The sequence below is a fragment of the Enterobacter sp. PTB genome, from assembly GCF_051130085.1.
In the GTDB taxonomy this organism is placed as follows: Bacteria; Pseudomonadota; Gammaproteobacteria; order Enterobacterales; family Enterobacteriaceae; genus Enterobacter; species Enterobacter ludwigii.
Map to the genome: position 1 here is coordinate 1 of NZ_JBDKEE010000012.1, position 113651 is coordinate 113651.

The 113651-nt window shown below is 55.3% G+C and carries 111 protein-coding genes and 3 tRNA genes (1 of these 114 running past the window's edge); 70 read left to right on the forward strand and 44 right to left on the reverse strand.

What is annotated here, in order from left to right:
* Positions 1-176 precede the first annotated feature (176 nt).
* From AAIR21_RS15505 to aspA, 5 genes are all read right to left on the reverse strand, one after another.
* Positions 177-752, reverse strand: coding sequence for a transcriptional regulator (locus tag AAIR21_RS15505; RefSeq protein WP_020882970.1), 576 nt, complete (start codon positions 750-752; stop codon positions 177-179).
* 49 nt (positions 753-801) lie between these two features.
* The gene (locus tag AAIR21_RS15510) at positions 802-2505 is read right to left on the reverse strand and encodes a protein-disulfide reductase DsbD (RefSeq protein WP_047743124.1); all 1704 of its coding nucleotides are present in this window, start codon (positions 2503-2505) and stop codon (positions 802-804) included.
* The gene (gene cutA, locus AAIR21_RS15515) at positions 2481-2804 is read right to left on the reverse strand and encodes a divalent cation tolerance protein CutA (RefSeq protein ID WP_014168278.1); all 324 of its coding nucleotides are present in this window, start codon (positions 2802-2804) and stop codon (positions 2481-2483) included. Before cutA ends, AAIR21_RS15510 begins: the two co-directional genes overlap by 25 nt.
* 113 nt (positions 2805-2917) lie before the next feature.
* Complete coding sequence (locus tag AAIR21_RS15520; RefSeq protein WP_006178930.1) at positions 2918-4219, reverse strand: anaerobic C4-dicarboxylate transporter; 1302 nt, start codon at positions 4217-4219, stop codon at positions 2918-2920.
* 116 nt (positions 4220-4335) lie between these two features.
* The gene (gene aspA, locus AAIR21_RS15525) at positions 4336-5772 is read right to left on the reverse strand and encodes an aspartate ammonia-lyase (protein ID WP_020882968.1); all 1437 of its coding nucleotides are present in this window, start codon (positions 5770-5772) and stop codon (positions 4336-4338) included.
* Positions 5773-6107: 335 nt separating this feature from the next.
* On the opposite strand from aspA, the gene AAIR21_RS15530 reads away from it, so the two are divergent.
* Entirely contained in the window at positions 6108-6572 is a 465-nt protein-coding gene (locus AAIR21_RS15530; RefSeq protein WP_020882967.1) for an FxsA family protein, read from the forward strand.
* Positions 6573-6614: 42 nt separating this feature from the next.
* Here the strand turns inward: AAIR21_RS15530 and yjeH are convergent, their stop codons facing one another.
* Complete coding sequence (gene yjeH / locus AAIR21_RS15535; RefSeq protein ID WP_020882966.1) at positions 6615-7853, reverse strand: L-methionine/branched-chain amino acid transporter; 1239 nt, start codon at positions 7851-7853, stop codon at positions 6615-6617.
* A 178-nt stretch (positions 7854-8031) separates the two neighbouring features.
* Between yjeH and AAIR21_RS15540 the strand changes: the two genes are divergently transcribed.
* The 3 genes from AAIR21_RS15540 (at position 8032) to AAIR21_RS15550 (ending at position 10492) form a co-directional block, all read left to right on the forward strand.
* Positions 8032-8325: a co-chaperone GroES gene (locus AAIR21_RS15540; RefSeq protein ID WP_003855929.1), complete on the forward strand. Its 294-nt coding sequence runs from the start codon at positions 8032-8034 to the stop codon at positions 8323-8325.
* Positions 8326-8357: 32 nt separating this feature from the next.
* Positions 8358-10001, forward strand: a complete 1644-nt coding sequence (groL, locus tag AAIR21_RS15545; protein WP_014168284.1) for a chaperonin GroEL — start codon at positions 8358-8360, stop codon at positions 9999-10001.
* Positions 10002-10138: 137 nt separating this feature from the next.
* Complete coding sequence (locus tag AAIR21_RS15550) at positions 10139-10492, forward strand: DUF4156 domain-containing protein (RefSeq protein WP_020882965.1); 354 nt, start codon at positions 10139-10141, stop codon at positions 10490-10492.
* Between the two features lie 63 nt (positions 10493-10555).
* Here AAIR21_RS15550 and epmB read toward each other — a convergent pair whose 3' ends face one another.
* Complete coding sequence (gene epmB, locus AAIR21_RS15555; protein WP_183516825.1) at positions 10556-11584, reverse strand: EF-P beta-lysylation protein EpmB; 1029 nt, start codon at positions 11582-11584, stop codon at positions 10556-10558.
* Positions 11585-11624: 40 nt separating this feature from the next.
* Between epmB and efp the strand changes: the two genes are divergently transcribed.
* From efp to ecnB, 3 genes are all read left to right on the forward strand, one after another.
* Positions 11625-12191: an elongation factor P gene (efp, locus tag AAIR21_RS15560; protein ID WP_014882207.1), complete on the forward strand. Its 567-nt coding sequence runs from the start codon at positions 11625-11627 to the stop codon at positions 12189-12191.
* A 58-nt stretch (positions 12192-12249) separates the two neighbouring features.
* Positions 12250-12381, forward strand: a complete 132-nt coding sequence (locus AAIR21_RS15565; RefSeq protein WP_025206267.1) for an entericidin A/B family lipoprotein — start codon at positions 12250-12252, stop codon at positions 12379-12381.
* Between the two features lie 108 nt (positions 12382-12489).
* Positions 12490-12636, forward strand: a complete 147-nt coding sequence (gene ecnB, locus AAIR21_RS15570; protein ID WP_014168289.1) for a lipoprotein toxin entericidin B — start codon at positions 12490-12492, stop codon at positions 12634-12636.
* Positions 12637-12674: 38 nt separating this feature from the next.
* Here the strand turns inward: ecnB and AAIR21_RS15575 are convergent, their stop codons facing one another.
* Complete coding sequence (locus tag AAIR21_RS15575; RefSeq protein ID WP_014168290.1) at positions 12675-13274, reverse strand: LuxR C-terminal-related transcriptional regulator; 600 nt, start codon at positions 13272-13274, stop codon at positions 12675-12677.
* Between the two features lie 262 nt (positions 13275-13536).
* On the opposite strand from AAIR21_RS15575, the gene sugE reads away from it, so the two are divergent.
* A complete protein-coding gene (gene sugE, locus AAIR21_RS15580) occupies positions 13537-13854 on the forward strand; it encodes a quaternary ammonium compound efflux SMR transporter SugE (protein ID WP_032681885.1) in 318 nt (105 codons plus the stop codon).
* Here the strand turns inward: sugE and AAIR21_RS15585 are convergent.
* Both AAIR21_RS15585 and AAIR21_RS15590 read right to left on the reverse strand, forming a co-directional pair.
* Positions 13851-14381, reverse strand: a complete 531-nt coding sequence (locus AAIR21_RS15585) for a lipocalin family protein (RefSeq protein WP_014168292.1) — start codon at positions 14379-14381, stop codon at positions 13851-13853. The genes sugE and AAIR21_RS15585 overlap by 4 nt on opposite strands.
* 98 nt (positions 14382-14479) lie before the next feature.
* On the reverse strand, positions 14480-15625 hold the full coding sequence (locus AAIR21_RS15590) for a cephalosporin-hydrolyzing class C beta-lactamase ACT-12 (protein ID WP_025206265.1): 1146 nt from the start codon (positions 15623-15625) through the stop codon (positions 14480-14482).
* A 132-nt stretch (positions 15626-15757) separates the two neighbouring features.
* Between AAIR21_RS15590 and ampR the strand changes: the two genes are divergently transcribed.
* Positions 15758-16633, forward strand: a complete 876-nt coding sequence (ampR, locus tag AAIR21_RS15595; RefSeq protein ID WP_025206264.1) for a LysR family transcriptional regulator AmpR — start codon at positions 15758-15760, stop codon at positions 16631-16633.
* Positions 16634-16662: 29 nt separating this feature from the next.
* On the opposite strand, the gene frdD is transcribed toward ampR, so the two are convergent.
* From frdD to frdA, 4 genes are read right to left on the reverse strand one after another with little or no spacing between them, the layout of a single operon-like run.
* Positions 16663-17022 (reverse strand): fumarate reductase subunit FrdD, encoded by a 360-nt coding sequence (frdD, locus tag AAIR21_RS15600; protein ID WP_020882959.1) that lies wholly within the window; start codon positions 17020-17022, stop codon positions 16663-16665.
* 10 nt (positions 17023-17032) lie between these two features.
* On the reverse strand, positions 17033-17428 hold the full coding sequence (frdC, locus tag AAIR21_RS15605; RefSeq protein WP_014168296.1) for a fumarate reductase subunit FrdC: 396 nt from the start codon (positions 17426-17428) through the stop codon (positions 17033-17035).
* 10 nt (positions 17429-17438) lie between these two features.
* Positions 17439-18173, reverse strand: coding sequence for a fumarate reductase iron-sulfur protein (frdB, locus tag AAIR21_RS15610; protein WP_020882957.1), 735 nt, complete (start codon positions 18171-18173; stop codon positions 17439-17441).
* Positions 18166-19956, reverse strand: coding sequence for a fumarate reductase (quinol) flavoprotein subunit (frdA, locus tag AAIR21_RS15615; RefSeq protein WP_047366502.1), 1791 nt, complete (start codon positions 19954-19956; stop codon positions 18166-18168). Before frdA ends, frdB begins: the two co-directional genes overlap by 8 nt.
* A 310-nt stretch (positions 19957-20266) precedes the next feature.
* Between frdA and epmA the strand changes: the two genes are divergently transcribed.
* Together epmA and yjeM are read left to right on the forward strand one after the other, a co-directional pair.
* Positions 20267-21244 (forward strand): elongation factor P--(R)-beta-lysine ligase, encoded by a 978-nt coding sequence (gene epmA / locus AAIR21_RS15620; RefSeq protein ID WP_020882955.1) that lies wholly within the window; start codon positions 20267-20269, stop codon positions 21242-21244.
* A gap of 200 nt (positions 21245-21444) precedes the next feature.
* Entirely contained in the window at positions 21445-22944 is a 1500-nt protein-coding gene (gene yjeM / locus AAIR21_RS15625; protein ID WP_059306488.1) for a glutamate/gamma-aminobutyrate family transporter YjeM, read from the forward strand.
* A 39-nt stretch (positions 22945-22983) separates the two neighbouring features.
* Here the strand turns inward: yjeM and mscM are convergent, their stop codons facing one another.
* The 3 genes from mscM to rsgA form a co-directional block, all read right to left on the reverse strand.
* Complete coding sequence (mscM, locus tag AAIR21_RS15630; RefSeq protein WP_183516824.1) at positions 22984-26307, reverse strand: miniconductance mechanosensitive channel MscM; 3324 nt, start codon at positions 26305-26307, stop codon at positions 22984-22986.
* A 19-nt stretch (positions 26308-26326) separates the two neighbouring features.
* Complete coding sequence (gene asd, locus AAIR21_RS15635; protein WP_020882952.1) at positions 26327-27295, reverse strand: archaetidylserine decarboxylase; 969 nt, start codon at positions 27293-27295, stop codon at positions 26327-26329.
* Between the two features lie 97 nt (positions 27296-27392).
* Positions 27393-28445: a small ribosomal subunit biogenesis GTPase RsgA gene (gene rsgA / locus AAIR21_RS15640; protein WP_020882951.1), complete on the reverse strand. Its 1053-nt coding sequence runs from the start codon at positions 28443-28445 to the stop codon at positions 27393-27395.
* Between the two features lie 107 nt (positions 28446-28552).
* On the opposite strand from rsgA, the gene orn reads away from it, so the two are divergent.
* From orn to AAIR21_RS15660, 4 genes are all read left to right on the forward strand, one after another.
* Entirely contained in the window at positions 28553-29098 is a 546-nt protein-coding gene (orn, locus tag AAIR21_RS15645) for an oligoribonuclease (protein ID WP_013095280.1), read from the forward strand.
* Positions 29099-29313: 215 nt separating this feature from the next.
* Positions 29314-29389 (forward strand) — tRNA-Gly (locus AAIR21_RS15650).
* Between the two features lie 36 nt (positions 29390-29425).
* Positions 29426-29501 (forward strand) — tRNA-Gly (locus AAIR21_RS15655).
* A 36-nt stretch (positions 29502-29537) separates the two neighbouring features.
* Positions 29538-29613: transfer RNA gene (locus tag AAIR21_RS15660), tRNA-Gly, on the forward strand.
* A 269-nt stretch (positions 29614-29882) separates the two neighbouring features.
* Here AAIR21_RS15660 and queG read toward each other — a convergent pair.
* On the reverse strand, positions 29883-31022 hold the full coding sequence (queG, locus tag AAIR21_RS15665) for a tRNA epoxyqueuosine(34) reductase QueG (RefSeq protein WP_183516822.1): 1140 nt from the start codon (positions 31020-31022) through the stop codon (positions 29883-29885).
* On the opposite strand from queG, the gene nnr reads away from it, so the two are divergent.
* The 14 genes from nnr to rlmB all read left to right on the forward strand — a co-directional run bounded on the left by nnr (position 31021) and on the right by rlmB (position 46801).
* On the forward strand, positions 31021-32544 hold the full coding sequence (gene nnr, locus AAIR21_RS15670; protein WP_183516821.1) for a bifunctional ADP-dependent NAD(P)H-hydrate dehydratase/NAD(P)H-hydrate epimerase: 1524 nt from the start codon (positions 31021-31023) through the stop codon (positions 32542-32544). The genes queG and nnr overlap by 2 nt on opposite strands.
* Positions 32537-32998, forward strand: a complete 462-nt coding sequence (gene tsaE, locus AAIR21_RS15675; protein ID WP_020882947.1) for a tRNA (adenosine(37)-N6)-threonylcarbamoyltransferase complex ATPase subunit type 1 TsaE — start codon at positions 32537-32539, stop codon at positions 32996-32998. The genes nnr and tsaE overlap by 8 nt, the downstream gene beginning before the upstream one ends.
* A 16-nt stretch (positions 32999-33014) precedes the next feature.
* Positions 33015-34352, forward strand: a complete 1338-nt coding sequence (gene amiB / locus AAIR21_RS15680; RefSeq protein WP_014168308.1) for an N-acetylmuramoyl-L-alanine amidase AmiB — start codon at positions 33015-33017, stop codon at positions 34350-34352.
* A gap of 9 nt (positions 34353-34361) precedes the next feature.
* The gene (gene mutL / locus AAIR21_RS15685; protein ID WP_025206257.1) at positions 34362-36206 is read left to right on the forward strand and encodes a DNA mismatch repair endonuclease MutL; all 1845 of its coding nucleotides are present in this window, start codon (positions 34362-34364) and stop codon (positions 36204-36206) included.
* A complete protein-coding gene (gene miaA / locus AAIR21_RS15690) occupies positions 36199-37149 on the forward strand; it encodes a tRNA (adenosine(37)-N6)-dimethylallyltransferase MiaA (protein WP_014168310.1) in 951 nt (316 codons plus the stop codon). Before mutL ends, miaA begins: the two co-directional genes overlap by 8 nt.
* Before the next feature lie 85 nt (positions 37150-37234).
* A complete protein-coding gene (hfq, locus tag AAIR21_RS15695) occupies positions 37235-37546 on the forward strand; it encodes an RNA chaperone Hfq (RefSeq protein WP_014168311.1) in 312 nt (103 codons plus the stop codon).
* Between the two features lie 74 nt (positions 37547-37620).
* The gene (gene hflX, locus AAIR21_RS15700) at positions 37621-38901 is read left to right on the forward strand and encodes a ribosome rescue GTPase HflX (RefSeq protein ID WP_020882944.1); all 1281 of its coding nucleotides are present in this window, start codon (positions 37621-37623) and stop codon (positions 38899-38901) included.
* A gap of 56 nt (positions 38902-38957) precedes the next feature.
* Positions 38958-40220, forward strand: coding sequence for an FtsH protease activity modulator HflK (gene hflK, locus AAIR21_RS15705; RefSeq protein WP_014168313.1), 1263 nt, complete (start codon positions 38958-38960; stop codon positions 40218-40220).
* 2 nt (positions 40221-40222) lie between these two features.
* Positions 40223-41227, forward strand: a complete 1005-nt coding sequence (gene hflC, locus AAIR21_RS15710) for a protease modulator HflC (RefSeq protein ID WP_014168314.1) — start codon at positions 40223-40225, stop codon at positions 41225-41227.
* Between the two features lie 71 nt (positions 41228-41298).
* A complete protein-coding gene (locus AAIR21_RS15715) occupies positions 41299-41496 on the forward strand; it encodes a DUF2065 domain-containing protein (protein ID WP_014168315.1) in 198 nt (65 codons plus the stop codon).
* A gap of 104 nt (positions 41497-41600) precedes the next feature.
* Positions 41601-42899 (forward strand): adenylosuccinate synthase, encoded by a 1299-nt coding sequence (locus AAIR21_RS15720; protein ID WP_025206256.1) that lies wholly within the window; start codon positions 41601-41603, stop codon positions 42897-42899.
* 192 nt (positions 42900-43091) lie between these two features.
* On the forward strand, positions 43092-43517 hold the full coding sequence (nsrR, locus tag AAIR21_RS15725; protein ID WP_014168317.1) for a nitric oxide-sensing transcriptional repressor NsrR: 426 nt from the start codon (positions 43092-43094) through the stop codon (positions 43515-43517).
* Positions 43518-43555: 38 nt separating this feature from the next.
* Complete coding sequence (gene rnr / locus AAIR21_RS15730; RefSeq protein ID WP_025206255.1) at positions 43556-45997, forward strand: ribonuclease R; 2442 nt, start codon at positions 43556-43558, stop codon at positions 45995-45997.
* 69 nt (positions 45998-46066) lie between these two features.
* The gene (gene rlmB, locus AAIR21_RS15735) at positions 46067-46801 is read left to right on the forward strand and encodes a 23S rRNA (guanosine(2251)-2'-O)-methyltransferase RlmB (RefSeq protein ID WP_014168319.1); all 735 of its coding nucleotides are present in this window, start codon (positions 46067-46069) and stop codon (positions 46799-46801) included.
* Positions 46802-46868: 67 nt separating this feature from the next.
* On the opposite strand, the gene AAIR21_RS15740 is transcribed toward rlmB, so the two are convergent.
* On the reverse strand, positions 46869-48143 hold the full coding sequence (locus AAIR21_RS15740) for an MFS transporter (RefSeq protein ID WP_032681875.1): 1275 nt from the start codon (positions 48141-48143) through the stop codon (positions 46869-46871).
* Between the two features lie 194 nt (positions 48144-48337).
* Between AAIR21_RS15740 and AAIR21_RS15745 the strand changes: the two genes are divergently transcribed.
* The gene (locus tag AAIR21_RS15745) at positions 48338-49960 is read left to right on the forward strand and encodes an isovaleryl-CoA dehydrogenase (RefSeq protein ID WP_047355590.1); all 1623 of its coding nucleotides are present in this window, start codon (positions 48338-48340) and stop codon (positions 49958-49960) included.
* On the opposite strand, the gene AAIR21_RS15750 is transcribed toward AAIR21_RS15745, so the two are convergent.
* The 3 genes from AAIR21_RS15750 to bsmA form a co-directional block, all read right to left on the reverse strand.
* Positions 49957-51888: a methyl-accepting chemotaxis protein gene (locus tag AAIR21_RS15750; RefSeq protein WP_183516820.1), complete on the reverse strand. Its 1932-nt coding sequence runs from the start codon at positions 51886-51888 to the stop codon at positions 49957-49959. The genes AAIR21_RS15745 and AAIR21_RS15750 overlap by 4 nt on opposite strands.
* Before the next feature lie 171 nt (positions 51889-52059).
* Positions 52060-52335 (reverse strand): DUF1471 family protease activator YjfN, encoded by a 276-nt coding sequence (gene yjfN, locus AAIR21_RS15755; protein WP_025206250.1) that lies wholly within the window; start codon positions 52333-52335, stop codon positions 52060-52062.
* Between the two features lie 148 nt (positions 52336-52483).
* Positions 52484-52813 carry a biofilm peroxide resistance protein BsmA gene (bsmA, locus tag AAIR21_RS15760; RefSeq protein ID WP_025206249.1) on the reverse strand — a complete coding sequence of 110 codons (330 nt, stop codon included), beginning with the start codon at positions 52811-52813 and terminating at the stop codon, positions 52484-52486.
* 137 nt (positions 52814-52950) lie between these two features.
* On the opposite strand from bsmA, the gene yjfP reads away from it, so the two are divergent.
* Entirely contained in the window at positions 52951-53673 is a 723-nt protein-coding gene (gene yjfP / locus AAIR21_RS15765; RefSeq protein ID WP_025206248.1) for an esterase, read from the forward strand.
* Here the strand turns inward: yjfP and ulaR are convergent.
* The gene (gene ulaR, locus AAIR21_RS15770) at positions 53670-54425 is read right to left on the reverse strand and encodes an HTH-type transcriptional regulator UlaR (RefSeq protein WP_014168326.1); all 756 of its coding nucleotides are present in this window, start codon (positions 54423-54425) and stop codon (positions 53670-53672) included. The genes yjfP and ulaR overlap by 4 nt on opposite strands.
* 111 nt (positions 54426-54536) lie before the next feature.
* Entirely contained in the window at positions 54537-55601 is a 1065-nt protein-coding gene (ulaG, locus tag AAIR21_RS15775) for an L-ascorbate 6-phosphate lactonase (protein ID WP_020882936.1), read from the reverse strand.
* A 358-nt stretch (positions 55602-55959) separates the two neighbouring features.
* Here ulaG and ulaA point away from each other — a divergent pair, with 358 nt between their 5' ends.
* The 6 genes from ulaA to AAIR21_RS15805 are packed head-to-tail and all read left to right on the forward strand — an operon-like array spanning position 55960 to position 60368.
* A complete protein-coding gene (gene ulaA, locus AAIR21_RS15780; protein WP_020882935.1) occupies positions 55960-57360 on the forward strand; it encodes a PTS ascorbate transporter subunit IIC in 1401 nt (466 codons plus the stop codon).
* Between the two features lie 12 nt (positions 57361-57372).
* A complete protein-coding gene (gene ulaB, locus AAIR21_RS15785) occupies positions 57373-57678 on the forward strand; it encodes a PTS ascorbate transporter subunit IIB (protein WP_014168329.1) in 306 nt (101 codons plus the stop codon).
* A 9-nt stretch (positions 57679-57687) separates the two neighbouring features.
* Positions 57688-58155: a PTS ascorbate transporter subunit IIA gene (gene ulaC, locus AAIR21_RS15790; RefSeq protein ID WP_014168330.1), complete on the forward strand. Its 468-nt coding sequence runs from the start codon at positions 57688-57690 to the stop codon at positions 58153-58155.
* A gap of 13 nt (positions 58156-58168) precedes the next feature.
* The gene (ulaD, locus tag AAIR21_RS15795) at positions 58169-58819 is read left to right on the forward strand and encodes a 3-keto-L-gulonate-6-phosphate decarboxylase UlaD (protein ID WP_008502901.1); all 651 of its coding nucleotides are present in this window, start codon (positions 58169-58171) and stop codon (positions 58817-58819) included.
* A gap of 9 nt (positions 58820-58828) precedes the next feature.
* Complete coding sequence (locus AAIR21_RS15800; protein ID WP_025206246.1) at positions 58829-59689, forward strand: L-ribulose-5-phosphate 3-epimerase; 861 nt, start codon at positions 58829-58831, stop codon at positions 59687-59689.
* On the forward strand, positions 59682-60368 hold the full coding sequence (locus AAIR21_RS15805; RefSeq protein ID WP_183516819.1) for an L-ribulose-5-phosphate 4-epimerase: 687 nt from the start codon (positions 59682-59684) through the stop codon (positions 60366-60368). Before AAIR21_RS15800 ends, AAIR21_RS15805 begins: the two co-directional genes overlap by 8 nt.
* A gap of 142 nt (positions 60369-60510) precedes the next feature.
* Here AAIR21_RS15805 and yjfY read toward each other — a convergent pair whose 3' ends face one another.
* Entirely contained in the window at positions 60511-60786 is a 276-nt protein-coding gene (yjfY, locus tag AAIR21_RS15810; RefSeq protein ID WP_020882932.1) for a DUF1471 family protein YjfY, read from the reverse strand.
* A 341-nt stretch (positions 60787-61127) separates the two neighbouring features.
* Here yjfY and rpsF point away from each other — a divergent pair, with 341 nt between their 5' ends.
* From rpsF to AAIR21_RS15835, 5 genes are all read left to right on the forward strand, one after another.
* A complete protein-coding gene (gene rpsF, locus AAIR21_RS15815) occupies positions 61128-61523 on the forward strand; it encodes a 30S ribosomal protein S6 (RefSeq protein ID WP_014068637.1) in 396 nt (131 codons plus the stop codon).
* Positions 61524-61529: 6 nt separating this feature from the next.
* Positions 61530-61844 carry a primosomal replication protein N gene (gene priB / locus AAIR21_RS15820; protein WP_003856035.1) on the forward strand — a complete coding sequence of 105 codons (315 nt, stop codon included), beginning with the start codon at positions 61530-61532 and terminating at the stop codon, positions 61842-61844.
* Positions 61845-61848: 4 nt separating this feature from the next.
* On the forward strand, positions 61849-62076 hold the full coding sequence (gene rpsR, locus AAIR21_RS15825; protein WP_000135199.1) for a 30S ribosomal protein S18: 228 nt from the start codon (positions 61849-61851) through the stop codon (positions 62074-62076).
* 41 nt (positions 62077-62117) lie between these two features.
* Positions 62118-62567 carry a 50S ribosomal protein L9 gene (gene rplI / locus AAIR21_RS15830; protein WP_014168334.1) on the forward strand — a complete coding sequence of 150 codons (450 nt, stop codon included), beginning with the start codon at positions 62118-62120 and terminating at the stop codon, positions 62565-62567.
* A 150-nt stretch (positions 62568-62717) separates the two neighbouring features.
* A complete protein-coding gene (locus tag AAIR21_RS15835; protein ID WP_183516818.1) occupies positions 62718-63647 on the forward strand; it encodes a DMT family transporter in 930 nt (309 codons plus the stop codon).
* Positions 63648-63692: 45 nt separating this feature from the next.
* On the opposite strand, the gene AAIR21_RS15840 is transcribed toward AAIR21_RS15835, so the two are convergent.
* A complete protein-coding gene (locus tag AAIR21_RS15840) occupies positions 63693-64337 on the reverse strand; it encodes an OapA family protein (protein ID WP_032679427.1) in 645 nt (214 codons plus the stop codon).
* Between the two features lie 233 nt (positions 64338-64570).
* On the opposite strand from AAIR21_RS15840, the gene fklB reads away from it, so the two are divergent.
* Both fklB and cycA read left to right on the forward strand, forming a co-directional pair.
* Positions 64571-65191 carry an FKBP-type peptidyl-prolyl cis-trans isomerase gene (gene fklB, locus AAIR21_RS15845; protein ID WP_025205816.1) on the forward strand — a complete coding sequence of 207 codons (621 nt, stop codon included), beginning with the start codon at positions 64571-64573 and terminating at the stop codon, positions 65189-65191.
* Between the two features lie 313 nt (positions 65192-65504).
* Positions 65505-66914, forward strand: coding sequence for a D-serine/D-alanine/glycine transporter (gene cycA / locus AAIR21_RS15850; protein ID WP_014168338.1), 1410 nt, complete (start codon positions 65505-65507; stop codon positions 66912-66914).
* A gap of 65 nt (positions 66915-66979) precedes the next feature.
* On the opposite strand, the gene ytfE is transcribed toward cycA, so the two are convergent.
* The gene (gene ytfE, locus AAIR21_RS15855; protein WP_121340002.1) at positions 66980-67642 is read right to left on the reverse strand and encodes an iron-sulfur cluster repair protein YtfE; all 663 of its coding nucleotides are present in this window, start codon (positions 67640-67642) and stop codon (positions 66980-66982) included.
* Positions 67643-67886: 244 nt separating this feature from the next.
* Between ytfE and AAIR21_RS15860 the strand changes: the two genes are divergently transcribed.
* Positions 67887-69536: a methyl-accepting chemotaxis protein gene (locus tag AAIR21_RS15860; RefSeq protein ID WP_025205815.1), complete on the forward strand. Its 1650-nt coding sequence runs from the start codon at positions 67887-67889 to the stop codon at positions 69534-69536.
* On the opposite strand, the gene AAIR21_RS15865 is transcribed toward AAIR21_RS15860, so the two are convergent.
* The 3 genes from AAIR21_RS15865 to AAIR21_RS15875 form a co-directional block, all read right to left on the reverse strand.
* Positions 69533-70498: a DMT family transporter gene (locus tag AAIR21_RS15865; protein WP_025205814.1), complete on the reverse strand. Its 966-nt coding sequence runs from the start codon at positions 70496-70498 to the stop codon at positions 69533-69535. The genes AAIR21_RS15860 and AAIR21_RS15865 overlap by 4 nt on opposite strands.
* A 75-nt stretch (positions 70499-70573) precedes the next feature.
* A complete protein-coding gene (locus AAIR21_RS15870; RefSeq protein WP_183516817.1) occupies positions 70574-71398 on the reverse strand; it encodes an AraC family transcriptional regulator in 825 nt (274 codons plus the stop codon).
* 81 nt (positions 71399-71479) lie between these two features.
* Positions 71480-72328 carry an SDR family oxidoreductase gene (locus AAIR21_RS15875; protein WP_183516816.1) on the reverse strand — a complete coding sequence of 283 codons (849 nt, stop codon included), beginning with the start codon at positions 72326-72328 and terminating at the stop codon, positions 71480-71482.
* Positions 72329-72412: 84 nt separating this feature from the next.
* On the opposite strand from AAIR21_RS15875, the gene AAIR21_RS15880 reads away from it, so the two are divergent.
* On the forward strand, positions 72413-72799 hold the full coding sequence (locus tag AAIR21_RS15880) for a winged helix-turn-helix transcriptional regulator (RefSeq protein ID WP_014168344.1): 387 nt from the start codon (positions 72413-72415) through the stop codon (positions 72797-72799).
* 44 nt (positions 72800-72843) lie between these two features.
* On the opposite strand, the gene AAIR21_RS15885 is transcribed toward AAIR21_RS15880, so the two are convergent.
* On the reverse strand, positions 72844-74787 hold the full coding sequence (locus AAIR21_RS15885) for a bifunctional 2',3'-cyclic-nucleotide 2'-phosphodiesterase/3'-nucleotidase (protein ID WP_183516815.1): 1944 nt from the start codon (positions 74785-74787) through the stop codon (positions 72844-72846).
* 190 nt (positions 74788-74977) lie between these two features.
* Here AAIR21_RS15885 and cysQ point away from each other — a divergent pair, with 190 nt between their 5' ends.
* A complete protein-coding gene (gene cysQ, locus AAIR21_RS15890; RefSeq protein ID WP_014168346.1) occupies positions 74978-75718 on the forward strand; it encodes a 3'(2'),5'-bisphosphate nucleotidase CysQ in 741 nt (246 codons plus the stop codon).
* On the opposite strand, the gene AAIR21_RS15895 is transcribed toward cysQ, so the two are convergent.
* Positions 75712-76269, reverse strand: coding sequence for a YtfJ family protein (locus AAIR21_RS15895; RefSeq protein WP_014168347.1), 558 nt, complete (start codon positions 76267-76269; stop codon positions 75712-75714). The genes cysQ and AAIR21_RS15895 overlap by 7 nt on opposite strands.
* Positions 76270-76593: 324 nt before the next feature.
* Here AAIR21_RS15895 and AAIR21_RS15900 point away from each other — a divergent pair, with 324 nt between their 5' ends.
* On the forward strand, positions 76594-76800 hold the full coding sequence (locus tag AAIR21_RS15900; protein ID WP_003856054.1) for a DUF1107 domain-containing protein: 207 nt from the start codon (positions 76594-76596) through the stop codon (positions 76798-76800).
* 78 nt (positions 76801-76878) lie between these two features.
* Here the strand turns inward: AAIR21_RS15900 and AAIR21_RS15905 are convergent, their stop codons facing one another.
* The 6 genes from AAIR21_RS15905 to AAIR21_RS15930 form a co-directional block, all read right to left on the reverse strand.
* Positions 76879-78216: a hemolysin family protein gene (locus AAIR21_RS15905; protein ID WP_014168349.1), complete on the reverse strand. Its 1338-nt coding sequence runs from the start codon at positions 78214-78216 to the stop codon at positions 76879-76881.
* 193 nt (positions 78217-78409) lie between these two features.
* Positions 78410-79957 carry an MFS transporter gene (locus AAIR21_RS15910; RefSeq protein WP_183516814.1) on the reverse strand — a complete coding sequence of 516 codons (1548 nt, stop codon included), beginning with the start codon at positions 79955-79957 and terminating at the stop codon, positions 78410-78412.
* A gap of 67 nt (positions 79958-80024) precedes the next feature.
* Positions 80025-81059, reverse strand: coding sequence for a Gfo/Idh/MocA family protein (locus AAIR21_RS15915; protein ID WP_020882923.1), 1035 nt, complete (start codon positions 81057-81059; stop codon positions 80025-80027).
* A gap of 12 nt (positions 81060-81071) precedes the next feature.
* Positions 81072-82139, reverse strand: a complete 1068-nt coding sequence (locus AAIR21_RS15920) for a Gfo/Idh/MocA family protein (protein ID WP_020882922.1) — start codon at positions 82137-82139, stop codon at positions 81072-81074.
* Positions 82140-82141: 2 nt separating this feature from the next.
* Positions 82142-83320 carry a Gfo/Idh/MocA family protein gene (locus AAIR21_RS15925; RefSeq protein WP_020882921.1) on the reverse strand — a complete coding sequence of 393 codons (1179 nt, stop codon included), beginning with the start codon at positions 83318-83320 and terminating at the stop codon, positions 82142-82144.
* A gap of 16 nt (positions 83321-83336) precedes the next feature.
* On the reverse strand, positions 83337-84488 hold the full coding sequence (locus AAIR21_RS15930) for a Gfo/Idh/MocA family protein (RefSeq protein WP_020882920.1): 1152 nt from the start codon (positions 84486-84488) through the stop codon (positions 83337-83339).
* A gap of 193 nt (positions 84489-84681) precedes the next feature.
* Here AAIR21_RS15930 and AAIR21_RS15935 point away from each other — a divergent pair, with 193 nt between their 5' ends.
* Positions 84682-85740, forward strand: coding sequence for a LacI family DNA-binding transcriptional regulator (locus AAIR21_RS15935; RefSeq protein WP_014168356.1), 1059 nt, complete (start codon positions 84682-84684; stop codon positions 85738-85740).
* On the opposite strand, the gene msrA is transcribed toward AAIR21_RS15935, so the two are convergent.
* Entirely contained in the window at positions 85741-86382 is a 642-nt protein-coding gene (gene msrA, locus AAIR21_RS15940) for a peptide-methionine (S)-S-oxide reductase MsrA (RefSeq protein ID WP_020882919.1), read from the reverse strand.
* 225 nt (positions 86383-86607) lie between these two features.
* Between msrA and tamA the strand changes: the two genes are divergently transcribed.
* The 3 genes from tamA to AAIR21_RS15955 are packed head-to-tail and all read left to right on the forward strand — an operon-like array spanning position 86608 to position 92461.
* Positions 86608-88341, forward strand: coding sequence for an autotransporter assembly complex protein TamA (gene tamA, locus AAIR21_RS15945; RefSeq protein ID WP_020882918.1), 1734 nt, complete (start codon positions 86608-86610; stop codon positions 88339-88341).
* On the forward strand, positions 88338-92114 hold the full coding sequence (gene tamB, locus AAIR21_RS15950) for an autotransporter assembly complex protein TamB (protein ID WP_183516813.1): 3777 nt from the start codon (positions 88338-88340) through the stop codon (positions 92112-92114). The genes tamA and tamB overlap by 4 nt, the downstream gene beginning before the upstream one ends.
* A 2-nt stretch (positions 92115-92116) precedes the next feature.
* The gene (locus AAIR21_RS15955; protein ID WP_014168360.1) at positions 92117-92461 is read left to right on the forward strand and encodes a gamma-glutamylcyclotransferase family protein; all 345 of its coding nucleotides are present in this window, start codon (positions 92117-92119) and stop codon (positions 92459-92461) included.
* Between the two features lie 42 nt (positions 92462-92503).
* On the opposite strand, the gene AAIR21_RS15960 is transcribed toward AAIR21_RS15955, so the two are convergent.
* Together AAIR21_RS15960 and ppa are read right to left on the reverse strand one after the other, a co-directional pair.
* Positions 92504-92797: a hypothetical protein gene (locus AAIR21_RS15960; RefSeq protein ID WP_434681499.1), complete on the reverse strand. Its 294-nt coding sequence runs from the start codon at positions 92795-92797 to the stop codon at positions 92504-92506.
* A 510-nt stretch (positions 92798-93307) separates the two neighbouring features.
* Complete coding sequence (gene ppa, locus AAIR21_RS15965) at positions 93308-93838, reverse strand: inorganic diphosphatase (protein WP_020882913.1); 531 nt, start codon at positions 93836-93838, stop codon at positions 93308-93310.
* 309 nt (positions 93839-94147) lie between these two features.
* Between ppa and ytfQ the strand changes: the two genes are divergently transcribed.
* The 5 genes from ytfQ (at position 94148) to AAIR21_RS15990 (ending at position 100420) form a co-directional block, all read left to right on the forward strand.
* Entirely contained in the window at positions 94148-95104 is a 957-nt protein-coding gene (ytfQ, locus tag AAIR21_RS15970; RefSeq protein WP_020882912.1) for a galactofuranose ABC transporter substrate-binding protein YtfQ, read from the forward strand.
* Between the two features lie 124 nt (positions 95105-95228).
* On the forward strand, positions 95229-96731 hold the full coding sequence (gene ytfR, locus AAIR21_RS15975; protein ID WP_032681853.1) for a galactofuranose ABC transporter, ATP-binding protein YtfR: 1503 nt from the start codon (positions 95229-95231) through the stop codon (positions 96729-96731).
* Positions 96732-96741: 10 nt separating this feature from the next.
* Entirely contained in the window at positions 96742-97767 is a 1026-nt protein-coding gene (gene ytfT, locus AAIR21_RS15980) for a galactofuranose ABC transporter, ATP-binding protein YtfT (protein ID WP_104440426.1), read from the forward strand.
* Positions 97754-98755 (forward strand): galactofuranose ABC transporter, permease protein YjfF, encoded by a 1002-nt coding sequence (gene yjfF, locus AAIR21_RS15985; protein WP_020882909.1) that lies wholly within the window; start codon positions 97754-97756, stop codon positions 98753-98755. The genes ytfT and yjfF overlap by 14 nt, the downstream gene beginning before the upstream one ends.
* Positions 98756-98848: 93 nt before the next feature.
* Positions 98849-100420, forward strand: a complete 1572-nt coding sequence (locus AAIR21_RS15990) for a methyl-accepting chemotaxis protein (RefSeq protein ID WP_025205790.1) — start codon at positions 98849-98851, stop codon at positions 100418-100420.
* Here the strand turns inward: AAIR21_RS15990 and AAIR21_RS15995 are convergent.
* Together AAIR21_RS15995 and fbp are read right to left on the reverse strand one after the other, a co-directional pair.
* Entirely contained in the window at positions 100392-100748 is a 357-nt protein-coding gene (locus AAIR21_RS15995; protein ID WP_025205788.1) for a helix-turn-helix domain-containing protein, read from the reverse strand. The genes AAIR21_RS15990 and AAIR21_RS15995 overlap by 29 nt on opposite strands.
* A gap of 148 nt (positions 100749-100896) precedes the next feature.
* Positions 100897-101895, reverse strand: a complete 999-nt coding sequence (fbp, locus tag AAIR21_RS16000; protein ID WP_020882906.1) for a class 1 fructose-bisphosphatase — start codon at positions 101893-101895, stop codon at positions 100897-100899.
* Between the two features lie 197 nt (positions 101896-102092).
* Here fbp and mpl point away from each other — a divergent pair, with 197 nt between their 5' ends.
* On the forward strand, positions 102093-103469 hold the full coding sequence (mpl, locus tag AAIR21_RS16005; RefSeq protein WP_020882905.1) for a UDP-N-acetylmuramate:L-alanyl-gamma-D-glutamyl-meso-diaminopimelate ligase: 1377 nt from the start codon (positions 102093-102095) through the stop codon (positions 103467-103469).
* 91 nt (positions 103470-103560) lie between these two features.
* Here mpl and yjgA read toward each other — a convergent pair whose 3' ends face one another.
* On the reverse strand, positions 103561-104112 hold the full coding sequence (yjgA, locus tag AAIR21_RS16010; protein ID WP_014168373.1) for a ribosome biogenesis factor YjgA: 552 nt from the start codon (positions 104110-104112) through the stop codon (positions 103561-103563).
* A gap of 95 nt (positions 104113-104207) precedes the next feature.
* Between yjgA and pmbA the strand changes: the two genes are divergently transcribed.
* From pmbA to AAIR21_RS16070, 12 genes are all read left to right on the forward strand, one after another.
* Positions 104208-105560 carry a metalloprotease PmbA gene (pmbA, locus tag AAIR21_RS16015; RefSeq protein WP_020882904.1) on the forward strand — a complete coding sequence of 451 codons (1353 nt, stop codon included), beginning with the start codon at positions 104208-104210 and terminating at the stop codon, positions 105558-105560.
* A 41-nt stretch (positions 105561-105601) separates the two neighbouring features.
* Complete coding sequence (cybC, locus tag AAIR21_RS16020) at positions 105602-105988, forward strand: cytochrome b562 (protein WP_014168375.1); 387 nt, start codon at positions 105602-105604, stop codon at positions 105986-105988.
* A 318-nt stretch (positions 105989-106306) separates the two neighbouring features.
* Positions 106307-106645 (forward strand): glycine dehydrogenase, encoded by a 339-nt coding sequence (locus AAIR21_RS16025; RefSeq protein WP_014168376.1) that lies wholly within the window; start codon positions 106307-106309, stop codon positions 106643-106645.
* 10 nt (positions 106646-106655) lie between these two features.
* Positions 106656-107018: an SFCGS family glycine-rich protein gene (locus AAIR21_RS16030; protein WP_003830384.1), complete on the forward strand. Its 363-nt coding sequence runs from the start codon at positions 106656-106658 to the stop codon at positions 107016-107018.
* Between the two features lie 2 nt (positions 107019-107020).
* Positions 107021-107320, forward strand: coding sequence for a DUF4312 family protein (locus AAIR21_RS16035; protein ID WP_020882902.1), 300 nt, complete (start codon positions 107021-107023; stop codon positions 107318-107320).
* 22 nt (positions 107321-107342) lie between these two features.
* Positions 107343-108119 (forward strand): DUF4311 domain-containing protein, encoded by a 777-nt coding sequence (locus AAIR21_RS16040; protein WP_014168378.1) that lies wholly within the window; start codon positions 107343-107345, stop codon positions 108117-108119.
* A 13-nt stretch (positions 108120-108132) separates the two neighbouring features.
* Entirely contained in the window at positions 108133-108774 is a 642-nt protein-coding gene (locus AAIR21_RS16045) for a DUF4310 family protein (RefSeq protein WP_014882285.1), read from the forward strand.
* A gap of 42 nt (positions 108775-108816) precedes the next feature.
* Complete coding sequence (locus AAIR21_RS16050) at positions 108817-109950, forward strand: amidohydrolase/deacetylase family metallohydrolase (RefSeq protein WP_020882901.1); 1134 nt, start codon at positions 108817-108819, stop codon at positions 109948-109950.
* Positions 109934-111052 (forward strand): DgaE family pyridoxal phosphate-dependent ammonia lyase, encoded by a 1119-nt coding sequence (locus tag AAIR21_RS16055; RefSeq protein WP_014168381.1) that lies wholly within the window; start codon positions 109934-109936, stop codon positions 111050-111052. Before AAIR21_RS16050 ends, AAIR21_RS16055 begins: the two co-directional genes overlap by 17 nt.
* The gene (gene dagF, locus AAIR21_RS16060; RefSeq protein ID WP_020882900.1) at positions 111049-111789 is read left to right on the forward strand and encodes a 2-dehydro-3-deoxy-phosphogluconate aldolase; all 741 of its coding nucleotides are present in this window, start codon (positions 111049-111051) and stop codon (positions 111787-111789) included. Before AAIR21_RS16055 ends, dagF begins: the two co-directional genes overlap by 4 nt.
* 118 nt (positions 111790-111907) lie before the next feature.
* Positions 111908-113044: a lactonase family protein gene (locus AAIR21_RS16065; RefSeq protein WP_020885406.1), complete on the forward strand. Its 1137-nt coding sequence runs from the start codon at positions 111908-111910 to the stop codon at positions 113042-113044.
* A gap of 19 nt (positions 113045-113063) precedes the next feature.
* Positions 113064-113651 carry the beginning of a BglG family transcription antiterminator gene (locus AAIR21_RS16070; protein ID WP_020885405.1) on the forward strand. Its footprint extends 1323 nt past the window's final position, so 588 of the gene's 1911 nt are visible here — the first part of the coding sequence; the start codon lies at positions 113064-113066; its stop codon lies beyond the right edge, outside the window.

The following is a 113651-nucleotide window of genomic DNA, read 5'->3' on the forward strand; positions in this document are numbered from 1 at the left end:
AGGACACGGGGATTTTCAATCCCCTGCTCTACCGACTGAGCTATCCGGGCAACGGAGCGCATTAAACCGCAATCGCGCCTGATCGTCAACACTATTTCGGGAAAAGCCGTTCAACTGCTTAACTTTGCGGCAATCTGACGGTTTACGCGCCGAACAGGTCAAATTCTTCAGACAGATTACGTCAGCGCGCCACCCATACGACACTGCGCAAAACGCAGGATATCTTCGGCCAGACGGTGTGCTGTATCCACATCGGCCTGGCTACGGTTTACCAGCATGCGGCTCAGGCAACCTTCCAGTACCAGCTCCATCTGCTTAGCGACCATCGCCGGGTCATCCACTTCGAGCGTGGTCAGCAGTTCGTGCGTGAAATCATGCGCCGCCCGCTTTTGCTGATCCGCCAGTTGATGGATAGGATGACCGGGGTCAGGGTAGAAGGTGCAGGCGGCAATAAACAGGCAACCCGGATAACGGTTGTTGCTTACGCATTCGCTCAGGGCGGTATAACGCGCCAGCAACTTTTGCTCCGCAGTCAGTTCTTCATTTAACATCAGCTGCCTGCGCCAGACATCAACCTGCTGGCTGAGATAACGCAGGGCATCGTAAAGCAGCGCCTCTTTATCCGGCCAGAAGCGCATGAGTTCATCCAGAGGATAATCAATACGGTCGGCTACCATCTCAAGCGTGGTGCTGGCGATCCCTTGAATCTCAAGTAATTGCAGGGCTTGTCCCAGTACGTCTTCGCGTTGCACGGTTATCTCCTCCGTTATTCCCAACGGTTTGTCCCGTTTCAAGTGTTGTTTACGGTTGGCGATTGCGCAAATGCGCGCTGAATGCCGTCGCGTCCATAAACCCGGTTACACGCTGTGCGGGCTGCTCCTGGGCCTGTTCATTGAAGAACAGAATGGTTGGCAGACCCAGCACGTTAAGTTGCTTCAGCAGTGCCTTATCCGCTGTACTGTTGGCGGTGACGTTCGCCTGGAGCAGAACCGTCTCTTTCAGTGCACTTTGCACCTGCGGATCGCTAAACGTGTACTTTTCGAATTCTTTACAGGCGACACACCAGTCAGCATACAGATCCAGCATGACCGGTTTGCCTTTCGCCTGCGCCAGTGCGCTGTTGAGTTCATCCACGTTCTTTATCTGGATGAAGTTCAAATGCGCCTGCGTTTGTCCCGCGGGTGTGCCAAATGCCCAGTCCTGCAGTGGCCGTACGCTCACCAGCGCGGCGGCGAGCAGGAGGATTTGCACCAGACGCATCCACGGCTTTTTCGCTGCCAGGCTTGTGATAAACGCCCAACAGAAGAAGGCAACACCGAGCATTGCCCACAGGCGCATCCCCCAGGCGTCGCCGATAATACGCTCGAGCAAGAACACCGGCAGCGCCAGAATGACAAAACCAAACGCGGTTTTCACCGTCTCCATCCACGGGCCGCTCTTGGGCAGCAGACGGTTGCCAAATACCGTTACCAGAATCAATGGCAGACCCATTCCCAGCGCGTAGAGATACAACGTACCACCGCCGAGCCACATGTTACCGCTCTGGGCAATATACAGCAGGATCGCGCTCAGTGGCGCGGTAGTGCACGGTGAGCAAATCAACCCGGCGATGGCACCCATCACGAACACGCCGCCCGGGGAACCACCCTGCTGACGGTTACTCATCAGCGTTAAGCGAGTCTGCAACGCGGACGGCAGCTGTAAGCTGAACAAACCAAACATCGACAGCGCCAGCACAATAAATACGATCGACAGGCCAGCCAGCACATAAGGGTGCTGAAGTGCAGCCTGGAACTGCAGTCCGGCAGCAGCAACCACGAGGCCCAGTGCGGTGTAGGTCAACGCCATACCCTGCACGTAGATAAAGGCCAGCAGCAGGGCGCGTGCGGTTGAAAGGCGTTGCTTACCGCCAAGGACAATTCCGGAGATAAGCGGATACATGGGCAGCACGCACGGCGTGAAGGCGATGCCGATACCAATCAGTAAAGCCCACAAGGCGGAGAAGGGCAGCGCTGTGCGACCGTCGTCCTTCACCCCGGTGCTCTCCCCTGCGGGAAGAGCAGGCATACTGGCGGCCGCTTTAACTTCGCTCAGCGGAATGACTTTGGTTTCCGGCGGATAGCAGAAGCCCGCGTCGGCACAGCCCTGATACGTGACGGTCACGGTGGCGCCTTTATCGGCCTGATTGACCGTCACGGGCACGCTTAACCGCTGGCGATAGATTTCACTTTTGCCGAAAAACTCGTCTTCATGCCACTCGCCCGCAGGCATCTGAAGTGGGCCTACCTTTGCCTGAACAGGCGTGATGCTGACCTGCTTGCGATAGAGGTAATATCCCTCTTTTATCTGCCAGGTAAGATTCAGGTCATGCTGGTCTTGTTGAAAATCGAAAATAAATGCCTGGTCGGCAGAAATAACGTTCGAACGGCCGGGAGCGTCAAATAACCCGGCAAAAACTGATGTGCTGCACAGCAGCAGGATCAGCGTAAGGAAGCGTTGAGCCATGAGAGATAATCGTTGTCGCCGTGGACCACTGGCAATACCAGCAGTTCGGGGGTTTGATAAGGATGATGAGATTTGAGGCAGTCCAGGAGTGCCTGCTGGTTCGCCAGATTGGTTTTGAGCAACATCTGGACTTCGTACTCCTGCTCCAGTTTACCTTCCCAGTAGTAAAGGGAGGTGGCGCCAGGAAGGAGCGTCACGCAGGCTGCCAGTTTTTCGGCCAGCACTTTGGCGGCGAGATCCTGGGCAGAGGCTTCATCAGGGGCGGTACAAAGGACAACAACAGCATCAGGCGTGTTCACGAGTCGACCTCCTCATCACGAAAGTCTTCACTATATCACGCAAGGCTATTGGTCATTAATGAAACGGGCCGCAGAGCGGCCCGTTTTTAACTATTTTTACAACCCATCATTGTTTACAGCACGATGCCGCCAATGATAAAGCCGAGGATCACGCACAGCGAGATAGCCACCACGCCCGGGATCAGGAACGCATGGTTAAACACGTACTTACCGATGCGAGTCGAGCCAGTGTCATCCATCTCAACCGCCGCCAGCAGGGTTGGGTAGGTGGGTAAAACGAACAGCGCAGAAACGGCAGCAAACGAGGCAATAGCCGTCAGCGGGGTAACTCCCAGCATCAGCGCCGCAGGCATCAGGGCTTTGGTGGTGGCCGCCTGAGAGTAAAGCAGGGTTGCGGCAAAGAACAGCACCACAGCCAGGAGCCACGGATAGTTGTGCAGCAGGTCGCCCGCAACGGTCTGGATATCGCTGATGTGAGCTTTCACGAAGGTATCACCAAGCCAGGCCACACCCAGTACACACACGCAGGCGCTCATACCGGATTTAAAGGTGCTGGCGTTGAGCACTTCGCTGGTGTCGATTTTACAGGTGATGCTGATCAGCGTAGCGATAGTCAGCATGAATACCACAATCGCTTCGTTACGCGGCAGGACCGGGTTCTGGATCAGACCCACGGTGTCACTGATGGCGGTTGCGTAGAACATGACCGCAACGATACCGATCAGGAACAGCAAGACGGAGCGTTTTGCATGCGGCTTCAGTTCGAAGACCTGGCTACCACGCAGTTTCACTTCACCTTTTGCCAGACGCTCCTGATAAACCGGATCGTCTTTCAGTTCGGCGCCGAGGAAGTTACACAGCACGGCGGTGATCATCACTGCAATCAGCGTCACCGGAATACAGATGGCCAGCAGCGTCAGGTAACTCACGCCCATAGGCTCAAGGATACCGGCGAAGAAGACTACTGCAGCGGAGATAGGTGATGCGGTAATCGCAATCTGGGACGCGACCACGGCAATCGAGAGGGGACGAGACGGACGGATGCCCTGCTCTTTCGCCACTTCGGTAATGACCGGCAGCGTGGAGAAGGCGGTGTGGCCAGTACCGGCGAGAATGGTCATAAACCACGTCACCAGCGGGGCAAGGAAGGTAATGTATTTTGGATGGCGGCGTAACATACGCTCCGCCAGGCTCACCAGGTAGTCCATACCGCCTGCCACCTGCATGGCTGCGATAGCGGCAATAACCGCCATGATGATTTCGATAACGTCAAAAGGGATTGCGCCGGGTTTAATCTGAAAGATAAGGGTAAGTACGAGCACCCCGAGACCGCCGGCAAAACCAATGCCGATACCCCCGAGTCTTGCTCCCAAATAAATCGCCAACAGGACGATGACGAGTTCTGCTCCAAACATAAGGACCTGCCTTGCTTATTAACAAGTTGATATTGAATTGTTGTATTTTGGTAACGCCTATAAAGAAAAAAGGCACGTCACAAGTGACGTGCCTTAAGGAAGCCTAGCCTGAACTGCTACTGTTCGCTTTCATCGGTATATCGTTTCGCTTTGTATGCCGGGTGCATCAGGTTCTGGGCCGAGAAGATATCGTCCAGCTCGGCTTCGGTCAACAGTCCACGCTCCAGAACGACTTCACGCACGCTCTTACCTGTTTCGGCGCAAATCTTACCGACGATGTCGCCGTTATGGTGGCCGATGAACGGGTTGAGGTAGGTGACGATGCCGATGGAGTTGTAGACATACCCTTCACAAACTTCTTTGTTTGCGGTGATGCCGTTAACGCATTTCTCCAGCAGGTTGTAGCAGGCGTTGGTCAGAATGTGGATGGATTCAAACATTGCCTGGCCGATGACCGGCTCCATGACGTTCAGCTGCAGCTGGCCGGCTTCAGAGGCCATGGTCACGGTTGTATCGTTACCGATGACTTTAAAGCAGACCTGGTTCACCACTTCTGGCACTACCGGGTTCACTTTCGCCGGCATGATGGACGAACCGGCCTGCAGCTCTGGCAGGTTGATTTCATTCAGACCAGCGCGCGGACCGGAAGAGAGCAGGCGCAGGTCATTACAGATTTTGGAAAGTTTCACCGCCAGACGTTTCAGGGCGCTGTGAACCATAACGTACGCGCCGCAGTCGGAGGTGGCTTCAATCAGATCTTCTGCAGGCACAACCGGCAGGTTAGAGACTTCAGCCAGCTTCTGTACCGCCAGCTGCTGGTAACCGTCCGGCGTATTCAGACGCGTGCCGATGGCGGTTGCGCCCAGGTTCACTTCCAGCAGCAGCTCGGAGGTGCGCAGCAGGTTTTTAGTTTCTTCGTTAAGCAGCACGTTAAACGCGTGGAATTCCTGACCGAGGGTCATCGGAACCGCGTCCTGCAGCTGGGTACGACCCATTTTCAGGATGTCCTGGAACTCAACGGCTTTGCGCTGGAAGCCATCACCCAGCTGATTAATGGCGTCCACCAGTTTCACCACGGAGGCATACACCGCGATACGGAAGCCGGTTGGGTAGGCGTCGTTAGTGGACTGACATTTATTAACATGGTCGTTCGGATTCAGATACTGGTATTCACCTTTCTGATGACCCATCAGCTCCAGGCCGATGTTTGCCAGTACTTCATTGGTGTTCATGTTGACGGAGGTACCCGCGCCGCCCTGATAGACATCGACCGGGAACTGATCCATGCATTTGCCGTTGTTCAGCACTTCATCGCAGGCAGCGATAATCGCATTTGCCGCGCTTTTCGGAATGGTTTGCAGCTCTTTATTGGCCAGTGCTGCGGCTTTTTTCACCATCACCATGCCACGTACAAATTCAGGGATGTCGCTGATTTTGTTGTTGCTGATGTAGAAGTTTTCAATCGCTCTCAGAGTGTGAACACCATAGTAGGCATCCGCTGGAACTTCCCTGGTACCCAACAAGTCTTCTTCGATACGAATGTTGTTTAACATGTGAACCTTCTTTTCAAGCTGCCGATGGATTGTACTAAACACACAGTATTTATGTGGTTTTGAATATTTTCTGACCGACGATTATTCCCTCAATCAGCCAGATGTTCGAGATCATATGCTGATGATAGCGAATTGCCGTAATCTGGATCACTTATTATCGACCCGATTCCATGATAATTATTAATCTGTGAAATGAGTCACCGCTTTAAAATTTCCAGAAAAAATATCCGTGCAAACCGATTGAATTTTGGCTAACCGTCACCATTTCTTACAGACGCGTTTCGCGAACACATTCAGACAGGGGCCTGAGGGCACCTGCCACACAGGAGATGCCAGTGCGCTGGGTACCATTTATTGCTTTCTTTCTCTATGTTTACATCGAGATTTCAATTTTTATCCAGGTCGCCCATGTACTGGGTGTCCTGTTAACGCTGATTCTGGTGATTTTCACTTCGGTGATCGGCATGTCGCTGGTGCGTAATCAGGGTTTCAAAAATTTCCTGATAATGCAGCAGAAGATGGCCGCAGGCGAAAGCCCGGCCGCAGAGATGATCAAAAGCGTCTCGCTGATTATTGCTGGCCTGCTGCTGATCCTGCCGGGGTTCTTCACTGACTTCCTCGGCCTGCTGCTGCTTCTGCCGCCGGTGCAAAAACACCTGACCATGAAGCTACTGCCGCATCTGCGTTTTAGCCGTATGCCGGGCGGTGGATTCAGTACAGGGCCGGGGGATACTTTCGAAGGGGAGTATCAGCGTAAAGATGAACAGCGCGACCGTTTAGACCATAAAGACGATCGGTAAAAGAGGCCAGGCCCGGTAAGCGAATCGCTACCGGGCTTTGTTTTACAGGGTGCCGCGTTTCGGTAAAAACAGCCACAGCCCCGCCAGCATGCTAATCGCATACAGGCTTTTCCACCCCACCATCGCCAGCAACAGCAGGCAAAGCACGCCACCAACCACTGCCAGCGCTTTATAGCGACCTTTCAGCAGACGACAACCCGCCAGCATGCACAGCAGGTAGATCATGATGAAAATCCCGTTGGCGTACACGATCAGGGCATCAAGATTGATATTCAGCCCGTAAATACATAGCGAACTCAAGACGCAGCAGCCCAGCACGGTATTAAGCGCATTCAACGGCAGCTGACGTTTAGACAGGCGCGCAAGGCGGCTCTCTGGTTTATCAAGCGCCTGCGACCACACCAGACGCGCAAAGCTCTGGATGTAGATATTGAGGCTGGCAAAACAGGCCAGATAGCCAATAACACAGGCGACCCACAGCGCTTTCAGACCAAACAGTTGCACCACCATGCCCGGCAGCGAGGCAGCGGCCGCTTTATCCGCGGCGAACGCGTTGAAATGCAGTACCAGCACGGTACAGGCCCAGTAAACGGTACCTGCTAACAGCAGGCCAATCATCAGGGCGCGCGGGAAATCCCGTTCCGGTTGTTTAAACTCAGAGGCCAGATGGGCGAACGCCTCCAGCCCGACAAAACACCAGAACATCACCGATAGCGCAGCGAACAGCTGCGAATGGTTGACGTCACTTACCGCGGGGAAGGGGATCTCCTTCAGCGTAATATCCCCTTTCCACCAGATGGCGACAATGAGGGCCACAATCAGTATTGCAACGACGGTTTGCAGGTTGGCACTTGAACTGGCACCCCGTGAGCCGACCCACCAGACGATGGCCAGCGTACCCAGCTCGGCCAGCAGCAGTTGCTCGTTATGCCAGCCAAACAGCGCCTGGCCAAAACCGGTCGCGATATGCAACGCTGCCGGTAGACCGACGGGAATAACAGAAAGAAACAGCCAGCCGGTGACCCGCTCCAGTCGCGGACCAAACGCCATACCGACAAAGTGCGCTACGCCGCCCGCGCTGGGGAAATGCCGTCCGAGGATGGCAAACACGACCGCGACCGGAAACACCAGCACAATCAGCACTGGCCACGCCCACAAGCTATTATTGCCGGCCACCAGTGCTGCCAGCGCGGGTACCGCAAACACACCCGTACCTAACAAGGAGGTCGACAGCAGACCCACGCCCTGCGCCAGTCCCAACTCCTGTTTTAGTCCACTCATTGACATCGCCCTGCCACGATCAAAAGAGAGGCGATGGTAACACTTTCGCAAATTTTTTTTCGTCTGCCCCTTGAAGGGGGAAAAAGCTATCCCCATCTCTCAGGGCACTAGTCGGAAAACCGCGTGCGGACCGGCGTCATCCATAACTGATAATGACTTTCTCAAAGGAGAGCTATCAATGAGTATTCGTCCGTTACATGATCGTGTGATCGTCAAACGTAAAGAAGTTGAAACCAAGTCTGCTGGCGGCATCGTTCTGACTGGTTCTGCAGCAGCAAAATCAACGCGTGGCGAAATCATCGCTGTCGGTAAGGGCCGCATTCTGGAAAACGGAACTGTGCAGCCACTGGACGTTAAAGTTGGTGACATCGTAATTTTCAACGATGGCTACGGCGTGAAATCCGAGAAGATCGACAATGAAGAAGTGTTGATCATGTCCGAAAGCGACATTCTGGCAATTGTTGAAGCGTAATTTTACGCACGAGAATTTGAGGAAATAAGAACATGGCAGCTAAAGACGTAAAATTCGGTAACGACGCTCGTGTAAAAATGCTCCGCGGCGTAAACGTACTGGCAGATGCAGTTAAAGTGACCCTGGGCCCGAAAGGCCGTAACGTAGTGCTGGATAAATCCTTCGGCGCGCCAACCATTACTAAAGACGGTGTTTCTGTAGCACGTGAAATCGAGCTGGAAGACAAGTTCGAAAACATGGGCGCGCAGATGGTGAAAGAAGTTGCCTCTAAAGCGAACGACGCTGCAGGCGACGGTACCACCACCGCAACCGTACTGGCACAGGCTATCATCACCGAAGGTCTGAAAGCCGTTGCTGCGGGTATGAACCCAATGGATCTGAAGCGCGGTATCGACAAAGCGGTTACTGCGGCGGTTGAAGAACTGAAAGCGCTGTCCGTTCCATGCTCCGACTCTAAAGCGATTGCTCAGGTTGGTACTATCTCCGCTAACTCCGACGAAACCGTAGGTAAACTGATCGCGGAAGCGATGGACAAAGTCGGTAAAGAAGGCGTGATCACCGTTGAAGACGGTACCGGTCTGGAAGACGAACTGGACGTGGTTGAAGGTATGCAGTTCGACCGCGGTTACCTGTCCCCATACTTCATCAACAAGCCAGAAACGGGCGCTGTTGAGCTGGAAAGCCCATTCATCCTGCTGGCTGACAAGAAAATCTCCAACATCCGTGAAATGCTGCCAGTGCTGGAAGCCGTTGCGAAAGCAGGCAAGCCGCTGGTTATCATTGCTGAAGACGTTGAAGGTGAAGCACTGGCGACCCTGGTGGTTAACACCATGCGTGGCATCGTGAAAGTGGCTGCGGTTAAAGCACCTGGCTTCGGCGACCGCCGTAAAGCGATGCTGCAGGATATCGCTACCCTGACTGGCGGTACCGTAATCTCTGAAGAGATCGGTATGGAGCTGGAAAAAGCGACCCTGGAAGACCTGGGCCAGGCTAAACGCGTTGTGATCAACAAAGACACCACCACCATCATCGATGGCGTGGGTGAAGAAGCGGCTATTCAGGGCCGTGTTGCTCAGATCCGTAAGCAGATTGAAGAAGCAACCTCTGATTACGACCGTGAAAAACTGCAGGAGCGCGTAGCGAAACTGGCAGGCGGCGTGGCAGTAATCAAAGTGGGCGCGGCAACTGAAGTTGAAATGAAAGAGAAGAAAGCACGCGTTGACGATGCTCTGCACGCGACCCGTGCAGCAGTAGAAGAAGGCGTGGTAGCTGGTGGTGGTGTCGCGCTGGTGCGTGTTGCCGCTAAACTGGCTGGCCTGACTGCTCAGAACGAAGATCAGAACGTGGGTATCAAAGTTGCGCTGCGCGCAATGGAAGCACCACTGCGTCAGATCGTTTCCAACGCCGGTGAAGAGCCATCCGTGGTTGCGAACATGGTGAAAGCGGGCGAAGGTAACTACGGTTACAACGCTGCAACTGAAGAATACGGCAACATGATCGACTTCGGTATCCTGGATCCAACCAAAGTGACCCGTTCTGCACTGCAGTACGCGGCCTCTGTAGCGGGTCTGATGATCACTACCGAGTGCATGGTGACCGACATGCCTAAAGGCGACGCACCTGATTTAGGTGCTGCGGGTATGGGCGGCATGGGTGGTATGGGCGGCATGATGTAATCGTGCGCTTTACCGCTTAGAATGAGAAAAACCCCCGGGCAGAAATGCTCGGGGGTTTTTCTTTTGGTCATCTTTTTAGTATAAGGTTTACACACGGACAACATCTGCTGTCCAGCTTATTGAAAACGAGGAATAACATGCGCGTAAAAGTCTGTGCAGGGATCGTAGGAGCAGCATTGCTGCTGGCGGGTTGTAGCTCCAGCAATGAGCTGTCTGCTGCAGGTCAGGGCGTTCGCTTTGTTGAAGATAAGCCGGGTAACGAGTGCCAGTTTTTAGGCACGGCAACCGGTGAGCAAAGCAACTGGATGTCGGGTCAGCACGGTGAAGAAGGTGGATCTATGCGCGGTGCCGCTAACGCGCTGCGTAACCAGGCTGCAGAGATGGGTGGCAACGTGATTTACGGTGTGAGCAGCCCGTCGCAAGGGATGTTGTCCAGCTTCGTGCCAACGGCCAGCCAGATGAATGGCCAGGTCTATAAGTGCCCTAACTGATCTACATTGCTGATGGCGCTGCGCCCAACCCCACCGGGCGGATAAGCGTAGCGCCACCTGCCGTTATTGTTGCCGCAGTTGCAAATCCAGCGGCGTCTTACTCGGCTCACCGCCAATCTCTCGCGCCAGCTTCGGCACCATATAGCCTGAAACCAGCGTTAACAGTTCGCGCATAATCTGCCGGGCCTCATCATCCGTGACCATGAAATGCGCCGCGCCTTGCACACGATCCAGTACGTGCAGGTAGTAGGGCATCACGCCCGCATCGAATAACGCATTACTGAGCTCCGCCAGAATCCGGGCATTATCATTCACACCGCGCAGCAACACGCTCTGGTTCAACAGCGTCACACCCGCTTTACGCAGACGCGCCATCGCCGCACGGAATGCCTCATCGATTTCATTCGCATGGTTGATATGGTTCACCAGCAGAACCTGTAAACGAGACTGCTCAAGGCGAGATACCAGACCGTCCGTGATGCGTGCCGGAATAACAATCGGTAAACGGCTGTGGATGCGCAAACGCTTGATGTGTGGAATGGCTTCAAGCTGGGTCAACAGCCAGTCCAGTTCATGATCTTTTGCCATCAGCGGATCGCCACCTGAAAAAATGATCTCATCCAGTTCCGGATGGGCGGCAATATAGTCCAGGGCGACCTGCCAGTTGCGTTTATTACCCTGATTTTCGGCATACGGGAAGTGGCGACGGAAACAATAACGGCAGTTTACCGCGCAGCCGCCTTTCACCAGCAGAAGAGCACGGTTGAGATATTTGTGCAGTAAACCCGGTACCACACTGTTCTGCTCTTCCAGAGGATCGGTGCTGTATCCTGGCGCCGATATAAACTCTTCCTGCGCAGTAAGCGTTTGTTTTAATAATGGATCGTCAGGGTTTCCTTTCTCCATACGGGCAACAAACGCGCGGGGAACACGCAGGGCAAAAAGTCGCTTAGCCTCGCGGCCTGCAAGCAACTCTGGGTGCTGATCGAGGTCTAACAGACGCAGCAATTCATCAGGACTGGTGATTACATCGGCAAGTTGCGATAACCAATCTTCTCTGGACGGGGTGTTTAGGGTTACAATATGCGCCATTTTGTGGCTTAGCTACCAGTTAACAAATTTAGAGGGCCTTATGGCAACGTACTATAGCAACGATTTTCGTGCTGGTCTTAAAATCATGATGGACGGCGAACCGTACGCGGTTGAAGCCAGCGAATTCGTTAAACCAGGTAAAGGCCAGGCATTCGCGCGCGTTAAGCTGCGTCGCCTGCTGACCGGTACCCGTGTTGAGAAAACCTTCAAGTCTACTGACTCCGCTGAAGGCGCTGATGTTGTCGATATGAACCTGACTTACCTGTACAACGACGGTGAGTTCTGGCACTTCATGAACAACGAAACGTTCGAGCAGCTGTCTGCGGATGCTAAAGCTATTGGCGATAGCGAAAAATGGCTGCTGGACCAGGCTGAGTGCATCGTGACCCTGTGGAACGGCCAGCCTATCGCTGTTACTCCACCAAACTTCGTAGAGCTGGAAATCGTTGAAACCGACCCAGGTCTGAAAGGTGATACCGCAGGTACTGGCGGCAAGCCAGCTACCCTGTCCACCGGTGCAGTGGTTAAAGTTCCACTGTTCGTACAGACTGGTGAAGTGATCAAAGTAGATACCCGCTCCGGCGAATACGTATCTCGCGTGAAGTAATTTACGTCAAGACTGAAGGCGCAGCGCCCGCTGCGCCTGTTTTTTGCAGGCAGGGATGATGAACCGTACCGTTAAAATTCTGCTTCTGTTAGCGCTGTCCAGCGCGTTGCTTTCCGGCTGTAACACCACGCGTGGAATGGGGGAAGATATCCAGGATCTCGGCCATATCATTTCTCACGCGGCCAGCTAACCCCGTCTAATTTTCCTAAAAATGCGTCCTTTTCCGTCAAACGACGGGATATTGTCTATTCTTAAATTGCTATACACAAAACAACTTTGGCTATAAAAGGACGATATTATGGTTAAGAAGACAATTGCAGCGATCTTTTCAGTCCTGGTACTTTCTTCAGTATTAACAGCCTGTAATACCACGCGTGGCGTTGGTCAGGATATTTCTGAAGGTGGTAGTGCAATCTCTGGTGCGGCAAGTAAAGCACAGCAGTAATTGAATAAACGGTACGGAACCAGACGGGTTTCGTACCGTCAGCTTTCTGATTCCTGCAGGGATAAAAACGGTGAATAACGCGTATCCATATGCAATTTCATGCGGATATTCCGTTTATAGGTATAGACCGTTTTACCGTTAATACTCAGGTGAGCCGCAATTTTTTGATTGCTGGCACCCTCCATCCACAACGTCAGCACTTTCTCTTCCTGGCGCGTCAGCAAAGGCGCGGTTACCTTTGGCTTTTCACTGTTCGCGTGCGAAATGAGTGCGTCGTGGATAACTGTCCCCAGTTGTTCAAGACGGGCATTTTTCAACAGCGATGACCAGACCGGGAATTGCTTCAGCCAGGCGGTCATTTCACTATCCTCACCCGATTGCAGCAAAATAAAGGGCACTCTTTCGCTGGCGTTCAGCAAAGATGAGAGGGACTGAAAGGGATGTACATCCTGTCTGAACCCATGCAGGTCAGCAATGACCAGCGTCGGTTTCCATTGCAGAATGTGCTCTCTGGCGAGGAAAAGATTATTCAGGCCGGTCACAACGACGTTTTCCGGAAATAAACCGGAATGATTGAGCCATGCTTCAAACCCGGTGCGGGTGAAGTGACAACGGTCAATCAAAAGAATTTTGAACATATTATATTCGCAGTCGGCTAGTGGTTTGGCTTCCTGCCATCAGAAAGCACATCATCATAGAGAAGTCGGATGAGTGATAAATGCCTGAACTGCGCGGCATACTGCGGCTATTTCTTGCCTTAACATGTTCAGCACAAAAGGATTGAAAAAAAATCGCACGCTAACCAAAATATGAGGCGTAATCTTTGCCTTGCGGGACGACCCGTATGCGCTTCCTTCATCGGGGACGGCCCCAACTTGCATTTAAGTTAAGGAGCCTGAAATGTCCTGGATCATTCTTGTTATTGCTGGCCTGCTCGAAGTGGTATGGGCGATAGGTCTGAAGTACACCCACGGTTTTACCCGCCTGACACCCAGCGTCATTACCCTTACCGCGATGATTGTGAGTATCGTTTTGCTCTCGTGGGCGATGCGTTCTTTACCGGTGGGGACAGCGTATGCCGTCTGGACGGGAATTGGCGCCGTGGGGGCGGCCATCACGGGGATCCTGCTGTTGGGTGAGTCAGCGAGTCTGGCGCGTATCGCCAGCCTCGCCCTGATTGTGGCCGGTATTATTGGGTTGAAGCTCAGCACCCATTAATGGGGTTGTTCTACCCAGATGAGTTTCGACACATCAAACCCTTGCCGGGTCGCGACGTCCAGCATCTGCTGTTTCATCTCAGGTGAAAGGGTTGGGGTGCGAGAGAGGATCCACAGATAGTTGCGATCCGGCCCGCAGACCAGTGCGTGACGGTACTCTCTGTCGAGCGCGATCACGTTATATCCGCCATAGAACGGGCCGAAGAAGGAGACTTTGAGCGCGGCCCGTCGCGGGTCGCCGGTAAAGTACGCTTGTCCAATCGACTGCTGCCACATTTCCCGGTCCGGATTATAGCCCCGGTTGATAACCTGAATACCGCCGTCATCCATCGGGCTGTAATTTGCCGTGACCTTCTCTAAACCCCGTTCAAAACGGTGGTCAAGGCGCGCGATTTCATACCATGTTCCAAGAAAACGTTGTGCGTCGAAATTGCTGACAACGGTGACGCCGGGAGGGGGAGTAGGGGAGCTGCAGGCAACCACTAAAAACGCGGCTGTCACTGCGGCGATAACAGGCAAAATGCGCATAGGAGTTTCCTTACTGTTTTTTGTTAAGTGTAGATGACAGCAAGGAAAATGCGGGAATTTTGCAGGCCGGGTGAGCATCAGCATCACCCGGCAAGATTTTACTGCAGAGCGCTCAGAATACGGTATGCCGCTTCCACGCGTGCCGGGTTCGGGTAGCTCTTGTTCGCCAGCATAACGATGCCGAGTTCCTTCTCAGGGATAAATGCCACGTAGCTGCCAAATCCGCCCGTCGAGCCTGTTTTATGTACCCATGACGCTTTTACCGGTGGAGCCGGAGGGTTCACTTCTGCCACGGGCAACGGTGCAAGCGCTACCTTGTTGTCGCTGCCCTCCACCACGGTTTTGGCTTCTACCGGCCAGTTGAGCATCTCCCAGCCCAGGCCCTGGTACATCGAGCCTGTGCGCCAGTAGCGAGACTGTGCAAGCACCATGCCCTGCTTCAGTGAGGCATCCTGTACCCCATCGGGGGCCATGTTAGCCACCACCCAGCTCGCCATATCCTTCACGTTGGTTTTCACGCCATATGCTTCGGCATCGAGCATGCCCGGCGAAACGTGAACCGCTTTACCGTCACGATAACCCCAGGCGTAATGCTGTTCTTCTGCCTTCGGAACGTTAATCCACGTATGGTTCAGGTTAAGCGGCTTCAGGACCCGCTCCGTCATCGCCTGCTCAAAGCGCATGCCAGAAGGTTTCACTGCCAGAGCCCCAAACAGACCGATGCTGGCATTCGCATAAAGACGCGTGGTGCCTGGCGCCCACTGTGGTTGCCAGGACTGGTAAAAACGCAGCAGCGAGGCATTATCGGTAACCTCATCGGGCACCTGTAACGGCAGGCCACCGGCAGTATAGGTTGCCAGGTCCAGCATGCGAACGCCCTGCCACTGTTTGCCGGTCAGTTCAGGCCAGTATTTGGTCACCGGATCGCCCAGCGAAATTTCACCGCGAGCAATAGCATCGCCACCCAGAACGCCGGTGAAGGTTTTGCTGATTGAGCCCAGCTCAAACAGCGTTTGTGCAGTGACGGGTGTGTTCGCGGCGACATCGGCCTTGCCGAAGGTGAAGTAGTGCGGCTGGCCCTGATAGATCACGGCGACCGCCATACCCGGAATAGACTGCGCTTTCATCAGGGGCGTAACGGTACGTTCCACGACCTTCGCCAGCTGTGTTTCTGACAGAGGTGCGGCTAATGCAGCGCAGGAGGTGCTGAGCAGCAGGGCGCAGCACAGGGATTTTTTCATCATCAGTTATCTTCCGTAATAGCGAGTCAAGGGAGTGTCCGGGCCCGTCAGACATACCCAGTCTGTTGGATTTGACTGTGGCTGACAAACGGTTAAATTTAGCATTAGCTGTTAATTTTTCTAACGGATGGGTCGATGACACGCAGCTATTTACCCCTTAATTCGCTTCGTGCCTTCGAAGCCGCTGCAAGGCACCTCAGTTTTACTAATGCTGCCATTGAGCTGAATGTCACCCATTCAGCCATCAGTCAGCACGTTAAGACGCTGGAACAACATCTGAACTGTCAGCTGTTTGTCCGGGTTTCGCGCGGATTGATGCTGACGACAGAGGGCGAGAATCTGCTGCCGGTGCTGAACGATTCGTTTGATCGTATCGCCGGCATGCTGGATCGCTTTGCCAGTCATCGCGCTCTGGAGAAGCTTAAAATTGGTGTGGTGGGGACTTTTGCGACCGGGGTGTTATTCGCGCAGCTGGATGATTTCCGTCGCCGCTATCCGCATATCGATCTGCATCTTTCGACCCATAATAACCGCGTCGATCCGGCCGCCGAAGGGCTGGATTACACGATCCGCTACGGTGGAGGGGCGTGGCATGGCACTGAAGCGACGTTTCTGTGTTCTGCGCCGCTGGCTCCGCTGTGCACGCCTGAAATTGCCGTCGGGCTACAAGCACCGGCGGACATGCTGAAGTTTACGCTGCTGCGCTCTTACCGACGCGACGAATGGTCGGCGTGGATGCAGGCCGCGGGCGAACTCCCGCCGTCACCAACGCATCGGGTGATGGTGTTTGATTCATCCGTTACCATGCTGGAAGCCGCGCAGGCCGGCGTGGGAATTGCTATCGCGCCTGTGAGTATGTTCACTCATCTGCTGAACAGCGAACGTATCATTCAGCCGTTTGCGACACAGATTGAGCTGGGCAGTTACTGGTTAACCCGATTGCAGTCACGGACAGAAACCCCTGCAATGCGTGAGTTTGCACAGTGGCTGGTGGGGAAAATGCAGAAATGACAGGCCCGCCGGGGGGCGGGCCTGATGTATCAGATAGTAACCACGGCAATCAGCGTAACCACCGTCAGGATGGTTGCCAGGCCGTAGAACACCCATTTCCCGCTCGGGACATGGATTTTCAGGTCATGCATCGCATGGTGAATACGGTGCAGGCCACACCACAGCGGCAGGACGATCATAAGGAAGATGAACACACGGCCAATAAAGCTGCTGGCAAAGGCCAGTACTCGCTCGTAACCCAGCGCATCGCCCGGAAACAGCCCCAGTGGCAGCATAATACCGACCAGCAGGATGATGACCGGCGCGATGATGGCGCTCCACATCCCCCCTGCGCCAAACAGTCCCCAGAAGACCGGCTCGTCAGAACGTTTTGGATTTGGATTAATCACAGTAGTCTCCTTACCAGAACAGTGCGACAAACAGAATGACCACAGTGACGAGGATCGTCACTCCCCATAGCCCTTTAATGACAGGCTCTGGCCCCATTTTCTCGTCTTTAATGATGATGTTCGCCGCTTTTGGCGCCAGTTCAAACCAGGTTTTGGTATGAAGCAGCGCTGCCGCGAGCACAATCAGGTTCAGGATCACGATGATGGGGTTTTGCAGGAAGCCGACAAAGCTGGCCCAGGTTTCAGGGCCATGTTTGAGGGCATAAACGCCGTACATCAGCTCCAGGCTGAACCAGACCGCCGGCACCGCGGTGCCTTCACGCAGCATATAGAAGCGATAAAACGGCAGTTTCTTCCACCAGGTGGACGGCATTGGCCGCACGTAGGCTTTGCGTTTAGTCGTCATTATGCACTCCTTAGCGTGGTTTCAGGGTGGCGATAAGAAAGTCTTTCGAGCTTTCCACTTTACCCTGCTGAATAGCGGCGGCCGGGTCGACGTGCTTCGGACAGACTTCGGAGCAGTAGCCCACAAAAGTACAGCTCCAGACGCCGTTCTGGCTGTTAAGCTGCGCCATACGTTCTTTTTTACCGTGGTCGCGGCTGTCCTCGTTATAGCGGTGCGCCAGGGTAATGGCCGCCGGGCCAATAAACTCTGGATTCAGGCCAAACTGTGGACACGCGGCGTAGCACAGACCACAGTTGATGCAGCCGGAGAACTGATGGTATTTCGCCATCTGAGCTGGCGTCTGGGTGTTCGTCCCCTGATCCGGCGTACGTGGATTGCCGATGATGTACGGCTTAATCGCTTCCAGACTTTCGATAAAGTGAGTCATATCGACCACCAGATCGCGTTCAATCGGGAAGTTACCCAACGCTTCTACTTTGATGCCTTTGGTGTATTCACGCAGGAAAGTTTTACAGGCCAGTTTCGGCACCTTGTTGACCATCATGCCGCAGGAGCCGCAGATTGCCATACGGCACGACCAGCGGTAGCTCAGGTCCGGCGCAAGGTTATCTTTGATATAGCCGAGCGCATCCAGCAGAGAGGTTTGCTCGTCATAAGGGACTTCATAGAATGCGCTGTGCGGTGCAGTGTCCACTTCCGGATTGTAGCGCACCACTTCGATTTTCAGTTTCTGCATCTCAGCCATTCGCCTTCTCCTTCTTCTCGGCGGCTTCTGCTTCTGCGCCATACACGCGTTTAGCCGGTGGCAACGTCGTGATTTTCACGTCGCTGTAGTCCAGACGGGTGGTGCCATCCGCATCGCGCCAGGCGAGAGTGTGTTTCAGGAAATTGACGTCATCACGTTCGGTGCAGCCTTCATCAAGACGCTGATGCGCGCCGCGTGACTCTTTACGTGCCAGCGCAGAGTGCGCCATACATTCCGCCACGTTCAGGCCGTGACCCAGCTCGATGGTATAGAGCAGGTCTGTGTTGAACACGCTGGAGGTATCGGTAATGCGCACGCGCTTGAAGCGCTCCTGCAGCTCAGCCAGCTTATCCACGGTTTTTTGCATCAGCTCAGGGGTACGGTAGATACCGCAGCCTTCTTCCATCGACAGGCCCATCTCGTCGCGGATTTTCGACCAGTTTTCATTTCCTTCCTGGTTCACCAGGTTTTTCAGTCGTTTTTCGACGTCAACGACCTGGGCATCCAGCGCCGCGCTGTTCGCCTCGCCCGCGGTGGCAGCACGCTCCATCGCGCGTTCGCCCGCCATGCGGCCAAAGACCACCAGCTCCGCCAGTGAGTTTGACCCCAGACGGTTGGCACCGTGCAGGCCGACAGAAGAGCACTCGCCCACGGCAAATAGCCCTTTAATGCGGGTTTCGCACTGCTGATCGGTTTCGATACCGCCCATGGTGTAGTGGGCCGTTGGACGTACCGGAATCGGCTCTTTCACCGGATCGACGCCAACGTAGGCTTTTGCCAGTTCGCAAATGAACGGCAGACGTTCCAGCAGTTTCTTCTCGCCAAGATGACGCAGGTCGAGGTAGACCACATCGCCGCGTGGCGTGGAGATGGTGTTGCCTTTGCGCCACTCGTGCCAGAAGGCCTGAGATACTTTGTCGCGCGGGCCCAGTTCCATGTATTTGTTTTTCGGCTCGCCGAGCGGGGTTTCCGGGCCCATGCCATAATCCTGCAGATAGCGATAGCCATTTTTATTGACCAGGATCCCGCCTTCACCACGGCAGCCTTCCGTCATCAGAATGCCGGAGCCCGGCAGGCCAGTAGGGTGATACTGCACGAACTCCATATCCCGCAGCGGCACGCCGTGGCTGAGCGCCATGCCCATGCCGTCACCGGTGACGATACCGCCGTTGGTGTTGTAGCGGTAAACACGCCCAGCACCGCCGGTAGCCATGACCACCGCGTTGGCGCGGATCTGGACGAGGCTGCCTTCCATCATGTTCATCGCCACCAGACCGCGCGCCTGACCGTCATCAACCAGAATGTCGAGGACGAAATGTTCGTCAAAGCGCTGAATCTGTGGGAACTGAAGGGAGGTCTGGAACAGGGTGTGCAACATGTGGAAGCCGGTTTTATCGGCGGCGAACCAGGTACGTTCGATCTTCATCCCGCCGAAGCGGCGAACGTTGACGCTGCCGTCCGGACGACGGCTCCACGGACATCCCCACTGTTCAAGCTGGGTCATCTCCGTAGGACAATGGTGTACAAAGTAGTCAACGACATCCTGCTCGCAAAGCCAGTCGCCCCCTGCAACCGTGTCGTGGAAATGGTATTCGAAGCTGTCATGATCCTGCGCAACGGCGGCGGATCCTCCTTCTGCGGCAACCGTATGGCTGCGCATCGGATAGACTTTTGAAATCAATGCGATTTTAGCGTTGGGATTAGCTTGTGCTGCAGCAATCGCAGCACGTAATCCAGCCCCGCCAGCGCCTATAACGGCAAGATCGGCTTGAAAAGTTTGCACGACATTCCTCCAGATTTTTGTTATTTCGCAACGCGATAAACTAAAGGTAGTTCACCCGTCCAAAAGGACGATTGCGAAAGCGTTTCCACTGCTCCTTTATGGGTAAAGCAGTATAACCGCGTGGATGTCAGGGAAATTTGACGTGTTCGATTTTTTTGCTGTTCTGTGCGGCGATTTATCGCGGTGAGTAATGAATTTCGTCGCGCAATTGTTCACCTAAATGAAATGCGCTTTTTTACTGCGCAAAATTTGTCTCCGTCCCTGGTAACGAGTAGACTTCGTGCCCTTGTCTGAAATCGGAGAAAAACTCATGAGCGAAACGGCCACCTGGCAGCCGAGCGCATCCATCCCCAACCTGCTAAAACGCGCTGCAATTATGGCGGAGATCCGCCGCTTCTTTGCCGACCGCGGCGTCCTTGAGGTGGAAACCCCGTGCATGAGTCAGGCAACGGTAACGGATATTCATCTGGTCCCGTTTGAAACCCGTTTTGTTGGTCCTGGCCACTCACAGGGCATGAATTTGTATCTGATGACCAGTCCGGAATACCACATGAAACGCCTGCTGGCGGCAGGGTGTGGCCCGGTCTATCAGCTGTGCCGCAGTTTCCGTAATGAAGAGATGGGGCGTCACCACAATCCGGAATTCACCATGCTGGAGTGGTACCGTCCGCATTATGATATGTACCGCCTGATGAACGAGGTGGACGATCTGCTGCAGCAGGTGCTGGAGTGCTCAGAAGCGGAAACGCTCTCTTATCAGCAGGTTTTCCAGCGTTACCTGGAAATTGATCCGCTCTCAGCGGATAAAGCGCAGCTGCGCGAAGTGGCGGCAAAACTGGATCTGAGCAACGTGGCAGATACCGAAGAAGACCGCGACACGCTGCTGCAACTGCTCTTCACCTTTGGCGTTGAACCGCAAATTGGCAAAGACCGGCCGACGTTTGTATATCACTTCCCGGCAAGCCAGGCTTCGCTGGCGCAGATCAGCACCGAAGATCACCGCGTGGCGGAGCGTTTTGAGGTCTATTACAAAGGTATCGAGTTGGCGAACGGCTTCCACGAACTGACCGACGCACGCGAACAGCAGCAGCGTTTTGAGCAGGATAACCGCAAGCGTGCGGCACGTGGTCTGCCGCAGCAGCCCATTGATACCCATCTGCTGGAAGCATTGAAAGCGGGCCTGCCGGACTGCTCCGGCGTGGCGCTGGGCGTTGATCGTCTGGTGATGCTGGCGCTGGGTGCAGAACAGCTGGGCGAAGTGATCGCGTTTACGGTCGATCGCGCATAACGCACCGTATTGCCGGGTAGCGCTGTCGCTTACCCGGCTCACCTCTGATGTCAATTAACCTTTCCATTTCCGCACGACAACATTAAAAACTGCCACATTCTCTGTACGCAGGTCTTTTTCTTAATTTGCCCCTAATAACCACAATATTAGTCTGGTCTTCTGCTACCATCCGCGCAGTTTAACTTCCTTTGGATGGCGCTATGTCTCAGTCACTTAAAAAGATGACCCTCACCGGGCTCATCCTGATGATTTTTACCTCCGTCTTTGGCTTTGCCAACAGCCCGTCGGCTTTCTATCTGATGGGCTACAGCGCAACGCCGTTCTACATCGTCTCGGCCCTGTTTTTCTTCATACCGTTTGCGCTGATGATGGCGGAAATGGGGGCGGCTTACCGCAAAGAAGAGGGCGGAATCTATTCCTGGATGAACAACAGCATCGGCCCGCGCTACGCGTTTATCGGCACGTTTATGTGGTTCTCCTCGTATGTGGTCTGGATGGTCAGTACGGCGGCCAAGGTCTGGGTACCGTTTTCGACGTTTGTTTTCGGCAGCGATCACACTCAGGTCTGGTCTTTGGCCGGTCTGAGCTCCACGCAGGTGGTCGGGATTCTGGCCGTCTGCTGGATGGTGGTTGTAACGCTGGTGGCGTCTAAGGGCATCAACAAAATTGCCCGCATTACCGCCGTGGGCGGGATCTCGGTGATGTGCCTGAACCTGGTGCTGCTGGTGGTCAGCATTGCCATTCTGTGCCTGAACGGCGGACACTTTGCTCAGGAGGTGAACTTCGTTTCCTCGCCCAACCCGAGCTATCAGTCCGGGCTCGCTATGCTCTCCTTTGTGGTGTTTGCCATTTTTGCGTACGGCGGTATTGAGGCGGTGGGCGGTCTGGTCGACAAGACCGAGAACCCGGAAAAGAACTTTGCGAAAGGCATTATTTTTGCCGCGATAGTTATCTCCATTGGTTATTCACTGGCAATTTTCCTCTGGGGCGTCAGCACCAACTGGCAGCAGGTACTCAGCAACAACACCACTAACCTGGGCAACATTACCTATGTGCTGATGAAAAGCCTGGGGATGACGCTGGGACAAGCGATGAATCTGACACCGGAAGCGGCGGCAACGATGGGCGTCTGGTTTGCACGCATCACCGGCTTGTCCATGTTCCTTGCCTATACCGGCGCGTTTTTCACGCTGATTTACTCTCCGTTGAAAGCGATAATTCAGGGCACGCCAAAAGCGCTGTGGCCTGCACGCATGACGCAACTGAATACCGCAGGTATGCCCGCCAACGCCATGTGGATGCAGTGCCTGCTGGTCAGCGTGTTCATTTTGCTGGTGTCGTTTGGTGGGGATACCGCGTCAGCGTTTTATAACAAGCTGACCCTGATGGCGAACGTGTCGATGACGCTGCCTTATCTCTTTCTGAGCCTGGCCTTCCCGTTCTTTAAGGCGAAGCAGGATCTTGAGCGTCCGTTTGTGATTTTCAAAACGCGCGCCGCCACGCTGCTGGCAACCACGGTGGTGGTGCTGGTAGTGGCATTCGCCAACATCTTTACCGTTATTCAGCCAGTGATTGAGGCGAGTGACTGGAGTAGCGCACTGTGGATGGTGGGCGGCCCAGTCTTCTTCTCACTTCTGGCGATGGGGATTTATGAGAATTACCGCCGACGTTCTGTGGCGTTGCTGACGGAAGTGGCGTAGCGGTTAAACATTCCCCTCCCGGAAGGGAGGGGAGAAGGGTTACAGACTTCCTGCCGGGCGTGTGCGCGCCGCTGACGTTAACGTTCTTCCCGTTTTACGCCCGTCCAGGCTTTCCAGACGCATCTGGAACGGTGGGAACGGCATATCAATGCCGTGCTCACGGAACCCTGCCAGAATCAGCTGGTGGATCTCATGACGCAGTGGCATACGGTGTCCCATTTCGGCGGCGTAAATACGCAGTTCGAAAATCTGGATCCCCTGTTGTAAATCCACCAGGAACACTTCCGGCGCCGGGTTGTCGATCACAAATGAACAGCGCTCCGCGGCGGTGTAGAGGATCTGAGTGACCTCTTCGCTATTGGCATCCGACGGCGCAGGTACCGTCAGCACCACACGCGTGACGGAGTCTGACAGCGACCAGTTGATAAACTGCTCGGTAATAAACGCCTTGTTCGGCACGATGATCTCTTTACGGTCCCAGTCGCTGATCGTGGTGGCGCGCGTGTTGATCCTGGTGATGCTGCCGGTCAAGTCGCGGATCGTTACCGTATCGCCAATACGAATCGGTTTTTCGAACAGAATAATCAGGCCAGAGATAAAGTTGGCGAAGATCTCCTGTAAGCCAAACCCTAACCCCACACCAAGTGCCGCCACCAGCCACTGCAGTTTCGACCATTCAATGCCAATCATTGAGAAGCCGACCAGCCCGCCAAATAGCATGATCAGATATTTGGTGATGGTGGTAATTGCGTATCCCGTCCCCGGGGTTAAATCGAGATGCTGCAGCAGGGCCAGCTCCAGCAGCGCCGGGAAGTTACGCACCAGCTGGGTGGTGATGATCAACACCAGAATGGCAATCAACACCGCGCCTAAGGTAATCGGCTCCAGGCTCTCCACACCTTGTACCGTGGACGTTACGTCCCACAGGGAGATGTTTTCCAGGAAGCCAAACGCGGAGTGAATTTCCGACCACAGGAAGATCACCGACAGCAGGGCAATCAGCATCAGGATGGAGCGTACCAGTCGCAGGGATTGGGTACTGATGGCATCCAGATCCAGCTCGACTTCGTCAGCTTCCGTCGTGCCTTCTGTGCTGTTGACATGGTTTGGCTCTTCCTCGCCACGCGCACGCTGGGCGAGGATCTCTGCCCGCCGGTGCTTGGCACGGTCGAATGCCAGACGGCGGCGCTGGATCAGCATCCAGCGGCGTATCACGTGATACACCACCAGAAGCAGGAACCAAATCGCCACCGAGGTTTCAAGCCTCGCCAGCAGCGCCTTGGCGGTCGCCAGGTAACCCACCGTCGCTGCCAGCATGGCAATCAGCGGTGCGCTCAGCAGCAGGTTCCAGAGCAGCCGGTTGAACATGTTGTCGCCGTTACCGGATTTATCCAGATAGAGCGGAATACCGGCGCGTTTCAGGCTGAGCGTGACAATTGCCAGCGCCCCGCATATCAGCATAAAGCAGAGGCGGCCCAGCGACCCTGAGAATTCCCGGTCGTTGAGTTTATCGAACATGATCAGCGCCATAATCAGCGGCACAATCAGTCCGATGCTCATCAGGTAGTAACGCATGGCGCGTGCAACGCGATTACGCGGCCAGCCGAAGTGAGCGATGAACAAACCGTTGGGCCGCGCGAACGTGGCGCAAATCATTACCACCCACAGCAGTGGCACCGTGGCAGTGACGCCATCGCCAATGGCCACCGCGAGCGGGTAGGGCCAGGCTTCCCGCAGGCCATATCCAAGCGTCATCCACAGGACCGGTAGCGGTGAGGCGACGAGAATCGACCAGAAGACGGTGCGTAACGTCAGCCAGAAGTGATCCTGCGTAACTTTCCCCACCCGGGCGCTGGAGCGTTCCAGGAATCGGGTGAAATACCGGCGCGAGTAAATGCTGAAGCCCACCAGAATCAGCGCGGCCAGCAGCGGGAAAATGGTCTCTTTACTGGTGAGCATCATCACGCTGGCCTGGCCCAGCTGGCTGAAGGTATCCAGCGAAATAAGGCGGCGCAGATCCTGGACAATCTCAATCGGCCACGAGAAGGTCATCGGCCGCACGTCGGAGGTCCAGAAGAGATAACGGTGCGTTGCCTCATTCACCTCTTTCAGCGCATCTTCCAGTTGGCTATTAGAGACCTTGAGCTTGGTCAGTTCCAGAATCAGCGTATCCCCGCCCTGGAGCAGGGAGTTCAGCAGTTCACGCTGGGTACGCAACTGGGCTTCCAGAATGCGGTTCTGCTCGCTGGTCAGCGGCTGTCCGTCAGCCTGACGGATCTGGCGGATTTGCGGCTGTTTGTTGAGCAGATCCTCAAAGTGCAGTCGCTGCACGCGCAGCTGAGCCATTTCGGTATCCAGCTGCTGCGGTTTGGGCATTTCCGGCAGGCGTGAGACCTGCGCGCGTAACGCTTCACCCAGCAGGTTTGATGACCCTAGCCACTGGGACTGCTCACGCAACGTGTTAAGCGCCTGGCGGACCTGCAGGGTTTGATTGGTAGCCTGACGCTGTTGCGAGGCCACCAGATCCATACGCTGCGCCTGTTGGTTCAGCGCCGCAGAGAGCTCGCGGTTGACCTTAAACTGCTCAACGATGCCGCTGGGCAGGTTCGCGCTGTTTTCCGCCAGCAGTTCGGTGCTTTCAAGCGCACGCTCGGCTTCGCGCTGCCGCTGGCTGTTAAGCTGATTACGCAGGGCCTGCAGATATGCATCCAGCTGTTCGCTCTGCTTCTGCGCCAGCTCAGAGCGCATCCGCGACAGCTCCTGGCGGTTATTGGCGGAGAGCTGCGCCAGCTCCAGTTCATCGACAAGGGCTTTGAGGCGAGCAGATTCGGCCTGCAGTCCCAGATTCTGCGCCTGCGCTTGCGGCGTGTTGCCGCTTTGCGTGCCAACGCGACGCTCAACTTCATTAAGCTGGCGGCGGGCATCGGTTTGCTGCTGGGGAAGCTGGCTGAGCGAGTCGGCAATTTCACGCGCCCGTTCCTGCTCCTGCTGAGACAGACGGCTCTTTTCCAGAAGCTGGCTGCTGACCTGGAGGATCTCCTGATTCAGCGCATCAGAAGACATGTCCGCCGGTATATCGCGCGGTTCATCACGCAGATTACTGAGCTGCGAGCGCAGCGTTTGCGAGAGTTTCGGGAAGTTGTCGATAACCTGCTGATATTGCTGCGCGCGCTCAAGGGAGCCTTTTCGCTCCGCAAGCGCGTTCAGGGCGGACTGGAGCGACTCAACGGTCTCTGGCTGAGCGGGTTTTGCCGCTTTTGCCTGCTCCAGTTCCTGGGTTATCTGTTTTGCGTCGGGGGCTGTCGCTGCGTACGCCCCCATGCTGAGGCACCAGGCCATCAGTAGAACGATAATCGGGCGCACGTCAGCGATCCTTCTGTTATTAGCCTTCGTCTTTTTTGTCGTCAACCAGCGGGCTGGCGTCGTGCTCGGCGTCGATCTCTTCTTGGGACAACGGTGCAGGTTCTGCCACCGGCGTTACGAAGGTTTCGGTAGAGACGGCCAGCGGCTGACCCAGTTTGGTGACCGACAGGCTTTCAAGCTGTTCGGCCAGCTTAACTTTACCCGGTGCAAACAGGTTGATAACGGTTGAGCCCAGCTTGAAGCGACCCATCTCCTGACCTTTCAGCAGGGCGACAGAGCCTTCTTCTTCACCGGCAGGCCAGGTCCAGCGCTTGATCACGCCTTCACGTGGTGGGGTGATGGTGCCAGCCCAGACGGTTTCAATGCTGCCGACAATGGTCGCGCCCACCAGAATCTGCGCCATAGGGCCGAATTCAGTATCAAACAGGCAGATGACGCGTTCGTTACGGGCGAACAGGTTAGGTACGTTCTGCGCCGTGAGGTGGTTCACGGAGAACAGATCGCCCGGAACGTAGATCATTTCACGCAGGATGCCGTTGCACGGCATGTGCACGCGGTGATAGTCGCGCGGTGAGAGATAGGTGGTCGCGAAGGTCCCGTTACGGAACAGATCCGCCATCAGGTAGTTACCTGCCAGCAACGCTTCCAGGCTGTAGTTATGGCCTTTCGCCTGCAGAATTTTGTCGTCTTCGATGTGACCCAGTTGGCTAATCACGCCATCTGCAGGCATCACCAGCACATTAGGGTCCGTATTCAGCGGGCGCACGTCGTCGCGCAGTGGGCGGACGAAAAACTCGTTGAAGGTGCGGTAGCTGGCGGTATCCGGCTTCTGCGCCTCTTTCATGTCGACCTTGTAGTATTTTACGAAAAGGTCGATGACCAGTTTGGTCAGCCAGCCCGCTCGTTTGCTCGCGCCCCAGCCCGCCAGGCGAGTGAGCCACAGTTTCGGCAGAATGTATTGAAGCGAAAGTTTAAATGAGTTTAACAAGGTAGCCTCCAGGCCATTGTTTTGTCGTTCCTGATCCGGCCGCAAAGCGCCGGAACCTGAAAAAAGGGGACGATTTTAGCGATGCTTAGCTTAGTTGTCAGTTATCAGAATCAGAAAAGTTTTTACGCGTTTTTACCTGATCCATGCTCTCGAGAATGCGGTGGTAGTTTTCAAAGCGGGTCTCCGCTATTTCGCCTTTCTCGACTGCTTCACGGATAGCGCAGCCCGGGTCATTGTCATGTTTACAGTCGCGGTATTTGCAAGCGCCTAAATAATCATGGAATTCGACAAATCCGTTGAAGATTTGTTCCGGCTCAAGGTGCCACAAACCGAATTCACGCACGCCCGGGGAGTCAATGACATCGCCGCCGTGCGGGAAGTGATACAGGCGTGACGCGGTTGTGGTGTGCTGGCCCAGGCCAGAAACATCAGACACATCGTTGGTCACGATCTCTTGCTGGAGGCCGAGAAGGTTGTTCAGCAGGCTTGATTTGCCCACACCGGACTGTCCCGCAAAGATGCTGATGCGATCGGTAAGCGCCTCTTCAAGCGGTTTCAGACCATCTTTGGTATAGCTGGAAACCATCAGAACGCGATACCCGATGTTACGGTAGATATCCATCTGCTCGTTGACGAAGTTCATACCGTCTTCATCGAGCAGATCGATTTTGTTGAGTACGATGATCGGTTCAACCTGCAGCGTTTCACAGGCGACAAGGTATCGGTCGATAATATTGAGCGAAAGTTCGGGCAAAATCGCCGAGACGATAACGATCTGGTTAATGTTAGCTGCGATAGGTTTAACCCCGTCGTAGAAATCGGGACGGGTCAGTACCGACGTACGCGCGTGGACCGCCTCAACGATGCCTTTTACCGTGACGCCTTCCGCCGCTTCTTTACCCGGGCGCCAGACCACGCGATCGCCGGTCACCAGAGAACGAATCGTCCGGCGGATGTTGCAGCGGTGAATCTCACCGTTGGCGGATTCCACGTCGGCGTGCATACCGAAACGGCTGATGACGATGCCTTCCATCGGTTCGCCAAACAGGTTGTCGTCGTAATCGACCTTCTCCGAAGTGGTTTTAAGACGGCGCTGGTGATTGGCATTCACACGGCGCTGCTGCCCTTTGGAGAGTTTATTTTTACTCAATCGCGCTGGCTCCTGGTCGCCCGTAAGGGGCAAAACCTCTATGATACACTCTAATTAATACTAGTTAACCTGCTACAGCCGGTTATGCGAGAAGGGTGGAAAATAACATGAGCGCGGATGAAAACAACCTGATTTGGATCGATCTTGAAATGACCGGGCTGGATCCCGAGCGCGATCGCATTATTGAGATTGCAACCCTGGTGACCGATGCCAACCTGAATATTCTGGCGGAAGGGCCGACTATCGCGGTTCATCAGTCCGACGACCAGCTTGCGTTAATGGATGAGTGGAACGTGCGCACCCACACGGGGAGCGGGCTGGTGGAGCGCGTTAAGGCTAGCACCATGGGCGATCGCGAGGCGGAGCTGGCAACGCTTGAGTTTCTGAAACAGTGGGTTCCGGCGGGCAAATCACCTATCTGCGGTAACAGCATCGGTCAGGATCGCCGTTTTCTGTTTAAGTACATGCCGGAGCTGGAATCTTACTTCCATTACCGCTATCTGGATGTGAGCACCCTGAAAGAGCTGGCGCGTCGCTGGAAACCGGAAATCCTGGATGGCTTTAAAAAGCAGGGAACGCATCAGGCCATGGACGATATCCGTGAGTCCGTGGCCGAACTGGCGTATTATCGCGAGAACTTTATTAAGCTGTAATTCAGGCGGTTGCCGGGGGCGTTGCGCGTTACCCGGCCTACAGAACGCATGAATGGTGTAAAAACGTGCAAAGCGATGAATATTCCATCACTTGAACTGAATTTCACAAAAAACGCTTTTAGGGGGGTTGCAGCTAAACGGATTTCTCGTATAATGCGCCTCCCGTAACGACAGAGAAATACACGTTACGACAGCAACAAAAGCAGTGCAAATTTGCGGGAATAGCTCAGTTGGTAGAGCACGACCTTGCCAAGGTCGGGGTCGCGAGTTCGAGTCTCGTTTCCCGCTCCAAAATTTGAAGGTGCTTCTAAAGCACAGACCACCCAAGCGGGAATAGCTCAGTTGGTAGAGCACGACCTTGCCAAGGTCGGGGTCGCGAGTTCGAGTCTCGTTTCCCGCTCCAAAATTTGAAAGTGCTTCCACAGCACGGACCACCCAAGCGGGAATAGCTCAGTTGGTAGAGCACGACCTTGCCAAGGTCGGGGTCGCGAGTTCGAGTCTCGTTTCCCGCTCCAAATTCTTATCATCTCCAGATTATCCACAGCGGAATGCTTCGTTGGGGACATTTTCTATTGCATCTGAAATACTCTTGTGAACAGAGTTATCCACAGAAGCCCTACTCAGTTACAGACCAGAAGAAAATTAGCAGGGTGAATAATATCTTCTTAAAATACTGAATTTAATGAAGTAAATTTCATTTCAAAATGTTATTTAGATCACTTGACCTCATTGCCAGCCCCGATGGCGCTTGAGTTTTTATTTTTATTCACAGGCTGTGAATATATCAAGCATCCCGTACAAGCCCTTTTTCAATCACTCTCACCAGCCGTTGTTTCTTCGGCAGCTGCACCTCGACAACGCAGGCATTACGCTTCTCGATTTGCTGCGCAATCGCCCATTCTATGTGTTCATCAAGAAGTGGGTGCTCACCTCTGCGACTTTCGAGCGCCTGAATATTGGCTTCATCCCAGGGCGCATTGCCCAGCGCAACGGCGACATTTCGTAACCAGCGCAGATGCCCAATACGCCGAATGGCGGATCCTTCGGTGACTTTCAGGAACCAGTCCTCACTCCAGGCGAAGAGCTCGATAAGCTGAGGCGCATGAAGCGCTTTACGAGGACTGAAATCGTCTTCATCCGTAAGCTGCGAGTAACGATTCCAGGGGCAGATCAGCTGGCAGTCATCGCAGCCGTAGATACGGTTCCCGATAAGCGGACGGAATTCTTCCGGTATCGCCCCTTCGAGTTCAATGGTGAGATAGGAGATGCAGCGGCGCGCATCCACCGTATAAGGCTCAACGATGGCACCCGTCGGGCAAATGGTCATGCAGGCCACGCAGCGCCCGCAACCTTCCTCTACCGGACCATCTACCGGCAGCGGCAAATCTATGAGCAGTTCACCGAGGAAAAAGAACGATCCGGCGTCGCGGCTAAGGATAAGTGAGTGCTTACCTGTCCAGCCAAGCCCGGCTTTTTCTGCTATCGGGCGCTCAAGAACAGGCGCAGAGTCTACAAACGGTCTAAAATTCACCGACACACAGTGCTGCTGAATAGTTTCCCCGAGTTTTTTTAAACGGTTACGCAGAAGCTTATGGTAATCACGGCCCAGGGCATACCGGCTTACGTAACCGAGAGCGGGATTTTTTAACGTGCGAGCAAACGCCGCGTTGGCGGGCAGGTAGTTCATGCGTACGCTGATGACGCGTAATGTACCGGGTAACAGCTCGTGTGGGCGGGCACGCATCATGCCATGACGCGCCATCCACTCCATTTCGCCATGGTATTGTTTATCCAGCCATGCCTGCAGTTTCGGCTCGCTGGCGGAAAGGTCGGTATCGGTGATACCGACCTTCTGGAAGCCAAGCTCAGCACCCCACTGTTTAATTTTTTGCGCTAATTCATTGAGATCGAGGGGCTGTGACATGACGGACCATACTGTGAAGAAAAACCCCGAAAGTATACCACATTCCATCTGGCATGCGGATGACCTCCGGCACGCCGAAAAAGAGGCCGCAGATAGCCTCGGCATTACCCTGTATGAACTGATGCAACGCGCGGGTGAAGCGGCGTTTAACGTTGCCTGCACGGCTCACCCTGAATCGTCGCATTGGCTGATTTTATGCGGACACGGCAATAACGGCGGTGACGGTTATGTCGTCGCCCGCCTGGCGGTTGCCGCCGGGATCCACGTGACGTTGCTGGCGCTGGAGAGCGATAAACCGCTACCAGAAGAGGCCAGTGCGGCGCGGGAAGCCTGGCTGAACGCGGGCGGTGTTATTCATGCCACCGATATCGTCTGGCCGGAAGAGATTGATGTGATTATTGATGGCCTGCTGGGCACCGGACTACGCAGTGCGCCGCGCGACCCGGTTGCCACCCTGATTGCACGTGCCAATGCCCACAGCGCGCCGGTGGTGGCCCTGGATATACCTTCTGGACTGATGGCGCAAACCGGCACGACGCCGGGCGCGGTGATTCAGGCCGCGCACACCGTTGCCTTTATCGCCCTGAAACCGGGGCTGCTTACCGGTAAAGCACGGGATGTCACGGGAACGTTGCACCATAACGCACTGGGGCTGGAGAGCTGGCTTGCCGGACAGGAAACCCACGTTTCGCGCGTTGATGCTTCGCTGCTGGCACAGTGGCTACCGCCGCGCCGCCCGACGTCCCATAAAGGCGATCACGGCAGGCTGGTGATCATTGGAGGTGACCACGGTACGGCGGGGGCTATCCGCATGACGGGGGAAGCGGCATTGCGTTGCGGTGCCGGTTTAGTGCGGGTGCTGACGCGCATCGAAAATAGTGCGCCAATTATTACGGCCCGTCCGGAGCTGATGGTGCATGAATTGACGCCGCAGTCGCTTGAAGAGAGTCTCGAATGGGCGGATGTCGTGGTCATTGGCCCGGGGCTTGGGCAGCAGGCCTGGGGGAAACAGGCCCTGCAGAAGGTCGAGAATTTTCGTAAACCGATGCTGTGGGATGCCGACGCGCTGAACCTTCTGGCAATCAATCCTGATAAGCGTCACAATCGCATTCTGACGCCGCACCCCGGCGAAGCCGCGCGCCTGCTTAACTGCAGCGTGGCAGAAATTGAAAGCGATCGCTTACTTTCTGCCCGGCGTCTGGTAAAACGTTACGGAGGTGTTGCCGTTCTGAAAGGGGCAGGAACCGTTGTCGCCAGCGACGAGGCGCTGGGCATTGTCGATGCCGGAAATGCGGGCATGGCGAGCGGCGGAATGGGCGATGTGCTTTCCGGCATCATTGGCGCATTGCTTGGACAGAAACTTCCCCTTTATGATGCAGCCTGCGCTGGCTGCGTGGCCCATGGTGTCGCGGCGGATAAGCTGGCGGCACGTTACGGTACACGCGGAATGCTGGCCACCGATCTTTTTTGCACGCTACGGCGTGTTGTTAACCCGGATGTGATTGACGTAGAAAATGACTAATCGAGCGATTTCTTTACCTGATGAACAAGCCACTTTAGATCTTGGCAAACGCGTGGCACAGGCCTGTCAGGGGGCAACCGTCATTTATCTGTATGGTGATTTAGGTGCGGGTAAAACCACCTTCAGCCGGGGTTTTCTGCAGGCGTTAGGCCATAAAGGCAATGTGAAAAGCCCAACCTACACGCTGGTAGAGCCGTACACCCTTGAAAATCTCATGGTGTACCACTTTGATTTATACCGCCTTGCGGATCCCGAGGAGCTGGAATTTATGGGGATCCGTGATTATTTTGCCAATGATGCCATCTGCCTGGTGGAGTGGCCGCAACAAGGTGCGGGTGTGTTGCCTGACCCGGATGTCGAAATTCACTTAGATTACCAGGCACAAGGGCGTGAGGCACGCATCAGTGCTGTTTCCTCATCAGGTAGTTCCTTACTGGCGCGTCTGGCCGGTTAAGCGTAGGGATGACGGGATGATTAGTCGCGTTAAAGGTTGGTTATTGGCTGCCACGGTGCTGCTGTGCGCGCAGGCCGGGGCGGCAAGCCTGTCGGATATTCAGGTGTCGAACGGCGAAAGCCAGGCCAGGATCACGTTCAGCTTTATGGGCGATCCGGAATATGCTTTTTCACAGCCAGACAGCCACAGCGTGGCGCTGGATATCAAACAAACCGGGGTTATCCAGGGGTTACCGCTCCAGTTCAGCGGCAATAATCTGGTTAAAAGCATTCGTTCCGGCTCGCCAAAAGATAGCCAGTCATTGCGTCTGGTGGTCGACCTAACCGAAAAGGGTAAAACCAGAGCGGTTAAGCAGCAAAACGGTGCGAATTATACGGTGGTCTTTACCATCAACGCTGACGCCCCTCCGCCGCCTCCGCCTCCACCGGTGGTGGCGAAACGCGTGGAAGAGCCGGTTTATACCCCGCGCCCATCTGAACCGGCACGTAATCCGTTTAAAACGGACAGCGACCGCATTACCAGCGTTACCAGCAGCAATACCGTGACGCGGCCGGCGGCCAGCGCACGTCGCGCGGTCAGCGGTGATAAAGTGATTATCGCCATTGATGCGGGGCACGGCGGTCAGGATCCCGGCGCAATTGGCCCGGGCGGTACGCGGGAGAAAAATGTCACCATCGCGGTTGCCCGTAAGCTGCGGACGCTGTTAAACGACGATCCTATGTTTAAAGGCGTGCTGACGCGCGACGGCGATTACTTTATCTCGGTGATGGGCCGCTCGGATGTGGCACGTAAGCAAAATGCCAATTTCCTGGTGTCCATTCATGCGGATGCCGCGCCAAACCGTAACGCCACGGGAGCCTCAGTGTGGGTGCTGTCAAACCGTCGGGCGAACAGTGAAATGGCAAACTGGCTTGAAGAGCACGAGAAACAGTCCGAACTGTTAGGTGGGGCGGGTGATGTGCTGGCAAACAGCCAGGCCGATCCGTATCTCAGCCAGGCGGTGCTGGATTTACAATTCGGTCATTCCCAGCGCGTCGGGTATGATGTCGCCACAAATGTATTGAATCAGCTGCAGGGCATCGGGTCATTGCACAAGCGCCGTCCGGAGCATGCGAGCCTGGGCGTTCTGCGATCGCCGGATATTCCATCGATTCTGGTGGAAACAGGCTTTATCAGTAATAACGCTGAAGAACGCCTGCTGGGCAGCGACAGCTATCAGCAGCAAATTGCCGAAGCGATCTATAACGGTCTGCGTAAATACTTTGATGCGCATCCGCTGCAGTCCGCGCCACAGGGCGGTGCCGCCCAGACGGCCAGCGCAGCGCAGCCAGGTGAGATGACCGCGACCAACTAAGGAGAATTCATGCCGATTCAGGTTCTACCGCCGCAGCTCGCGAACCAAATCGCCGCCGGTGAGGTGGTGGAGCGCCCTGCATCGGTGGTGAAGGAGCTGGTAGAAAACAGCCTTGATGCGGGGGCCACCCGCATTGATATTGATATCGAACGCGGCGGCGCAAAGCTGATTCGCATTCGTGACAACGGCTGTGGAATTAAAAAAGACGAGCTGGCGTTAGCGCTGGCGCGTCATGCCACCAGTAAAATTGCCTCTCTTGATGACCTGGAAGCGATCATTAGCCTCGGTTTTCGCGGGGAAGCGCTGGCCAGTATCAGCTCCGTTTCCCGTCTCACGCTCACCTCCCGTACCGCTGAACAGCAGGAAGCCTGGCAGGCGTACGCCGAAGGGCGTGATATGGACGTGACGATTAAACCAGCGGCGCACCCGGTCGGTACGACGCTGGAAGTGCTGGATCTGTTTTATAACACCCCCGCCCGACGCAAGTTTATGCGTACCGAAAAAACCGAGTTTGGGCATATCGATGAGATCATTCGTCGCATTGCCCTGGCGCGGTTTGACGTGACCATTAACCTTAGCCATAACGGCAAAGTCATGCGCCAGTACCGCGCCGTGGCGGAAGGTGGGCAAAAAGAGCGCCGCTTGGGCGCTATCTGCGGCGTACCGTTTCTCGAGCACGCGCTGGCCATTGAGTGGCAGCATGGCGATTTGGCCATGCGCGGCTGGGTGGCTGACCCCAACGCGAGCAGCGCCGCCTTCGCTGAGATCCAGTATTGCTACGTGAACGGCCGCATGATGCGTGACCGCCTCATCAACCACGCCATTCGTCAGGCCTGTGAAGATAAACTGGGTGCAGATCAGCAACCGGCGTTTGTGCTCTATCTAGAAATCGATCCACACCAGGTGGACGTTAACGTCCATCCTGCCAAGCATGAAGTGCGGTTCCACCAGTCACGTCTGGTGCATGATTTTATCTATCAGGGCGTGCTGAGCGTATTGCAACAGCAGGCTGAACCGACGCTGCCGTTGGAAAAAGAAGAACCCGCCCCGCGCGCGTTTCCGGAAAACCGTGTTGCAGCGGGCCGGAACCATTTTGCTGAACCTGCCGTGGCGCGTGAGCCGGATGCCCCGCGTTTCTCTGCTGCGGGTAGCACACCGCGCCCAACGGGAGCGAACTATCCAAACGCCCAGCCTGGCTATCAAAAACAGCAGGGAGCGTTGTACCGCAAATTGCTGGAAACCCCCGCGGTGGAGCGCAAAGCGCCTGTCGCGGTGCCAGCGCCTTCGCTGGATGGCCACAGCCAGAGTTTTGGCCGGGTTCTGACGATTATTGCCCCGGATATGGCGCTGCTGGAGCGCGAAGGCCACGTGATGCTTCTGGCATTGCCGGTGGCGGAACGCTGGCTTAAACAAGTGCAGCTTACTCCGGGTGAAAACGCGGCCTGTGCACAACCGCTGCTGATCCCCGTTCGGCTAAAAATATCCCCTGAAGAAACAGGGGTACTGCGTCGCGCAGAGGCCCTGTTGGCGCAGATGGGCATTGAAATGGTGCTCGAACCACAACATGTGACCATTCGCGCAGTGCCTTTACCCTTACGCCAACAAAATTTACAAAACTTGATTCCTGAACTGATAGGCTACCTGGCGCAGCAAACGTCGTTTGATGCCGCCAACACCGCGCAGTGGATCGCCCGCCATCTGGCAAGCGAACATGCGCCGTGGAGTATGGCGCAGGCCATTAGCGTGCTGGCGGAGGTTGAACGCCTTTGTCCGCATCTGGTGAAGACACCGCCAGGTGGGTTATTACAACCTGTTGATTTACAAACGGCGATGAATGCCCTGAAACATGATTGACGTAAGCAAGGCGAGCCTGCCAAAGGCGATTTTTTTAATGGGCCCCACGGCCTCCGGCAAAACGGCACTGGCCATTGAGTTGCGTAAAGTTTTGCCTGTAGAGTTGATTAGTGTCGATTCTGCCCTTATCTACCGAGGGATGGACATCGGCACGGCGAAGCCTGACGCAGACGAACTGCGTGCGGCACCGCATCGTTTGCTGGATATTCTCGACCCGGCTCAGGCATACTCCGCAGCGGATTTCCGCCGTGATGCGTTAGCCGAGATGGCCGAGATAACGGCGGCGGGACGTATACCGCTGTTGGTTGGCGGAACCATGCTTTATTTCAAGGCGTTGCTGGAGGGGCTTTCACCTCTGCCATCAGCGGATCCGGAAGTAAGAGCAAAAATTGAGCAGCAGGCGGCAGAGCAGGGATGGGACGTTTTGCATAAGCAACTGGCCGAGATTGACCCGGTTGCCGCAGCACGGATCCATCCAAATGATCCGCAAAGGCTTTCCCGGGCACTGGAAGTTTTTTTCATTTCGGGTAAAACTTTAACGGAACTGACGCAAACGTCAGGAGACGCTCTGCCGTATCAGGTGCATCAGTTCGCCATCGCCCCGGCGAGCCGTGAACTGCTCCATCAACGAATTGAGCAGCGTTTTCATCAGATGTTAGCTTCAGATTTTGAAGCAGAAGTGCGGGCGCTATTTGCCCGTGGAGATTTGCATACGGATATGCCTTCCGTTCGTTGTGTGGGATACCGCCAGATGTGGTCATATCTTGAAGGCGAGATTTCATATGATGAAATGGTTTATCGAGGTGTTTGCGCCACGAGACAGTTAGCGAAGCGCCAGATCACCTGGTTGCGCGGTTGGGACGGTGTTCACTGGTTAGACAGTGAAAAACCGCAACAGGCGTTAAACGAAGTGATTGAGGTTGTTGGTGATATCGCTCACTGAATGTGTACAATTGAGTCGTATCGTGCGCAATTTTTCAGAATCGCAAGGTTCTAAGTACAAAACAAGCATATAAGGAAAAGATAGAATGGCTAAGGGGCAATCTTTACAAGATCCGTTCCTGAACGCATTGCGTCGGGAACGTGTTCCAGTTTCTATTTATTTGGTGAATGGTATTAAGCTGCAAGGTCAGATTGAATCTTTCGATCAGTTCGTGATCCTGTTGAAAAACACGGTCAGTCAGATGGTCTATAAGCACGCTATTTCTACAGTTGTTCCGTCTCGTCCGGTATCCCATCACAGCAATAACACTGGCGGCGGCACGGGTAGTAACTACCATCATGGCAGCAGCGCGCAGGGTTCTTCTTCTCCTGCGCAGGACAGCGAAGATACCGAATAAGGTTTCGGGCTGTTATCCACACGGGGAGCCAGGGATCCTGCGTTCCCCGCTGATCTTTTTTGAGGAATTTACGCTTGTTTGACCGTTATGATGCCGGTGAGCAGGCGGTGCTGGTACACATCTATTTTACGCAAGACAAAGATATGGAAGACCTCCAGGAGTTTGAATCTCTGGTCTCTTCCGCCGGTGTCGAAGCAATGCAGGTGATTACCGGTAGCCGTAAAGCGCCGCACCCAAAGTATTTTGTTGGTGAAGGTAAAGCAGTTGAAATTGCGGATGCCGTAAAAGCAACCGGCGCGTCAGTCGTGTTGTTTGATCATGCGCTGTCTCCGGCTCAGGAACGTAACCTGGAACGTCTTTGCGAATGCCGTGTTATCGATCGCACGGGTTTGATTTTAGATATTTTCGCTCAACGTGCGCGTACTCACGAAGGTAAGCTGCAGGTTGAGCTGGCGCAGTTGCGCCATCTGGCAACGCGGCTTGTGCGTGGCTGGACCCACCTTGAAAGACAAAAGGGCGGGATTGGTTTGCGCGGTCCGGGTGAGACCCAGCTTGAAACCGACCGCCGTCTGTTGCGTGGCCGTATTACCCAGATCCTTTCACGTCTGGAACGCGTTGAAAAACAGCGTGAGCAAGGACGTCGGGCGCGATCAAAAGCTGACATCCCGACGGTGTCGCTGGTGGGGTATACCAACGCCGGTAAATCCACCCTGTTTAACCAGATTACTGAGGCCCAGGTTTATGCCGCAGACCAGCTGTTTGCGACCCTGGACCCCACATTGCGTCGTATTGACGTCGCTGACGTCGGTGAAACGGTGCTGGCGGATACCGTAGGGTTTATCCGTCACCTGCCGCATGACCTGGTGGCTGCGTTTAAAGCCACCCTGCAGGAGACGCGTCAGGCGACCCTGCTGCTGCACGTCATTGATGCTGCAGACGTTCGCTTGCAGGAGAACATCGACGCGGTAAACGTGGTGCTCGACGAGATCGACGCCGACGACATCCCAACGCTGTTGGTGATGAACAAGATCGATATGCTGGAGGATTTTGAGCCGCGTATCGATCGAGATGAAGAGAACAAACCGATTCGGGTCTGGCTTTCCGCTCAGACCGGTATTGGTGTGCCACTGCTTTTCCAGGCTTTGACAGAACGTCTTTCCGGTGAGGTAGCCCAGCACACGCTGCGATTGCCGCCACAGGAAGGCAGGCTGCGCAGCCGGTTTTATCAGCTTCAGGCGATAGAAAAAGAGTGGATGGAGGATGACGGCAGCGTGGGGATGCAGGTGCGTTTGCCGATCGTTGACTGGCGTCGCCTCTGTAAACAAGAACCTGCGCTGGTCGACTATATCGTCTGATCAGAAAGGGGATGCCTGAATAATTCGCCCTTGCATAACAAATATGGAGCATATACATGGCGTGGAATCAGCCCGGTAATAACGGACAAGACCGCGACCCGTGGGGAAGCAGCAATAATCAAGGCGGCAACTCTGGGGGAAATGGCAACAAAGGTGGTCGCGAGCAGGGGCCGCCGGATCTGGATGATATCTTCCGCAAGCTAAGCAAGAAGCTTGGTGGCCTTGGCGGAGGTAAAGGTTCTGGCTCTGGTGGGGGTTCCACTCAGGGGCCGCGCCCGCAGTTAGGGGGCCGCGTGGTGGGCATTGTTGCCGCTGCCGTGGTGATCATCTGGGCTGCCAGCGGGTTCTACACCATTAAAGAAGCGGAACGCGGTGTGGTCACCCGTTTCGGGAAGTTCAGCCATCTGGTTGAGCCAGGTCTGAACTGGAAACCGACTTTCATTGACGACGTGACCGCGGTGAACGTGGAGTCTGTGCGTGAACTGGCGGCCTCCGGCGTGATGCTGACCTCCGACGAGAACGTTGTGCGCGTTGAGATGAACGTCCAGTACCGCGTCACCGATCCGCAGCACTACCTGTTTAGCGTGACCAGTGCAGATGACAGTCTGCGCCAGGCCACAGACAGTGCGCTGCGCGGTGTGATCGGTAAATACACCATGGACCGCATTCTGACCGAAGGTCGTACCGTTATTCGTAGCGATACCCAGCGTGAGCTGGAAGAGACCATTCGCCCGTACAACATGGGTATCACCCTGCTGGACGTCAACTTCCAGGCTGCTCGTCCGCCGGAAGAGGTGAAGGCCGCGTTTGATGACGCGATTGCCGCCCGTGAAAACGAACAACAGTACATCCGTGAAGCGGAAGCGTACACCAACGAAGTTCAGCCACGTGCTAACGGTCAGGCGCAACGTATTCTTGAAGAAGCGCGTGCGTATAAAACTCAGACCGTCCTGGAAGCTCAGGGTGAAGTGGCGCGTTTCGCGAAGATTTTGCCAGAATATAAAGCGGCTCCGGAGATTACCCGTGAACGTCTTTATATTGAGACCATGGAAAAAGTGCTGAGCCATACGCGTAAGGTACTGGTTAACGACAGCAAAGGTGGAAACCTGATGGTACTGCCGTTGGATCAGATGCTGAAAGGCGGTTCGGCGCCGGCGGCAAAGGCGGATACCAGCGGTGCCAACAACCTGCTGCGTCTGCCACCTGCGGCATCCGGTAGCTCAAGCGCCACAACCACGCCTTCTTCGAACGATGGTGACATTATGGACCAACGCCGTGCTAACGCGCAGCGTAACGACTACCAGCGTCAGGGGGAATAAGGATGCGTAAGTCAGTTATTGCGATCATCATCATCGTATTGGTCGTGCTTTATACCTCTATCTTTGTGGTGAAAGAGGGCGAGCGTGGAATTACCCTGCGTTTTGGTAAAGTTCTGCGCGACAGCGAGAACAAGCCGCTGGTGTTTGAGCCGGGCCTGCACTTTAAAATGCCACTGATTGAATCGGTGAAAACGCTCGACGCCCGTATCCAGACCATGGATAACCAGGCCGACCGTTTCGTGACCAAAGAGAAGAAAGACCTGATCGTCGATTCCTACATCAAATGGCGTATCAGTGATTTCAGCCGCTACTACCTGGCAACGGGCGGTGGCGACGTTTCTCAGGCGGAAGTGCTGTTGAAACGTAAGTTCTCTGACCGTCTGCGCTCTGAGATTGGTCGTCTGGATGTGAAAGACATCGTCACCGACTCCCGTGGTCGTCTGACGCTGGAAGTGCGTGATGCGCTGAACTCCGGTTCTGCAGGAACCGAAGACGAAGTCACCACCCCGGCAGCGGATGATGCCATTGCCAAAGCGGCAGAACGCGTTCAGGCTGAAACCAACGGCAAAGTGCCGGTGATCAACCCGAACAGTATGGCTGCTCTGGGTATCGAAGTGGTCGATGTCCGTATCAAGCAGATCAACCTGCCAGCGGAAGTGTCCGAGGCGATTTACAACCGTATGCGCGCCGAGCGTGAAGCGGTAGCCCGTCGTCATCGTTCACAAGGTCAGGAAGAGGCGGAGAAACTGCGTGCGGCAGCGGATTACGAAGTGACCAAGACGCTGGCAGAATCTGAGCGTCAGGGCCGTATTCTGCGCGGTGAAGGGGATGCCGAAGCGGCAAAACTGTTTGCCGATGCCTTCAGCCAGGATCCCGACTTCTACGCCTTTATCCGTAGCCTGCGAGCTTACGAGAACAGCTTCCAGAGCAACCAGGATGTGATGGTGCTCAGCCCGGACAGCGATTTCTTCCGTTACATGAAGACGCCGGCTAACGCAACGCGATAAACTCAGGCCAGTTTGAGTATTCAAACCACCGCTCTCAACGGAGCGGTGGTTTTCTTTTATAAGGATGAAAAATGAATTCAACGATTTGGCTTGCGCTGGCCCTGGTTCTGGTGCTGGAAGGCCTTGGACCGATGCTTTATCCGCGTGCATGGCGTCGGATGATAGCCTCTCTGAGCCAGTTGCCGGATAATATTTTGCGTCGATTTGGGGGCGGACTTGTGGTTGCCGGCATCGTTATCTACTACATGTTGAGGAAAACGATTGGCTGATCAAAAAGTAATCTGGTTTGGCGTATTTTGAGGTCAAAAAGTGCTGTATATCTGAAAAAGCGATGGTAGAATCCATTTTTAAGCAAACGGTGATTTTGAAAAAAATGGGTAACAACGTCGTCGTACTGGGCACCCAATGGGGTGACGAAGGTAAAGGGAAGATTGTTGATCTTCTGACTGAACGGGCTAAATATGTTGTACGCTACCAGGGCGGTCACAACGCAGGCCATACTCTCGTAATCAACGGTGAAAAAACCGTCCTCCATCTTATTCCATCAGGCATTCTTCGCGAAAACGTCACCAGCATCATCGGTAACGGCGTTGTGCTGTCTCCGGCTGCTCTGATGAAAGAGATGAAAGGTCTGGAAGACCGTGGTATCCCCGTTCGCGAGCGTCTGCTGCTCTCCGAAGCCTGCCCGCTGATCCTTGATTATCACGTGGCGCTGGACGTAGCGCGTGAAAAAGCGCGTGGCGCGAAAGCGATCGGCACGACCGGTCGTGGTATCGGCCCGGCTTACGAAGACAAAGTTGCTCGTCGCGGTCTGCGCGTGGGCGATCTGTTTGATAAAGAGACGTTCGCTGAAAAACTGAAAGAAGTGATGGAATATCACAACTTCCAGCTGGTGAACTTCTATAAAGCTGACGCTGTTGACTACCAGAAAGTGCTGGATGACGTCATGGCGATTGCTGACATTCTGACCGGTATGGTTGTTGATGTGTCCGATCTGCTGGACCAGGCGCGCAAGCGTGGCGATTTCGTCATGTTCGAAGGTGCGCAGGGTACGCTGCTGGACATCGACCACGGTACCTATCCGTACGTCACCTCCTCTAACACCACCGCGGGTGGCGTTGCGACCGGTTCTGGTCTGGGTCCACGTTATGTGGATTACGTTCTGGGCATCATCAAAGCTTACTCCACTCGCGTGGGTGCGGGTCCATTCCCGACTGAGCTGTTTGATGAAACCGGCGAGTTCCTGTGCAAGCAGGGTAACGAGTTTGGCGCGACCACCGGTCGTCGTCGTCGTACCGGCTGGCTGGACGTGGTAGCCGTGCGTCGTGCAGTACAGATTAACTCCCTGTCTGGTTTCTGCCTGACCAAACTGGACGTGCTGGACGGTCTGAAAGAGGTGAAACTCTGCGTAGGCTACCGTATGCCTGATGGTCGCGAAGTGACCACCACTCCGCTGGCTGCGGATGACTGGAAAGGCATCGAGCCAATCTACGAAACCATGCCAGGCTGGTCTGAAACGACGTTCGGTGTGAAAGAGCGTAGCGGTCTGCCGCAGGCAGCGCTGAATTACATCAAGCGTATTGAAGAACTGACCGAAGTGCCGATCGACATTATCTCTACCGGCCCTGATCGTACTGAAACGATGATCCTGCGCGACCCGTTCGACGCATAATCTTCGTGACTGCTGGCCTGCGGGACAACCCGCAGGCTGGATACGCGTCGCGCCATCCGGCGAACGCTCCTCGATCTCCGCTTTTTCGCCCCGTCTGTCAAATAAATTAGCCGCTTACTATCTGGCTGGTTTATCATCATTAATGAATATCTGTGCGGTTTATCCGCGTTTTCCCTTTTTCCTGAGGTTGATGTGCAGTTAACAAGTTTCACCGATTACGGCTTACGCGCGCTGATTTACATGGCGTCGTTACCCGATGGGAAAATGACCAGTATCTCTGAGGTTACAGAGGTATACGGTGTGTCCCGTAATCATATGGTCAAAATAATCAATCAACTTAGTCGTGCCGGATACGTTGCTGCCGTACGCGGGAAGAATGGTGGGATCCGTCTCGGTAAACCGGCGCAGAGTATTCGTGTTGGGGATGTGGTACGTGAACTGGAGCCATTGTCTCTGGTGAACTGCAGCAGCGCGTTCTGCCACATTACGCCCGCTTGTCGCCTTAAACAGGCGCTTTCTCTGGCCGTGCAAAGTTTTCTCAAGGAACTGGATAACTACACGCTGGCCGATTTGGTTGAAGAGAATCAACCACTTTATAAATTATTGCTGGTGGAATGAAGAAAATTTCCACCGGAGCTGACAACGGAGGAACCGATATGTCACATGATCCTTTCCAGGAACGCGAAGCCGAAAAATACGCGAATCCTATCCCCAGCCGCGAGTTCATCATTGAACACTTAACAAAACGCGAAAAACCCGCCAATCGTGAAGAACTTGCCGTTGAATTAAACATTGAAGGTGAAGAGCAAATTGAAGCCCTTCGCCGCCGCCTGCGCGCGATGGAGCGCGACGGGCAACTGGTCTTTACCCGCCGTCAGTGCTATGCGCTTCCCGAACGTCTTGACCTGCTGAAAGGCACCGTCATCGGCCACCGTGATGGCTATGGCTTCCTGCGCGTAGAAGGCCGTAAAGACGATCTTTATCTTTCCTCTGAGCAGATGAAGATGTGCATTCACGGTGACCAGATCCTGGCGCAACCGCTGGGCGCGGACCGTAAAGGTCGCCGCGAAGCGCGCGTGGTGCGTGTCCTGGTCCCTAAAACCAGCCAGATTGTTGGCCGCTATTTTACCGATGCAGGCGTGGGTTTTGTGGTGCCGGACGACAGCCGCCTGAGCTTCGATATCCTGATCCCGCCTGAAGAGGTGATGGGTGCCCGTATGGGCTTTGTGGTGGTGGTTGAACTCACCCAGCGTCCTACCCGACGCACCAAGGCGGTCGGGAAAATCGTCGAAGTGTTAGGCGATAACATGGGCACCGGCATGGCCGTTGATATGGCGCTGCGTACTCATGAAATTCCTTACGTCTGGCCGAAAGCGGTTGAAGAGCAGGTTGTCGGCCTGAAAGAAGACGTGCCGGAAGAGTCCAAAGTGGGCCGCGTGGATCTGCGCGATCTGCCGCTGGTGACTATTGATGGTGAAGATGCCCGCGACTTCGATGATGCCGTTTATTGCGAGAAAAAACGCGGCGGCGGCTGGCGTCTGTGGGTTGCCATCGCTGACGTAAGCTATTACGTTCGCCCGCATACTCCGCTGGATAACGAAGCGCGCAGCCGTGGAACGTCGGTCTACTTCCCGTCGCAGGTAATTCCGATGCTGCCGGAAGTTTTGTCTAACGGCCTGTGCTCCCTGAACCCGCAGGTTGACCGCCTGTGCATGGTCTGCGAGATGACCATCTCCACCAAAGGGCGCTTAACGGGTTACAAATTCTACGAAGCGGTAATGAGCTCCCATGCGCGCCTGACCTACACCAAGGTCTGGCATATGCTGCAGGGCGATCAGGATCTGCGTGAGCAGTATGCGCCGCTGGTGAAACACATTGAAGAGCTGCATAACCTGTACAAAACGCTGGATCAGGCGCGTGAAGAGCGCGGCGGGATCTCGTTTGAGAGCGAAGAGGCGAAGTTCATCTTTAACGCTGAACGCCGCATTGAACGTATTGAGCAGACCCAGCGTAACGATGCCCATAAGCTGATTGAAGAGTGTATGATTCTGGCAAACATCTCGGCGGCACGTTTCGTTGAGAAAGCCAAAGAACCTGCGCTGTTCCGTATTCACGATAAACCGTCGACCGAAGCCATCACTGCGTTCCGCTCCGTGCTGGCTGAACTGGGTCTGGAACTGCCGGGCGGTAACAAGCCAGAGCCGCGAGATTACGCTGAATTGCTGGAGTCGATTGGCGATCGCCCGGATGCGGAAATGCTGCAGACCATGCTGCTGCGTTCCATGAAGCAGGCGATTTACGATCCGGAAAACCGCGGTCACTTCGGCCTGGCGCTGCAGTCTTATGCCCACTTTACCTCGCCGATCCGTCGTTATCCGGACCTTTCCCTGCACCGCGCGATCAAGTATCTGTTGGCGCAGGAGCAGGGTCATAAAGGTAATACGACCGAAACCGGTGGCTACCATTATTCAATGGAAGAGATGCTGCAACTCGGTCAGCACTGTTCCATGGCCGAACGTCGTGCAGATGAAGCGACGCGCGACGTGGCAGACTGGCTGAAGTGTGACTTTATGCTGGACCAGGTGGGTAACGTCTTTAAAGGCGTGATTGCCAGCGTCACCGGCTTTGGTTTCTTCGTCCGTCTGGATGAACTGTTTATCGACGGTCTGGTGCATGTCTCCAGCCTGGATAACGACTACTACCGTTTCGACCAGGTCGGGCAGCGCCTGATTGGCGAATCTGGCGGCCAGACCTATCGTCTTGGCGATCGCGTGGAAGTGAAGGTCGAAGCCGTTAATATGGACGACCGTAAAATTGACTTTAGCCTGATCTCCAGCGAGCGTGCCCCGCGTAATGTGGGTAAAACGGCGCGTGAAAAGACGAAAAAAGGGGGCAACGGCAACACTGGTGGCAAACGTCGTCAGGCGGGTAAGAAGGTAAACTTCGAGCCAGACAGCGCGTTCCGTGGTGAGAAGAAACAGAAGCCGAAGGCTGCGAAGAAAGAGGCCCGGAAGGCGAAAAAGCCGTCCACCAAAACGCAGAAAATTGCGGCTGCCACCAGGGCAAAGCGCGCAGCGAAGAAACAGCAGGCGGAGTAATTCTCCCCCTCAACCTGACCCTCTCTCCTGCGGAGAGAGGGAAAAGAAAAGACAGAACGAGAACCATCAATGAGTGAAATGATTTACGGCATCCACGCGGTGCAGGCCCTGCTGGAGCGCGCACCGGAGCGTTTTCAGGAAGTGTTTATTCTGAAAGGGCGTGAAGACAAACGTCTGATGCCGCTGATCCACGCCCTGGAAGCACAAGGTGTTGTGATCCAGCTGGCGAACCGCCAGTTCCTGGATGAGAAAAGTGAAGGTGCCGTTCACCAGGGCATTATTGCCCGCGTTAAGCCAGGTCGTCAGTATCAGGAAAACGATCTGCCGGATCTTATCGCCGGGCTGGAAAATCCATTCTTCCTGATCCTTGACGGCGTGACCGACCCGCACAACCTTGGCGCATGTCTGCGAAGCGCAGATGCGGCAGGTGTTCATGCGGTTATCGTGCCGAGGGATCGCTCTGCACAGCTTAACGCGACGGCGAAGAAAGTGGCCTGTGGCGCAGCGGAAAACGTACCGCTGATCCGCGTCACCAACCTGGCGCGCACCATGCGTATGCTGCAGGAAGAGAATATCTGGATCGTCGGTACCGCGGGTGAAGCGGATCATACTCTGTATCAGAGCAAGATGACCGGCCGTCTGGCACTGGTAATGGGTGCCGAGGGCGAAGGTATGCGCCGTCTGACCCGTGAGCATTGCGATGAGCTGATCAGCATTCCAATGGCGGGCAGCGTGTCGTCTCTGAACGTCTCCGTGGCAACAGGTATCTGCCTGTTTGAAGCGGTACGTCAGCGCGGGGAATAAACAGCAAGGCCGTCCTGAGGACGGCCTTTCGTATTTTCTGTGGGAGGGGCACCAGACGGTGAAAAACTCACTCCTCCAGTGACCGCAAATGGTCATCCTTCCTGAGCGTCATCAGCGCGAAGATACTCACTACCGCCGTCGCCATGACGTAATAAGCCGGAATATCCAGGTTGCCCGTCTCTTTAATCAGCCCGGTAATAATCAACCCCGCGCAGCCCGAGAAAAGGGCGTTCGACAGGGAATAAGCCAGCCCAAGCCCGGTATACCGTACGCGCGTCGGGAACATCTCTGAGAGCATCGCCGGCCCGGGGCCTGCCAGCATCCCCACCAGACCACCCGCAATCAGCACCACCAGCGCTTTGATTGCCAGCGTGCTGGACTCCGCCTGTAAAACCTTCAGCAGCGGCAGGGCAAGGAGCAACAGCAACGTGGTAGCGACGATCATCACCGTGCGGCGTCCGATTTTGTCGCTCAGGATCCCGGACGGAATAATCGTCAGCGCAAAACCGATATTCGAAATCACCGCAATCAACAGCGCCTGGTTAAACCCGGTATGCAGCGCCGACTGCAGATAGGTGGGCATAATCACCAGATAGGTATAACCCGCCGCTGACCAGACCATCACCCGGCCAATGCCCATCGCAATGGCGTTGAGCGTGGCAACGGTATCAGCCTGAGTGGCAACCGGCTTTTCCTGCTGTTGCACAAAGCTTGGCGTCTCTTCCATACTCACCCGCAGCCACAGCGCCACCACGCCCATCGGTAATGCCAGGAAGAACGGGATGCGCCAGCCCCAGTCATGCAGGGCTTCCGGTGTCAGAAGGGCGGAGAGCAGTGCGACAATGCCAGCGCCTGCTAACAGGCCCAGCGCGACGGTAAATGACTGCCATGCACCGTAGAGGCCCCGCTTGCCGCGTGGGGCAAATTCGGTCATCAGCGAGACGGCGCCACCATACTCACCACCGGCGAACAACCCCTGCAGGATGCGCAGCAGCGTGATAATCAGCGGGGCGGCAATACCGATGCTGGCATAGACCGGCACAATACCGATTGCGGCGGTGGCCAGCGTCATCAGCACCAGTACAATAATCAGCGTCGGTTTTCGGCCTATCCGGTCACCTATTCTGCCAAACACCACCGCGCCCAGCGGGCGGAAGAAGAAGGCGATGGCAAAGGAAGCGTAGGTAAGGATCAGGCTGGTTAGCCCCGCGTCCCCCTCAAGCTGGAAGAAGTTCTTCGCAATTACGGTCGCCAGAAAACCATAGACCGCAAACTCATACCACTCGATAAAGTTACCAATGGAGCCTGCAATTAATGCACGCTTGTGCGCGTCCGGTTGCATAACGTTCCTCATTGAAAGGGGGTAAGAATAAATTATTCAACAAAAGCGAATGCGCGAAATAGTTTATTCTTATGTTCTGTGAGCTATTTCACGAATGATATCAGCGGGATCGTCATCGTGTGACCTCACTCCCATGCAGCGTGCACGTGGCCTGTCCATACTTATCTTCATTGCCACTGAAGGAGGGAGACAGCATGCACTGGCAGACCCATACCGTTTTTAATCAACCTGCACCGCTCTCAAACAGCAACCTTTTCCTCTCTGATTGCGCTCTGCGTGACGCGGTTGTTCGCGAAGGCGCCGAGTGGGATATCGAGCTTCTTGCCAGCATCGGCCAGCAGTTAGGAACCGCGGAATCGCTGGAGCTGGGCAGGCTGGCGAACGTTAATCCGCCGGAGTTATTACGCTATGACGCCACCGGGGAGCGACTGGATGACGTTCGCTTTCATCCCGCATGGCACCTCTTAATGCAGGGACTTTGCGCCAACCGTGTCCATAACCTGGCGTGGGAAGAGGAGGCGCGCAAAGGCGCGTTTGTCGCCAGAGCTGCACGTTTTGTCCTGCACGCTCAGGTAGAAGCGGGCACGCTTTGCCCTGTCACCATGACCTTTGCTGCTACACCGCTGCTGCAACAGGCGCTGCCCGAGCCGTTCCGTGACTGGATCACGCCGTTAATGAGCGATCGTTACGATCCTCATCTTGCGCCGGGGGCGCAAAAGCGTGGCCTGCTGATTGGCATGGGGATGACAGAAAAACAGGGCGGCTCGGACGTACTCAGCAATACCACCAAAGCGGAAAAGTGCAGTGACGGCAGCTACCGGCTTATCGGGCATAAATGGTTTTTCTCTGTGCCGCAAAGCGATGCGCATCTGGTGCTGGCCCAGGCGAAAGGGGGGCTGTCCTGCTTTTTTGTTCCACGCTTTTTGCCTGACGGGCAACGCAATGCCGTACGTCTGGAGCGGCTAAAAGAGAAGCTCGGCAACCGCTCTAACGCCAGCAGCGAAGCGGAGTTCCTGGATGCGTCCGGCTGGCTGCTGGGGGAGGAAGGAGAAGGGGTACGCCAGATCCTCCGAATGGGCGGGCTGACGCGGTTTGACTGTGCGCTGGGCAGCCATGGGCTGATGCGTCGGGCTTTATCCGTGGCGCTTTACCATGCGCATCAACGCCAGACGTTTGGTAAAAACCTTATCGACCAGCCGCTCATGCGCGATGTGCTGAGCCGCATGGCGCTGATGCTGGAGGGCCAGACGGCACTGTTGTTTCGTCTGGCCCGGGCGTGGGACAGGCGTGCCGATCCTCAGGAGGCCGCCTGGGCGCGCCTTTTCACCCCCGCGGCGAAATACAGCGTCTGCAAAGCGGGTATCCCGTTTGTGGCGGAAGCCATGGAAGTGCTCGGCGGCACAGGCTACTGCGAGGAGAGTGAGCTTCCCCGTTTGTACCGTGAGATGCCCGTGAACAGCATCTGGGAAGGGTCCGGCAATATTATGTGCCTGGACGTTCTGCGTGTACTGACGAAGCAATCCGGCATCCTCGACCTGCTTGTGGATGATTTTGCCCAGGTAAAAGGGCAGGACAGGCACTTCGATCGCAGCTGGCGTCAGCTTCAGCAAAAACTGCGAAAACCGCAGGAGGCGCAGGGGCGGGAGATCACGCAACAGCTTTTCCTGCTGGGGGCCGGAAGTCAGATGCTGCGTCACGCATCGCCACCCGTGGCGCAAGCGTGGTGCCGCATGATGCTTGATACCCGTGGCGGTACGCTGATGAGCGAGCAGGTGCAAAATGACCTGCTGTTGCGTGCCACGGGCAGGGTTGGCTAACTCTTTAGCTGGAACAGGCTCACCAGTTGGGTAAGGTGTGAGCCTTTCTCACGTAGCGTGTGTGCGGTTTGTTCGCTGCGTAAGACGTGGTCGGCGTTGATGTGCGATGCTTCGCCAATGTGGGTCATGGCCAGATTAACCTGGCCTATTCCCGCGGATTGCTCGCGGGACGCATGGTTAATCTCCGTGACCAGCTTGTTGATGTTATCGATGTGCACGATGATGGAATCCATCGCCAGACGCGTTTGTTCAGACAGCGCATGGCCTTCGCTGACTTTTCTAAGCGTATCGCCGATGAGCTGTTCAATCTCCTTCACCGCGTTGGCGCTGCGTCCTGCCAGCGCGCGTACTTCCTGCGCCACCACCGCAAAACCTTTTCCGTGCTCGCCTGCGCGGGCTGCTTCAACCGCTGCGTTAAGCGCCAGAATGTTGGTCTGAAAAGCGATGGATTCAATCACGCGCGTGATGTCTTCGATTCGCTTTGATGCTTCGCGAATATCATCCATGGTAGCGACAGCGTGGGTGACCGTCTCACCACCCTGATGTATCGCGCGCGACGTTTCGCCTACCAGCTGCTGCGTTTGTTCCATGTTGGCGGCATTTTGCTGCACGGTCGCGGCCAGTTGCTCCATGCTGGCTGACGTCTCTTCTACACTGCTGGCCTGCTTGTTAATCTGCCCGGAGATTTCTTCGCTATCGGATGCCAGCGCGTTGGTGCCCATATGGATCTCCGCTGCGGCCTCGCGCACCTGAAGAACAATTTTCTGCAGTCCCCCTCCAATACCGTTAATGGCATCGATGAGCTGACCGACCTCATCCTGGCGGGTCACGGGCAGGCTGGAGCGCAGATCGCCTGCGGCATACTGTCGGGCCAGGTGGATCACATTGCGCAATGGGCGCGTCAGTATGCGTCGTATAATGACCACAAACAGACCCGCGAAGAGCACTGACAGCACCACCCCTGCCAGCAGGAAGCGGTCGCGCATGGCGGTCACGCTTGAGAGCAGTACCGATTTATCCACTTCGCCGACAATGGCCCAGTTCCAGCCTGGCAGCGGCGTATACGCCATGGTCAGCGTGCGACCATCAGCACTGACGCGCTCCAGCGTGCCGGATTTATCACTCAACAGCTGTTGCTGGATAGCGCTATCCCACTCCGGTACTTTTCCCTCCGCGCTGGTGTGGAACAGATACTGCCCGCGCGTTTTGCCGTGGCTGCGATCCAGAACAAAGAAGTGACCGCTCTCGCCCAGTCGACGGTTGAGGATTTTCTCGCGCATGACGTTCCAGGAGTGAGTGATGTCCACACCAACAAAGATGATTGCAATGATCTGGCCGTCCGCGTTTTTAACCGGCTGGTATTGGGTGATATAGCGCTTGCCGAACAGCAGCGCCAGACCGCGATAAACCTCGCCCCGGGTGACGGCGGCAAAGGCCGGGCTGGTGGTATCCAGAACGGTGCCCATTGCCCGCTCGCCGTTCTCTTTGCGCAGCGATGTGGCGACGCGCACAAAGTCGTTACCGCTACGCACAAACAGGGTCGAGATTGCCCCTGTCCGGCTCAGAAAATCGTCTGAAAGGGTATTGTTTTCATGTAGCCCGGTTTCCCCTCCTTTCAGGAGCGGAACGTTAATCCCGTTAATCGTCTGGGTTTGAGTGTTATCAACGCTCAGTGGCTGGGGCAAAAAGGTAGTAAACAGCCGGGTATACCTCTCAACCTCTTCACTCAGGCTGGTGTTAAACATCTGCACCATATCGACCATGCCGGTGGACTGATTATGCAGGTCTTCTATCGCGAGGGCTTCAAGCTGCTGGCTGGCTTTTTGGCTGAGCAGAAAAGTGAAAAACAGAAACAGGATGGCGACACTGGCACCGGTAAGCAGCGACAGCTTTGCACCCAGACCTGCACGACGGAAAAAGTTGATCATAAATTGCTCATCATTGAAAAGGTATGGCTTTTCAACGGCAGAGCAGAGATAACGTTTACTGGTTTAGTGTAACAAAATGTTATTTAATTGTTTTTAATTGGTTTACTAAAAGATAAAAAATTTGCAAAAACGAAAAGCCACTAGAAGTAAGTGGCTTTTATCGGAGGGGGATTACGCGTAGAGAATGGCCTGTACCCGCCAGTGATCGATGTACTGATCTTCCTGCATCTGGATAATGCGATACCATGAAGCACCCTGCTCATCGGCCTTTAATGCAACGACACGTTCAACGTCCTGCGGGCTCCCCGAGATATTATTCACGGAGATCTGGCCAATTTCATTCAGGCCAGTCACACAATCAGCACTGGCAAATTCAGCTGACTGCGCGGTTGTGCTCACAAGACCTGCTGAGAGCAACAGTGTGGTCAAAGCAAGAGTTCGTTTCATCGTCAGCTCCATTTCACATGTCTCCGGTATCCGCCGGGCAATCCTTCGCGAATAAACTCACTTCCATTGTTGCGGGCATGGAGTTTATTGTGGACAGGAAAGTGTCTATGGACGCAAAGCAGTGTAAATGTCGTTCAAATGAAGACGATCATTGACGATACAGAATGGCCTGTGAGTACCACTGTCCCGTAATGATGGTTTCGTCGATCATAATGATGACGTAATAATCTGCTTTGGCGGCGACGGCTTGTGCCTTTATTGCTTCTTCCGCGTCATCCGGGGAGCCGCGAACCAGCGCAGAGACGGTACCCATACGCTGTAATCCTTCCGTCTGATTACGACGGATTTCCTGCGGGTGATCGGCGACCGGGGGAGCGGGTTGTGGCGTTCCCTGCAGCGCGCTACAGCCACTGAGCAGTAACATCAGCAATAAAGCAGCAAACCTGCGCATAACCATATCTCGTTTCCTGATAGCCATAGTGTAGTTGTCTGTGAATTTAGTTTTGGGGGAATGTTCCCGAAGTGTTAGCTGGGGCGTAATTTTCGAATGAAAATAGCGTGAAATCGTAACCCAGTTCTCAACATTATGAATCATTCATCATTACAGGGTCGACAATGATTGAAATTGAAATACGCCATCTGGGTGATCGTGAAATATTACACGCAACACCCGCCGGAAAACGTGAGGAACCACTGCCTGTTATAGTGTTTTATCATGGATTTACCTCATCGAAGCTGGTCTACAGCTATTTTGCGGTGGCACTCGCGCAGGCCGGTTTTCGTGTGGTCATGCCGGATGCACCTGACCACGGCGCACGTTTTACCGGCAACGAACAGGCGCGACTTGGGCAGTTCTGGCACATTTTGCATGGTAGCCTGACCGAGTTTGCCGGGCTGCGCGATGCGCTTTACCAGGCAGGGCTGGTGGCTGATAATCGGCTGGCCGTGGCTGGGGCATCGATGGGCGGGATGGCGGCGCTGGGGATCATGACGCACCATCCAGAAGTGAAGTCAGTGGCTTGTCTGATGGGCTCGGGCTACTTTACCTCACTGGCGAAGACGCTTTTTCCACCTCAGGCACTCACAGAGGTTGAGGCGGCGCTTGCAGAGTGGGAGGTTACCCGGGCGTTACCGCGTCTGGCCGATCGTCCTTTGCTGTTATGGCATGGTGATGCGGACGATGTGGTTCCACCCGGAGAAACGTTCCGGCTTCAGCAGGCGCTACAGCACGAGGGGCTGGATGGCAACCTGACCTGCCTGTGGGAAGCGGGCGTTCGCCACCGCATTACGCCAACGGCGCTGGACGCCACGGTGGACTTCTTCCGCCAGCACCTTTAAACGCACAGGACGTTGACACCCTGATCTTTCAGTTTCTGGAGGATCTCAGGGTTGGCACCTTTGCCGGTGATCACCATGTCTATCTGTTCAGCACGGCTGAACAGCATTCCTGCGCGTTCGCCCACTTTACTGCTGTCGACCAGCACAACGAGCTTGCCCACCACGTTAAGCATGTTTTGTTCTGCCATGGCGGTCAACATATCGGTTTTGTAGAGGCCATCCGCGGTCAGGCCTTTGCCACTGGTAAACATCCAGTGTCCGGCATAAAGACTGTTTTCGCTGTCCTGCGGGCTGAGTGTGATGGACTGGCTCTTGTTATACTGGCCGCCCATGATCACCACGCTCTCATGCTCCTGATCGATAAGATAGTTGGCGAGCGGCAAATAGTTCGTGATGATTTGTACCGGCTTTCCGCACATCTCCCGACCTAACAGAAACGCCGTGGAGCCGCAGTTGATCACCACGCTCTCGCCGGGGTTCACCAGCTGCGATGCCGCTCTGGCAATACGGACTTTTTCATCATGATTTTGCGCCTGATGAATGTTCATCGGCGTCCAGCGTGGACGCTGCTGGCTAATCGCTTCCGCACCGTTGCGGACTTTTTTCAGCTTACCGCTTTCATCCAGCTTATTAATATCCCGCCGCGCTGTTGCCGGGGAAATCCCTAAACGTTCGATCACTTTCTCAACGGTGACAAACCCTGTTTGCGCCAGGAGTTCCAGTAATATTTGATGCCGTTGCGCTTCCGTCATGAGCTATTCCGATAAGAATTGATTTTAAAAGATGATATTTGAAATAGCGTGAAATTACTAAAAGAAATATGAAACCGCCAGACACACGGGTCTGGCGATGGGCCTTAATAATCAGAGGAATGACTTGAACGGGAGGTCTGGCTCAAGAGTAAAGCAATCATCAAAGCCACGTGGGTAGTGATACTCGAGATTGTCTTTGTCCAGCGGCCAGGTGAACTTGCCTCCCACCTGCCAGATGAACGGCTTAAAGCCATACTTCAGGCGGTCTTTTTTCATTTCCCACAGTACGCGTATCTCCTGCGGGTCGGCCTGGAAGTTCGACCAGATATCGTGGTGGAAAGGGATCACTACTTTGGTGTTCAGCGCTTCCGCCATGCGCAGCATATCGGCGCTGGTCATTTTGTCTGTAATGCCGCGTGGGTTCTCCCCGTATGAGCCGAGCGCCACATCAATCTGATGCTCATTGCCGTGCTTTGCATAGTAGTTTGAGTAGTGAGAGTCACCGCTGTGGTACAGGGAACCGCCGGGCGTTTTAAACAGGTAGTTCACCGCACGTTCGTCCATACCGTCTGGCAGTACGCCTGCGGCTTTCTGATCGGCCGGAAGGGTAATCAGTGCAGTGCGGTCAAAGGCATCCAGCGCGTGGATCTCAACGTCTTTAATTTTGACCACATCGCCTGGTTTCATGACGATGCAGCGCTCTTTCGGTACGCCCCAGCCGATCCATAAATCCACGCAGGTTTGCGGCCCGATGAACGGTACGTCATCGGCACAGTTTTGCATGACCGCTGCCGCCACGTTGACATCAATATGATCGTTATGATCGTGCGTAGAGAGAACGGCATCGATCTGGCGAATGGCGAACGGATCAAGAACAAACGGTGTGGTACGCAGGTTTGGCTGAAGTTTTTCCACGCCCGCCATGCGTTGCATCTGATGGCCTTTTTTCATCAGCGGGTTACCGTGACTCTGTTTGCCGGTGCCGCACCAGAAATCGACGCAAATATTCGCGCCACCTTCTGATTTCAGCCAGATCCCCGTGCACCCCAGCCACCACATTGCAAAGGTACCAGGAGCAACCTGTTCCTGCTCAATCTCTTCATTCAGCCAGCTACCCCATTCCGGGAAAGTGCTCAGAATCCATGATTCACGGGTAATGGTGTTCACTTTACTCATCGTTCTGACTCCTGGTTTAATCAAAAGTAATCAAATGGTGATTTGTTGTGATTAATTCTGGCACCATTTCACGCGCATTGCAACGATCAAAATGTGTAATTTTATCTGCCTGACGTCACGGACGCTCTTCTCGCTTCTTGTTATCTTTTACCGTATTAATCATTAATTGCATGAATTATATGGAAATAATTCTATGTGGCATGCCGAAGTGAAAATCATTACTAACACCAGGGAAATAATTTGCGTGATGCGTCACAAATAATCAGATTTAATCTTGTGATGATTATTTGTGATTAATAGAGTGTTGTCACCAACCGCACAGGGATTGCCCCTCGTGTTCTCATTTCTGGAGAGAGTTATGGAGATCCTCTACAACGTCTTTACCGTGTTCTTTAATCAGGTAATGACTAATGCCCCGCTGTTGTTGGGCATCGTGACGTGCCTTGGCTATATCCTGCTGCGTAAAAGCGTCAGCGTTATTATTAAAGGCACCATTAAAACCATCATCGGTTTCATGCTGTTGCAGGCGGGTTCAGGCATTTTGACCGGCACCTTCAAGCCGGTAGTGGCCAAAATGTCGGAAGTCTATGGCATCAACGGCGCCATCTCTGACACCTACGCCTCGATGATGGCCACCATCGATCGCATGGGCGATGCCTACAGCTGGGTAGGGTATGCGGTCCTGCTCGCGCTGGCGCTGAACATCATTTACGTTCTGTTGCGCCGCATTACCGGTATTCGCACCATCATGCTGACTGGCCATATCATGTTCCAGCAGGCAGGGCTGATTGCGGTTTCCTTCTTTATCTTTGGCTACCCAATGTGGACGACCATTATCTGCACCGCGGTGCTGGTCTCGCTCTACTGGGGTATCACCTCCAACATGATGTACAAGCCCACGCAGGACGTCACCGACGGTTGCGGCTTCTCCATCGGCCACCAGCAGCAGTTTGCCTCCTGGATTGCCTATAAAGTCGCGCCGTATCTGGGCAAAAAAGAAGAGAGCGTCGAAGATCTTAAACTGCCGGGCTGGCTGAATATTTTCCACGACAATATCGTTTCTACGGCGATTGTGATGACCCTCTTCTTCGGTGCCATTCTGCTCTCCTTTGGCATTGACGTCGTACAGGCGATGGCGGGTAAAACCCACTGGACTGTCTATATCCTGCAAACAGGTTTCTCTTTCGCGGTGGCGATTTTCATTATCACCCAGGGCGTGCGTATGTTCGTTGCCGAGCTGTCCGAAGCCTTCAACGGTATCTCTCAGCGTCTGATTCCCGGTGCGGTACTGGCGATTGACTGCGCGGCTATCTACAGCTTCGCGCCAAACGCGGTGGTCTGGGGCTTCATGTGGGGCACCATCGGCCAGCTGATTGCGGTGGGTATCCTGGTGGGCTGCGGCTCTTCCATTCTGATCATTCCTGGCTTTATCCCGATGTTCTTCTCCAACGCCACCATCGGCGTCTTTGCGAACCACTTTGGTGGCTGGCGCGCGGCGCTCAAGATCTGCCTGGTGATGGGGATGGTGGAAATCTTCGGGTGTGTGTGGGCGGTCAAGCTCACCGGTATGAGCGCCTGGATGGGCATGGCCGACTGGTCAATTCTGGCACCACCGATGATGCAGGGCTTCGCCTCCGTTGGCCTGATCTTTATGGCTGTCATCATCCTCATTGCTCTGGCTTATATGTTCTTCGCTGGTCGCACTCTGCGGGCTGAAGAAGATGCAGAAAAACAAACAGCAGAAGTTTCTGCTCATTAAGGAGTTTCGATTATGACCGTACGTATCCTGGCTGTGTGTGGCAATGGGCAAGGGAGTTCCATGATCATGAAGATGAAAGTGGACCAGTTTTTAACCCAGTCAAACATCGACCACACGGTGAACAGCTGCGCAGTGGGCGAATACAAAAGTGAACTGAACGGCGCGGACATCATCATCGCCTCTACCCACATCGCCGGTGAGATCACCGTGACAGGCAACAAATATGTGGTAGGCGTGCGCAACATGCTGTCGCCAGCCGACTTTGGGCCAAAGCTGCTGGAAGTGATCAACGCGCATTTCCCACAAGATGTGAAGTAAGGACGCAACATGAAACTACGTGATTCGCTGGCAGAGAACAGCTCCATCCTTTTACAGGCCGACGCCAGCACCTGGCAGGAGGCGGTGAAACTTAGCGTAGATCTGCTGGTAAAAGCCGATGTTGTCGAGCCGCGTTATTACCAGGCCATTCTGGATGGCGTTGCAGAGCACGGCCCTTACTTCGTGATTGCACCAGGGCTGGCGATGCCGCATGGCCGCCCGGAAGAGGGTGTTAAAAAAACCGGCTTTGCGCTGGTTACGCTGAAAACACCACTGGCTTTCAACCACGAAGATAACGACCCGGTCGACATCCTCATCACCATGGCGGCTGTTGATGCCAACACCCACCAGGAGGTGGGCATTATGCAGATCGTGAATCTGTTTGATGATGAGGCCAACTTCGACCGTTTACGCGCCTGCCGCACCGAGCAGGATGTGCTGGATTTAATTGATAACGCCACTGCGGCGGCAGTTTAAGAGGGAATTGAAAATGTCATTACCAATGTTGCAGGTCGCGCTGGATAACCAGACGCTGTCTCACGCTTACGAAACCACCCGCCTGATTGCGGAAGAAGTGGACATCATTGAAGTCGGTACCATTCTATGCGTGGGCGAAGGCGTTCGCGCCGTCCGCGACCTGAAGGCGCTGTATCCGCATAAAATCGTGCTGGCGGATGCCAAGATTGCCGATGCGGGCAAAATTCTTTCCCGTATGTGTTTTGAAGCCAATGCCGACTGGGTCACCGTTATTTGCTGTGCGGATATCAACACGGCTAAAGGTGCGCTGGATGTGGCAAAAGAGTTCAACGGTGATGTGCAGATTGAGCTGACCGGGTTCTGGACCTGGGAGCAGGCGCAGGAGTGGCGTGACGCGGGCATTCAACAGGTGGTTTATCACCGCAGCCGTGATGCGCAGGCCGCTGGGGTAGCGTGGGGGGAAGCGGATATCAGCGCGATTAAGCGTCTGGCCGATATGGGCTTCAAAGTGACCGTGACCGGAGGCCTGGCGCTGGAAGATCTGCCGCTGTTCAAAGGTATCCCAATTCATGTCTTTATCGCAGGCCGTAGCATCCGTGATGCCGCCTCTCCGGTAGAAGCCGCGCGTCAGTTCAAACGCTCAATCGCTCAGCTTTGGGGCTAAGGAGCGGGTATGTTGTCTAAACAAGTCCCGCTCGGCATCTATGAAAAGGCACTCCCTGCGGGGGAGTGCTGGCTGGAGCGGCTGCAACTGGCGAAGCAACTGGGCTTCGATTTTGTCGAAATGTCAGTGGATGAGACGGACGAACGCCTGTCTCGCCTGGACTGGAGCCGCGAACAGCGTCTGGCACTGGTAAGCGCCATCGCTGAAACGGGGGTACGTGTGCCTTCCCTGTGCCTCAGCGCCCACCGTCGTTTTCCGCTTGGCAGTGAAGATGATGCTGTGCGTGCTCAGGGGCTGGAGATCATGCGTAAAGCCATTCGCTTTGCCCAGGATGTCGGCATCCGTGTGATCCAACTGGCGGGGTATGACGTTTACTATCAGGACGCCAACAATGAAACGCGCCGTCGTTTTCGTGACGGCCTGAAAGAGAGCGTCGACATGGCAAGCCGTGCTCAGGTGACGCTGGCGATGGAGATCATGGATTATCCGTTAATGAACTCCATCAGCAAGGCGCTGGGTTACGCGCACTACCTGAATAATCCGTGGTTCCAGCTCTACCCTGATATCGGCAATCTGTCAGCCTGGGATAACGACGTGCAGATGGAACTGCAGGCGGGTATTGGCCATATCGTGGCGGTTCATGTCAAAGATACCCGGCCTGGTGTATTCAAAAATGTTCCGTTCGGCACCGGGGTGGTGGATTTCGAACGGTGCTTCCAGACGCTCAAACAGACAGGGTATTGCGGGCCTTATCTGATTGAGATGTGGAGTGAAACGTCGGACGACCCGGCAGCCGAAGTGGCGAAGGCGCGGGACTGGGTCCGTGAACGTATGGCGCGGGCTGGGTTGCTGGAGGCTGAGCATGCATAAGCTTAAGCAGCAGGTCTTTGAGGCCAATATGGATCTACCTCGCCACGGTCTGGTGACGTTTACCTGGGGTAACGTCAGCGCCATTGACCGTGAGCAGGGGCGGGTCGTGATTAAGCCCAGCGGTGTGCCCTATGAGTCCATGACCGCCGACGACATGGTGGTTGTGGATCTCCATGGCAACGTGGTTGACGGAAAGTGGCGGCCTTCTTCTGATACCGCCACCCATCTGGCACTGTATCAGCGTTATTCCTCCCTGGGCGGCGTTGTGCATACACACTCGATCCATGCCACGGCCTGGGCGCAGGCAGGGCTGCCCATTCCGGCTCTTGGCACCACGCATGCAGACTACTTCTTTGGCGATATTCCCTGCACGCGGGCATTAACGCAGGCCGAAGTGGAAGGGGAGTATGAACTCAACACCGGTCGCGTCATTATCGACACGCTGGCTGAGCGTGAGCCGCTGCATACACCGGGTATTGTGGTGTATCAGCACGGTCCATTCTCGTGGGGAAAAGACGCTCACGATGCCGTGCATAACGCGGTGGTGATGGAGGAAGTGGCGCGAATGGCGTGGATCGCCCGCGGCATCAATCCGCAGCTTCGGGGCATTGATGATTACCTTATGAATAAACATTTCATGCGTAAACATGGGCCCAACGCCTATTACGGGCAGAAGTGAATAAGTGCTCTGGAATACCGAAAAACAGTTGTAACCGGTGGTATTTCAGAGCCATTAGCAAAAAAAAAGCCCCCGGGCAGGGGGCAAGTTAAACTATGGCTATGTTCTCTTTGTTGGCTTTCCTGGTGCTAGCGTTAAAGCGTTATCGGTAGATATCTGCACTGGCGTGCATATTGCCGTTGCTGCCGGGCTCACGCATCAGTATGACGTGATAATATTGTGCATCCTGAGCATCGGTCTCTTGATTGAGTGCCTGATCTGCTTCACTTTCAGTGGCGAAATTATGATTGATGTAGATTACGCCTAAGCTTTGCACATCATCCATGTTTTGGGCCTGCCGGCCGTCTATCTTGATGGCTGCCATCGCGTTTGCACTGAGCAAAAGTGCAGCCATTACGGCAAATGCGATTTTTTTCATGATATGCGCTCCACGACTGCGTGCTGTGAAAGGGGGTGTTGCTCTCCTTTTATAAATAAGGTCTCTGATTAAAGTGTAATCACTTATCCGGCGGGGATGCGTGACCATTTCTGATGCTGTTGTTCAAAAAAACAACGCTTCCTGATGTGATTAATTTTAAATCACCCACTTAGACCAGCTTTACGCTTTGTGCGAATTATTTGTGCAATCAGCTTGAGTTTCGAGGGGCGCGCAAGTATTATGACGCGTCAATTTTTCAGCCGACCTTTAACACGTTCCTTGCCTCCCCGGGCCTCGGCTGACCCAGACAGGAGGCTGAATAATCCGTAAGGAGCAATTCGATGCGTCATTACGAAATCGTTTTTATGGTCCATCCTGACCAGAGCGAACAGGTTCCGGGCATGATCGAGCGCTACTCTGCTGCCATCACTGGTGCAGAAGGTACGATCCACCGTCTGGAAGACTGGGGCCGCCGTCAGCTGGCTTACCCGATCAACAAACTGCACAAAGCACACTACGTTCTGATGAACGTTGAAGCGCCGCAGGAAGTGATCGATGAGCTGGAAACTACCTTCCGCTTCAACGATGCCGTTATCCGCAGCATGGTTATGCGTACCAAAAACGCAGTGACCGAAGCATCTCCGATGGTTAAAGCGAAAGACGAGCGCCGTGAGCGTCGCGATGATTTCGCAAACGAAACCGCAGATGATTCTGATGCTGGGGATTCTGAAGAGTAATTTCTGATGACCAACCGTCTGGTGTTGTCCGGTACCGTGTGCAGGACCCCCCTTCGTAAGGTCAGTCCATCAGGAATTCCGCATTGCCAGTTCGTGCTTGAGCATCGTTCTGTGCAAGAGGAAGCCGGCTTTCACCGGCAGGCGTGGTGCCAAATGCCCGTTATTATTAGCGGACACGAAAACCAGGCCATTACTCACAGTTTAACGGTCGGTAGCGCAGTAATCGTTCAGGGGTTCATTTCTTGCCACAAGGCAAAGAACGGCCTGAGCAAAATGGTTCTGCATGCCGAGCAGATTGATTTGATAGATTCTGGAGACTAGCCATATGGCACGTTATTTCCGTCGTCGCAAGTTCTGCCGTTTCACCGCGGAAGGCGTTCAAGAGATCGACTATAAAGATATCGCAACGCTGAAAAACTACATCACCGAAAGCGGTAAGATTGTCCCAAGCCGTATCACCGGTACTCGTGCAAAATACCAGCGTCAGCTGGCTCGCGCTATCAAACGCGCTCGCTACCTGTCCCTGCTGCCGTACACTGATCGTCATCAGTAATCGGGCACGGTCCATTAATACGACTTTAAGAGGATAAGGTAATGCAAGTTATTCTGCTTGATAAAGTAGCAAACCTGGGCAGCCTGGGTGATCAGGTAAACGTTAAAGCGGGCTACGCTCGTAACTTCCTGGTTCCACAGGGTAAAGCTGTTCCAGCTACCAAGAAAAACGTAGAGTTTTTCGAAGCACGTCGCGCTGAACTGGAAGCCAAACTGGCTGACGTTCTGGCGGCTGCTAATGCTCGCGCTGAGTCAATCAACGCACTGGGCACTGTTACCATCGTTTCCAAAGCTGGCGACGAAGGTAAACTGTTCGGTTCCATCGGTACCCGCGATATCGCTGATGCAGTAACTGCAGCTGGCGTTAAAGTGGCTAAGAGCGAAGTTCGTCTGCCGAACGGTGTTCTGCGTACCACTGGTGAGCACGAAGTGGACTTCCAGGTTCACAGCGAAGTGTTCGCTAAACTGGTTGTTAACGTTGTAGCTGAGTAATTTTACTCTGCTCACGTCGAAGCGCCGGCCTTGTGCCGGCGTTTTGCTTTTTTAAGGGACCAGACTCGCGCTTTAGTGCTTGTAGGGTCGCTATTCCTGGCGCATTCTCTGATAATAAAATGAAACGCAATTTTATTTATGAGATTCGACATGGAAACCGCTCTGCCCACGCCCGTATTTGCCCGTCGAAAGGTGGCCTATGCCTGCGCCATGCTCTGCTGTCTGCTTTGGGGTAGCTCTTACCCGGCCATAAAAAGCGGCTATGAACTCTTCCAGATTGCCACCGATGATATTCCCTCAAAGGTTGTGTTCGCCGGTTACCGTTTTCTGTTTGCGGGTGTGCTGCTGCTTCTCTTTGCATTAGCACAGCGCAAGCCCATCGGCAGGTTCACGCCCGGGCAGTTTGGGCAATTGACCGTCCTGGGGCTGACGCAGACGAGCATTCAGTACACCTTCTTTTATATCGGACTGGCCTACACGACAGGCGTGAACGGCTCGATCATGAACGCCACCGGCACTTTCTTCAGCGTGCTGCTGGCGCATTTCATCTACCACAACGACAAGCTCAGCTATAACAAAACGCTTGGCTGTATTTTGGGCTTTGCCGGAGTGATGCTGGTTAACTTCCACGGCGGGTTAAGCGAATTCAGCTTCGTCTGGAAGGGAGACGGGTTTGTGGTGCTGGCAGCCTTTATCCTTTCTGCCGCCACGCTTTACGGAAAACGCATCTCCCAGACCGTCGACCCGACAGTAATGACCGGCTGGCAGCTGGCTATCGGCGGCGCGGCGCTGGTGGCGGGTGGCTATCTCACGGGAGGGACGCTGGAAGTGCATAGCATGACGGCCGTCGCGGTGCTGGGGTATCTGACGTTACTCTCTTCGGTAGCGTTCGCCCTCTGGAGCGCGCTGCTGAAAGTGAACCGCGTAAGTATGATTGCCCCGTTCAACTTTGTGATCCCCGTTGCCGGGACGGTGCTGTCCGCCATTTTCCTCGGTGAAAACATTCTGGACATCAAATATGCGATTGCGCTGGTGCTGGTCTGCTCGGGGATCTGGTGGGTCAATAAGCGGAGTCACTAAGAAGGGCATTGCCGGGGGGCTGGCTCGCCTTACCCGGCCGGAACATTAACGTGCTCTGATAAAACTGCCGTCAGGCTGGCGGGTAAACAGCACCTGCTGGCCATTTCCCGTATCAATCGTGAGCCCGGTGACGACACCGCTGGCATTCTGACGTATCTGCACCAGCTGGCCGTTCTGCAAATTACTGAGCGGCTTGCCCGCGCCTTCCACCTGCGCCATGGCATACACATCGGTTGGCGGCAGATTGTGGTCGCGGAACAGCTGCGCAAGGGTTTTACCCGGCTCTACGCGATAGGAACGCCACTGCTGCTCAATGCCGGTTGGCTGCTGAGCCTGTGGCTCTGCCGGGGCCGCGGCCTGTTCCTGTGGCTGTTCATCCTGAATGGGTTCCGGTTCAACAGGCGCAACCTGTCCCGGATCGTTCGTCGGGGTGACCAGTTGCGTCTGCACAGGCTGTGTGTCCGGCTGCGGTCGCGTTTGCGACTGAATATCCAGCTGGGCATTGCGGGTCACCGTCGCGGTGTCGGCGTCATCGCCACCGGAAGGAAGCAGGAAACCCACGATCACCATCAGCGCGCCAATGATGATCCCTCTGCGATGCAGAGGCGGCAGCGGGTCCATGATGCGAAAATTGTCCGGCGCCTGCCAGATTTTCGCCAGGGTAGGTTTCAGTTCAAATCGCCCGGGCATGGCTCTCCTCCTGCTCCGCGTCTTTTTTATCCTGTGCTCCGAAGTATAGTTTGCTAACTGCCTGAACGGCGTAGCAAACCCGACATCCGTGACATTCGTTCGGGATTAATCCTGGTTCTCTCTATTGTTTCTGTTTCGTCGCGGTTTGTCACCTTAACTTCAGACAAAGTTTTACCCATAAGGGCATGGCTGATATGCTGCCCGCTACTTTAAATGTGATGGAAGGAAAACCCATGACCACCCCGACTTTTGACACTATCGAAGCGCAGGCAAGTTACGGTATCGGCTTGCAGGTAGGACAGCAGCTGAGCGAATCCGGCCTGGAAGGTCTGTTACCCGAAGCGCTGGTGGCGGGTATCGCTGATGCGCTGGAAGGCAACAACCCGGCAGTTCCGGTTGATGTTGTGCACCGTGCGCTGCGTGAAATCCACGAACGTGCTGACGCCGTGCGTCGCGCGCGTTTCGAAGAGATGGCTGCAGAAGGCGTGAAATATCTGGAAGAGAACCGTGAGCGTGAAGGCGTGAACAGCACCGAGTCTGGCCTGCAGTTCCGCGTGATCAACCAGGGCGACGGTGCAATCCCGGCGCGTACTGACCACGTTCGCGTGCACTACACCGGTAAACTGATCGACGGTACGGTGTTCGACAGCTCTGTAGCACGTGGCGAACCGGCTGAATTCCCGGTTAACGGCGTTATCGCGGGCTGGATCGAAGCGCTGACCCTGATGCCAGTGGGTTCCAAATGGGAACTGACTATCCCGCACAACCTGGCGTACGGCGAGCGTGGCGCTGGTGCGTCCATCCCGCCATTCAGCACCCTGGTGTTTGAAGTCGAGCTGCTGGAAATTCTGTAATCAGCTTTTCTTATTTCCTCTCTCCTTCGGGGGAGAGGAATATAGTGATAAAACCTATAGTTACGACGGAATCAACATTTTATCTTGCAAACGAAACTGTTGCGTGTATTTTTGTGAGCTGTTTCGCGTTGTATGAGTGATATGACACTCACTTTAAACATATTATTAACATAATATCCAAATCATAGTATTCATCCCGCCGATTCTTACCTAATATCGATGAGTCCTTTCATGGGGACCGTTATTTTTTTGACGTATTTAAAGGCCAGAAGAGCCTTAACAACACAGACAGGCATAAACAGGAAAATATCACATGGTAGATCAGGTTAAAGTCGTCGCCGACGAAGAGGCGTCGTCTGAACAGTCGCTACGGCGCAATCTCACAAACCGTCATATTCAGCTCATTGCCATCGGGGGTGCCATCGGTACCGGGCTGTTTATGGGGTCAGGTAAAACCATCAGTCTTGCCGGGCCGTCGATCATTTTCGTTTATATGATCATCGGTTTTATGCTCTTCTTCGTGATGCGTGCAATGGGTGAATTGCTGCTCTCGAACCTCGAATACAAATCCTTTAGCGATTTCGCTTCCGACCTGCTTGGCCCCTGGGCGGGCTACTTCACCGGCTGGACCTACTGGTTCTGCTGGGTGGTGACCGGCATGGCGGATGTGGTCGCCATCACGGCCTACGCGCAGTTCTGGTTCCCTGGGTTATCGGACTGGGTGGCCTCGCTGGCGGTGATTGTTCTGCTGCTGAGCCTTAACCTCGCCACCGTTAAAATGTTCGGTGAGATGGAGTTCTGGTTTGCGATGATCAAAATCGTGGCGATTATCGCCCTGATTGTTGTCGGCCTGGTGATGGTACTGACGCACTTCCAGTCTCCAACCGGCGTTCAGGCTTCGTTCGCGCATCTGTGGAATGACGGCGGCTGGTTCCCGAAAGGCATCAGCGGCTTCTTTGCCGGTTTCCAGATTGCGGTGTTTGCCTTTGTGGGGATTGAGCTGGTCGGTACCACGGCGGCGGAAACTAAAGATCCGGAGAAATCCCTGCCGCGCGCGATTAACTCCATCCCGATTCGTATCATTATGTTCTACGTGTTCGCGCTGATTATCATCATGTCCGTGACGCCGTGGAGCTCCGTTGTACCGACCAAGAGCCCGTTCGTTGAGCTGTTTGTACTGGTTGGATTGCCTGCGGCCGCAAGCCTGATTAACTTCGTGGTGCTGACCTCCGCGGCCTCTTCAGCCAACAGTGGGGTGTTCTCTACCAGCCGTATGCTGTTTGGTCTGGCACAGGAAGGGGTTGCGCCACGCGCGTTTGCCAAACTGTCTAAGCGTGCGGTGCCGGCGAAAGGGCTGACCTTCTCCTGTATCTGCCTGCTGGGCGGTGTGGTGATGCTCTACGTGAACCCGAGTGTGATCGGTGCGTTTACCATGATCACCACGGTCTCTGCGATCCTGTTCATGTTCGTCTGGACCATCATCCTGTGTTCTTACCTGGTGTACCGCAAACAGCGTCCGCACCTGCATGAAAAATCGATCTACAAAATGCCGCTGGGCAAGCTGATGTGCTGGGTGTGCATGGCGTTCTTCGTCTTCGTGCTGGTTCTGCTGACGCTGGAAGACGATACCCGTCAGGCGTTAATCGTCACGCCGCTGTGGTTCATCGCGCTGGGGCTGGGATGGCTATTTATCGGTAAGAAACGTATGGCAGGCATGCGTTAATAAAAAAGGCCACAGATGCTGTGGCCGAATGATAACCTCAGGAAGGCGCTCTCGGGCGCCTTTTTTTATTCACCTGCGAGGGCACGCGGGAACAGGACGTTATTCTCAAGACTGATGTGTTCCATCAGGTCGTCGATCATCTCGTTAATGCCGTTGTACATCGCTTTCCACGTGGTGCACGCCTCTGGTGGCGGTGTAACGTTATGGGTAGTGTGTTTAATCACTTCCAGCAGTTCGCCTGCATCATCATGTTCGCTTTCCATGACGCTGATGGGCCCCATCGCCTGGCTGCCCATACCCTGTTTGATCATCGGGAAGAGGATTTGCTCCTCTTTCATCATGTGGCTGGAAAGCTCTTCGTGAAGCAGGGTCAGGTATTTCGCCAGACCGCGCGGTACGGAAGGTTTGTCGGCGTGAACGCGCTCCACTTTTGTCGCCTGCAGGATCAGTTCAGGCAGCTGTTCACGGTGACGGTCGTGAAAACGCACGATGATATGGTCGATGATGTCGGCAAGGGCTGCAGTGCGCCAGTCTTTCTCAATAGGCTGCTCAGCCAGTTGTGCCAGCTCCGCTTCAATGAACCCCACATCCAGCTCTTTACGCGAGGCGGCACGTGCCAGGGTTTGCTTACCGCCACAGCAGTAATCCATATCGTATTTACGAAACAGCGCGGACGCGCGCGGGATGGAGAGCGCCAGCTCGCCAAGGGGTTGGTCGCGGAAGGCCATAGCAGTTACCTCATCATCAATAATATAAAGTGCATTTTAAATGCATCTTTAAGGCGACGCTATAACCCTTTAGAGGGAAGGGGAAAAGTGAGAGCTAGATCACAAAAAATAATGACTTTTAACTTGCTGAATGAATGCAGGAAATTACTTTAGAAAGTTTTTTAACGTGGGGAAACAGTAAACAACTCGCCGTGCCTGCCGATATATCCACGTCAGACAAACCTGCATATAAAAAAGGCAACGCATGTTTAAACGTATAAAAGTCATTACCCTTCTTATTTCGGTGCTGCTTGTGCTCGGCATCATGCAAGTCATTTCCGCCGGCATTTTTATCAACGCGCTGAATAACGACAAAGATAACTTCACCGTCTCGCAGCTCTCAAGCCAGAATGTCGCCGAGTTTACCGATGCATGGATCAGCCTCAACCAGGCCCGCGTGACCCTGAACCGCGGCATGCTGCGTCTGCAAAGCAGCATGGCGTCTCAGATTAACGGCGGCCAGTTGAATGAACTGGTGAACACGGCGAAGAACCTGCTGGCGGATGCGCAGTCCCATTACGATAAATACTACGCTTTGCCTAATACTCCGGGTCTGGACGAGAATCTGGCTAACCGTCTGGAAGAGCAGTACCGCATTTACTCCGCCACGCTGACGCAAATGAACGTCCTGCTGGGCCAGGGCAATCTGGAAGATATGTTCAAGCAGAATGCGGAGCAGAAACAGACCGCGATGCAGAACGTGTACCGTGAATGGCGTGAAGCGCAGGCCGTCCTCACGGACAGAGGAATTAAAGACAACGAAAACGATTATAAACGTATCCTGTGGATCCTCTCTGCGGTCATGCTGCTGGTGATTGCCGTGATCGTCTCCAGCTGGATTGCGATGCGCCGCGTTCTGCTGCTGCCGCTCCAGGATGTGATCGGCCATATCCGCGCCATTGCCGCAGGGGATTTGACCCAGCCGATTCAGGCAGAGGGTAAGAATGAAATGGCAATCCTGGCGCGCAACGTTCAGGAGATGCAAACCTCGCTGGCAAACACGGTGGGCGTGGTGCGTGAAGGCGCAGATACCATTTACACCGGTGCAGGGGAAATCTCTGCGGGCAGCAACGACCTCTCTTCCCGTACCGAGCAGCAGGCCGCCTCTCTGGAAGAGACGGCTGCCAGCATGGAACAACTGACCGCCACGGTAAAACAAAACGCCGATAACGCACGTCAGGCTTCCCGTCTGGCGCTCGATGCCTCCTCAACCGCGAAGAAGGGCGGTAACGTGGTGGAGGGTGTGGTGCGCACCATGGACGACATTGCGACCAGTTCCAGCAAAATTGCGCAAATTACCAACGTAATCGACGGCATTGCCTTCCAGACCAACATCCTGGCGCTGAACGCGGCGGTGGAAGCCGCGCGTGCAGGCGAGCAGGGCCGTGGCTTTGCGGTGGTCGCAGGTGAGGTGCGTACCCTTGCCCAGCGTAGCGCTCAGGCGGCAAAAGAGATTAAAGCGCTGATCGACGATTCCGGCGAGCGCGTGAATGCCGGCTCACAGCTGGTAAACGAAGCCGGGGCGACGATGGCAGAGATCGTGAATGCGGTCACCCGCGTGACCGACATCATGGGCGAGATTGCCTCTGCCTCTGACGAGCAGAGCCGCGGTATCGATCAGGTAGGTCAGGCGGTGGCCGAGATGGATCGCGTGACCCAGCAGAACGCCTCGCTGGTAGAGGAGTCTGCGGCAGCGGCGGCCGCGCTGGAAGATCAGGCGGCACGCCTGAACGAAGCGGTAGCGGTGTTTAAAATTACCCGCAACCAGGTAGTCAACGCCGCGCCGGTGAAAAGCTACACTCCAGCGGCTAAACCTGTCGCGGCGACGTCTGAAGCGAACTGGGAAACGTTTTAACTCTCTGAAGCCGGAACGACCATCGGTTTTTCCGGCTTTGCTCTCACCGCCATCACGACCCCAACGACCAGCAATATAATCCCGCAGGCGGTTAACAGCGGCGGTACGCTCTGGCGCATCAGGAAGGTGTAAAGCAGCCCGGCCAGCGTTTCGAAAACAATCAACGGCCCTAAAATTACCGTCGGCAGCTTCTGGCTGGCGGTATTCCAGCACAGCGCGCCCACCCACGAGCAGAGCACCGCAATCGCCAGCATCAGCCCGACAAAGACCCACGGTCTCGGCCCGAACGGTTGAGCGAAATCCGGTTGCTGATGGCCTAACCAGAGACAGGCTCCCACATAGCCTATAAGCGAAACCGGGAGCGTGACCAACGCCTGAGCCGTCGCCCACATCATCGGGTGTTTATCCGGGTTTTCCCGCAGCCAGCGTGCATTGCGCAGGGCATACCACGCCCAGCACACCACGGAAACGAATGCCAGCAGGATGCCAGAACCGTAACGCAACAGCGAGAAGTCCTCCAGCCCATGCTGCAGCTCGGCAATGTTGACGCAGACCAGCCCCACGGCGGTACACACCAACGCTGGTATCATTTTTGACCATGCCAGTTTCCCGTCGCGGTGGCTGTAAAGCAGGTTAGCGAAGACCGGGATCACCACGGGCAGCGTGCCGATAATCATGGTAGATACCGGTGCACCGGTTCGCTGAATGGCGCTCGCCAGGCAAACATAATAGATAAGGTTGCCCATCATGGTCAGCGCCAGCGCGGTGAACCAGTCCTGTCGGCCGAGCTGACGCAAACGTGCACGACCGAGCCACGCCAGCGGGAGAGCAATCAGCCCCAGTGCCAGATAACGTCCGGTCGACTGCAGTATTGCCGGGTACTCCGGCACGATCAGCGGGCCGACAAAAATCAGTCCCCACATCAGACCCGCAAGCAGGGCATACAACACACCACTAATCATTTTTTCATCCACATCGGTTTATTCTGCGTTCAGTGTAGGAGGGGGAAGGGTGTGCGTATTGTATGAGGTTGCGCATCAGCGCTTAACGACCTGTTTCTGGTAGCGCACGGGGGTAATGCCATAGCGGCGGGTAAAGGCGCGAGTCAAATGGGACTGATCGGTCAGCCCGGTCGCGGCGGCGACTTCGGCGGCGGGCATGCCGCGCGTGAGAAACGCTTTGGCGCGCCACAGGCGGATAGCCATCAGCATCTGATGCGGAGTGACATGGAAATGCGCCTTGAACTGGCGCTGAAAATGGTAGGGGCTCAGTGAGACCACGTTGGCCAGCTCGTCCAGCGTCAGGGTGTGCATGTAGTTGTCGTGCATATACTCACGAACCCGTTCGAACCGGTGTGCACCTTCCCGGGTAACCGGCGCGTGGCGGGCTAACGGCTGGAAGGTCTCGATCAGATCCAGCAGCAGGCCTTTTTGCGCCAGCGGGTCGTCCGTATGCCACAGGCCATAGATAAGCCTGCCGATTTGCTGTGAGCGCAGCGGGTCATGGCGGGTTACGTCGCTAAACCACCAGTGGCGAAGGCCGGTTACCTCTTCCAGCAGATCGGGTTCAATGTAAACCATCCGGTAGCGCCAGCCGCCATCCGTCGCCGACTCCCCGGTGTGGATCTCGTCCGGGTTCATGGTCACGACGGATTTTTCCGCCGCGAGATGCTGGGTACCGCGATAGCGAAAGCGTTCGGCACCGGTTTCAATGGTGCCGATGCCGAAGGCTTCATGCGTATGAGGCTCAAAGGCGTAGTCAGAAATATGCGCGTGATAAAGCTCCAGGCCCGGCAAATGCGCCAGATGGCGAAAGCGCGCGCTGTCTCTCTCATCAATGAACTGTTCCGGTACGCCCTGCACGGTGAACCTCCTCTTGAGTCATCTCTCCATTATCAGAGATGACCCGAGGGGATGCTACAAAAAATAACCATTTTGCAACATTTACAGGATGGCTTTAATGCTCTCTGAAAGCGGTGTGGTTGGACGCCCGATCAGTTTGCTCAGCGTATGGCTGTCGTCAAACAGACCGCCTTTAGACGCGCCCACATCGGAGTCTGCCAGCATATCCGCCAGCCCGGCAGGCAGGCCAACGCCCTTCAGCGCAGCGGCAAAATCCGCCTCGCTCATGTTCTGATACGTCACGTTTTTGCCGCTCTGTTTGCTGAGTTCGGCTGCCAGTTCACTCAGCGTCCAGGCGTGGTCGCCGGCCAGCTCGTATACGTTGCCTGCATGGCCGTCCCCGGAGATGACTTTTGCCGCGGCAGCCGCGTAATCCGCACGGGTGGCAGAGGCGATTTTGCCTTCACCGGCCGCGCCAATAAATACGCCATGCTCCAGCGCGGGCGGTGCGCTCGCCAGATAGTTTTCGGTGTACCAGCCATTACGCAGCAGGGCGTAAGGGATGCCGGACTCCGCCAGCGCCTTCTCCGTCGCGACGTGTTCAACGTGCAGGCCCAGCGGCGATTTATCTGCATGCAGCAGGCTGGTATAGGCGATGAACTTCACGCCCGCGGCTTTGGCAGCATTAATGACGTTCTGATGTTGGGTGGCGCGCTGACCCACTTCGCTGGAGGAGATCAGCAGCAGCTTATCTACGCCCTTAAGCGCGGAGGTCAATGTGCTTTCGTCAGCGTAATTCCCCTGACGAACGGTAATGCCCTGCTGGCTCAGGGCTTCAGCTTTTGCCGGATTGCGGACAATCGCCACAATCTGGTTTGCCGGTACGGTGTTTAACAGCTGTTCGATAACGAGCTGGCCAAGCTGGCCGGTTGCGCCGGTAATTGCGATCATGATGAATCCTCTTCGTGTTTGTCTGGTGTTGTGGCACACTAGCACCATAGCTAACTTTTAGTAAGTACGTACATAAAGGTAAGTATGAAAACAACGATACCGACACTCAGCGAACAAATGCGCGATGGCAACCTCTTCGCGGAACAGTGTCCTTCCAGAGAGGTTCTCAAACATGTCACCAGCCGCTGGGGCGTGCTGATTCTGGTGGCCCTGCGGCAGGGAACCCACCGTTTCAGCGACCTGCGTCGAAAAATGGGGGGCGTCAGCGAAAAGATGCTGGCCCAGTCGCTACAGGCGCTGGAACAGGACGGGTTTGTTAATCGCGTCTCGTATCCGGTTGTACCACCGCACGTTGAGTATAGCCTGACGCCGTTAGGGACAGAGGTGAGTGAGAAAGTGGCCGCGCTGGCGGACTGGATAGAAGTGCATACGCCGCAGGTGATGGCGAACCGGGAAGAACGCGCGGCGTAAAGGCAGGCCGGGTAAGGCGAAGCCGCTACCCGGCACACACCGCGTTACTTGCTTAAATCCACCTGATAAATGGCGAAGCCAATATCATCCGTTGCAACTTTCTTCATCGGATAGTGGGCGTTATCGTTAATAAACGCCGCCGCTTTATCGGACGGTGAAGTTTCAAAACGGATGTCCAGCGGCGTGTCGCTATGAATGGGGGCCAGGCGCCAGTTGTTGTCCACTGCCGGATGAATGCCCCCCGCTTTTTTGGACTCCGCGCTGATCCACGCCGCCAGCACCGAGCGGTTCTCGTCCGGTGAGGCAAAGGCAATATGGCTATCTCCCGTGCCGGCAAACTTGCCGCCGTAGGCGCGGTAGTTATTGGTTACCACCAGGAAGGTGGCATTCGGGTCGATGGCTTTGCCCTTAAAGGTCAGGTTTTTGATGCGCTCGGCCTGCGGGTTAATGACCTGGCATTCACCGTCATATTTTGCAGGCTGGGTAACATCAATCTGATACTCTACGCCGTCAATCACGTCAAAGTTATAGGTCCGGAACCCGTCCCAGTTAATCAGCGACTGCGGCTTGCTGCTCTTCGGATCAATCTGGTTAAACTGCCCGGCGGAGCACTCCAGCCATTCCTTCACCTCTTTACCCGTCGCTTTCACTACCACCAGGGTGTTCGGATAGAGATAGAGATCGGCGGCGTTACGGAAGGTCAGCTGGCCCTTTTCGACTTCAACGTAGCTTGCCGGGTCATTCTTACGCCCGCCCACTTTGAACGGTGCCGCGGCCGACAGCACCGGCAGTTTTGCCAGGTCCGGGTCGCCCTGAATAACGTGTTCGACATAGGCTTTTTGCGCCATGTTAACCACCTGGACAGTCGGGTCATCCTGCACCAGCGCCAGGTAGCTGTACATGTTATCGGCGGATTTACCGATGGGCTTGCTGACGAAGTCGCGGGTGGCGTCGTGGTCATGCTTCAGCACGTCGACCAGTTTTTTATCTTCGGCGGCCAGTGATTTTTTAGCCGCAGCGTCGTAAATCGGGCGCGCCTCTGCTTTTGACTGAGTGACCTTCCAGTCGCCGCCGTCGTTATTGAGGACCAGATCCACCACACCAAGGTGGTCGCCCCACATGCCCGGCATCACCGACGGCACGCCATTGAGCGTCCCTTTCTCGATGTCTGCACCCTTAATGTTGGCAAAGTCCTTACCCGGGAAGACCGCGTGGGCGTGGCCGAACAGGATCGCATCGACGCCCGGGACTTCACTCAGATAATAAACGGAGTTTTCAGCCATGGCCTGATACGGATCGGCGGAGAGTCCCGAGTGCGCAACCACCACCACCAGATCTGCGCCTTTTTCGCGCATTTCCGGCACGTATTTGCGCGCAGTTTCGGTAATATCGTTAACGGTCACTTTACCGTCGAGGTTGGCTTTATCCCAGGTCATGATTTGCGGCGGTACAAAGCCGATATAGCCGATTTTAAGCGTCTGTTTTTTACCGTCCTGATCGACAACCTCTGTCTCTTTAATCAGATAGGGGGTAAAGAGCGGCTTCTGCGTCTTAACGTCGATGATATTGGCGTTAACGTACGGGAATTTCGCGCCAGCCAGCGCATCGTGCAGGTACTTCAGGCCGTAGTTAAATTCGTGGTTGCCCAGGTTGCCGACGGTATAGTCCAGGGTGTTCATCGCTTTATAAACCGGGTGGATCTCGCCTTTCTTCAGCCCCTTCGCGGCCATGTAGTCCCCGAGCGGGCTACCCTGAATGAGATCGCCGTTGTCGACCAGCACGCTGTTTTTAACTTCATTGCGGGCGGCAGCGATCAAACTTGCCGTGCGTACCAGTCCGAATTTTTCCGTCGGGGTATCTTTGTAGTAATCGAAGTCCATCATGTTGCTGTGCAGGTCGGTAGTTTCCAGAATTCGCAGGTCTACCGTCGCCGCCTGTACGCTCACTGCAATCAGCGTCGCCAGGAGCGTTGCGCTAAACTTAATCATCAGAGGAGTCCTTTTTTCGATCCAGGCCACAAAAGAGTATGTATCTATAGCGTGTTGCTTACAGAAATGTGAATCCTGACAGAAAAAAGCGCCATGAAACCAGAATTGCTTCACAGATAGCGGAATTGTTCCCATTACGATATAACTAAAACAAAGAGTTAACCCCACTGCGTTAACAAAGAGGTGGAGAATGTTAGATAAGATTTGTCAGCTCGCACGGGATGCGGGAGATGCCATCATGCAGGTGTATGACGGTGCAAAACCGATGGAGGTCGTCAGCAAGGCTGATGACTCTCCGGTCACCGCGGCAGATATCGCGGCTCACAAGGTGATCCTGCAAGGGCTGCAGGCCTTAACGCCGGATATCCCGGTCCTGTCAGAAGAAGCGCCGCAGAGCTGGGACGAGCGTCAGCACTGGCAGCGTTACTGGCTGGTGGACCCCCTCGACGGCACCAAAGAGTTTATCAAGCGTAACGGTGAGTTCACCGTCAACATCGCGCTGATTGAAAAAGGCAAAGCGGTGCTTGGGGTGGTATACGCGCCGGTGATGAAAGTCATGTACAGCGCTGCAGACGGTAAGGCGTGGAAGGAAGAGTGCGGCGTGCGTAAGCAGATTCAGGTGCGCGATGCGCGTCCACCGCTGGTGGTGATCAGCCGGTCGCACAGCGACAGCGAACTGCAGGAATATCTGCAACAGCTGGGTGAACACCAGACGACCTCGATTGGTTCATCACTGAAATTCTGTCTGGTGGCGGAAGGCCATGCCCAGCTCTATCCTCGCTTTGGGCCAACGAACGTCTGGGATACCGCGGCAGGGCATGCGGTCGCCACGGCAGCCGGGGCACATGTTCATGACTGGCAGGGTAAGCCGCTGGACTACACCCCGCGCGAATCCTTCCTTAACCCCGGCTTCCGCGTCTCTATTTATTGAGCCAGCAGTTTGTGCAGCAGGGCGACAACCTGCTGCACCTCTTCCTGGGTTAATGCCCCGTCTTTCACCCACTGCACGCGGCCGTCTTTATCCAGCACGATGATTGCAGAGCTCTCTTCCTCCAGCTGCCACGCCTTACGCGTCACGCCGTTGCTGTCGACAATAAACTGCGACCACGGATAGAGTTTTTTATTGCTCTCAAGGCTTGAACGCACAAACATTCCGGAGCCAGGAATGGCATCGTCAGTGTTAACGATCGTGGTGGTCTGGTAGCGGTCGTGTGGGAATTTTGCGGCCTTGATCGCTTCCACCAGGTTGGCATTTTTCTCTTTTGCGGATGTACGACCGGCAATATGTTGTACAACTCTCACTTTGCCTGCGAGCTGCGCGCTATTCCACGCTTTGTAGCTAAACTTATCATTGTCGAGAATCAATTCTCCCCGGTCAGCAATGCCGACTGGTGGTACTCGTTGTCCTTTTTCAATCGCGTGAGCGCTAGCCCACAGGGGCAGAAGCAGGCAGGCTGCTGCAAGGATAGTACGTAGGGTCATGGTGTTTCCTTATTGTTTGCAGGTGATCCGACCACTTGGTCATACGCTTTTAATCATAAGTGCGATCAATGTGGTTTTCCCGCAATCCCGATGCCAGTTTGCGGGTGAACGCACATATCCATGAAAAAACGACGGCTTATACTGCCCTGAGTGAAGCTTTGCAAAGATTATTCTGAATAATTGTAATCAAACGGTAAATAAACTTATGCATACTGGGTAACACCGTAGTTCTGGTCTATAGTCTTTGGGCAACAAAATTTGCGCTCAGGACAGTCGGGCCGATTGTGGCACCGCAAGAGCGTATGATTCGCAGGAGATACAAGAATGAAAATTTTCCAACGCTACAACCCGCTTCAGGTGGCGAAGTACGTGAAGATCCTGTTCCGTGGACGGTTGTATATCAAGGATGTTGGCGCTTTTGAGTTTGATAAGGGCAAGATCCTTATCCCAAAAGTGAAGGACAAGCAGCACCTGTCTGTGATGTCTGAAGTCAACCGTCAGGTTATGCGTCTGCAAACTGAGATGGCTTAACCAACGTGCTATGCAGTAGTTAAAAACGCAGTTGATAAAAAAACGGCTCCCGATGGGAGCCGTTGATGTTTATGGACCTTACGCCGACACTTTCTCTTCTGCGTCAGGCATTCGCGGTACCAGCACGGTCGGTTTATTATCGATACGCGTCACCAGCAACTGGTCGATGCGGTAGTTATCAATATCCACCACTTCAAACTTGTAGCCAGAGAACTTCACCGAGTCGGTACGTTTCGGGATTTTTCGCAGCATAAACATCATAAAGCCGCCAATGGTCTCGTAATTACCTGACTGCGGGAACTCGTCGATATCCAGCACGCGCATGACATCGTCAATCGGCGTACCGCCGTCGATAAGCCATGAGTTCTCGTCACGCTGAACAATCTGCTCTTCCAGACCCTGGCCAACCAGGTCGCCCATCAGCGTGGTCATCACATCGTTGAGGGTGATGATGCCCACCACCAGCGCGTATTCGTTCATGATAACGGCAAAATCTTCACCGGCCGTTTTGAAACTTTCCAGCGCTTCAGAGAGGGTGAGGGTATCCGGAACAATCAGGGTATTGCGGATCTGAACGCCGCTGTTGAGCGCCAGGCTCTGGTTGGCCAGCACGCGGTTCAGCAGGTCTTTCGAGTCCACATAACCGATGATGTGGTCGATATCTTCATTACAGACCAGGAACTTGGAGTGCGGGTGCTCGGCTACCTTTTGCTTCAGGCTCTGCTCGTCTTCGTGCAGGTCGAACCAAATCACGTTTTCGCGTCCGGTCATGGATGACGGTACGGTGCGGGATTCCAGCTCAAACACGTTCTCAATTAACTCGTGCTCCTGCTTGCGCAGCACGCCCGCCAGGGCACCCGCTTCGAAGACCGCATAGATATCATCAGAGGTGATATCGTCTTTTCGCACCATCGGAATTTTAAACAGGCGGAAAATGCTATTGGCCAGGCCGTTGAAGAACCACACCAGCGGACGGAACAGGAACAGGCAGAAGCGCATCGGGTTGATGATGCGCAAAGCCACAGCTTCTGGCGCAATCATACCGATGCGTTTCGGGGTCAGATCAGCGAAGAGGATGAACAGGCCAGTCACCAGCGAGAACGAGAGAATAAAACTCAGTTGCTCGGAGAGTTCAGGTGAAAAGTAGCGTGCGAAGAGGCCATGAAACACCGGTGAAAATGCTGCATCCCCCACGATACCGCCCAGGATGGCGACCGCGTTAAGGCCAATCTGCACCACGGTGAAAAACATTCCCGGGTTTTCCTGCATTTTGAGTATGCGTGATGCGTTAACGTTGCCTTCGTCAGCAAGCAGTTTCAGTTTGATTTTACGGGAGGCGGCCAGCGAGATCTCGGATATCGAGAAAAATGCACTGACGGCAATGAGACAAAGTATCACTAAAATACTGTTTAACATAGTTTATCCGGCTTCAGCCAGATCCTCGGAAGGGAAGTTAATTACATTTGTGTGAAGACACATAGAACGTCAGCTCGTAGCGTTGAGCTGATTATTTCAGCGGGTAGTATAGCGTAAAGGCGTGTAAATCTGCCAGAGGTCACATTTTGGCATAAAACCGGCCGGACAGCGAAGCGCTGTCCGGTACGTACGGCTATTTTACTGCGGATAAACTGGCGTTTCCTGCCGCCCGGCGGGTGGCATCCCCTCCCCACACCTGGTCATACTCATAGCCGGTGAGCTGTTTGATCACCACACGGGTGTTGGCGTCGCAGTCGCGATAATCTCCGCCCAGCTTGCGGCGCGCAATCTCCTTCAGCAGCAGCTTGTGCGTCTCGCGGGTCAGTTTAAATTTGTAGGTCGTGAAGAAGCTCACGGCCAGAAGGGCCGCCGTCGCGAAAATCAGCAGGCCGATAATGGCCCCCAGCGCGCTTTCAGGCTGTGCGCCGCTGCCCTTCACAAACCCTGACTCCTGCAGCACCAGGCCGATGATCATGATGGCAATCGCCACGGTGCTTTTGCGGGTCAATACCATCACCCCGGCAAAAATCCCTTCGCGGCGCTGCTGCGTTACAATCTCATCGATATCAGGGATGAAACTGTAGATATTCCACGGGATGTAATAAAGACCAGAGCGGGCGGCACCGAGCAGGATAAAGACCCCCGAGAACAGCAGCGTTGGCACCTGCGTTTTGGTGAGGTAGACCGTAAACAGGAATACCAGCACGGCGAAGATACAGCCATACGAGAGGCGCAGCGCGGCGGACGGCGTGATATTCAGCCGGTTCAAAAGCAGCATAAATCCGTACGTGCCTGGTACCGAGGCAAAGGCGGCAATGCTCAGCCAGCCCGACACGGCCGCCGCATCCTGGCTCAGACAATAAACGACATAATAGGTAAAGACCGAGCCGAAGACGTCCATCGCAGTAAACGAGAAGATATAAATAATGATATGCAGGCGGAATGCGCGGATGCGAAAGGACGAAAAGAGGTCCAGTACCAGATATTTCAGATGATTGGTTACCCCGCTGCTGCGCTGGTTATCTATCTTAAAATCGGACTCCTGATGCACATCTTTCGCTTCCCAGGTGGTGTACCATGTAATAAACACCGCAAGGCAAAAAATGCAGGAAAATATCAGTCCGGTGAGCGTATAGGTAAACGGATTGTCTTTCCCGGTGAACTGCATAATGACGCCGGGGACGGAAACGGCAAGGAACCCCCCAAGCTGAGAGCAGATCATGCGCACCCCTGAAAGTCGGCTGCGCTCTTCGTAGCGGTTCGTCATTTCTGCGGCCAGCGTCTCCCACGGCACCAGCACCATCGCCGACAGCAGTTCAATCGAGAGATAGGTTCCCAGGTAATACCAGTACCCCATATCCGTCAGCCACAGCAGGGCATACAAAAACATTAACGGGGAACTCAGTAATAAAAAGAAACGGCGACGGCCAAATTTACGGCCGAGCCAGGTACCCGCAAAATTATCAGTGATATAACCCATGATCGGGCTTAACAGCGCATCAATGACGCGGGCGATAGCAAATATAGAGCCCGCTTCAATAACAGACAGCCCGCAATAGGTCGTGTAAAAAAATAACAGCCAGGTGCCGATAATGGCGAAAGCGCCTCCGCCAAACAGATCGGTTATGCCGTAGCCAAGCGCCACGCCATAACCAACTCTACGTTCAGTTGGTTTGACCATAATAATATCCAGTGTAGGGTAATGATTAACCCGTTTTACGGGGCGTATTTTTATTAACGTCTGGAATTCAAATTACGTTCTGGTTGTTGATATTTATCCATTGTCTTGTTTGAGATGACCGATAAATAGCCTCCACAAGGGTGAGTGATTTTCCGGCGGTACGGATATCGATATAGTCTCTGTTTTCCGGATGATGAACGGCAGTATAAAACCGGTGGATCGCCTGCTGATGACCCAGCCCCCAGTAGCTTTTTACCGTGCCGTCGGGGGAATCATCGCTTGCCAGTTTTAACCGCTCACCCGGTGTGACGCGCCAGAGAGTGTTGTCATTCAGCAGCAGCGAGCCGTGTTCACAGTGGATCTCCAGCAGGAGAGGGGCGTCCGTGGTGTGGCAATTGCTGGCATAAAACAGGCCGCGGGCGCCGTTGGCGAAGTGTAGCGTGGCCATTGCGCTGTCTTCGCCTTCGGTCACGTCTGCCAGCTCACCGCTATCCACCACGCCTTTCACTCGCGTCACGCCTTCACCGAACCACTGCATCAGGTCGAGCGTATGGATTGCCTGGTTGATCAGCAGACTCCCGCCTTCTGTTGCCAGCCGACCGCGCCAGGGGCTTTGCGTGTAGTAAGCGCCCGCGCGTGACCATGTGAGTACTGCCCTGATGCTGAGCATTTTCCCCAGCTGTCCATGGCCTAACTCCTGCCGAATACGCTGGCTGGTGGGGTTGAGCCGGTTCTGATAGCACACGCCGAGCAGGCTCTGAGCCCGATCGGCGGCACGGGTGATATCAATGAGTTCACGGGTGTTCATGCCCACCGGTTTTTCGCAAAAAACATGCTTCCCGGCGGCAAGTGCCGCCAGAATCATCTCTTTATGCTCGAAATGGGGCGTACAGATGTGTACCACGTCGATGGCATCATCCAGCAGCATTTCCCGGTAATCCTGATAAAAACGGCATTGATAGTCTTTCGCCAGCGCCAGTCCTTTAACGCTGTCGATGTCGACCAGCGCACGCAGCGCGACGTTGGGTATCTGGCGCAGGGCATTGACATGGCAGCCATGAATCGCCCCGCCGCCGATGATAGCGGTATTCAGGATAGTCATCTCCGGCTCCCCTTAACCCGCCGCGTTGGCGAGCATTTGAGCCTTCACGCAGAGCTCCGCAGCCTTGAAGGCGTGCGCCTGCGTCATGGCATTTTCAGTCCGATGGAGACAGTCGAGGATCAGTTCGCCAAAGAACGGGAATCCGACCTTGCCTGCCACCGGATAACGGAACTCCCCCTCTTTATTGACGAGATAAACCACATCCTGCTCGCCACGGGTTAAATCGACGTATTTGCGGATTTCGATGTAGCCCTCGGTGCCGAGCAGCGTCAGTCGCCCGTCACCCCATGTGGACAGCCCGTCCGGGGTAAACCAGTCGCAGCGGAAGTAGCCGCTGGCGCCGTTTTCGCCTTTGAGCATTGCGTCGCCAAAATCTTCAAAGGCGGGGTACTGCGGGTGTTTAACGTTCCGGACCTGGCTTGCTATCACGGTGGCATCGCGGTTGCCGGTGTAAAAAAGGAACTGCTCAATCTGATGGCTGCCGATGTCACACAGGATGCCGCCGAAGTATCGCCGATCGTAAAACCAGTCTGGCCTTCCTTCGCCTTCACGGTGTGGGCCTGTCCCCAGCGTTTGTACCACGTCGCCGATGGCACCTTGCTTTACCAGTTGACCGGCAAAGACAGCACTCTCAACATGCAGACGTTCGCTGTAGTAAACCGCGTATTTCTTACCGGTTTTTTCAACCATCGCTTTGGCATCTGCCAGCTGTTCAAGGGTGGTGAGCGGCGCTTTGTCGGTAAAGTAATCCTTCCCCGCCGCCATCGATTTCAGCCCCAGCGCACAGCGTTCAGAGGGGATGGCGGCGCCTGCCACCAGACGCACCTCGTTATCGGCGAGGATCGCCTCCAGCGAATCCGCCACTCTGGCCTGCGGATACTGCTGGATAAATTTATCCACTCTGGACGGATCGGGATCGTAAACCCATTTCAGCGTGGCGCCGGCCTCAATCAGCCCGTTACACATTCCATAAATATGCCCGTGGTCGAGCGCGGCAGCGGCAAAGACAAATTCACCTTCCCGGACAACGGGCTGAGGTTTGCCGACTGGCGCGTAGTTCATTCCGTCATGTTTATTCATCTTCAGATTCCTCGATCCAGATCTTTACCCAGGGGGATAGCGCCCACTTCGCTGAAGTTGGCCACGCTTGCGGATTTCTCATGAAAACGGGGGGCGAGGGTGTTAATCCCGCCGGTACGGTAAAACGGATCGTCACGTGGAATGGGGAGCGAGACCACGGTGCGGGTGATGGCAGATTTATAAATTGCGGTAATCAACTCCAGCGAGCGTTTTCCCTGTAATCCATCCACCAGCGGGGTCGTGCCGTGTTCAATACTCAGCAGCAAATCGTTTATCTGCCCGGTATGCAGCGTCCACGCGAGTGCCGGCGTCTGCGCAAAAACAGCGTTGAGCTGTGCTTCCCGCTGCTGATCGTGAGTTTCCTGAGGAAAACCGTTATCGGCACTCACGCTGGCACAGGCTTGCCAGGGGGCAGAGATGCGCGCGCGATCGCCCTGGATGACGATCTTCTGATCTTCGCCGTGATGCACTACCGAGGCGGTAAGCTGCGTGAGTGCGCCATTGGGATATTTGAATATTGCGGCGCTGAGGTCTTCCACTTCGGCATTGTCATGCGCCACGTTGGTCATCATCGCCACCACCTCGGATGGAAACCCGAGCATCCACTGAATAGCGTCGATATGGTGAACCGCGTGATTGAGCGTGCAGCCGCCCCCCTCTTTTTCCCAGGTGCCACGCCACCACAGATCGTAATAGCAGTGGCCGCGCCACCAGAACGAATCCACCTGCGCATGGCAGATTTTGCCCGCGAGGCCGGAATCCAGCGCTGCTTTTAAGCGCCAGAAGGCATCGGTAAAGCGATTTTGCGCAATGATGGAGAGCGTTTTGCCGCTGGCCTGCTGAGCCGCAATCATCGCGTCGCACTCCTCAAGCGAGGCGGCCATCGGCTTTTCACACAGCACATGGCACCCGGCCTCCAGTGCATCAATGCTGATCTGTGCGTGGACATACGGCGGGGTGCAGACATCGACGATATCGACGTCTGGCTCGGATGCCAGCATCTGCTGATGGCTCTCATACACGCGGGCCTGCGTCAGGCCGTAGCGCGTTTTTTTCTCGTGCGCTTTTTCCGGGTAGATATCCACCAGCGCGACAATCCGGCAGCGCTGACCAAACTGCAAGTAACCCTGAATATGGTTATGTGAGATATTGCCTGTACCTACAATGGCGATATTTAGCATCGTGTCGTCTCCGGAGTTACCAGGTGCCTGAGGCATCAAGCGTCACGTTTATGGCCTCTTTAGCAACAGAGGTGCTGATGCGTTGCTGGAGCAGGCGCAAGTAGTGTTTCTCGTTGATCGGCAGTTCGACCCAGTCGTCAGTCCAGGTGGAAAGATGCATGGCATTGGAGAGCGTCAGGCCGTGGATCCCGTCCAGGCCCGGCGCAATCAGCGGTTCACCGCGCAGGATGGCGGCGCAGAAGTTTGCGGTAATGACATGATGTTCGCTGCATTCGGCGGCGACAGGAATGTCGACCTCCCAGCATTCAGGCTCCCCAAAACCGTTTTGCCAGCGGGCGTTAAACGCGGTTTCGGACTCACGTAGCCGCCAGTAGCGAAGCCGCCCCTCTTCGACGACCACTTTGCCGCGATCCCCGACGATCTCCAGGCGATTTGTCCCCGGCGTTTCAGCCACGGTAGTGATAAATACACCGGTAGCCCCATTGGCATACTCGGCATAGGCGGTGACCTCGTCTTCCACTTCAATGTCACGATGTTTGCCGAACTGGCAAAACGCGCGCAGGCGGACCGGCATGCCCACCAGCCACTGCCAGAGATCGAGCTGATGCGGATCCTGGTTGAGCAACACGCCGCCGCCTTCTCCCTTCCAGGTCGCGCGCCAGCCGCCGGAGTTGTAGTAGCTCTGCGAGCGGTACCAGTTGGTGATTATCCAGGTAGAACGGCGGATTTCGCCCAGCTCACCGCTGTCGATAAGATCCTTAACCTTCCGGTAGAGCGGGTTTGGTCGCTGGTTGTACATGATGCCAAACACCACGTCGCACTCGCGCGCGCAGGCGTTCATCTCCTGCACCTGCGCCGTATAAACGCCTGCCGGTTTTTCACACAGGGTATGAATGCCGTTACGCATCGCCAGCATCGACAGGCGCGGATGTTCGTAATGGGGCGTGGCGACAATCACCGCGTCGATAAGCCCGCTCTGGATCATCTCCTGGGCATCACTGAACAGGGGAATGGCCCCCACCAGCTGGCGAATGGCCGGGTGTTTTTCCGGTGCATTGTCACAAACCGCCGTCAGGCAGGCGTCATTGACCGTACCCGCGAGTAAATAACGTGCGTGGACCGTACCGATATTACCTATACCAATAATGCCAAAACGTACCTTCTCCATGTCACACCTTAATTTCAGTTGAAAAGAAGTGATGACCGGAAAATAGGAAAGGCGAGGCGTAGCGACAATGTGTTTTTGTGAGAATACTCGCAAGGTGAATAAGTAATCTCCAGGCTTTCTGAAATTTGGTTTTAAAATCAAAAGGCTGTTTCTGCAAATATTTGCAAAAACTGATTGAGAGCGAGGTCACACTATGCCGGGCAGGTTAAAAATGGAGGAGATCGCGGCCCTCACGGGATATTCCGTTAGCACGGTGTCGAGGGTATTAAGCGGCAAGTCATATACCAGCGATAAAGCCCGGGATGCGATCGTTCGCACCGCACGAGAGCTGGGCGTGCTGGAGTCCATGGCCAGTGGACGGCTGTTGATTAACGGTATTGCCGTTTTTGCTCCGGAAAGAACCTTTCAGGGGCGCGGCGATATTTTTTATCTTGAGGTGACCAAAGGGATTGCTGAGGCCTGCTCGCCACACAATGTGTGGGTCAGCTGTTGCGGATTAGAAGAACAGCACGCCGATGTAAAATTATTTATGGAAAAGGCCAGCCAGAAGAACATCAACGCGATAATTATTATTGGTACTGATGATGCCACCATATTTAAACTGGCCAGCACGCTCAATAAACCCTGCGTCTTAATTAATTCCGTGGACCGGGAGCGGGTACTGGATTCGGTATCACCCGATCACCGGGCGATTGGCTTCACCGCCATGCAGTATCTCTTTGAACAGGGGCACCGGCGGGTCCTGACGCTGACCTGCCTTCGGCGAGATACGCTTTACGCTCGTCTGGATGGCATTAAAGAGGCGTATCGCCATTTTCACGTCGCCTTTGAGCCGCAGCGTGATTTACTCGTGACGGAGTGGTTTACCGCAGACGAAGCCGAGCGGGCGCTGGATGAGTGGCTGCTGAGTCATGACAGAGCGCAGTGGCCTGAGGTGATTTTCCCGAACAGCACCAGCATGACCGAAGGTGTGGTGAGGGCATTAACCCGCCACGGGCTGCGCGTCCCGGAAGACATCTCTCTGATTACCACCGATTTTGCCTGGAATTTAGCGCACCGGCTGGAAAAACCGGTCACGGGGGTCACGGTGCCCTGCCGCGAACTGGGGATTGAGGCCGTGCACCTGCTGCAGACCCGCCTTAACAGGCCGCAGGCACCGGTTTTTAACCTGCTGTTGCAGGGAAAAGTCATGAATTATGGGTCGGTCAGTAATGCCACGCGCCACGCGGCTCGCGTGGCGCTAGACCAGTAATCAGGCCAGCTGTGGCGGCAGGCAGACGCCGATACCCCCGATACCGCAGTAGCCGTACGGGTTTTTATGCAGGTACTGCTGGTGGTCGTCTTCCGCATAGTAGAACGGTTTGGCAGAGGCGATTTCCGTGGTGACCTCGCGGTTGTCACCGGCATCGTGCATCGCTTTCTGGAAGCGCTCAAGGCTTGCGCGGGCGGCCGTCTCCTGCTCAGGAGTGAGAGGGTAGATAGCCGAGCGGTACTGGGTGCCGTGGTCGTTACCCTGACGCATGCCCTGGGCCGGGTCGTGGTTTTCCCAGAACACCTGCAGAAGTTGCTCATAGCTAATGACGGCAGGGTCATACACCACGCGTACGGCTTCGGCATGACCGGTCTCGCCAGAGCACACTTCGCGGTAGGTTGGGTTTGGCGTATACCCCCCCGTGTAGCCCGCCGCGGTGCTGTAAACGCCGGGGAGTTGCCAGAAGAGACGTTCTACGCCCCAGAAGCAGCCCATGGCGAACAGGGCGATTTCCATTCCATCAGGAACGTTTGTCATTGAATGGCCATTCACGGCGTGTAAGGTCGCCACAGGCATAGGGGTGTTGCGTCCCGGTAATGCATCAGCTTGTGAAACAAGATGCTTTTTGTCGAATAAACTCACGATGGGGGCCTCCCGGGCTGCGATGTTTCGGTTAAGGTTGTCACGAAGCGTTTAATTGAACACAATAAATGCGCTGAATGAGTCTAGATTTAATCATAAGAAATATTTGGGTGTTACACCCGTTTTCAACCCGTGATGTGGGTTTTTGGCTAACAGGCCGTATTTTGCCGCGGAGCGGCACTTCATTTGCTTCCAGGGTGGAAAAAGGGATATTCAGGAGAAAACGTGACAAAAATCCGCCAGTTATGTTTGGTCAGTTTATTGCTGACAAGCGGGGTTGCCAGCGCGGCGAATGTCCGTTTGCAGGTTGAGGGGTTATCCGGGGCGCTGGAAAAAAACGTGCGTGCGCAGCTGTCGACCATCGAGAGCGACGAAGTGACGCCGGACCGGCGTTTTCGCGCGCGCGTGGATGATGCGATCCGCGAAGGGCTGAAAGCGCTGGGTTATTACGAACCCACCATTGATTTCGATCTCCGTCCGCCGCCAAAGAAGGGGCGACAGGTGCTTATTGCCCGCGTTTCACCGGGTGAGCCGGTGTTGATCGGCGGCACTAACGTCATTCTGCGCGGCGGCGCGCGTACGGACCGGGATTACCTGGATCTGCTCAGCACGCGGCCGAAAAACGGTACCGTGCTGAACCACGGTGACTACGACCATTTCAAAAAAGAGCTGACGAGCGTCTCCCTGCGTAAGGGGTACTTTGACAGCCAGTTCGACAAAAGCCAGCTGGGCATTGCGCTCGACAGGCACCAGGCCTTCTGGGATATCGATTATGACAGCGGCGAACGTTATCGTTTCGGCGATGTGACCTTCGAAGGCTCACAAATTCGTGAAGAGTATCTGCAAAACCTCGTGCCTTTCAAAAAGGGCGATTACTACCAGTCGCGTGATCTGGCGGAGCTGAACCGCCGCCTCTCCGCCACCGGGTGGTTTAACTCGGTGGTTGTCGCGCCGGAGTTTGATAAATCGCGCAAAACCAAGGTGTTGCCGCTGCATGGCGTTGTTTCGCCGCGCACCGAGAACACCATTGAGACCGGTGTTGGTTATTCGACCGACGTCGGTCCGCGCGTGAAAGCCACGTGGAAAAAGCCGTGGATGAACTCATACGGTCACAGCCTGACCACCAGCGCCAGTATCTCAGCGCCGGAACAGCAGCTCGATTTCAGCTACAAAATGCCGCTGCTGAAAAACCCGCTTGAACAGTATTACCTTGTTCAGGGCGGTTTTAAGCGTACCGACCTGAACGATACCGAGGCAGATTCCACCACGCTTGCGGTATCGCGATACTGGGACCTCTCCAGCGGCTGGCAGCGCGCCATTAACCTGCGCTGGAGTCTGGACCACTTTACCCAGGCCAACGTCACCAACACCACCATGCTGCTCTACCCGGGGGTGATGATCAGCCGCACCCGCTCGCGCGGCGGCCTGATGCCAACCTGGGGTGATTCCCAGCGTTACTCCATCGATTACTCCAACACCATGTGGGGCTCCGATGTGGATTTCTCGGTGATTCAGGCGCAAAACGTCTGGATCCGCACGCTGTATGACAAACACCGCTTCGTGATGCGCGGCAACCTCGGCTGGATTGAAACCGGCGACTTCGACAAAGTTCCGCCGGATCTGCGCTTCTTCGCCGGTGGCGACCGCAGTATTCGCGGTTACAAATACAAATCCATCGCGCCGAAAGATGATGACGGAAAGCTGATTGGTGCCTCCAAGCTGGCTACCGGCTCGCTGGAGTACCAGTACAACGTCAGCGGAAAATGGTGGGGCGCGATGTTTGTCGACGGCGGCGAAGCGGTAAGCGATATCCGCCGCAGCGACTTTAAAACCGGCGCGGGCGTGGGCGTACGCTGGCAGTCTCCCGTCGGGCCAATCAAGCTCGATTTCGCCGTGCCGGTGGGTGATAAAGAAGAACACGGTTTACAGTTTTACATCGGTCTGGGGCCTGAATTATGAGTTTATGGAAGAAGATAAGCCTCGGGGTGCTGATTTTTATCGTACTGCTGCTCGGTACGGTGGCGTTTCTGGTCGGAACGACGTCTGGCCTGCATCTGCTGTTTAACGCGGCTAACCGCTGGGTTCCCGGGCTGGAAATTGGCCAGGTGACAGGCGGCTGGCGCGATCTGCGTCTGAAAAACATCCGCTATGAGCAGCCTGGCGTGGCGGTAAACGCGGGGGAATTTCACCTCGCGGTGAAGCTGGGCTGCCTGCGGGACAGCAAGCTGTGCGTTAACGATCTGTCGCTGAAAGACGTTAACGTGGCGATAGATTCGAAGAAAATGCCGAAATCGGCACCCGTTGAGGAAGAGGATAGCGGCCCGCTGAATCTCTCCACACCGTATCCGATTGCCCTCTATCGGGTGGCGCTGGATAACGTCAATGTCAAAATCGACGACACCACCGTCTCCGTCATGGATTTCACCTCCGGCCTGCGCTGGCAGGAGAAAAACCTCACCCTGACGCCAACCTCCCTTCAGGGGCTGTTGATTGCGCTGCCGAAAGTGGCGGACGTGGCGCAGGAAGAAATTGTCGAACCGAAGATCCAGAACCCGCAGCCGGAAGAGAAACCGCTGGGCGAAACGCTGAAAGATCTCTTCTCTAAACCTGTGCTGCCGGAGATGACGGACGTTCATTTGCCGCTGAACCTGAATATCGAAGAGTTCAAAGGCGAGCAGCTGCGTCTCACTGGCGATACCGATCTGACGGTCTTCAACATGCTGCTTAAAGTCAGCAGCATCGACGGCAACATGAAACTCGACGCGCTGGATATCGACACCAACCAGGGCTCGGTTAACGCGTCAGGGAATGCCCTGCTGCGCGACAACTGGCCGGTGGATATCACCCTGAACAGTTCGCTCAACATCGACCCGCTGAAAGGCGAAAAAGTGAAGGTCAACGTGGGCGGGGCGCTGCGCGATAAACTGGATGTCGGCGTTAACCTCTCCGGCCCGGTGGATATGGATCTGCGCGCGCAAACGCAGCTGGCGGAAGCGGGGCTGCCGCTCAACCTTGAGGTTGTCAGTAAGCAGCTCTACTGGCCGTTCACCGGCGAAAAACAGTTCCAGGCCGATGACCTGAAGCTGAAGCTGAGCGGCAAAATGACGGATTACACCCTGTCATTCCGCACGGCGGTGAAGGGGCAAGGTGTTCCGCCTGCGACGATTACGCTGGATGCTAAAGGCAACGAGCAGCAGGTGAATCTCGACAAACTGACCGTCGCGGCGCTGGAAGGCAAAACTGAACTCACCGCGCTGCTCGACTGGCAGCAGGCGATCAGCTGGCGCGGCGAGCTGAAGCTGACGGGGATCAACACGGCCAAAGAGGTGCCGGACTGGCCATCAAAACTGGACGGCCTGATCAAAACCCGCGGCAGCCTGTATGGCGGTACGTGGCAGATGGACGTGCCGGAAATCAAGCTTACCGGTAACGTGAAGCAGAATAAGGTCAACGTTGAAGGCTCGCTGAAGGGCAACAGCTATCTGCAGTGGGTGATCCCGGGTCTGCACGTGGCGCTGGGCCGTAACACGGCGGATATCAAAGGCGAGCTGGGGGTGAAAGATCTTAATCTCGATGCCACCATTGATGCGCCAAATCTGGATAACGCCCTGCCAGGGTTGGGCGGTACGGCGAAAGGGTTAGTGAAGGTGCGCGGCACGGTAGAGGCTCCGCAGCTGCTGGCCGATATCACCGCCAGCAACCTGCGCTGGCAGGCGCTGACCGTTGCGCGGGTTCGCGTCGAAGGGGATGTGAAATCCACCGATCAGATTGGCGGTAACCTGAACCTGCGCGTGGAGCGCATTTCTCAGCCCGACGTGAACATTAATCTGGTCACTCTGGATGCCAAAGGTAACGAAAAACAGCACGATCTCCAGCTTAAGGTGCAGGGCGAGCCGGTATCCGGTCAGCTTCATCTGACCGGAAGCTTTGATCGCAAACAGGCGCGCTGGAAAGGGACGCTGGACAATACCCGCTTCAACACCCCGGTAGGGCCGCTGGCGCTGTCCCGCTCTATCGCGCTGGACTACCGCAACGCCGAACAAAAGATCAGTATCGGACCGCACTGCTGGACCAACCCGAATGCGGAACTGTGCGTGCCGCAGACCATTGATGCGGGGGCTGAAGGGCGTGCGCAGATCAACCTTAATCGCTTCGACCTGGCGATGCTAAAACCGTTTATGCCGGAGACGACTCAGGCCAGCGGCGTCTTTAGCGGGAAAGCCGATGTCGCATGGGACACGACCAAAGAGGGGCTGCCGCAGGGTAGCGTGACGCTCTCTGGTCGTAACGTGAAGGTGATACAGGAGGTGAACGACGCACCGCTGCCGGTGGCGTTTGATACCCTCAACCTGAGTGCCGATCTGCATAACAACCGCGCAGAGCTGGGGTGGCTGATCCGTCTGACCAACAACGGTCAGTTTGACGGGCAGGTGCAGATTACCGATCCGCAAGGACGCCGTAATCTCGCCGGTAACGTTAATATCCGCAATTTCAACCTGGCGATGGCCAACCCGATTTTCTCACGTGGAGAAAAAGCGGAGGGGATGCTCAGCGCGAACCTGCGCCTGGCGGGCAATGCGCAAAGCCCGCAGCTGTTTGGCCAGATGCAGCTTAACGGCGTGGATATCGACGGCAACTTTATGCCGTTTGATATGCAGCCAAGCCAGATTGCGATGAACTTCAACGGCATGAGCTCGACCCTCGCCGGGGTGGTGCGTACCCAGCAGGGGCAAATCAACCTCAGCGGCGACGCCGACTGGAGCCAGCTTGATAACTGGCGGGCCCGTGTCGCGGCCAAAGGCAGTAAGGTGCGGATCACCGTACCGCCGATGGTACGTCTGGACGTATCCCCGGATATTGTCTTTGAAGCCACCCCAAGCCTCTTCACGCTGGACGGCAACGTGGACGTACCGTGGGCACGCATCGTGGTGCACGAGGTGCCTGAGAGCGCGGTGGGCGTCTCCAGTGACGAAGTCATGCTCAATGAAAATCTCAAACCCGTTGAGCAGAAGAGCGCCGGTATTCCGATCAACAGTAATCTCACCGTTCACGTCGGCAATAACGTGCGTCTGGATGCGTTTGGGCTGAAGGCGAGACTGACGGGGGATCTGAAAGTCGCGCAGGACAAACAGGGACTGGGTCTGAACGGCCAGATCAATATTCCTGAAGGGCGCTTCCATGCCTATGGTCAGGATCTGATTGTGCGTAAAGGTGAGCTGCTGTTCTCCGGCCCACCGGATCAGCCACTGCTCAATATCGAAGCGATTCGTAACCCGGAAGCCACCGAAAACGACGTTATTGCGGGTGTTCGCGTTACCGGCTCTGCTGATGAGCCGAAGGCGGAGATCTTCTCCGACCCGGCAATGTCGCAACAGGAAGCCCTGTCTTACCTGCTGCGTGGGCAAGGACTGGAGAGCGGCCAGAGCGACAGTGCAGCGATGACCTCGATGTTAGTGGGTCTGGGGGTTGCACAAAGTGGGCAGGTTGTGGGTAAAATCGGCGAGACGTTCGGCGTAAGCAATCTGGCACTGGACACTCAGGGCGTGGGTGACTCCTCGCAAGTGGTGGTCAGTGGCTATGTACTGCCGGGTCTGCAGGTAAAATATGGCGTGGGGATCTTTGACTCACTGGCAACACTCACGTTACGCTATCGCCTTATGCCTAAGCTATATCTGGAAGCAGTGTCCGGCGTAGACCAGGCACTTGATCTGCTCTATCAGTTTGAGTTTTAGCAATGCGAATATTTGTCTACGGCAGTTTACGAACCAAGCAAGGCAACAGTCACTGGATGACCAATGCCCTGCTGCTGGGGAATTACAATATCGAGAACTACCAGTTGTATAGCCTGGGCCACTATCCAGGCGCGGTTCCTGGGGAAGGAACAGTACAGGGTGAAGTTTATCGTATTGATAATGCTACACTTGCCGAACTTGATGCCTTGCGCACCAGGGGCGGTGAATACGCTCGCCAGTTGATCCAGACGCCGTATGGAAGTGCGTGGATGTACGTCTACCAGCGTCCGGTCGAGGGGTTAAAGCGGATTGTAAGCGGTAACTGGTTAGACAGAGACCAGTACTGAAAAAAACAACGCCACCGTCAGGTGGCGTTGTTTTTTATGGGCTTAGCTCTCTTCTGTGCTTCGGCGTCGGGTCAAAAACAGCGGAACAAAAAGCATGATGTACGGAGCAACCAGCCATATCAGGCACAGGGCGCGTGAAAAGCCGTAGTAGTTGATGCACCGCTTATTGCTTGAAATGACGGGAATAAAAAACAGTAAAAACAGCAAAATGGCATAATCGCTACGGTAGGGGATCCATAAATAAAACAAAAACCAGGCGAGCTGGAATGTCATGATGCAGAGATACTGCCATTTGCTGTCTTTACCGTAACAGTCAAACGCCTTTATGTAGCCCATCTTTATGCTGTGAAGAAAGAAACGTAGCATGTAAAACGCCCACAATCGCGACGGTCAGGAGTGTGCTGACCAGCAACTCAATTAAAAAATAGCTATGGGTGATATTAGTAGCACCTGAGCTCAGGGTATGCCGTTTACTCTCCGCTGTACATTGCAACAAAAAGGGTAGACACACCTGTCTTCATCAAGCCCTGAAGCAGACACGAAACGGGCATATTCGTCGGTAATTGTTTTAACGCAGCGAGTAGGGCAAATACAGCCTATTAATAGCGTTAGATGATATCAAAGACCTATCTCGGTAAATATCAGGTCATCACTCTCATAATACCCTGCAAGCTCTTCAAACAGGTCGGCTCTGCCGGGGTCAAAAACCTGGGGTCACAAGCTCATATATTCTGCTGGTTCCTTGAAATGTTACCCGCTATACCGTATTTAGCGTACCAGTGTCGCGTCAGACGCAAGGCACAAAAAAGCCCCGACTCGCGGGGCCTTATTATTCAGCGGTAAGAATTACTTCTTCGCAGCGCGTTCGAAAGAGGAGATGATTTCCGCTTTCGCTGCTTCTGCGTTTTCCCAGCCGTCAACTTTAACCCACTTGCCTTTTTCGAGGTCTTTGTAGTGCTCGAAGAAGTGAGTGATCTGCGCTTTCAGCAGTTCTGGCAGGTCGTTCACATCTTTGATGTGATCGTACTCTTTGCTCAGTTTGGTGTGCGGAACAGCAACCAGTTTCGCATCTTCACCAGATTCGTCAGTCATTTTCAGCACGCCAACAGGACGGCAGCGAATGACTGCGCCTGGCTGCAGCGGGTATGGCGTTGGGACCAGTACGTCAACCGGGTCACCGTCCAGAGACAGGGTGTGGTTGATGTAACCGTAGTTGCATGGGTAGAACATGGCGGTAGACATGAAACGGTCTACAAACAGCGCACCGCTCTCTTTGTCCACTTCGTATTTGATAGGATCTGCGTTAGCCGGGATTTCGATAACTACGTAGATGTCTTCTGGCAGTTCTTTACCCGCAGGGACGTTGAGTAAGCTCATGTCTGTGTCCTTTAAAATGGATGGTAAACAAGTGGCAGGTATTATAGCCAACTGGCGCTGAATGTCTCCGCCTGTTTTCGTCTTCTCTCCACGTTCTCCCCACTTTTCAGACCGATTCCATGACAGGAAAATCCATAAACTCAGCCGCTTTTTTAATGGTGAAATGAAAGCGATTACAAACTTGTGATTAACGTTTTATTCACTTTTCTGAAGTGTGATGTAACGCAATTCGTTACATATTTCATTGGCTATAGTCATTTCGCAGAACATCTTTTAACCAACAATAAACACCCCTACGAGGACGTTCATATGTGGAAGCGCTTACTTCTTGTCACAGCAGTTTCGGCAGCCATGTCGTCTATGGCGATGGCCGCCCCTTTAACCGTAGGTTTTTCCCAGGTCGGCTCTGAATCCGGCTGGCGAGCGGCAGAAACCAACGTTGCGAAAAGCGAGGCCCAGAAACGCGGTATCACCCTGAAAATCGCCGATGCGCAGCAAAAACAGGAAAACCAGATCAAAGCCGTGCGGTCATTTATCGCCCAGGGCGTTGATGCCATCTTTATTGCGCCGGTCGTGGCCACTGGCTGGGAGCCGGTCCTGAAGGAAGCGAAAGACGCTGAGATCCCGGTTGTTTTGCTCGATCGTTCCATTGATGTAAAAGACAAATCTCTCTATATGACCACCGTCACCGCCAATAACGTTCTCGAGGGCCAATTAATTGGTGACTGGCTGGTGAAACAGGTGGATGGCAAGCCGTGTAACGTCGTTGAGTTGCAGGGTACCGTTGGGGCGAGCGTGGCCATCGATCGTAAGAAAGGCTTCGCGGAAGCCATCGCCAAAGCGCCAAACATTAAGATTATCCGCTCTCAGTCCGGCGACTTTACCCGCAGTAAAGGTAAAGAGGTCATGGAGAGCTTTATCAAGGCTGAAAACAACGGCAAGAACATCTGCATGGTTTACGCCCACAACGATGACATGGTGATCGGGGCTATCCAGGCCATCAAAGAAGCGGGTCTGAAGCCGGGCAAAGATATCCTCACTGGCTCTATCGATGGCGTGCCGGATATCTATAAAGCGATGATGGACGGCGAAGCGAACGCCAGCGTGGAGCTGACGCCAAACATGGCTGGCCCGGCATTCGATGCGCTGGAGAAATTCAAGAAAGACGGCACCCTGCCTGAAAAAGTGACGATCACCAAATCGACGCTCTACCTGCCTGACACCGCGAAAGAAGAGTTAGAGAAGAAGAAAAATATGGGCTACTAAGGCCTTTTCCCTCGCCCCTTACCCCACTCCTCTCCCCTGAGGGGAGAGGGTATACAAGGGCGGGTAGACTGGCATGAACATTTCCCTCTCCCCAACCGGGAGAGGGCGAGGGTGAGGGGGAAACATGACCGACACACAACACCAGGAAATCCTCCGCACAGAGGGCTTAAGCAAGTTTTTCCCCGGTGTAAAAGCGCTGGATAACGTTGATTTTAGCCTGCGACGCGGTGAGATTATGGCGCTGCTGGGAGAGAACGGTGCGGGAAAATCGACGCTGATTAAGGCACTTACCGGCGTTTACCATGCCGATCGCGGCACAATCTGGCTAGAAGGCAACGCCATTTCGCCAAAAAACACCGCCCATGCGCAGCAGCTGGGGATTGGGACGGTTTACCAGGAAGTGAACCTGCTGCCGAATATGTCGGTGGCGGATAACCTGTTTATCGGCCGTGAGCCAAGACGCTTCGGCCTGCTGCGACGCAAAGAGATGGAAGCGCGGGCCACCAGGCTGATGGAATCCTATGGCTTCTCCCTGGACGTTCGCGAACCGCTGAACCGTTTTTCCGTCGCGATGCAGCAAATTGTCGCGATTTGCCGGGCGATCGATCTCTCCGCGAAAGTGCTGATCCTTGATGAGCCTACCGCGAGCCTTGATACCCAGGAAGTTGAAATGCTCTTTACCCTGATGCGCCAGCTGCGCGATCAGGGGGTAAGCCTGATCTTCGTCACCCACTTCCTCGATCAGGTGTATGAGGTCAGCGATCGCATCACGGTGCTGCGCAACGGCAGCTTTGTCGGCTGCCGCGAAACCCGCGAGCTGCCGCAGATAGAACTGGTCAAAATGATGCTGGGCCGCGAGCTGGAAACCAACGCGCTTCAGCGTGCAGGCCGCACGCTGCTCAGCGAGAAACCGGTCGCAGCCTTCAGCGATTTCGGCAAAAAAGGGGTGATCTCGCCCTTTAATCTGGACGTGCGGCCCGGTGAAATTGTCGGGCTGGCGGGCCTGCTGGGTTCCGGGCGCACCGAAACCGCCGAGGTGATCTTCGGGATCAAACCTGCGGACAGCGGCAGCGCGCTGATCAAAGGTAAACCGCAGACCCTGCGATCGCCGCATCAGGCCTCCTGCCTGGGCGTGGGCTTCTGCCCGGAAGACAGGAAAACCGATGGCATAATTGCCGCCGCCTCGGTGCGGGAAAATATCATTCTGGCTCTGCAGGCGCAGCGCGGATGGCTACGCCCCATCCCGCGGAAAGAACAAAACGCCATTGCCGAGCGATTTATCCGTCAGCTCGGTATACGTACGCCGAGCGCTGAACAGCCCATTGAATTTCTCTCCGGTGGCAACCAGCAGAAGGTATTGCTGTCACGCTGGCTGCTGACTAAACCCCAGTTCCTGATCCTCGATGAACCGACGCGCGGTATCGACGTCGGGGCGCATGCCGAAATTATCCGGCTTATCGAAACGCTGTGTGCAGACGGTCTGGCGCTGCTGGTTATCTCATCCGAGCTGGAAGAGCTGGTGGGGTATGCCGATCGCGTCATCATCATGCGCGATCGTAAGCAGGTGGCAGAGATCCCGCTGGATAAACTGTCCGTTCCGGCAATCATGAATGCCATCGCGGCGTAAGGAGTTAATCGTGATGCCCCGTTCGCTTCCGCAAACCGGTGCAACCAGGCGCCGCTTCACCTGGCCTACCGGCACGCCGCAAATTATCGCGTTGCTGCTGGTGCTGCTGATCGATAGCCTGGTCGCCCCGCATTTCTTTCAGATTATCGTGCAGGATGGCCGGCTGTTTGGCAGTCCGATAGACATTTTAAACCGCGCCGCCCCGGTGGCGCTTCTGGCCATTGGTATGACGCTGGTGATTGCCACCGGCGGGATTGACCTCTCCGTCGGTGCGGTGATGGCCATCGCCGGCGCCACGGCAGCGTCCATGACCGTCGCCGGGCACAGCCTGCCGGTGGTGCTGCTGGCTGCATTAGGTACTGGGGTGCTGGCCGGACTGTGGAACGGCATCCTGGTGGCGGTCCTGAAAATTCAGCCGTTTGTCGCCACTCTCATCCTGATGGTGGCCGGACGCGGTGTGGCACAGCTTATCACCTCGGGTCAGATTGTGACCTTCAACTCCCCCGGCCTGGCATGGCTTGGCAGCGGTAAGCTGTTCTTCTTCCCGACGCCGATCGTTATTGCGCTGGTCACATTACTTGTGTTCTGGCTCTTTACCCGTAAAACGGCGCTGGGCATGTTCATTGAAGCGGTCGGAATTAACATCCGTGCGGCGCGAAACGCCGGGGTTAATACACGGCTGATGGTTATGCTGACCTATGTGCTGAGCGGCATTTGCGCCGCCATTGCCGGGGTGATCGTCGCGGCGGACATCCGTGGTGCGGATGCCAACAACGCCGGGTTATGGCTGGAGCTGGATGCGATCCTGGCGGTGGTTATCGGTGGCGGATCGCTGATGGGCGGGCGGTTTAATCTGCTGCTCTCGGTGATCGGCGCGCTGATTATTCAGGGTATGAATACCGGGATCCTGCTCTCCGGTTTTCAGCCGGAACTCAACCAGGTGGTGAAAGCGGTGGTCGTGCTCTGCGTGCTGATCGTCCAGTCGCCGCGCTTTGTCAGCATCATTAAAGGGATCCGTGGCCATGATAAAACGTAATTTACCGTTAATGATCACCCTGGGCGTGTTTGTGCTGGGTTATCTCTACTGCCTGACGCAATTCCCGGGCTTCGCCTCTACCCGGGTGATTTGCAACATTCTGACGGATAACGCCTTTTTAGGCATTATCGCCGTTGGCATGACCTTTGTGATCCTCTCCGGTGGGATCGATCTCTCGGTTGGGTCGGTGATCGCTTTCACGGGCGTATTCCTCGCAAAAGCGATCGGTTTCTGGGGGATCTCGCCGCTGCTGGCTTTCCCGCTGGTGCTGGTGATGGGCTGCGCGTTTGGCGCCTTTATGGGGCTTTTGATCGACGCGCTGAAAATCCCGGCCTTTATTATCACCCTCGCCGGCATGTTCTTCCTGCGCGGCGTGAGCTACCTGGTCTCGGAAGAATCGATTCCGATTAACCATCCTGTCTACGACACGCTCTCCAGCCTGGCGTGGAAAATCCCCGGGGGCGGTCGTCTGAGCGCGATGGGGTTGCTGATGCTGGGCGTGGTGGTGGTGGGGATCTTCCTTGCCCACCGTACCCGGTTTGGTAATCAGGTCTATGCCATTGGCGGCAGCGCCACCTCGGCAAACCTGATGGGGATCTCCACCCGCAGCACCACAATCCGCATCTATATGCTCTCGACCGGACTGGCGACGCTGGCGGGGATCGTCTTCTCGATTTATACCCAGGCGGGTTATGCCCTGGCAGGGGTCGGGGTGGAACTTGATGCCATCGCCTCGGTGGTGATTGGCGGCACGTTGCTCAGCGGCGGCGTTGGCACGGTGCTGGGGACGCTGTTCGGCGTGGCGATCCAGGGACTGATCCAGACCTATATCAACTTTGACGGCACGCTCAGTTCATGGTGGACCAAGATCGCCATTGGCATTCTGTTGTTTATTTTTATCGCCCTGCAGCGCGGCCTGACGGTGCTCTGGGAGAACCGACAAAGTTCGCCTGTTACCCGTGTAAACACATCAGTAACAGAGCCATAACACGCTGAATTTGCTTAAAGTCTAAACATTTTCCGGTAGCGGCCGATACTCTTTTTTTATGCCCAGAAATATCTCGCTACCGGAAATAATATCATGCTTAAAACGCTATCGATTCGTACCGGCTTGCTCTCTTTACTGGCCGTTATGACCCTTCTGCTGCTGATTGTCAGCGGCATTGGCATTTATGCCCTCACACAGAGTTCTTCTTCACTCCAGCGCATCAACCACCTTCAGGGTGAGCAGATGGTGCAGCTTAATTCTGGCTATACCCTGATCCTGCGCGCGCGTAATGAAGCGGGTCAGGCGGTCCGGATGATGGAAATCGGCATGCTGGATGACGCGGCCAAATCGGTGAAAAACATCAATCAGGAGATTGCCCAGGCCCGTAAAACGCTGAAAGGCGTGATCGACGGCGGGGTGGCGGATGAGCAGGGACAAAAATTGCTGGATAAGGTGGCCGCGAGCCTGGCGACCTATAACCAGCAGGGGATCGACCCGATGCTGAAAGCCCTGAACGATCAGAGCGCAGACAGCTATTACGATCTGCTGGAGAACACGCTGATCCCGGTGGCGGCGCAGTTTGATAATGATATGCAGGTCTTTCAGAAATGGAGCGAAGCGCGCGGGAAAGCGGAAGTGAAGGCCGTGCAGTCGAGTAAAAACCGGGTACTGATCCTGATCGTGGTGGCCGCGCTGCTGACGGCTGGCATTATTGTGCTGGCGTGGCTGGTACTGCGTCACATGCTGCTCAAACCGCTTTCGGCGTCCATTGCTCAGCTGGAGAACGTGGCGGCGGGCGATTTAACCCATACGCTGAATGACCCGGCGAGCCAGGAGTTTAACCGCCTGAACGCGGCCATTGAGGGGATGCGGCAGTCTCTGATGAACTCGGTTTTACGGGTACGTGATGCCAGCTCGCAAATTGATACCGGCAGCCGCGAGCTGACGGCGGGGAACATGGATCTTGCCCAGCGCACGGAATCCACCGCGACATCGCTTGAGCAGACGGCCGCCAGCATGGAAGAGATCACCGCCACGGTGAAACTCAATGCAGACAACGCCGAGCAGGCGCACCAGCTGGCGAAATCCGTGTCTGACACCGCCGATCACGGCAGCGAAATGGTCTGCTACGTCATTGAAAAAATGCGTGATATCGCCGGCAGTTCGGCACGCATCGCCGATATTCTGAGCGTCATTGACGGCATTGCCTTCCAGACCAATATTCTGGCGCTGAACGCCTCGGTGGAAGCGGCGCGCGCGGGTGAGCAGGGGCGCGGGTTTGCCGTTGTCGCCGGTGAAGTGCGAAACCTCGCCAGCCGCAGCGCTGACGCAGCAAAAGAGATCCGTTCGCTTATCAGTGATTCTCAGACCCATGTAAACGAAGGCAGCGAGCTGGCGCAGCAGGCTGGCGAAACGATGGATGAGATCGCAACAGAAGTACTGCGCATGACCAAACTGATGCGCGAGATTGCGACCGCGTCCCAGGAGCAGAGTCGCGGCATTGAGCAGGTGAATATTGCCGTGAATCAGATGGACGAAACCGCGCAGCAGAATGCGGCGCTGGTCCAGCAATCTTCTGCCGCGACGCGCTCGCTGGAAGAGCAATCGCGTCAGCTGATGGACGCCATGGCATCATTTAAACTGACGGCTCAGACAGCGGCATAATATTTTCCCGCCCCGGCGCATTCTGTGTCGGGGTTTTATGTGTCGCTGAATTTAATGCGCCAATATTATCGTGAATGTCGCCCATTAATATTTCCAGAGACTGGGTTAATGCTAATGCATTTTCAGTCGGCTCAAGATATAACCCTTTGCGGAAAAATAGCGGCTCGTCAAACAGCTGATTAAAGCGTTTTAATGCCAGACTCACCGCGGGGCGCGACATCTCCAGACGTACGGAGGCTTTTGCCATACTGCCGCAGCGGACCACTTCAATAAAAACAGGGATAAGATTTAAGTCAATGCCGGTATTAGCACGGGAATAATTTTTCATGACGATTAGGCTCCAGGAAATATTTGTCAAACTGTTATGGAAATAATGCAGGAGCAAAACCGAATATTAAAGCGTGTTTTTTATAAACACTTATACGGTAAAATATATAAATGAAGCGGGGAGCCTGAAGGGCTCCCCGTGTTATGGGTTATGCGTCCGGATACTCACGGATAAAACGTTCAACGTCATCAACCATATGGGTGTTGCCGACAAAGAACGAACGACGCTGGTGCAGGCTTTCCGGCACGATGTCCAGAATACGCTCTTTACCGTCGCTCGCCTTGCCGCCAGCCTGTTCGGCCAGGAACGCCATTGGGTTGCATTCATACAGCAGACGCAGCTTGCCGTCAGGGTGGCTTGCCGTGCTTGGGTAGAGGTAGATACCGCCTTTCAGCAGGTTGCGGTGGAAGTCAGCAACCAGCGAGCCGATATAGCGGGACGTGTACGGGCGCTGAGTGGCTTTATCTTCTTCCTGGCAGAACTTGATGTATTTCTTCACGCCGTTCGGGAATCGGATGTAGTTGCCTTCGTTGATGGAGTAGGTATTGCCCTTCTCCGGGAAGCGCATACGTTCCTGGCTCAGGCAGAAAACGCCCAGCGAGGGATCGTAAGTAAAGGCGTGAACGCCGCAGCCCGTGGTGTACACCAGCATGGTGGAGGAGCCATAAACGACGTAACCGGCCGCCACCTGGTTACTGCCCGGCTGCAGGAAATCTTCCTCTGTCACCGGCGTGCCAACAGGCGTGACGCGGCGGTAGATGGAGAAAATGGTACCGACAGAAACGTTAACGTCGATGTTAGAGGAACCGTCCAGCGGATCCATCAGCACAACGTATTTAGCGTGTTCACACCCTTCGAAAACGACAATTTCATCTTCTTCTTCGGAGGCGATACCCGCCACGATGTCGCGCGCGCGCAGTGCAGCTTTCAGTTTTTCATTTGCGAACAGATCGAGTTTCTGTTGAACCTCGCCCTGAACGTTCTCGGCACCGCTGGCACCCAGGATATCGACCAGACCGGCCTTGTTGATATCACGGTGGATGATCTTAGCGCCCAGCTTTATTGCCGACAGCAAAGCAGTGAGTTCACCCGTAGCATGAGAAAACTCGTGCTGCTTTTCGACAATAAATTCACCTAACGTTTTCATAACACTTTCCCTGCATCTTTGTGAGTAGAGCGATTGTATGTTCACTAAAACGACTAAAGCCCAACAATCTTAACAAACATTCAAATATTAGCGCAGAGGTGAATCGCGCCAGCAATATACGGATTTACCTGAAATGCGTTTCGCTGTCGCTGACATGTGAGTAAAATGTGCGCCACATTGAAGAAGGATAGTGACGTATGCGCATTCATATATTGGGGATTTGTGGCACTTTCATGGGCGGACTGGCAATGCTGGCGCGCTCTCTGGGCCATGAAGTGACAGGTTCGGACGCCAATGTGTATCCGCCGATGAGCACGCTTCTGGAGAAACAGGGCATCTCTCTGATTCAGGGATACGATGCCAGCCAACTGGATCCTGAGCCGGATCTGGTGATCATTGGCAACGCCATGACCCGCGGTAATCCGTGCGTTGAGGCGGTTCTGGAACGCAACATTCCGTTCATGTCTGGCCCGCAGTGGCTGCATGATTTCGTGCTGCGCGACCGTTGGGTCGTTGCCGTAGCCGGAACGCATGGCAAAACCACGACCGCCGGAATGGCGACCTGGATCCTCGAAGCCTGTGGTTATAAGCCAGGTTTTGTGATCGGGGGGGTACCGGGTAATTTCGATGTTTCTGCGCGTCTGGGTGACAGCCCGTTCTTCGTGATCGAAGCCGATGAGTATGACTGCGCGTTCTTCGACAAGCGCTCCAAGTTCGTGCACTACTGCCCGCGGACGCTGATCCTCAACAACCTTGAGTTCGATCACGCGGATATTTTTGACGACCTGAAAGCGATTCAGAAACAGTTCCACCATCTGGTGCGCATCGTTCCGGGTCAGGGCCGCATCATCCTGCCGGAAAACGACATCAACCTGAAGCAAACCCTGGCGATGGGATGCTGGAGCGAGCAGGAGATGGTGGGCGAGCAGGGGCACTGGCAGGCGAAAAAACTCAATGCGGATGCCTCCGAGTGGGAAGTGCTGCTCGATGGCGAGAAAGTGGGTGAGGTGAAGTGGGGCCTGGTGGGCGAGCACAACATGCACAACGGCCTGATGGCGATTGCCGCGGCACGTCATGTGGGCGTTCAGCCTGCGGATGCGGCGGATGCGTTAGGCTCGTTCATTAACGCCCGCCGTCGTCTGGAGCTGCGCGGTGAAGCCCACGGCGTCACGGTGTATGACGACTTTGCGCATCACCCGACCGCCATTCTGGCGACGCTTGCAGCTTTACGCGGCAAAGTCGGCGGGACCGCCCGCATTCTGGCCGTGCTGGAACCGCGTTCGAACACCATGAAAATGGGCATCTGCAAAGACGATCTTGCGCCATCCTTAGGGCGTGCCGATGAAGTCTTCCTGCTGCAGCCGCAGCATATTCCGTGGCAGGTGGCCGAAGTGGCCGATGCCTGCATTCAGCCTGCGCACTGGAGTGCGGATGTGGATGCGCTGGCGGATATGGTGGTGAAAGCCGCACAGCCTGGCGATCACATTCTGGTGATGAGCAACGGCGGTTTTGGTGGGATCCATCAGAAGCTGCTGGACGGTCTGGCGAAGAAAGCGCAGGCGGTCGCAGAGTAAAAAAAAGCCCGGTAGCGCTCACGCTTATCGGGCTTTTTCTCCCTCGCCCACAGGGAGAGGGCGGGGTTGAGGGCACTCAACGATGCTGTGCTTACTCTTCGTTTTCAGACAGCTCACGCAGATACTGGAAAATCAGGCGTGCAGACTTCGGCGGCTTGTTCGCTTCTTTCTCTTTCTGGGCATTGCGGATCAACGAACGCAGCTGCTGGCGATCGGCATCCGGCCACAGGTTCAGTACTTCCGGTACCGCATCATCACCTTGTTCAATCAGACGATCGCGGATCTGCTCAAGCTTATGGAACAGCGCAACCTGCTGGTTGTGGCGGTTTTTCAGTTTGTCCAGCGCCTGGCGGATCGGTTCAACGTCACGCTGACGCAGCATTTTACCGATAAGCTGAAGCTGACGGCGACGGCCTTCTTTCTTGATTTTCTGTGCCAGTTCAATGGCATCGCGCAGATCCTGGTCGAGCGGGAGTTTATCCAGCGCGTTTTTACCCAGTTCTACCATTTCCGCGCCAAGCTGTTTTAACTCTTCGGCGTCACGTTTAATTTCACTTTTACTGACCCAGATGATCTCATCATCTTCGTCTTCGATGTCATCACCGGGAACGTCGTCGAGCCAGTCTTCGGGCTGCTTAGTCATGTCAGGCTCCTTAAAAAAAGAGGCTAATGTTACCAGTTAAGACGCGCACTGAAAAACGGTTCTCTGTTAGACTTCAATTAACTCTCTCTTACAGTATGGCATTTGCGATGAAAGTAACCTCACAAGTTGAAGCGCAGCGTAAGATTCTGGAAGAAGCCGTCTCCACCGCGCTGACGCTCGCTTCAGGTAAATCAGATGGCGCCGAAGTGGCGGTAAGCAAAACCACCGGCATCAGCGTCAGCACCCGCTACGGCGAAGTGGAAAATGTAGAATTCAACAGCGATGGCGCCCTGGGGATCACGGTTTATCACCAGAATCGCAAAGGCAGCGCGTCATCGACCGATCTCAGCCCGGATGCCATTGCCCGTACGGTGCAGGCTGCGCTGGATATTGCGCGTTACACCTCGCCCGATCCTTACGCCGGCGTTGCCGACAAAGAGCTGCTGGCATTCGATGCCCCGGATCTCGATCTTTTCCACCCGGCGGAAGTGACGCCGGACGAAGCAATCGAACTGGCTGCCCGTGCCGAGCAGGCGTCTCTGAAGGCCGATAAACGCATCACCAATACCGAAGGTGGAAGTTTTAACAGCCACTACGGTATCAAAGTGTTTGGTAACAGCCACGGGATGCTGCAGGGCTACTGCTCAACGCGCCATTCGCTCTCCAGCTGCGTTATCGCTGAAGAGAACGGGGATATGGAGCGTGATTACGCCTACACCATCGGTCGCGCGCTGGGCGATTTGCAGTCTCCTGAGTGGGTTGGCGCAGAATGCGCGCAGCGCACGCTGTCCCGTCTGTCGCCACGTAAACTCTCCACCATGAAAGCCCCGGTCATTTTTGCCAATGAAGTGGCGACCGGCCTGTTTGGCCACCTGGTGGGGGCGATTGCCGGGGGCTCCGTTTACCGTAAATCGACGTTCCTGCTCGACTCGCTGGGCAAGCAGATCCTGCCGGAATGGTTGACCATTGAAGAGCATCCGCACCTGCTGAAAGGGCTGGCCTCGACGCCGTTCGACAGCGAAGGTGTGCGCACCGAGCGCCGCGATATCATCAAAGACGGCATTCTGACGCAGTGGCTGCTGACCAACTACTCTGCGCGCAAGCTGGGGCTGAAAAGCACCGGTCACGCGGGCGGCATTCACAACTGGCGAATCGCGGGTCAGGGCCTGAGCTTTGAGCAGATGCTTAAAGAGATGGGCACCGGTCTGGTCGTCACCGAGTTAATGGGCCAGGGCGTAAGCGGCATTACCGGCGATTATTCGCGCGGCGCGGCGGGCTTCTGGGTTGAGAACGGTGAAATTCAGTATCCGGTTAGCGAAATTACCATCGCCGGCAACCTGAAAGACATGTGGCGCAATATTGTTACTGTCGGTAACGATATTGAAACACGTAGCAATATACAGTGTGGTTCAGTCCTCTTACCGGAGATGAAAATCGCCGGGCAGTAATACCCGTAAAGGCGTTTTAATAATAAAAAAGGAAGTGAGCAATGCGTAAACACCTGTTAGCGATCGTCGCAGCGTCAACGCTGGTTCTTGGTTCTTCTGCGTTTGCTGCCGATCTTGAAGACGACATGGGCATCCTCAGTGAAAACCTGAAGGTGGTGCAGAAAACGGACAATGCGGCGGAAATGAAAGGCGCATTGACCAAAATGCGTGAAGCGGCACTGGACGCGCAGAAATCCACGCCGCCAAAGCTGGAAAACAAAGCGGCAGACAGCGCTGAGATGAAAGACTACCGCCACGGCTTTGACGTGCTGGTCGGTCAGATTGACGGTGCACTGAAGCTTGCCAACGAAGGCAAAGTGAAGGAAGCCCAGGCGGCAGCCGACCAGTTTGTGACCACGCGTAATACCTATCACAAAAAGTATCGTTAATTCTCGGTACGCGCTTTCCCCGTGCGGGGGCGGTTAATCGCCCCCGCATGTTTGCTCTCCGGGCATAAGAAAACCTTATCCACCTCACATATTTGCACGCCTGCCCATAATCTTTTTCGCTCCCACGCCCCCTTAATTGCCGTCAGATAGCGTGATATTCATCACGTAAATACAGTGATTTATCTATATTCAGCATATTTATGTGGCACAGATCACTGCCGGTGCTCGCCTTTCCACTTCGAAGTGGAAAACAACTCGCTACAAACAATTCCCCCCCAACGTTAGTTTTATTCCAGAGCCATTAACGGGGTAAGACGAGTGATTAACGGAGCGGTAATGAACGACGTTGGAGATCAGGCGGTGCAAACAGAGCAGCTCGCTAACACCATGCTGGCGCAGGTGTATGCCCTGCTGGCCCGGCACAACATCATCCCCAACGCAGTACAGGAACAGATGCTCACCTCCCACGTTCGCGCGATGGCGCACCGGTCCGTGACCGGCGAGCCGCTGCCGGAGGTTGAAGCCGAGCTGTTCGACGAAATTTCTCCCGATTCAATGCGGCTTGCCCGTGAAGTGGTCGCGCAGTTTGGCAACCTTCCTGATGAAGAGGCCTGGCTGCTTTCCGTTCACTTCGAAGTCGCGAAAGACAACCTTTAAGGAGCAACACATGGAACAGATTACAGTCGTGATTGGCGATCGCCTGGGTAAAGGTCAGAAAGTGGCGGCAGGCGTTGAAAAAGCCGGTGGACGCGCGGTTGTCGTGCCGGGTGTGGCGGCAGACATGAAGCTCGGTGACGTGATGAAAGCGGAAAATGCCACCTTCGGCATCTCCTTCTGCGGCAGCGGCGGCGCGGGTGCCATCACCGCACAAACCAAATATGGCTACAAAGCCAAATACGGCATGCGTTCAGTGGATGAAGGTGTCACCGCCATCAATGAAGGCTGCAATGTGCTGGGCTTTGGCTTTATGGATAAAGAAGAGCTGGGCGAGCGTCTGGTTCAGGCGTGGCAGAAGAAACACGGCGCATAAGCATGAAAGAACAGTTCACAACCACGTTGAGAGTGAAGGGCAAAGGCGACGCTAAAGCGCGCGCCTTTGCTGATGCGCTCAACCACGTTCAGGCCGCGGTGATGAAAGCCTCACCGCATATCTTACTGCGTATTGAGCCACAGGATGTGCAGGTCGTTCAGGCGCAAGAAGCGGTGCGTAAAGAAGCTTTTCTGTTCTTCTTTCTGCGCCGGGAAAGACGCACCTACAGCGTGGAGCTGGATGTGACCGTCAACGTGACTGCCATCAATCTCGACCAGGTGGATTTCGTCACGCAACGCTGATTATTCATAAAAGGGCAGACTGATGTTCTTAATTATATTAATAAAATCGCTCATCATTGGCGGCCTGGTTGGCGTCGGTGTGGGGGCCGGGGCTGCACGCATGTTTCATGCGCCTACCACTCAGGGTATGGGCGCGTTTCGTACGTTGGGGGAACTGAACTCCTGTGAAGGGGATCCGGCTTCTCACTTCTCCTTTGGGTTAGGCTTCTTCTTTAACGCCTGGGCCTCTTCCGTGGCCGCAGGGGCATTCACACAGGACGTTGACCACCGCATCATCCCGAACTGGGGTGCTGCAGCACTGATGATTAAAAACCGTAACGTCGGCGAAACGCTGCACGATCCGCGCAAAATGGCGATTGCCTGCGGCGTAATCGGCATGATTGTCGTCACCTTCCTTAACCTCACCGCCTCTTCTGTTCCGGCTGCGCTTCAGGTAACCGCCGTGAAGGTGCTGGTGCCTGCGGCAAACCTGCTGGTCAACACCGTGATGCCGGTGATCTTCTGGCTGGCCGCCATCGATGCGGGTAAAAAATCGGGCTTCTGGGCCACCATTTTTGGCGGCGCGGCGCAGCTGATCATGGGTAACGCCGTACCGGGTCTGGTGCTGGGTATCCTGATCGGTAAGGGCGTTGAAGAGAGCGGATGGAACCACGTCACCAAAGTGATGATGGCGGCCATCGTGGCGCTGTTCGTGCTGAGCGGTTTCTTCCGCGGCTTCGACATGAAGATGATCGAATCCTTCCATCTGACCGTGCCGAACTGGCTCGACATGATCCACAACGCGCTCAGCGGTAAATAACAGGAGCCTCGACATGGAACAGAATAAAGGGTTTTGGTATGCCGACTGGTCGTTCCCGATCTTCGTTGGCCTGCTCTCTTCCGGTGTTTTCGCCGGGACGCATATGTACTACCTCTACGGCATCGGCGCGTTCAACGAAGTGGCCTTCGTGGCGATGCTGAAAGCGGGGATGGATACCGGCGTTTACGGCGCGGTGGCGGCGTTCGGTGCGAGCTTCTTGTTCGCCCGTATTATCGAAGGGTCGCTGGTCGGTATCCTTGATATCGGCGGGGCGATCCAGACCGGGGTGGGCCTCGGGGTTCCGGCGCTGCTGCTGGGCGCGGGCATCATGTTCCCGGTGACCAACTTTATCGCCGCGCTGATCACCGGCCTGGTGATTGGCCTGGCAATTGGCTACGTCATCATCCTGGCGCGTAAGTTCACCATCAATCAGAGCAACTCCACCTACGGGGCGGACGTGATGATGGGTGCCGGTAACGCCTCCGGTCGTTTCCTCGGGCCGTTGATTATCCTCAGCGCCATGACCGCCTCCATTCCTATTGGCGTCGGCTCTCTGGTGGGTGCGCTGCTGTTCTATATCTGGCAGAAGCCGATTACCGGTGGCGCCATTCTCGGTGCAATGATTCTGGGCTGGCTGTTCCCGGTCGCCCTTTAATGCCCGCGGGCGCCCCGGCGCCCGCCTTATCAGGAGATCCTCATGTTTGATTTACTCCTGCGCCGTGCGCGCCTCACCGACGATACCCTGACTGATATCGCCATTCAGGACGGAAAAATCGCGGCGGTGGGCGACATTACCGCGCCCGCCCGTAAAACGGTTGAGTTGAACGGTGAAGTGTTCGTCAGCGCAGGCTGGATTGACTCCCACGTTCACTGCTACCCGAACTCCCCTATTTATCACGACGAACCGGACAGCGTGGGCATCGCCACCGGCGTGACCTCGGTGGTGGATGCCGGCAGTACCGGCGCGGATGACGTGGACGATTTTTATGAAATCACCCGTAAAGCCTCAACCGACGTTTATGCCTTACTGAACATCTCCCGCGTGGGGCTGATTGCCCAGAACGAACTGGCCAATATGGCCAACATTGATGCGAAGGCCGTGAAGCAGGCCGTTACGCGCTACCCGGATTTTATCGTTGGCCTGAAAGCGCGCATGAGCAGCAGCGTGGTTGGCGAAAACGGCATAACGCCGCTTGAGCGCGCGAAAGCCATCCAGAAAGAGAACGGCGACCTGCCGCTGATGGTGCACATCGGCAACAACCCGCCTAACCTCGATGAAATTGCCGACCTGCTCAGCTCAGGCGACATCATCACCCACTGCTACAACGGCAAGCCGAACCGCATTCTGACGCCATCCGGTGAACTGCGTGCGTCCATCACCTCCGCCCTGAAACGCGGTGTGCGCCTGGACGTCGGACACGGTACGGCGAGCTTTAGCTTTGAGGTGGCGAGACGCGCCATTGCGATGGGCATTCTGCCACACACCATCAGCTCGGATATTTACTGCCGCAACCGCATTAACGGCCCGGTAGGGTCGCTGGCAAGCGTGATGTCGAAGTTTCTCGCCATCGGCATGTCGCTGCCGCAGGTGATTGAGTGCGTCACCGCGAACGCCGCCGACGGGCTGCGTCTGACGCACAAAGGCCGTATTCAGCCAGGCCTTGATGCCGACCTGACGCTGTTCACGATAAAACGCCAGCCAACGCTGCTGGTGGATGCTGAAAATGACAGCCTGCAGGCTGAACACATTCTGGTGCCGCTTGCCGCCATCCGCGCAGGCAAGGGCTACATGACCGAACAAGGGAGCACGGAACATGCCTTCGATTTATGAGAAGTATCACTTAAAGCAAGTCATCAACACCTCAGGCCGTATGACGGCGCTGGGTGTCTCCACGCCGCGCCCGGACGTGGTGCAGGCGGCGATGGATGGCATGAATCACTATTTCGAGATGAAGGATCTGGTCAACAAAACCGGCGAATACATCGCGAAGCTGCTGGATGTGGAAGGGGCGACGGTGGTCTCCTGCGCGTCAGCGGGCATCGCCCAGTCCGTGGCGGCGGTGCTGGTCAAAGACAGCGACTGGCTGCTGGAGAACCTGCACGTCACCCCGATTGAGAACAACGAAATCGTGCTGCCGAAAGGCCATAACGTTAACTTTGGCGCACCGGTAGGCACCATGGTGGCGCTGGGCGGCGGCAAGCTGGTGGAAGCGGGCTACGCGAACGAATGCTCCGCCGATCAGCTGGCGGCGGCCATCACGCCGCGTACCGCGGCCATTCTTTACATCAAGTCTCACCACTGCGTGCAGAAAAGCATGCTCAGCGTAGAGCAGGCGGCGGTGGTGGCGCGTAAGCACGATCTGCCGCTGATCGTGGATGCGGCCGCGGAAGAAGATCTTCACGTTTACTACCGCTCCGGTGCCGATCTGGTTATCTACAGCGGTGCGAAAGCGATTGAAGGGCCAACCAGCGGGCTGGTGATCGGCAAAACGCAGTATGTTGAGTGGGTGAAACGCCAGACGGCGGGGATTGGCCGCGCAATGAAAGTGGGTAAAGAGGGGATCCTCGGCCTCACCTGTGCCATCGAACACTACCTGACGGCGACCAAAGAGAGCGGCGAAGAGATGGTGGCGAAGATGACGCCATTTATTGACGCGCTTAATACCCTTAACGGCGTGACGGCACGCGTGGTCTGGGACAGTGCCGGTCGCGATATCGCCCGTACCGAGATTAAGTTTGATGAAGCTACCACCGGTGTTGGCACCGGCGACCTGGTGACCGCGCTGAAGCAGGGCGAGTACGCCATTTACTTCCGTGGCTACAAGGCCAACGAAGGGATTATCGAAGCGGACGTGCGCAGCGTGAATGCCGATCAGCTGAACATTGTTTATCGCCGCATGAGTGAAGTGTTAGGACAGGAGAAAAAGGCATGAAACTGACCCCCAACTTTTACCGTGACCGCGTCTGCCTGAACGTGCTGGCAGGATCGAAAGCCAACGCCAGCGCCATTTACGAGGCGGCGGAAGGCCACGTGCTGGTGGGCGTGCTCTCCAAAAATTACCCGGATGTCGCCAGTGCGGTTGCCGATATGCGCGACTACGCTCAGCTTATCGATAATGCGCTCTCTGTGGGCCTCGGCGCGGGCGATCCGAACCAGTCCGCGATGGTCAGTGAGATCGCCCGTCAGGTGCAGCCGCAGCACGTTAACCAGGTGTTCACCGGCGTGGCAACCAGCCGTGCGCTGCTGGGGCAGAGTGAATCCGTGGTCAACGGCCTGGTCTCTCCGACCGGCACCGTTGGCAAGGTGAAAATCTCCACCGGTCCGCTGAGCAGCGCGGCCCCGGACGGCATTGTGCCGGTTGAAACCGCGATTGCCCTGCTGAAAGATTTTGGCGGCAGCTCCATCAAATACTTCCCGATGGGAGGCCTGGCGTGTCGGGACGAATACCAGGCAGTGGCGGAAGCCTGCGCCCGTCACGATTTCTGGCTGGAGCCGACCGGTGGGATCGATCTGGAGAACTATGAAGCGATCCTGCAGATCGCCCTTGATGCGGGCGTGAGTAAAATCATTCCGCATATCTACAGCTCGATTATCGACAAAGCCAGCGGCGACACGCGTCCGGAAGATGTGCGTACGCTGCTGGAGATGACGAAGAAGCTGGCTAAGTAGTCTTTACCCCTCACCCCGGCCCTCTCCCCAAAGGGGAGAGGGTGTAATCGTCCCCTCTCCCCTTTGGGGAGAGGGTTAGGGTGAGGGGCACAAACCGCACAAAACCAAAGGAGCCACCATGCACACCCGCAATCTGCTCGTCGCTTCACTCTCGTTACTCGCTACCACCGCCATCGCCCAGACGCAGTACGCCTGGGTCGGGACGTACAACCCGAACGGCGAGGGGCTGTACCGCTTTACGGTCGATCCTCACACTGGTGCGCTGTCGAATAAAACGCTGGTCAGCACGCTGCCAAACGCCGCGCAGCTCACCGTCTCGCAGGATGGTAAGACGCTCTATCTGGCGAGCGAAGTGGAGCAGGGCGTGGTGCAGGCGCTGCGCGTGGGCGATAACGGTGAACTGAGCGAGCTTAATCAGGTGGCGTCCGGCGGGGCGGGGCCGGTCTATCTCTCCCTGACGCCAAAGGGTCACCACCTGCTGGTGGCGAACTACGTCAGCGGCTCGATTGCTGTTCTGCCCGTTAATGCAGGCGGCAGTCTGGGGGAGGCCACGGACACGCATCAGGATCGGGGAGAGCCGGGCGTGGCGAAACCGGCGGCGGCGGTGGAAGGCAGTTTTGCCATTAGCGATCACAATGGCCCCCATGCGCACATGATCGCCGCCGATCCGCGCGGGAAATACGTTTTTTCTACCGATCTGGGCCTGGATCGTATCTACCAGTACCGTTTTGACGATCAAACAGGCAAGCTGACCCCGAACGATCCGCCGTTTATCAGTGCCTCCTCGAAAGGGGCCGGTCCGCGGCATTTCGTCTTTACGCCGAAAGGCGATGCGTTATGGCTGATTAACGAAGAGGCATCCACGCTCACGCACTATACGCTGGATGCGCGAGGCAGGCTGCAGGAGGGGAAAACCCTCTCCGCCCTGCCACACGGCTATAAAGGCACCAGTTTTGCCGCCGGGCTGGCGCTCAGTGCCGATGGCAAACAGCTGTATGTGGCTAACCGTTTGCATAACAGCATCGGGCACTTTACCGTAACAGCGGATGGCACGCTGACGCATCAGGATGATGTGTGGACGCGTGGTGATTACCCGCGCACCCTGACGCTCGACAAACAGGGGCGCTGGCTGTACGTCATGAATCAGCGCAGCGACAACATTACCCGTTTTCGCGTGGCGCAGGACGGCAAACTCAGCGCCGAGCCGGACTATACCCCGGTCGGCAGCCCATCCCAGATGGTCATTTCACCCTAAGCCGTAAGAGGACAACCCCGTGCGATTTCCGAACCAACGTTTAGCGCAACTTTTCGATCTGTTGCAAAACGAGACGCTGCCGCAGGACGAACTGGCGCAGCGGCTGTCGGTCTCCACGCGAACCGTCCGCGCTGATATCACTGCCCTGAACGCGCTGCTGGCGAGCCACGGCGCGCAGTTTATTCTCAGCCGCGGCAATGGCTATCAGCTCAAAATTGACGATGCAGAACGCTATCAGCAGCTTCAGTCCTCCCACCCGCGCGCGCTGCGCATTCCCCGCACCGGGCCGGAGCGCGTGCACTATCTGGTGGTCCGTTTTCTTACCTCCGCGTTTTCGCTCAAGCTGGAGGATCTGGCGGATGAGTGGTTTGTCAGCCGTGCGACGCTGCAAAGTGACATGGTGGAAGTGCGCGAGTGGTTCCACCGTTACAACCTGACGCTGGAAACCCGACCGCGCCACGGCATGAAGCTGTTTGGCAGCGAGATGGCGACCCGCGCCTGTCTCACCGATCTGCTCTGGGAGCTGGCACAGCAGGATAGCCTGAACCCGCTGGTGACCGACGTTGCGCTCAATGCGGGGGTGGCTGAGCAGATGGTTCCCGTGCTG

Excerpts from the sequence above, each read along its gene's own strand:
- AAIR21_RS15955 (WP_014168360.1), top strand. The coding sequence starts at position 92,117 with ATGCGAATATTTGTCTACGGCAGTTTACGAACCAAGCAAGGCAACAGT.
- sugE (WP_032681885.1), top strand. The coding sequence starts at position 13,537 with ATGTCCTGGATCATTCTTGTTATTGCTGGCCTGCTCGAAGTGGTATGG.
- AAIR21_RS15875 (WP_183516816.1), bottom strand. The coding sequence starts at position 72,328 with ATGATCGCAATTACCGGCGCAACCGGCCAGCTTGGCCAGCTCGTTATC.
- cybC (WP_014168375.1), top strand. The coding sequence starts at position 105,602 with ATGCGTAAACACCTGTTAGCGATCGTCGCAGCGTCAACGCTGGTTCTT.
- miaA (WP_014168310.1), top strand. The coding sequence starts at position 36,199 with ATGATTGACGTAAGCAAGGCGAGCCTGCCAAAGGCGATTTTTTTAATG.
- ulaD (WP_008502901.1), top strand. The coding sequence starts at position 58,169 with ATGTCATTACCAATGTTGCAGGTCGCGCTGGATAACCAGACGCTGTCT.
- AAIR21_RS15900 (WP_003856054.1), top strand. The coding sequence starts at position 76,594 with ATGAAAATTTTCCAACGCTACAACCCGCTTCAGGTGGCGAAGTACGTG.
- AAIR21_RS15800 (WP_025206246.1), top strand. The coding sequence starts at position 58,829 with ATGTTGTCTAAACAAGTCCCGCTCGGCATCTATGAAAAGGCACTCCCT.
- AAIR21_RS16030 (WP_003830384.1), top strand. The coding sequence starts at position 106,656 with ATGGAACAGATTACAGTCGTGATTGGCGATCGCCTGGGTAAAGGTCAG.
- yjfF (WP_020882909.1), top strand. The coding sequence starts at position 97,754 with ATGATAAAACGTAATTTACCGTTAATGATCACCCTGGGCGTGTTTGTG.
- AAIR21_RS15745 (WP_047355590.1), top strand. The coding sequence starts at position 48,338 with ATGCACTGGCAGACCCATACCGTTTTTAATCAACCTGCACCGCTCTCA.
- ulaG (WP_020882936.1), bottom strand. The coding sequence starts at position 55,601 with ATGAGTAAAGTGAACACCATTACCCGTGAATCATGGATTCTGAGCACT.
- AAIR21_RS15550 (WP_020882965.1), top strand. The coding sequence starts at position 10,139 with ATGCGCGTAAAAGTCTGTGCAGGGATCGTAGGAGCAGCATTGCTGCTG.
- AAIR21_RS15895 (WP_014168347.1), bottom strand. The coding sequence starts at position 76,269 with ATGACCCTACGTACTATCCTTGCAGCAGCCTGCCTGCTTCTGCCCCTG.
- yjfY (WP_020882932.1), bottom strand. The coding sequence starts at position 60,786 with ATGAAAAAAATCGCATTTGCCGTAATGGCTGCACTTTTGCTCAGTGCA.
- AAIR21_RS15835 (WP_183516818.1), top strand. The coding sequence starts at position 62,718 with ATGGAAACCGCTCTGCCCACGCCCGTATTTGCCCGTCGAAAGGTGGCC.
- AAIR21_RS15925 (WP_020882921.1), bottom strand. The coding sequence starts at position 83,320 with ATGCTAAATATCGCCATTGTAGGTACAGGCAATATCTCACATAACCAT.
- AAIR21_RS16040 (WP_014168378.1), top strand. The coding sequence starts at position 107,343 with ATGTTCTTAATTATATTAATAAAATCGCTCATCATTGGCGGCCTGGTT.
- AAIR21_RS15995 (WP_025205788.1), bottom strand. The coding sequence starts at position 100,748 with ATGAAAAATTATTCCCGTGCTAATACCGGCATTGACTTAAATCTTATC.
- AAIR21_RS15840 (WP_032679427.1), bottom strand. The coding sequence starts at position 64,337 with ATGCCCGGGCGATTTGAACTGAAACCTACCCTGGCGAAAATCTGGCAG.
- AAIR21_RS16045 (WP_014882285.1), top strand. The coding sequence starts at position 108,133 with ATGGAACAGAATAAAGGGTTTTGGTATGCCGACTGGTCGTTCCCGATC.
- epmA (WP_020882955.1), top strand. The coding sequence starts at position 20,267 with ATGAGCGAAACGGCCACCTGGCAGCCGAGCGCATCCATCCCCAACCTG.
- frdB (WP_020882957.1), bottom strand. The coding sequence starts at position 18,173 with ATGGCTGAGATGCAGAAACTGAAAATCGAAGTGGTGCGCTACAATCCG.
- AAIR21_RS15910 (WP_183516814.1), bottom strand. The coding sequence starts at position 79,957 with ATGGTCAAACCAACTGAACGTAGAGTTGGTTATGGCGTGGCGCTTGGC.
- ulaR (WP_014168326.1), bottom strand. The coding sequence starts at position 54,425 with ATGACGGAAGCGCAACGGCATCAAATATTACTGGAACTCCTGGCGCAA.
- groL (WP_014168284.1), top strand. The coding sequence starts at position 8,358 with ATGGCAGCTAAAGACGTAAAATTCGGTAACGACGCTCGTGTAAAAATG.
- rpsR (WP_000135199.1), top strand. The coding sequence starts at position 61,849 with ATGGCACGTTATTTCCGTCGTCGCAAGTTCTGCCGTTTCACCGCGGAA.
- AAIR21_RS15740 (WP_032681875.1), bottom strand. The coding sequence starts at position 48,143 with ATGCAACCGGACGCGCACAAGCGTGCATTAATTGCAGGCTCCATTGGT.
- AAIR21_RS15510 (WP_047743124.1), bottom strand. The coding sequence starts at position 2,505 with ATGGCTCAACGCTTCCTTACGCTGATCCTGCTGCTGTGCAGCACATCA.
- ulaB (WP_014168329.1), top strand. The coding sequence starts at position 57,373 with ATGACCGTACGTATCCTGGCTGTGTGTGGCAATGGGCAAGGGAGTTCC.
- tamB (WP_183516813.1), top strand. The coding sequence starts at position 88,338 with ATGAGTTTATGGAAGAAGATAAGCCTCGGGGTGCTGATTTTTATCGTA.
- ytfE (WP_121340002.1), bottom strand. The coding sequence starts at position 67,642 with ATGGCCTTCCGCGACCAACCCCTTGGCGAGCTGGCGCTCTCCATCCCG.
- priB (WP_003856035.1), top strand. The coding sequence starts at position 61,530 with ATGACCAACCGTCTGGTGTTGTCCGGTACCGTGTGCAGGACCCCCCTT.
- ppa (WP_020882913.1), bottom strand. The coding sequence starts at position 93,838 with ATGAGCTTACTCAACGTCCCTGCGGGTAAAGAACTGCCAGAAGACATC.
- AAIR21_RS15590 (WP_025206265.1), bottom strand. The coding sequence starts at position 15,625 with ATGATGAAAAAATCCCTGTGCTGCGCCCTGCTGCTCAGCACCTCCTGC.
- fklB (WP_025205816.1), top strand. The coding sequence starts at position 64,571 with ATGACCACCCCGACTTTTGACACTATCGAAGCGCAGGCAAGTTACGGT.
- AAIR21_RS15575 (WP_014168290.1), bottom strand. The coding sequence starts at position 13,274 with ATGTTCAAAATTCTTTTGATTGACCGTTGTCACTTCACCCGCACCGGG.
- mutL (WP_025206257.1), top strand. The coding sequence starts at position 34,362 with ATGCCGATTCAGGTTCTACCGCCGCAGCTCGCGAACCAAATCGCCGCC.
- tsaE (WP_020882947.1), top strand. The coding sequence starts at position 32,537 with ATGACTAATCGAGCGATTTCTTTACCTGATGAACAAGCCACTTTAGAT.
- AAIR21_RS15860 (WP_025205815.1), top strand. The coding sequence starts at position 67,887 with ATGTTTAAACGTATAAAAGTCATTACCCTTCTTATTTCGGTGCTGCTT.
- ulaA (WP_020882935.1), top strand. The coding sequence starts at position 55,960 with ATGGAGATCCTCTACAACGTCTTTACCGTGTTCTTTAATCAGGTAATG.
- hfq (WP_014168311.1), top strand. The coding sequence starts at position 37,235 with ATGGCTAAGGGGCAATCTTTACAAGATCCGTTCCTGAACGCATTGCGT.
- rnr (WP_025206255.1), top strand. The coding sequence starts at position 43,556 with ATGTCACATGATCCTTTCCAGGAACGCGAAGCCGAAAAATACGCGAAT.
- AAIR21_RS15565 (WP_025206267.1), top strand. The coding sequence starts at position 12,250 with ATGAACCGTACCGTTAAAATTCTGCTTCTGTTAGCGCTGTCCAGCGCG.
- AAIR21_RS15715 (WP_014168315.1), top strand. The coding sequence starts at position 41,299 with ATGAATTCAACGATTTGGCTTGCGCTGGCCCTGGTTCTGGTGCTGGAA.
- AAIR21_RS15990 (WP_025205790.1), top strand. The coding sequence starts at position 98,849 with ATGCTTAAAACGCTATCGATTCGTACCGGCTTGCTCTCTTTACTGGCC.
- hflC (WP_014168314.1), top strand. The coding sequence starts at position 40,223 with ATGCGTAAGTCAGTTATTGCGATCATCATCATCGTATTGGTCGTGCTT.
- yjeH (WP_020882966.1), bottom strand. The coding sequence starts at position 7,853 with ATGAGTGGACTAAAACAGGAGTTGGGACTGGCGCAGGGCGTGGGTCTG.
- aspA (WP_020882968.1), bottom strand. The coding sequence starts at position 5,772 with ATGTTAAACAACATTCGTATCGAAGAAGACTTGTTGGGTACCAGGGAA.
- AAIR21_RS16050 (WP_020882901.1), top strand. The coding sequence starts at position 108,817 with ATGTTTGATTTACTCCTGCGCCGTGCGCGCCTCACCGACGATACCCTG.
- rplI (WP_014168334.1), top strand. The coding sequence starts at position 62,118 with ATGCAAGTTATTCTGCTTGATAAAGTAGCAAACCTGGGCAGCCTGGGT.
- amiB (WP_014168308.1), top strand. The coding sequence starts at position 33,015 with ATGATTAGTCGCGTTAAAGGTTGGTTATTGGCTGCCACGGTGCTGCTG.
- AAIR21_RS15585 (WP_014168292.1), bottom strand. The coding sequence starts at position 14,381 with ATGCGCATTTTGCCTGTTATCGCCGCAGTGACAGCCGCGTTTTTAGTG.
- ampR (WP_025206264.1), top strand. The coding sequence starts at position 15,758 with ATGACACGCAGCTATTTACCCCTTAATTCGCTTCGTGCCTTCGAAGCC.
- yjfP (WP_025206248.1), top strand. The coding sequence starts at position 52,951 with ATGATTGAAATTGAAATACGCCATCTGGGTGATCGTGAAATATTACAC.
- cysQ (WP_014168346.1), top strand. The coding sequence starts at position 74,978 with ATGTTAGATAAGATTTGTCAGCTCGCACGGGATGCGGGAGATGCCATC.
- AAIR21_RS15960 (WP_434681499.1), bottom strand. The coding sequence starts at position 92,797 with ATGGGCTACATAAAGGCGTTTGACTGTTACGGTAAAGACAGCAAATGG.
- AAIR21_RS15935 (WP_014168356.1), top strand. The coding sequence starts at position 84,682 with ATGCCGGGCAGGTTAAAAATGGAGGAGATCGCGGCCCTCACGGGATAT.
- pmbA (WP_020882904.1), top strand. The coding sequence starts at position 104,208 with ATGGCATTTGCGATGAAAGTAACCTCACAAGTTGAAGCGCAGCGTAAG.
- fbp (WP_020882906.1), bottom strand. The coding sequence starts at position 101,895 with ATGAAAACGTTAGGTGAATTTATTGTCGAAAAGCAGCACGAGTTTTCT.
- rpsF (WP_014068637.1), top strand. The coding sequence starts at position 61,128 with ATGCGTCATTACGAAATCGTTTTTATGGTCCATCCTGACCAGAGCGAA.
- ytfQ (WP_020882912.1), top strand. The coding sequence starts at position 94,148 with ATGTGGAAGCGCTTACTTCTTGTCACAGCAGTTTCGGCAGCCATGTCG.
- AAIR21_RS15540 (WP_003855929.1), top strand. The coding sequence starts at position 8,032 with ATGAGTATTCGTCCGTTACATGATCGTGTGATCGTCAAACGTAAAGAA.
- queG (WP_183516822.1), bottom strand. The coding sequence starts at position 31,022 with ATGTCACAGCCCCTCGATCTCAATGAATTAGCGCAAAAAATTAAACAG.
- dagF (WP_020882900.1), top strand. The coding sequence starts at position 111,049 with ATGAAACTGACCCCCAACTTTTACCGTGACCGCGTCTGCCTGAACGTG.
- hflK (WP_014168313.1), top strand. The coding sequence starts at position 38,958 with ATGGCGTGGAATCAGCCCGGTAATAACGGACAAGACCGCGACCCGTGG.
- AAIR21_RS15805 (WP_183516819.1), top strand. The coding sequence starts at position 59,682 with ATGCATAAGCTTAAGCAGCAGGTCTTTGAGGCCAATATGGATCTACCT.
- AAIR21_RS15915 (WP_020882923.1), bottom strand. The coding sequence starts at position 81,059 with ATGACTATCCTGAATACCGCTATCATCGGCGGCGGGGCGATTCATGGC.
- cycA (WP_014168338.1), top strand. The coding sequence starts at position 65,505 with ATGGTAGATCAGGTTAAAGTCGTCGCCGACGAAGAGGCGTCGTCTGAA.
- AAIR21_RS16055 (WP_014168381.1), top strand. The coding sequence starts at position 109,934 with ATGCCTTCGATTTATGAGAAGTATCACTTAAAGCAAGTCATCAACACC.
- mpl (WP_020882905.1), top strand. The coding sequence starts at position 102,093 with ATGCGCATTCATATATTGGGGATTTGTGGCACTTTCATGGGCGGACTG.
- AAIR21_RS16065 (WP_020885406.1), top strand. The coding sequence starts at position 111,908 with ATGCACACCCGCAATCTGCTCGTCGCTTCACTCTCGTTACTCGCTACC.
- AAIR21_RS15720 (WP_025206256.1), top strand. The coding sequence starts at position 41,601 with ATGGGTAACAACGTCGTCGTACTGGGCACCCAATGGGGTGACGAAGGT.
- AAIR21_RS15885 (WP_183516815.1), bottom strand. The coding sequence starts at position 74,787 with ATGATTAAGTTTAGCGCAACGCTCCTGGCGACGCTGATTGCAGTGAGC.
- AAIR21_RS15865 (WP_025205814.1), bottom strand. The coding sequence starts at position 70,498 with ATGATTAGTGGTGTGTTGTATGCCCTGCTTGCGGGTCTGATGTGGGGA.
- orn (WP_013095280.1), top strand. The coding sequence starts at position 28,553 with ATGAGCGCGGATGAAAACAACCTGATTTGGATCGATCTTGAAATGACC.
- yjeM (WP_059306488.1), top strand. The coding sequence starts at position 21,445 with ATGTCTCAGTCACTTAAAAAGATGACCCTCACCGGGCTCATCCTGATG.
- efp (WP_014882207.1), top strand. The coding sequence starts at position 11,625 with ATGGCAACGTACTATAGCAACGATTTTCGTGCTGGTCTTAAAATCATG.
- yjgA (WP_014168373.1), bottom strand. The coding sequence starts at position 104,112 with ATGACTAAGCAGCCCGAAGACTGGCTCGACGACGTTCCCGGTGATGAC.
- bsmA (WP_025206249.1), bottom strand. The coding sequence starts at position 52,813 with ATGGCTATCAGGAAACGAGATATGGTTATGCGCAGGTTTGCTGCTTTA.
- rlmB (WP_014168319.1), top strand. The coding sequence starts at position 46,067 with ATGAGTGAAATGATTTACGGCATCCACGCGGTGCAGGCCCTGCTGGAG.
- AAIR21_RS15520 (WP_006178930.1), bottom strand. The coding sequence starts at position 4,219 with ATGTTTGGAGCAGAACTCGTCATCGTCCTGTTGGCGATTTATTTGGGA.
- frdC (WP_014168296.1), bottom strand. The coding sequence starts at position 17,428 with ATGACGACTAAACGCAAAGCCTACGTGCGGCCAATGCCGTCCACCTGG.
- AAIR21_RS15920 (WP_020882922.1), bottom strand. The coding sequence starts at position 82,139 with ATGAATAAACATGACGGAATGAACTACGCGCCAGTCGGCAAACCTCAG.
- AAIR21_RS15880 (WP_014168344.1), top strand. The coding sequence starts at position 72,413 with ATGAAAACAACGATACCGACACTCAGCGAACAAATGCGCGATGGCAAC.
- ytfR (WP_032681853.1), top strand. The coding sequence starts at position 95,229 with ATGACCGACACACAACACCAGGAAATCCTCCGCACAGAGGGCTTAAGC.
- nnr (WP_183516821.1), top strand. The coding sequence starts at position 31,021 with ATGACGGACCATACTGTGAAGAAAAACCCCGAAAGTATACCACATTCC.
- AAIR21_RS16035 (WP_020882902.1), top strand. The coding sequence starts at position 107,021 with ATGAAAGAACAGTTCACAACCACGTTGAGAGTGAAGGGCAAAGGCGAC.
- yjfN (WP_025206250.1), bottom strand. The coding sequence starts at position 52,335 with ATGAAACGAACTCTTGCTTTGACCACACTGTTGCTCTCAGCAGGTCTT.
- epmB (WP_183516825.1), bottom strand. The coding sequence starts at position 11,584 with ATGGCGCATATTGTAACCCTAAACACCCCGTCCAGAGAAGATTGGTTA.
- ulaC (WP_014168330.1), top strand. The coding sequence starts at position 57,688 with ATGAAACTACGTGATTCGCTGGCAGAGAACAGCTCCATCCTTTTACAG.
- AAIR21_RS15750 (WP_183516820.1), bottom strand. The coding sequence starts at position 51,888 with ATGATCAACTTTTTCCGTCGTGCAGGTCTGGGTGCAAAGCTGTCGCTG.
- AAIR21_RS15930 (WP_020882920.1), bottom strand. The coding sequence starts at position 84,488 with ATGGAGAAGGTACGTTTTGGCATTATTGGTATAGGTAATATCGGTACG.
- AAIR21_RS15905 (WP_014168349.1), bottom strand. The coding sequence starts at position 78,216 with ATGTTAAACAGTATTTTAGTGATACTTTGTCTCATTGCCGTCAGTGCA.
- ecnB (WP_014168289.1), top strand. The coding sequence starts at position 12,490 with ATGGTTAAGAAGACAATTGCAGCGATCTTTTCAGTCCTGGTACTTTCT.